At 67.7% G+C, this 115343-nt stretch carries 112 protein-coding genes (2 of these 112 only partly in view); 71 read left to right on the forward strand and 41 right to left on the reverse strand.

The features are described 5' to 3' along the window. From AB0M14_RS14865 to AB0M14_RS14910, 10 genes are all read left to right on the forward strand, one after another. Positions 1-473, forward strand: the 3' portion of a protein-coding gene (locus AB0M14_RS14865) for a transporter (protein ID WP_364994205.1). 25 nt of this gene lie to the left of the window's left edge; 473 of the gene's 498 nt are visible here — the last part of the coding sequence; the start codon falls outside the window, past its left edge; the stop codon is at positions 471-473. Further along, positions 470-1588, forward strand: coding sequence for a glutamine-hydrolyzing carbamoyl-phosphate synthase small subunit (gene carA, locus AB0M14_RS14870; RefSeq protein WP_364994208.1), 1119 nt, complete (start codon positions 470-472; stop codon positions 1586-1588). The genes AB0M14_RS14865 and carA overlap by 4 nt, the downstream gene beginning before the upstream one ends. Next, complete coding sequence (gene carB, locus AB0M14_RS14875; protein WP_364994211.1) at positions 1588-4920, forward strand: carbamoyl-phosphate synthase large subunit; 3333 nt, start codon at positions 1588-1590, stop codon at positions 4918-4920. Before carA ends, carB begins: the two co-directional genes overlap by 1 nt. 75 nt (positions 4921-4995) lie before the next feature. Further along, positions 4996-5820: an orotidine-5'-phosphate decarboxylase gene (gene pyrF, locus AB0M14_RS14880; RefSeq protein ID WP_364994214.1), complete on the forward strand. Its 825-nt coding sequence runs from the start codon at positions 4996-4998 to the stop codon at positions 5818-5820. A 497-nt stretch (positions 5821-6317) separates the two neighbouring features. Then, entirely contained in the window at positions 6318-6641 is a 324-nt protein-coding gene (mihF, locus tag AB0M14_RS14885; RefSeq protein ID WP_194813993.1) for an integration host factor, actinobacterial type, read from the forward strand. A gap of 8 nt (positions 6642-6649) precedes the next feature. Beyond that, entirely contained in the window at positions 6650-7231 is a 582-nt protein-coding gene (gene gmk, locus AB0M14_RS14890) for a guanylate kinase (protein ID WP_364994217.1), read from the forward strand. Between the two features lie 43 nt (positions 7232-7274). After that, positions 7275-7550 carry a DNA-directed RNA polymerase subunit omega gene (gene rpoZ / locus AB0M14_RS14895; protein ID WP_356978162.1) on the forward strand — a complete coding sequence of 92 codons (276 nt, stop codon included), beginning with the start codon at positions 7275-7277 and terminating at the stop codon, positions 7548-7550. 39 nt (positions 7551-7589) lie between these two features. Further along, entirely contained in the window at positions 7590-8819 is a 1230-nt protein-coding gene (coaBC, locus tag AB0M14_RS14900; protein ID WP_364994219.1) for a bifunctional phosphopantothenoylcysteine decarboxylase/phosphopantothenate--cysteine ligase CoaBC, read from the forward strand. A gap of 260 nt (positions 8820-9079) precedes the next feature. Continuing rightward, on the forward strand, positions 9080-10294 hold the full coding sequence (metK, locus tag AB0M14_RS14905) for a methionine adenosyltransferase (RefSeq protein ID WP_364994221.1): 1215 nt from the start codon (positions 9080-9082) through the stop codon (positions 10292-10294). Positions 10295-10315: 21 nt separating this feature from the next. Next, a complete protein-coding gene (locus AB0M14_RS14910) occupies positions 10316-12778 on the forward strand; it encodes a primosomal protein N' (RefSeq protein WP_364995799.1) in 2463 nt (820 codons plus the stop codon). Between the two features lie 162 nt (positions 12779-12940). On the opposite strand, the gene AB0M14_RS14915 is transcribed toward AB0M14_RS14910, so the two are convergent. After that, on the reverse strand, positions 12941-13747 hold the full coding sequence (locus AB0M14_RS14915; protein ID WP_364994224.1) for a GNAT family N-acetyltransferase: 807 nt from the start codon (positions 13745-13747) through the stop codon (positions 12941-12943). 63 nt (positions 13748-13810) lie between these two features. Between AB0M14_RS14915 and AB0M14_RS14920 the strand changes: the two genes are divergently transcribed. From AB0M14_RS14920 to AB0M14_RS14930, 3 genes are all read left to right on the forward strand, one after another. Then, complete coding sequence (locus AB0M14_RS14920; protein WP_364994227.1) at positions 13811-15397, forward strand: amidohydrolase family protein; 1587 nt, start codon at positions 13811-13813, stop codon at positions 15395-15397. Between the two features lie 99 nt (positions 15398-15496). Then, positions 15497-16723: a helix-turn-helix domain-containing protein gene (locus AB0M14_RS14925; RefSeq protein ID WP_364994231.1), complete on the forward strand. Its 1227-nt coding sequence runs from the start codon at positions 15497-15499 to the stop codon at positions 16721-16723. A gap of 175 nt (positions 16724-16898) precedes the next feature. Next, entirely contained in the window at positions 16899-19337 is a 2439-nt protein-coding gene (locus AB0M14_RS14930; protein WP_364994233.1) for a KR domain-containing protein, read from the forward strand. 7 nt (positions 19338-19344) lie between these two features. On the opposite strand, the gene AB0M14_RS14935 is transcribed toward AB0M14_RS14930, so the two are convergent. Then, the gene (locus tag AB0M14_RS14935) at positions 19345-19722 is read right to left on the reverse strand and encodes a hypothetical protein (protein WP_364994235.1); all 378 of its coding nucleotides are present in this window, start codon (positions 19720-19722) and stop codon (positions 19345-19347) included. Between the two features lie 64 nt (positions 19723-19786). Beyond that, entirely contained in the window at positions 19787-20620 is an 834-nt protein-coding gene (locus AB0M14_RS14940; RefSeq protein WP_364994238.1) for an NAD(P)H-binding protein, read from the reverse strand. Positions 20621-20696: 76 nt separating this feature from the next. Here AB0M14_RS14940 and AB0M14_RS14945 point away from each other — a divergent pair, with 76 nt between their 5' ends. The 6 genes from AB0M14_RS14945 (at position 20697) to AB0M14_RS14970 (ending at position 26868) form a co-directional block, all read left to right on the forward strand. Continuing rightward, the gene (locus tag AB0M14_RS14945) at positions 20697-21269 is read left to right on the forward strand and encodes a TetR/AcrR family transcriptional regulator (protein ID WP_364994240.1); all 573 of its coding nucleotides are present in this window, start codon (positions 20697-20699) and stop codon (positions 21267-21269) included. Positions 21270-21431: 162 nt separating this feature from the next. Then, the gene (locus AB0M14_RS14950; protein WP_364995801.1) at positions 21432-22073 is read left to right on the forward strand and encodes a PadR family transcriptional regulator; all 642 of its coding nucleotides are present in this window, start codon (positions 21432-21434) and stop codon (positions 22071-22073) included. Positions 22074-22174: 101 nt separating this feature from the next. Further along, positions 22175-23152: an alpha/beta fold hydrolase gene (locus AB0M14_RS14955; RefSeq protein WP_364994243.1), complete on the forward strand. Its 978-nt coding sequence runs from the start codon at positions 22175-22177 to the stop codon at positions 23150-23152. A 150-nt stretch (positions 23153-23302) separates the two neighbouring features. Further along, a complete protein-coding gene (def, locus tag AB0M14_RS14960; protein WP_364994246.1) occupies positions 23303-23869 on the forward strand; it encodes a peptide deformylase in 567 nt (188 codons plus the stop codon). Further along, entirely contained in the window at positions 23869-24792 is a 924-nt protein-coding gene (gene fmt, locus AB0M14_RS14965; RefSeq protein WP_364994248.1) for a methionyl-tRNA formyltransferase, read from the forward strand. The genes def and fmt overlap by 1 nt, the downstream gene beginning before the upstream one ends. A 633-nt stretch (positions 24793-25425) precedes the next feature. Next, positions 25426-26868: a transcription antitermination factor NusB gene (locus tag AB0M14_RS14970; protein WP_364995804.1), complete on the forward strand. Its 1443-nt coding sequence runs from the start codon at positions 25426-25428 to the stop codon at positions 26866-26868. Positions 26869-26943: 75 nt separating this feature from the next. Here AB0M14_RS14970 and AB0M14_RS14975 read toward each other — a convergent pair whose 3' ends face one another. Further along, positions 26944-27489 carry a hypothetical protein gene (locus AB0M14_RS14975; protein ID WP_364994251.1) on the reverse strand — a complete coding sequence of 182 codons (546 nt, stop codon included), beginning with the start codon at positions 27487-27489 and terminating at the stop codon, positions 26944-26946. Positions 27490-27618: 129 nt separating this feature from the next. Between AB0M14_RS14975 and AB0M14_RS14980 the strand changes: the two genes are divergently transcribed. After that, positions 27619-27969 carry an MmcQ/YjbR family DNA-binding protein gene (locus tag AB0M14_RS14980; protein WP_364994254.1) on the forward strand — a complete coding sequence of 117 codons (351 nt, stop codon included), beginning with the start codon at positions 27619-27621 and terminating at the stop codon, positions 27967-27969. Here the strand turns inward: AB0M14_RS14980 and AB0M14_RS14985 are convergent, their stop codons facing one another. Both AB0M14_RS14985 and AB0M14_RS14990 read right to left on the reverse strand, forming a co-directional pair. Then, on the reverse strand, positions 27970-28698 hold the full coding sequence (locus AB0M14_RS14985) for an RNA polymerase sigma factor SigF (protein WP_364995806.1): 729 nt from the start codon (positions 28696-28698) through the stop codon (positions 27970-27972). A gap of 173 nt (positions 28699-28871) precedes the next feature. Next, on the reverse strand, positions 28872-29291 hold the full coding sequence (locus AB0M14_RS14990) for an anti-sigma factor (RefSeq protein WP_194813978.1): 420 nt from the start codon (positions 29289-29291) through the stop codon (positions 28872-28874). A gap of 156 nt (positions 29292-29447) precedes the next feature. Between AB0M14_RS14990 and rpe the strand changes: the two genes are divergently transcribed. Then, positions 29448-30101 (forward strand): ribulose-phosphate 3-epimerase, encoded by a 654-nt coding sequence (gene rpe, locus AB0M14_RS14995; protein WP_364995807.1) that lies wholly within the window; start codon positions 29448-29450, stop codon positions 30099-30101. Positions 30102-30113: 12 nt separating this feature from the next. On the opposite strand, the gene AB0M14_RS15000 is transcribed toward rpe, so the two are convergent. After that, positions 30114-30581 (reverse strand): hypothetical protein, encoded by a 468-nt coding sequence (locus AB0M14_RS15000; protein WP_364994257.1) that lies wholly within the window; start codon positions 30579-30581, stop codon positions 30114-30116. Between the two features lie 511 nt (positions 30582-31092). Here AB0M14_RS15000 and AB0M14_RS15005 point away from each other — a divergent pair. The 4 genes from AB0M14_RS15005 (at position 31093) to AB0M14_RS15020 (ending at position 34145) form a co-directional block, all read left to right on the forward strand. Further along, positions 31093-31716 (forward strand): riboflavin synthase, encoded by a 624-nt coding sequence (locus AB0M14_RS15005; protein WP_364994260.1) that lies wholly within the window; start codon positions 31093-31095, stop codon positions 31714-31716. Positions 31717-31824: 108 nt separating this feature from the next. Continuing rightward, positions 31825-33069: a bifunctional 3,4-dihydroxy-2-butanone-4-phosphate synthase/GTP cyclohydrolase II gene (locus tag AB0M14_RS15010; protein ID WP_364994263.1), complete on the forward strand. Its 1245-nt coding sequence runs from the start codon at positions 31825-31827 to the stop codon at positions 33067-33069. Between the two features lie 50 nt (positions 33070-33119). Then, the gene (gene ribH, locus AB0M14_RS15015) at positions 33120-33599 is read left to right on the forward strand and encodes a 6,7-dimethyl-8-ribityllumazine synthase (RefSeq protein WP_364994266.1); all 480 of its coding nucleotides are present in this window, start codon (positions 33120-33122) and stop codon (positions 33597-33599) included. 27 nt (positions 33600-33626) lie between these two features. After that, a complete protein-coding gene (locus AB0M14_RS15020) occupies positions 33627-34145 on the forward strand; it encodes a PH domain-containing protein (protein ID WP_364994269.1) in 519 nt (172 codons plus the stop codon). Positions 34146-34169: 24 nt separating this feature from the next. Here the strand turns inward: AB0M14_RS15020 and ggt are convergent, their stop codons facing one another. Beyond that, complete coding sequence (gene ggt / locus AB0M14_RS15025; RefSeq protein WP_364994272.1) at positions 34170-36116, reverse strand: gamma-glutamyltransferase; 1947 nt, start codon at positions 36114-36116, stop codon at positions 34170-34172. 162 nt (positions 36117-36278) lie between these two features. On the opposite strand from ggt, the gene uvrC reads away from it, so the two are divergent. The 7 genes from uvrC to tpiA all read left to right on the forward strand — a co-directional run bounded on the left by uvrC (position 36279) and on the right by tpiA (position 44738). After that, positions 36279-38393 carry an excinuclease ABC subunit UvrC gene (gene uvrC / locus AB0M14_RS15030; protein ID WP_364994275.1) on the forward strand — a complete coding sequence of 705 codons (2115 nt, stop codon included), beginning with the start codon at positions 36279-36281 and terminating at the stop codon, positions 38391-38393. A gap of 94 nt (positions 38394-38487) precedes the next feature. Further along, on the forward strand, positions 38488-39456 hold the full coding sequence (gene rapZ / locus AB0M14_RS15035) for an RNase adapter RapZ (RefSeq protein ID WP_364994278.1): 969 nt from the start codon (positions 38488-38490) through the stop codon (positions 39454-39456). Then, positions 39453-40499: a uridine diphosphate-N-acetylglucosamine-binding protein YvcK gene (gene yvcK, locus AB0M14_RS15040; RefSeq protein WP_357319040.1), complete on the forward strand. Its 1047-nt coding sequence runs from the start codon at positions 39453-39455 to the stop codon at positions 40497-40499. Before rapZ ends, yvcK begins: the two co-directional genes overlap by 4 nt. Next, complete coding sequence (gene whiA / locus AB0M14_RS15045) at positions 40496-41473, forward strand: DNA-binding protein WhiA (RefSeq protein WP_364995810.1); 978 nt, start codon at positions 40496-40498, stop codon at positions 41471-41473. The genes yvcK and whiA overlap by 4 nt, the downstream gene beginning before the upstream one ends. 237 nt (positions 41474-41710) lie before the next feature. Beyond that, on the forward strand, positions 41711-42730 hold the full coding sequence (gene gap / locus AB0M14_RS15050; RefSeq protein WP_364994282.1) for a type I glyceraldehyde-3-phosphate dehydrogenase: 1020 nt from the start codon (positions 41711-41713) through the stop codon (positions 42728-42730). A 4-nt stretch (positions 42731-42734) separates the two neighbouring features. Further along, entirely contained in the window at positions 42735-43949 is a 1215-nt protein-coding gene (locus AB0M14_RS15055; protein WP_364994286.1) for a phosphoglycerate kinase, read from the forward strand. Positions 43950-43952: 3 nt separating this feature from the next. Then, a complete protein-coding gene (gene tpiA / locus AB0M14_RS15060; RefSeq protein ID WP_364994289.1) occupies positions 43953-44738 on the forward strand; it encodes a triose-phosphate isomerase in 786 nt (261 codons plus the stop codon). A 71-nt stretch (positions 44739-44809) separates the two neighbouring features. On the opposite strand, the gene AB0M14_RS15065 is transcribed toward tpiA, so the two are convergent. Both AB0M14_RS15065 and AB0M14_RS15070 read right to left on the reverse strand, forming a co-directional pair. Beyond that, the gene (locus tag AB0M14_RS15065; RefSeq protein ID WP_364994292.1) at positions 44810-45646 is read right to left on the reverse strand and encodes an META domain-containing protein; all 837 of its coding nucleotides are present in this window, start codon (positions 45644-45646) and stop codon (positions 44810-44812) included. Positions 45647-45739: 93 nt separating this feature from the next. Beyond that, positions 45740-47152 (reverse strand): lipase family protein, encoded by a 1413-nt coding sequence (locus AB0M14_RS15070; RefSeq protein ID WP_364994295.1) that lies wholly within the window; start codon positions 47150-47152, stop codon positions 45740-45742. Positions 47153-47337: 185 nt separating this feature from the next. Between AB0M14_RS15070 and AB0M14_RS15075 the strand changes: the two genes are divergently transcribed. Continuing rightward, the gene (locus AB0M14_RS15075) at positions 47338-48003 is read left to right on the forward strand and encodes a TetR/AcrR family transcriptional regulator (protein WP_364994297.1); all 666 of its coding nucleotides are present in this window, start codon (positions 47338-47340) and stop codon (positions 48001-48003) included. Between the two features lie 10 nt (positions 48004-48013). After that, positions 48014-48610, forward strand: coding sequence for a DUF3841 domain-containing protein (locus AB0M14_RS15080; RefSeq protein ID WP_364994299.1), 597 nt, complete (start codon positions 48014-48016; stop codon positions 48608-48610). 31 nt (positions 48611-48641) lie between these two features. Here the strand turns inward: AB0M14_RS15080 and AB0M14_RS15085 are convergent, their stop codons facing one another. From AB0M14_RS15085 to AB0M14_RS15095, 3 genes are all read right to left on the reverse strand, one after another. Continuing rightward, positions 48642-49415: an alpha/beta fold hydrolase gene (locus AB0M14_RS15085; RefSeq protein WP_364994302.1), complete on the reverse strand. Its 774-nt coding sequence runs from the start codon at positions 49413-49415 to the stop codon at positions 48642-48644. A gap of 83 nt (positions 49416-49498) precedes the next feature. Next, positions 49499-49909: a hypothetical protein gene (locus AB0M14_RS15090; protein WP_194813961.1), complete on the reverse strand. Its 411-nt coding sequence runs from the start codon at positions 49907-49909 to the stop codon at positions 49499-49501. A gap of 58 nt (positions 49910-49967) precedes the next feature. Next, positions 49968-50264, reverse strand: coding sequence for a hypothetical protein (locus tag AB0M14_RS15095; protein WP_364994306.1), 297 nt, complete (start codon positions 50262-50264; stop codon positions 49968-49970). A 218-nt stretch (positions 50265-50482) separates the two neighbouring features. Here AB0M14_RS15095 and AB0M14_RS15100 point away from each other — a divergent pair, with 218 nt between their 5' ends. Next, the gene (locus AB0M14_RS15100; protein ID WP_364995813.1) at positions 50483-52096 is read left to right on the forward strand and encodes an MFS transporter; all 1614 of its coding nucleotides are present in this window, start codon (positions 50483-50485) and stop codon (positions 52094-52096) included. A gap of 59 nt (positions 52097-52155) precedes the next feature. Beyond that, complete coding sequence (secG, locus tag AB0M14_RS15105; protein WP_364994309.1) at positions 52156-52389, forward strand: preprotein translocase subunit SecG; 234 nt, start codon at positions 52156-52158, stop codon at positions 52387-52389. 75 nt (positions 52390-52464) lie between these two features. On the opposite strand, the gene AB0M14_RS15110 is transcribed toward secG, so the two are convergent. Continuing rightward, complete coding sequence (locus tag AB0M14_RS15110) at positions 52465-53313, reverse strand: SDR family NAD(P)-dependent oxidoreductase (protein WP_364994313.1); 849 nt, start codon at positions 53311-53313, stop codon at positions 52465-52467. 53 nt (positions 53314-53366) lie between these two features. On the opposite strand from AB0M14_RS15110, the gene AB0M14_RS15115 reads away from it, so the two are divergent. From AB0M14_RS15115 to AB0M14_RS15125, 3 genes are all read left to right on the forward strand, one after another. Further along, entirely contained in the window at positions 53367-54353 is a 987-nt protein-coding gene (locus AB0M14_RS15115) for an alpha/beta hydrolase (RefSeq protein WP_364994316.1), read from the forward strand. Between the two features lie 75 nt (positions 54354-54428). Next, positions 54429-55028: a hypothetical protein gene (locus AB0M14_RS15120; protein WP_364994318.1), complete on the forward strand. Its 600-nt coding sequence runs from the start codon at positions 54429-54431 to the stop codon at positions 55026-55028. Positions 55029-55126: 98 nt separating this feature from the next. After that, positions 55127-55591: a hypothetical protein gene (locus AB0M14_RS15125; protein WP_364994321.1), complete on the forward strand. Its 465-nt coding sequence runs from the start codon at positions 55127-55129 to the stop codon at positions 55589-55591. 1 nt (position 55592) lies between these two features. Here AB0M14_RS15125 and AB0M14_RS15130 read toward each other — a convergent pair whose 3' ends face one another. The 7 genes from AB0M14_RS15130 to tkt all read right to left on the reverse strand — a co-directional run bounded on the left by AB0M14_RS15130 (position 55593) and on the right by tkt (position 65044). Beyond that, the gene (locus tag AB0M14_RS15130) at positions 55593-56066 is read right to left on the reverse strand and encodes a hypothetical protein (RefSeq protein WP_364994323.1); all 474 of its coding nucleotides are present in this window, start codon (positions 56064-56066) and stop codon (positions 55593-55595) included. A gap of 94 nt (positions 56067-56160) precedes the next feature. After that, positions 56161-58329 carry a thiamine pyrophosphate-dependent enzyme gene (locus tag AB0M14_RS15135; RefSeq protein ID WP_364994326.1) on the reverse strand — a complete coding sequence of 723 codons (2169 nt, stop codon included), beginning with the start codon at positions 58327-58329 and terminating at the stop codon, positions 56161-56163. 197 nt (positions 58330-58526) lie between these two features. Next, positions 58527-59273, reverse strand: a complete 747-nt coding sequence (gene pgl / locus AB0M14_RS15140) for a 6-phosphogluconolactonase (protein WP_364994329.1) — start codon at positions 59271-59273, stop codon at positions 58527-58529. Then, positions 59266-60174, reverse strand: a complete 909-nt coding sequence (gene opcA, locus AB0M14_RS15145) for a glucose-6-phosphate dehydrogenase assembly protein OpcA (protein ID WP_364995816.1) — start codon at positions 60172-60174, stop codon at positions 59266-59268. The genes pgl and opcA overlap by 8 nt, the downstream gene beginning before the upstream one ends. Beyond that, positions 60171-61760: a glucose-6-phosphate dehydrogenase gene (gene zwf, locus AB0M14_RS15150; protein ID WP_364994332.1), complete on the reverse strand. Its 1590-nt coding sequence runs from the start codon at positions 61758-61760 to the stop codon at positions 60171-60173. The genes opcA and zwf overlap by 4 nt, the downstream gene beginning before the upstream one ends. 5 nt (positions 61761-61765) lie before the next feature. Further along, entirely contained in the window at positions 61766-62896 is a 1131-nt protein-coding gene (tal, locus tag AB0M14_RS15155; protein ID WP_364994334.1) for a transaldolase, read from the reverse strand. A 6-nt stretch (positions 62897-62902) separates the two neighbouring features. After that, positions 62903-65044 carry a transketolase gene (gene tkt, locus AB0M14_RS15160; protein ID WP_364994337.1) on the reverse strand — a complete coding sequence of 714 codons (2142 nt, stop codon included), beginning with the start codon at positions 65042-65044 and terminating at the stop codon, positions 62903-62905. A gap of 372 nt (positions 65045-65416) precedes the next feature. Here tkt and AB0M14_RS15165 point away from each other — a divergent pair, with 372 nt between their 5' ends. Then, positions 65417-66337, forward strand: coding sequence for a heme o synthase (locus AB0M14_RS15165; RefSeq protein WP_364995818.1), 921 nt, complete (start codon positions 65417-65419; stop codon positions 66335-66337). A 315-nt stretch (positions 66338-66652) separates the two neighbouring features. Continuing rightward, positions 66653-67951, forward strand: coding sequence for an alpha/beta fold hydrolase (locus AB0M14_RS15170; protein WP_364994339.1), 1299 nt, complete (start codon positions 66653-66655; stop codon positions 67949-67951). Positions 67952-68264: 313 nt separating this feature from the next. Here the strand turns inward: AB0M14_RS15170 and AB0M14_RS15175 are convergent, their stop codons facing one another. Then, positions 68265-69689, reverse strand: coding sequence for an FAD-dependent monooxygenase (locus AB0M14_RS15175; RefSeq protein WP_364994342.1), 1425 nt, complete (start codon positions 69687-69689; stop codon positions 68265-68267). A 91-nt stretch (positions 69690-69780) separates the two neighbouring features. Between AB0M14_RS15175 and AB0M14_RS15180 the strand changes: the two genes are divergently transcribed. Beyond that, entirely contained in the window at positions 69781-70377 is a 597-nt protein-coding gene (locus tag AB0M14_RS15180; protein ID WP_364995821.1) for a TetR/AcrR family transcriptional regulator, read from the forward strand. Between the two features lie 49 nt (positions 70378-70426). Beyond that, a complete protein-coding gene (locus AB0M14_RS15185; RefSeq protein WP_364994344.1) occupies positions 70427-70813 on the forward strand; it encodes a nuclear transport factor 2 family protein in 387 nt (128 codons plus the stop codon). A gap of 42 nt (positions 70814-70855) precedes the next feature. On the opposite strand, the gene AB0M14_RS15190 is transcribed toward AB0M14_RS15185, so the two are convergent. Further along, the gene (locus AB0M14_RS15190; RefSeq protein WP_364994347.1) at positions 70856-71821 is read right to left on the reverse strand and encodes a quinone oxidoreductase; all 966 of its coding nucleotides are present in this window, start codon (positions 71819-71821) and stop codon (positions 70856-70858) included. Positions 71822-71904: 83 nt separating this feature from the next. On the opposite strand from AB0M14_RS15190, the gene AB0M14_RS15195 reads away from it, so the two are divergent. Both AB0M14_RS15195 and AB0M14_RS15200 read left to right on the forward strand, forming a co-directional pair. Beyond that, entirely contained in the window at positions 71905-72252 is a 348-nt protein-coding gene (locus AB0M14_RS15195; protein ID WP_364994350.1) for a hypothetical protein, read from the forward strand. Positions 72253-72305: 53 nt separating this feature from the next. Then, entirely contained in the window at positions 72306-73058 is a 753-nt protein-coding gene (locus AB0M14_RS15200; RefSeq protein WP_364994353.1) for a hypothetical protein, read from the forward strand. 39 nt (positions 73059-73097) lie between these two features. On the opposite strand, the gene AB0M14_RS15205 is transcribed toward AB0M14_RS15200, so the two are convergent. From AB0M14_RS15205 to mptB, 4 genes are all read right to left on the reverse strand, one after another. Next, complete coding sequence (locus tag AB0M14_RS15205) at positions 73098-74066, reverse strand: heme A synthase (RefSeq protein WP_364994356.1); 969 nt, start codon at positions 74064-74066, stop codon at positions 73098-73100. A gap of 91 nt (positions 74067-74157) precedes the next feature. Then, complete coding sequence (locus AB0M14_RS15210) at positions 74158-74943, reverse strand: ABC transporter permease (protein ID WP_364994358.1); 786 nt, start codon at positions 74941-74943, stop codon at positions 74158-74160. After that, the gene (locus AB0M14_RS15215; protein ID WP_364994361.1) at positions 74940-75869 is read right to left on the reverse strand and encodes an ABC transporter ATP-binding protein; all 930 of its coding nucleotides are present in this window, start codon (positions 75867-75869) and stop codon (positions 74940-74942) included. The genes AB0M14_RS15210 and AB0M14_RS15215 overlap by 4 nt, the downstream gene beginning before the upstream one ends. Next, on the reverse strand, positions 75866-77551 hold the full coding sequence (gene mptB / locus AB0M14_RS15220) for a polyprenol phosphomannose-dependent alpha 1,6 mannosyltransferase MptB (protein WP_364994364.1): 1686 nt from the start codon (positions 77549-77551) through the stop codon (positions 75866-75868). The genes AB0M14_RS15215 and mptB overlap by 4 nt, the downstream gene beginning before the upstream one ends. A 111-nt stretch (positions 77552-77662) precedes the next feature. Between mptB and AB0M14_RS15225 the strand changes: the two genes are divergently transcribed. The 10 genes from AB0M14_RS15225 (at position 77663) to AB0M14_RS15270 (ending at position 86593) form a co-directional block, all read left to right on the forward strand. Beyond that, on the forward strand, positions 77663-78247 hold the full coding sequence (locus AB0M14_RS15225) for a TetR/AcrR family transcriptional regulator (RefSeq protein ID WP_364994367.1): 585 nt from the start codon (positions 77663-77665) through the stop codon (positions 78245-78247). 111 nt (positions 78248-78358) lie between these two features. Next, positions 78359-79378 (forward strand): alcohol dehydrogenase catalytic domain-containing protein, encoded by a 1020-nt coding sequence (locus AB0M14_RS15230; protein ID WP_364994370.1) that lies wholly within the window; start codon positions 78359-78361, stop codon positions 79376-79378. Positions 79379-79726: 348 nt separating this feature from the next. Next, positions 79727-80509: a metalloregulator ArsR/SmtB family transcription factor gene (locus tag AB0M14_RS15235; RefSeq protein WP_364994373.1), complete on the forward strand. Its 783-nt coding sequence runs from the start codon at positions 79727-79729 to the stop codon at positions 80507-80509. Then, on the forward strand, positions 80506-81942 hold the full coding sequence (gene sufB, locus AB0M14_RS15240; RefSeq protein WP_364994375.1) for a Fe-S cluster assembly protein SufB: 1437 nt from the start codon (positions 80506-80508) through the stop codon (positions 81940-81942). The genes AB0M14_RS15235 and sufB overlap by 4 nt, the downstream gene beginning before the upstream one ends. Further along, a complete protein-coding gene (gene sufD / locus AB0M14_RS15245) occupies positions 81942-83150 on the forward strand; it encodes a Fe-S cluster assembly protein SufD (protein WP_364994377.1) in 1209 nt (402 codons plus the stop codon). The genes sufB and sufD overlap by 1 nt, the downstream gene beginning before the upstream one ends. Before the next feature lie 33 nt (positions 83151-83183). Further along, positions 83184-83951 (forward strand): Fe-S cluster assembly ATPase SufC, encoded by a 768-nt coding sequence (sufC, locus tag AB0M14_RS15250; RefSeq protein ID WP_364994380.1) that lies wholly within the window; start codon positions 83184-83186, stop codon positions 83949-83951. A 1-nt stretch (position 83952) separates the two neighbouring features. Further along, positions 83953-85209 (forward strand): cysteine desulfurase, encoded by a 1257-nt coding sequence (locus AB0M14_RS15255; protein ID WP_364994383.1) that lies wholly within the window; start codon positions 83953-83955, stop codon positions 85207-85209. Between the two features lie 3 nt (positions 85210-85212). Then, positions 85213-85710 (forward strand): Fe-S cluster assembly sulfur transfer protein SufU, encoded by a 498-nt coding sequence (gene sufU / locus AB0M14_RS15260; protein ID WP_364994385.1) that lies wholly within the window; start codon positions 85213-85215, stop codon positions 85708-85710. Continuing rightward, positions 85707-86087, forward strand: coding sequence for a metal-sulfur cluster assembly factor (locus AB0M14_RS15265; protein ID WP_364994388.1), 381 nt, complete (start codon positions 85707-85709; stop codon positions 86085-86087). Before sufU ends, AB0M14_RS15265 begins: the two co-directional genes overlap by 4 nt. A gap of 86 nt (positions 86088-86173) precedes the next feature. Continuing rightward, entirely contained in the window at positions 86174-86593 is a 420-nt protein-coding gene (locus AB0M14_RS15270; protein ID WP_364995823.1) for a DUF4189 domain-containing protein, read from the forward strand. A gap of 114 nt (positions 86594-86707) precedes the next feature. Here the strand turns inward: AB0M14_RS15270 and AB0M14_RS15275 are convergent, their stop codons facing one another. Beyond that, complete coding sequence (locus AB0M14_RS15275) at positions 86708-87091, reverse strand: hypothetical protein (protein ID WP_364994391.1); 384 nt, start codon at positions 87089-87091, stop codon at positions 86708-86710. A gap of 324 nt (positions 87092-87415) precedes the next feature. On the opposite strand from AB0M14_RS15275, the gene AB0M14_RS15280 reads away from it, so the two are divergent. The 3 genes from AB0M14_RS15280 (at position 87416) to AB0M14_RS15290 (ending at position 89621) form a co-directional block, all read left to right on the forward strand. Next, positions 87416-88399: a hypothetical protein gene (locus tag AB0M14_RS15280; protein ID WP_364994393.1), complete on the forward strand. Its 984-nt coding sequence runs from the start codon at positions 87416-87418 to the stop codon at positions 88397-88399. A gap of 88 nt (positions 88400-88487) precedes the next feature. Next, on the forward strand, positions 88488-88985 hold the full coding sequence (locus AB0M14_RS15285) for a DUF4189 domain-containing protein (RefSeq protein WP_364994396.1): 498 nt from the start codon (positions 88488-88490) through the stop codon (positions 88983-88985). 216 nt (positions 88986-89201) lie between these two features. Beyond that, positions 89202-89621 carry a DUF4189 domain-containing protein gene (locus AB0M14_RS15290; RefSeq protein ID WP_364994399.1) on the forward strand — a complete coding sequence of 140 codons (420 nt, stop codon included), beginning with the start codon at positions 89202-89204 and terminating at the stop codon, positions 89619-89621. A gap of 52 nt (positions 89622-89673) precedes the next feature. On the opposite strand, the gene AB0M14_RS15295 is transcribed toward AB0M14_RS15290, so the two are convergent. From AB0M14_RS15295 to AB0M14_RS15305, 3 genes are read right to left on the reverse strand one after another with little or no spacing between them, the layout of a single operon-like run. Continuing rightward, entirely contained in the window at positions 89674-90336 is a 663-nt protein-coding gene (locus tag AB0M14_RS15295) for a methionine ABC transporter permease (RefSeq protein ID WP_364994402.1), read from the reverse strand. Between the two features lie 2 nt (positions 90337-90338). Next, on the reverse strand, positions 90339-91352 hold the full coding sequence (locus tag AB0M14_RS15300) for a methionine ABC transporter ATP-binding protein (RefSeq protein ID WP_364994405.1): 1014 nt from the start codon (positions 91350-91352) through the stop codon (positions 90339-90341). Next, positions 91349-92221, reverse strand: coding sequence for a MetQ/NlpA family ABC transporter substrate-binding protein (locus AB0M14_RS15305; RefSeq protein WP_364994409.1), 873 nt, complete (start codon positions 92219-92221; stop codon positions 91349-91351). Before AB0M14_RS15305 ends, AB0M14_RS15300 begins: the two co-directional genes overlap by 4 nt. 132 nt (positions 92222-92353) lie before the next feature. Here AB0M14_RS15305 and AB0M14_RS15310 point away from each other — a divergent pair, with 132 nt between their 5' ends. After that, the gene (locus AB0M14_RS15310) at positions 92354-93217 is read left to right on the forward strand and encodes a MetQ/NlpA family ABC transporter substrate-binding protein (RefSeq protein ID WP_364994412.1); all 864 of its coding nucleotides are present in this window, start codon (positions 92354-92356) and stop codon (positions 93215-93217) included. A 63-nt stretch (positions 93218-93280) separates the two neighbouring features. Here AB0M14_RS15310 and AB0M14_RS15315 read toward each other — a convergent pair whose 3' ends face one another. Further along, entirely contained in the window at positions 93281-93811 is a 531-nt protein-coding gene (locus AB0M14_RS15315; RefSeq protein WP_364994415.1) for an SRPBCC family protein, read from the reverse strand. Next, complete coding sequence (locus AB0M14_RS15320) at positions 93808-94143, reverse strand: metalloregulator ArsR/SmtB family transcription factor (protein WP_364994416.1); 336 nt, start codon at positions 94141-94143, stop codon at positions 93808-93810. Before AB0M14_RS15320 ends, AB0M14_RS15315 begins: the two co-directional genes overlap by 4 nt. A 114-nt stretch (positions 94144-94257) precedes the next feature. Here AB0M14_RS15320 and AB0M14_RS15325 point away from each other — a divergent pair, with 114 nt between their 5' ends. After that, positions 94258-94881, forward strand: a complete 624-nt coding sequence (locus AB0M14_RS15325; protein ID WP_364994418.1) for a hypothetical protein — start codon at positions 94258-94260, stop codon at positions 94879-94881. Between the two features lie 54 nt (positions 94882-94935). Further along, positions 94936-95487 (forward strand): GNAT family N-acetyltransferase, encoded by a 552-nt coding sequence (locus AB0M14_RS15330; RefSeq protein ID WP_364994421.1) that lies wholly within the window; start codon positions 94936-94938, stop codon positions 95485-95487. 46 nt (positions 95488-95533) lie between these two features. On the opposite strand, the gene AB0M14_RS15335 is transcribed toward AB0M14_RS15330, so the two are convergent. Continuing rightward, on the reverse strand, positions 95534-96094 hold the full coding sequence (locus AB0M14_RS15335) for a GNAT family N-acetyltransferase (protein ID WP_364994424.1): 561 nt from the start codon (positions 96092-96094) through the stop codon (positions 95534-95536). 67 nt (positions 96095-96161) lie between these two features. Beyond that, a complete protein-coding gene (locus AB0M14_RS15340; protein ID WP_364994427.1) occupies positions 96162-97097 on the reverse strand; it encodes a Ku protein in 936 nt (311 codons plus the stop codon). A gap of 146 nt (positions 97098-97243) precedes the next feature. On the opposite strand from AB0M14_RS15340, the gene AB0M14_RS15345 reads away from it, so the two are divergent. Continuing rightward, positions 97244-98086 (forward strand): hypothetical protein, encoded by an 843-nt coding sequence (locus AB0M14_RS15345; protein ID WP_364994429.1) that lies wholly within the window; start codon positions 97244-97246, stop codon positions 98084-98086. Here the strand turns inward: AB0M14_RS15345 and AB0M14_RS15350 are convergent. From AB0M14_RS15350 to AB0M14_RS15370, 5 genes are all read right to left on the reverse strand, one after another. Beyond that, complete coding sequence (locus tag AB0M14_RS15350; protein WP_364994431.1) at positions 98083-99153, reverse strand: lycopene cyclase family protein; 1071 nt, start codon at positions 99151-99153, stop codon at positions 98083-98085. The genes AB0M14_RS15345 and AB0M14_RS15350 overlap by 4 nt on opposite strands. A 108-nt stretch (positions 99154-99261) precedes the next feature. Then, positions 99262-100026, reverse strand: coding sequence for an SDR family oxidoreductase (locus AB0M14_RS15355; RefSeq protein WP_364994433.1), 765 nt, complete (start codon positions 100024-100026; stop codon positions 99262-99264). Positions 100027-100165: 139 nt separating this feature from the next. Continuing rightward, positions 100166-101191: a site-specific integrase gene (locus AB0M14_RS15360; protein WP_364994435.1), complete on the reverse strand. Its 1026-nt coding sequence runs from the start codon at positions 101189-101191 to the stop codon at positions 100166-100168. A 931-nt stretch (positions 101192-102122) separates the two neighbouring features. Beyond that, complete coding sequence (locus AB0M14_RS15365; protein ID WP_364994438.1) at positions 102123-103022, reverse strand: replication protein RepA; 900 nt, start codon at positions 103020-103022, stop codon at positions 102123-102125. 664 nt (positions 103023-103686) lie between these two features. Continuing rightward, positions 103687-104934, reverse strand: coding sequence for a helix-turn-helix domain-containing protein (locus AB0M14_RS15370; protein WP_364994441.1), 1248 nt, complete (start codon positions 104932-104934; stop codon positions 103687-103689). 391 nt (positions 104935-105325) lie between these two features. On the opposite strand from AB0M14_RS15370, the gene AB0M14_RS15375 reads away from it, so the two are divergent. Next, a complete protein-coding gene (locus tag AB0M14_RS15375) occupies positions 105326-105559 on the forward strand; it encodes a hypothetical protein (protein WP_364994443.1) in 234 nt (77 codons plus the stop codon). A 215-nt stretch (positions 105560-105774) separates the two neighbouring features. Then, on the forward strand, positions 105775-105963 hold the full coding sequence (locus AB0M14_RS15380; protein ID WP_364994446.1) for a hypothetical protein: 189 nt from the start codon (positions 105775-105777) through the stop codon (positions 105961-105963). Between the two features lie 144 nt (positions 105964-106107). On the opposite strand, the gene AB0M14_RS15385 is transcribed toward AB0M14_RS15380, so the two are convergent. Further along, on the reverse strand, positions 106108-106857 hold the full coding sequence (locus AB0M14_RS15385) for an AfsR/SARP family transcriptional regulator (RefSeq protein ID WP_364994448.1): 750 nt from the start codon (positions 106855-106857) through the stop codon (positions 106108-106110). Positions 106858-107244: 387 nt separating this feature from the next. On the opposite strand from AB0M14_RS15385, the gene AB0M14_RS15390 reads away from it, so the two are divergent. The 7 genes in view from AB0M14_RS15390 to AB0M14_RS15420 are tightly spaced (at most 17 nt apart) and all read left to right on the forward strand, a layout consistent with a single transcriptional unit that may run on beyond the window. Beyond that, positions 107245-107490, forward strand: coding sequence for an acyl carrier protein (locus AB0M14_RS15390; RefSeq protein WP_364994449.1), 246 nt, complete (start codon positions 107245-107247; stop codon positions 107488-107490). 10 nt (positions 107491-107500) lie between these two features. Next, entirely contained in the window at positions 107501-109114 is a 1614-nt protein-coding gene (locus tag AB0M14_RS15395) for an aminotransferase class I/II-fold pyridoxal phosphate-dependent enzyme (protein ID WP_364994452.1), read from the forward strand. Beyond that, positions 109111-110652 (forward strand): amino acid adenylation domain-containing protein, encoded by a 1542-nt coding sequence (locus tag AB0M14_RS15400; protein ID WP_364994455.1) that lies wholly within the window; start codon positions 109111-109113, stop codon positions 110650-110652. Before AB0M14_RS15395 ends, AB0M14_RS15400 begins: the two co-directional genes overlap by 4 nt. A 17-nt stretch (positions 110653-110669) precedes the next feature. Beyond that, on the forward strand, positions 110670-111500 hold the full coding sequence (locus tag AB0M14_RS15405; protein ID WP_364994457.1) for a thioesterase domain-containing protein: 831 nt from the start codon (positions 110670-110672) through the stop codon (positions 111498-111500). After that, positions 111497-112546 (forward strand): class I SAM-dependent methyltransferase, encoded by a 1050-nt coding sequence (locus AB0M14_RS15410; protein ID WP_364994460.1) that lies wholly within the window; start codon positions 111497-111499, stop codon positions 112544-112546. Before AB0M14_RS15405 ends, AB0M14_RS15410 begins: the two co-directional genes overlap by 4 nt. Beyond that, entirely contained in the window at positions 112543-115206 is a 2664-nt protein-coding gene (locus AB0M14_RS15415) for a PEP/pyruvate-binding domain-containing protein (protein WP_364994463.1), read from the forward strand. The genes AB0M14_RS15410 and AB0M14_RS15415 overlap by 4 nt, the downstream gene beginning before the upstream one ends. 7 nt (positions 115207-115213) lie before the next feature. After that, positions 115214-115343: the beginning of a polyketide synthase gene (locus AB0M14_RS15420; protein ID WP_364994466.1), read on the forward strand. The gene runs 2579 nt beyond the window's last position; 130 of the gene's 2709 nt are visible here — the first part of the coding sequence; it begins with the start codon at positions 115214-115216; its stop codon lies off the right edge, out of view.

Here is a 115343-nt window from a genome sequence, read left to right on the forward strand (position 1 = left end):
GTCTGCTGGCGCTGTTCGTGGTGGCGCTGTGGCTGATGTACCGGAGCTGGCAGAACCGGGCGGCCCGCCAGGCCGAACGTGTCGGTGCGCTGCCGGAGGTCCCGGCCGACCTGGGCGCGCAGGTGCTGGAACCGACCACCGGCCTCTACCTGGGCAGCACCTTCGCGCCCAGCTGGCAGGACCGGATCGCGGTCGGGGACCTGGGTTTCCGCGCCACCGCGGAACTGACCCGGTTCGAACGAGGAATCCTGCTGGAACGCGACGGCGCCACGGTGCTCTGGATTCCGCAGGAGTCCATCACCGCCGTGCGGACCGAGCGCGGTCACGCGGGCAAGGTAATGACAGAAGATGGTGTGCTGGTAATTCGCTGGACGCTGCCGACCGGAACCGAGATCGATACCGGTTTCCGTGGTGACGACAAGACGGTGTATCCGGCGTGGGCCACGCAGAAGATGACGGGAGACGACGAGTGACGAAGCAAGAAGCAGCGGCTCTCGTGCTGGAGGACGGCCGCGTGTTCCGCGGCACGGCCTACGGCGCGCTGGGCGAGACCCTGGGCGAGGCGGTGTTCTGCACCGCGATGACCGGCTACCAGGAGACCCTGACCGACCCCAGCTACCACCGCCAGATCGTGGTGGCCGCGGCCCCGCAGATCGGCAACACCGGCTGGAACGACGAGGACGACGAGTCCGCGAAGATCTGGGTGGCCGGCTACGTCGTGCGTGACCCCGCGCGCCGCGCCTCCAACTGGCGTGCCACCACCACCCTGCCCGACGAGATGCAGCGCCAGAACGTGGTCGGCATCGCGGGCGTGGACACCCGCGCCCTGGTCCGTCACCTGCGCACCCGTGGCTCGATGAAGGCGGGCATCTTCTCCGGTCCCGCACTGGCCGACGCCGAGCAGTTGCTCGCGCGCGTCACCAACCAGCCTTCGATGCTCGGCGCGGATCTGGCCGAAGAGGTCAGCACCAACGAGCTCTACACCATCGAGCCGGCCGGCGAGGCTCGCTTCACGGTGGTCGCGGTCGACCTGGGCATCAAGACCAACACCCCGCGCATGTTCGCCGAGCGCGGCATGCGGGTGCACGTGGTCCCGTCCAACGTCAGCCTGGACCAGATCAAGGAACTGAAGCCCGACGGCGTCTTCCTGTCCAACGGCCCGGGCGACCCGGCCACCCAGGACGGCGCGGTCGCGCTCACCCAGGGCATCCTGTCCGAGGGCCTGCCGCTGTTCGGCATCTGCTTCGGCAACCAGATCCTGGGCCGGGCGCTGGGCCGCAGCACCTACAAGATGAAGTTCGGCCACCGCGGCATCAACATCCCGGTCGTCGAGCACGGCACCGGCCGTATCTCGATCACCGCGCAGAACCACGGCTTCGCCCTGGAGGGCGAGCGCGGCGAGCAGTTCGACACCCCGTTCGGCAAGGCGGAGGTCAGCCACGTCTGCGCCAACGACGGCACCGTCGAGGGCGTGCAGCTGGTCGACGGCCGCGCGTTCTCCGTGCAGTACCACCCGGAGGCCGCCGCCGGCCCCCACGACGCCGCTTATCTCTTCGACCGTTTCGCCGGTCTCATGGAAGGAGCCTGATGCCACGCCGCGAGGATCTCAAGCACATCCTGGTGATCGGCTCGGGCCCGATCGTCATCGGCCAGGCTTGTGAGTTCGACTATTCCGGCACCCAGGCGTGCCGGGTGCTGAAGTCCGAGGGCCTGCGGGTTTCGCTGGTCAACTCGAACCCGGCCACCATCATGACCGACCCGGAGTTCGCGGACTCGACCTATGTCGAGCCGATCACCTGGGAGTTCGTCGAGAAGGTCATCGCCAAGGAGCAGCCGGACGCGATCCTGGCCACCCTGGGCGGGCAGACCGCGCTCAATTGCGCTGTCGCCCTGCATGAGAACGGCATCCTGGAGAAGTACAACGTCGAGCTGATCGGCGCCGACTTCGAGGCCATCCAGCGTGGCGAGGACCGGCAGAAGTTCAAGGACATCGTCGCCAAGGTCGGCGGCGAGTCCGCGCGCTCCAAGGTCTGCTTCACCATGGACGAGGTTCGCGAAACCGTTGCGGACCTCGGCTTCCCGGTGGTCGTGCGCCCGTCGTTCACCATGGGCGGCTTGGGCTCGGGCATGGCCTACAACCACGAGGATCTCGACCGCATCGCCGGCGGCGGCCTGGCCGCCTCGCCCACCGCGAACGTGCTGATCGAGGAATCCATCCTGGGCTGGAAGGAATTCGAGCTCGAGCTCATGCGTGACCGCAACGACAATGTGGTCATCGTCTGCTCGATCGAGAACGTGGACCCGATGGGCGTGCACACCGGTGACTCGGTCACCGTCGCCCCGGCCATGACCCTCACCGACCGCGAATACCAGAAGATGCGCGATCTGGGCATCGCGATCCTGCGCGAGGTCGGCGTCGACACCGGCGGCTGCAATATCCAGTTCGCGGTGGATCCGAAGGACGGTCGCCTGATCGTCATCGAGATGAACCCGCGCGTCTCGCGTTCGTCCGCGCTGGCCTCCAAGGCGACCGGCTTCCCGATCGCCAAGATCGCCGCGAAGCTGGCCATCGGGTACACGCTGGACGAGATCGTCAACGACATCACCAAGGAAACCCCGGCCTGTTTCGAGCCCACGCTCGACTACGTGGTCGTGAAGGCGCCGCGGTTCGCGTTCGAGAAGTTCCCGGGCGCCGACGCCACCCTGACCACCACCATGAAGTCGGTCGGCGAGGCGATGTCGCTGGGCCGCAACTTCTCCGAGGCGCTGGGCAAGGTGCTGCGCTCGCTGGAGACCAAGGCCACCGGCTTCTGGACTCAGGAAGACGGCCAGTGGGCCCCCGTCGACGGCGATGTCCGCGGCGCGATCGAGAAGATTCTCGAAGACCTGCGCACCCCCACCGAGGGCCGGATCTACCAGGTCGAACGCGCGCTGCGCTACGGCGCCGACATCGAAGAGGTCGCCAAGGCCTCGGGGATCGACCCGTGGTTCGTCGCCGAGGTCGCGGCCCTGGTGGAGCTGCGACAGGAGATCCTCGACGCCCCCGTGCTGGACGAGGAGCTGCTGCGCCGCGCCAAGCACTACGGTCTGTCCGACCGCCAATTGGCCGCGCTGCGACCGGAATTGGCGGGCGAGACCGGTGTACGCGCGCTGCGCCACCGCCTCGGCGTGCGCCCGGTCTACAAGACCGTCGACACCTGCGCCGCCGAGTTCGAAGCCAAGACCCCGTACCACTACTCGGCCTACGAGCTCGATTCCGCCGCGGAGTCCGAGGTCGCGCCGCAGACCGAGCGGGACAAGGTGCTGATCCTGGGCTCCGGGCCGAACCGCATCGGCCAGGGCATCGAATTCGACTACTCGTGTGTGCACGCGGCGCTGACGCTGTCGGAGGCCGGGTACGAGACCGTCATGGTCAACTGCAACCCGGAGACCGTCTCCACCGACTACGACACCGCCGACCGCCTCTACTTCGAGCCGCTCACCTTCGAGGACGTGCTCGAGGTCTACCACGCGGAATCCGAATCCGGCACCGTCGTCGGCGTGATCGTCCAGCTCGGCGGCCAGACTCCGCTGGGCTTGGCACAGCGCCTGACCGACGCCGGCGTCCCGGTGGTCGGCACCAGCGCCGCCGCCATCGACCTGGCCGAGGACCGCGGCGAGTTCGGCGACGTGCTGGTGGCGGCGGGCCTGCCCGCCCCCAAGTACGGCACCGCCACCACCTTCCCGCAGGCCAAGAAGATCGCCAACACGATCGGCTACCCGGTGCTGGTGCGCCCGTCCTACGTGCTGGGTGGCCGCGGCATGGAGATCGTCTACGACGAGAACGCGCTCGAGGGCTACATCTCCCGGGCCACCGAGATCAGCCCGGACCGCCCGGTGCTGATCGACCGGTTCCTCGAGGACGCCATCGAGATCGACGTCGACGCCCTGTGCGACGGCGAGGAGGTCTACCTCGGCGGCGTGATGGAGCACATCGAGGAGGCCGGTATCCACTCCGGTGACTCCGCGTGCGCGCTGCCCCCGATCACCCTGGGCCGCAGCGATATCGAGGCCGTGCGCCGCTCGACCGTGGCGCTGGCCAAGGGCATCGGCGTCAAGGGCCTGCTGAACGTGCAGTACGCGCTCAAGGACGACGTGCTCTACGTGCTCGAGGCCAATCCCCGCGCCAGCCGCACGGTGCCGTTCGTCTCCAAGGCCACCGCGGTGCCGCTGGCCAAGGCGGCGGCCCGAATCACCATGGGCGCCACCATCGCCGAACTCCGCAAGGAGGGCATGCTGCCGCCCGAGGGCGACGGCGGGCACGTCCCGTTCGACGCGCCGGTCGCGGTCAAGGAAGCGGTCCTGCCCTTCCACCGTTTCAAGCGCGCCGACGGCAGCGGCGTGGATTCGCTGCTCTCCCCGGAGATGAAGTCCACCGGCGAGGTCATGGGCATCGACGCCGACTTCGGCACCGCCTTCGCGAAATCGCAGGCCGCGGCCTACGGTTCGCTGCCCACCGAGGGTGCGGTGTTCGTCTCCATCGCCAACCGCGACAAGCGCGCCATGGTGTTCCCGGTGAAGCGCCTGCACGACTTGGGTTTCCGGATCCTCGCCACCGAGGGCACCGCGGAGATGCTGCGCCGCAACGGCATTCCGTGCGAGCAGGTGCGTAAGCACTCTGAGGACAGTCCGGCCGACCAGCCCACCATCGTGGAGATGATCCGCGACGGTGAGGTCGACATGGTGTTCAACACCCCCTACGGCAACTCGGGTCCCCGCGTGGACGGCTACGAGATCCGCACCGCCGCGGTGGGCGCGAACATCCCGTGCATCACCACCGTGCAGGGTGCGGCCGCGGCCGTGCAGGGCATCGAGGCCGAGATCAACGGCGGCATCGGCGTGCGCTCCCTGCAAGAACTGCACTCTAAGTTGCGGGGCTGACCGGCGCCGATACCCGGCAGCGCCGACCGCGCTGCCGGGGTTTCCGCCGGGAGTCGCGCTGATACAGGAGGTTTGATGACTAGTTTCGGGACCCGCCTCCAGCACGCGATGGGGCAGTTCGGGCCGGTCTGCGTCGGCATCGACCCGCATTCGGCGCTGCTCGAGTCCTGGGGGCTCACCGATGACGTGGCCGGTCTGGCGAAGTTCACCGAGCTCTGCGTGGACGCCTTCATCGGCACCGTGGCGCTGGTCAAGCCGCAGGTGGCGTTCTTCGAGGCCTATGGTTCGGGCGGCCTCGCGGTGCTCGAGCACGCCATCAGGGATCTGCGCGAAGCGGGGGTGCTGGTGCTCGCCGACGCCAAACGTGGCGATATCGGCTCCACCATGGCGGCCTACGCGCGCGCCTGGCTCGGCGACGGGCCGCTCGGCGTGGACGCGCTGACCGTCTCGCCCTACCTCGGATTCGGTTCGCTGGCACCGGCATTGGAGCTGGCCGAGCGTAACGGCCGCGGGCTGTTCGTGCTGGCCGCGACCTCCAATCCCGAAGGGGCGCAGGTGCAGGGGGCGCTGGGCGGGGACGGGCGCAGCATCGCGCAGACCATCGTCGACGAGTGCGCCCAGCGCAACGCGGGGGCGGAATTCGGTTCTGTCGGAGTCGTTGTCGGCGCCACGCTGACCGCGGCGCCGGAGCTGTCCGCGCTCAACGGCCCGATCCTGATGCCCGGCGTCGGGGCGCAGGGCGGCGGCGCGGAGTCCATTCGCGCGCTCGTTCCGGAATCGGCGCTGCCCATGGTGGTGCCGAACGTCTCCCGTGAGGTGCTGCGCGACGGACCCACCGTCGCGGCGCTGCGTGCCAAGGTGAGCGCTGTGCAGGAGGATTTCGCGTTCCTGCGCGGGTAACCCCGGAAACAGGCCACAAACGCCCGCTGACGGCGTCCAGATCGCATTCTGGACGCCGTCAGCGGCGTTCCGGGCCCCCGTGGCCGGAAAGGCCCGCTCGCCGCCGCCTGGGCCCACGCTGGACGGTGGCGTCGTGGGGACATGTGTTCGATCCGACACGCGGGTGAAAGCGGCGACACGCGGAAAAATTCGAGAAACTTCCTGGTCGCGCGCGTGACGGTTTGCTACGCGACCGAAACCCGTTGCCGCAACTATCCCGCTAACCGAATCGATTCACGAAAACCCGCTGGTACCAACACATTTCGGGTTCGGACCAGCAAGATCGCCAGCGTGACCGGGGTGTCCTTCGCATCCACGCGCGCACACCCTTACGACATCGGCGAATCATGCGCTGACCTGGGGGGTGGGTTCGCAATCGCGGGCGGACGTGGGTACGGTCGCTGAGACTGCCGGGTTACTGGCAGGGTTGATGCAATAAACGATGAGACGGAGGAACCGTGGCCCTTCCCCAGCTGACTGACGAGCAGCGCGCCGCTGCTTTGGAGAAGGCGGCTGCCGCTCGCCGCGCTCGGGCGGAGCTCAAGGAGCGCTTGAAGCGCGGTGGCACCGACCTGAAGAGCGTCCTCAAGGATGCCGAGACCGATGAGATTCTCGGCAAGATGAAGGTGTCGGCTCTGCTCGAGGCCCTGCCGAAGGTTGGCAAGGTCAAGGCTGCCGAGATCATGAGCGAGCTGGAGATCGCCCCCACGCGGCGTCTGCGCGGGCTGGGCGACCGGCAGCGCAAGGCGCTGCTGACGCGATTCGACTTCGACGCCTCCTGATTACGAGGGTGATCGAACACACGCGGAAGGGTCGACTGGTTGTACTGGTCGGCCCCTCGGCCGTTGGCAAGTCCACGGTCGTGCGGTGCGTGCGGGAACGTCTGCCGCAACTGGTCTTCAGTGTGTCCGCGACTACCCGGGCCCCCCGGCCCGGGGAGGTCGACGGACTCGACTACCGGTTCGTGTCCCGAGACGAGTTCGACGCCATGATCGAGGCGGGCGAACTGCTCGAATGGGCGGACATCCATGGCGGGTTGCAGCGCTCGGGCACCCCGGCGGCCCCGGTTCGGGAGGCCATGACAGCGGGACTGCCCGTGCTCGTCGAGGTCGACCTCGAGGGCGCGCGGTCGGTGCGCAAAGCGATCCCCGAAGCAACTTTGGTGTTCTTGGCCCCGCCCAGCTGGGATGAACTAGTCTCCCGGTTGCGGTCGCGCGGCACCGAGACGCCGGAAGTCATCGAACGCAGGCTGACCACGGCGAAAGTCGAAATGGCCGCCTGTGACGAGTTCGACATCGTCATCGTGAACGACGAGGTGACCAGCGCCTGTGAGCAGTTGGTATCCTTGTTCGTTAGCACAAATTCTCGATAGGCCTCCGCTGCCTTCCCATCACCGACTCCCAGGAGCCTCCCTAGTGAGCGACACCAAGACTGTGCCCGCGTACGACACCCCGATCGGCCTCACCAACCCGCCGATCGACGAGCTGCTCGAGCGCACGTCGTCCAAGTACGCCCTGGTGATCTACGCGGCCAAGCGCGCGCGTCAGATCAACGACTACTACAACCAGCTCGGCGACGGCATCCTCGAGTACGTCGGCCCGCTGGTCGAGCCGGGTCTGCAGGAGAAGCCGCTCTCGGTCGCGATGCGCGAAATCCACTCCGATCTGCTCGAGCATTCCGAAGGCGAATAGTCTCAACAGATCTTGTCCGTTGATCAGGCCGGAGGGGCAGTGAGCTCAGCACGCATCGTCGTCGGAGTCGGCGGCGGGATCGCCGCGTACAAGGCGTGCGCGCTGGTCCGTCGGTTTACCGAGACCGGCCACCAGGTCCGGGTCATTCCCACCGCCTCGGCGCTGGAGTTCGTCGGCAAGGCGACCTTCGAGGCGCTGTCCGGGAACCCGGTGCACACCGACGTGTTCTCCGATGTGCCCGAGGTGCCGCACGTGCGGCTCGGCCAGGAGGCCGATCTCGTGGTCATCGCCCCGGCCACGGCCGACCTGATGGCCCGCGCCGCGCAAGGCCGCGCCGACGACCTGCTCACCGCCACCCTGCTGACGGCCCGCTGCCCGGTCCTGTTCGCGCCCGCGATGCACACCGAGATGTGGGAGCATCCCGCGACGCAGGAGAACGTGGCGACGTTGCGCCGGCACGGCGCGATCGTGATGGAGCCCGCGCACGGGCGGCTCACCGGCGCCGACACCGGCGCCGGGCGGCTACCCGAGCCCGAGGAGATCTTCGCGCTGGCGTCGTTGCTGCAGGAACGCGCCGACGCCATTCCGCGTGATCTCGAGGGCAAGCGCGTGGTGATCACCGCGGGCGGCACCCGGGAACCGCTGGATCCGGTGCGCTTCCTCGGCAACCGCAGCTCCGGCAAGCAGGGCTACGCGCTCGCGCGCGTCGCCGCCCAGCGCGGTGCGCAGGTGACGCTGATCGCGGGCAACACGATCGAGATGGCCGCGCCCGCGGCCGTCGAACTGGTGCACGTGACCACCGCCGAACAGCTCAAGACCGCCGTGGACAAGCACGCGGTCGGCTCCGACGCGGTGATCATGGCGGCGGCGGTGGCCGATTTCCGGCCCACCTCCGTGGCCGCGGCCAAGATCAAGAAGGGCGCCGGCGAACCCGACGTCATCAACCTGACCAAGACCGAGGACATCCTCGCCGGTCTGGTGCAGGCGCGCCGCGACGGCCAGTTGACCGGTACCGCGATCGTCGGATTCGCGGCCGAAACCGGTGACGAGCACGGCGACGTGCTCACCCATGCGCGCGCCAAGCTGGCGCGTAAGGGCTGCGACCTGCTCGTGGTCAACGCCGTCGGTGAGGGCAAGGCGTTCGAGGTGGACACCAACGACGGCTGGCTACTCGGGGCCGACGGCACCGAACAAGCTCTCGACCATGGATCCAAGGCGCTGCTGGCGAGTCGGGTGCTGGACGCCCTCGGCCCGCTGCTACGGAAGTAAGCCCGGATGATGTCGAGGTACCAGCGCAGTCGATGTTGTCGATAACGTTGACTCGCTGAGTAATTAACGATCTGTGGCCGAGCCCGGCGCGATCGATACGAGCGCAGCAAATGCTGCGCCGGAGATGACGGTTCGCCGAATAGTCTCCTGACAGCGATCCGACCCGGATCGCCGTGTCGATGGTTTGGATAGTCTGAGAAGGGTTGCGGCAGTGCGAACACCGCGACCCAATACGACCCGTTGAGGGAGAGGGAACAACTGTGCGCACGTCTGGCAGCCGCCTATTCACCAGTGAGTCCGTGACCGAAGGTCATCCGGACAAGATCTGTGACGCCATCAGCGATTCCATCCTCGACGCGTTGCTCGCCGAGGATCCCCGCAGTCGCGTCGCGGTGGAAACGCTCGTCACCACCGGTCAGGTTCACGTCGCCGGCGAGGTCACCACCTCCGCCTACGCCGACATCCCGCACATCGTGCGCGAGAAGATCCTGGAGATCGGATACGACTCCTCCGCAAAGGGTTTCGACGGAAACTCCTGCGGTGTCAATATCGCCATCGGTGCGCAGTCGCCGGATATCGCGCAGGGTGTGGACACCTCGCACGAGGCCCGCGTCGGCGGTTCCGATGACGAGATCGAGAAGCAGGGCGCGGGCGATCAGGGCCTGATGTTCGGTTACGCCACCACCGATACCCCCGAGCTGATGCCGTTGCCGATCGCGCTCGCGCACCGGCTGTCCCGGCGTCTGACCGAGGTGCGCAAGTCCGGTGTGCTGCCGTACCTGCGGCCCGACGGCAAGACCCAGGTCACCATCGAATACGAGGGTGACAAGCCGGTCCGGCTGGACACCGTCGTGGTGTCCACCCAGCACGCCGCCGATATCGATCTGGACAACCTGCTCGCGCCCGATATTCGCGAGAAGGTGCTGGAGTCGGTGCTGGCCGATCTGACGCTGCCCAACCCGCTCGACACCGCCAACGTGCGGCTGCTGGTCAACCCGACCGGCAAGTTCGTGCTCGGCGGCCCGATGGGTGACGCCGGCCTGACCGGTCGCAAGATCATCGTCGACACCTACGGCGGCATGGCGCGGCACGGTGGTGGCGCGTTCTCCGGCAAGGATCCGTCGAAGGTGGACCGTTCGGCCGCCTACGCCATGCGCTGGGTCGCCAAGAACGTCGTCGCGGCCGGCCTGTCCGAGCGGGTCGAGGTGCAGGTCGCCTACGCCATCGGCAAGGCGGCTCCGGTCGGTCTGTTCGTCGAGACCTTCGGCACCGAGAAGATCGACCCGGCCAAGATCTCGGCCGCCATCGGCGAGGTCTTCGACCTGCGTCCCGGCGCGATCATCCGCGACCTGGACCTGCTCCGCCCGATCTACGCCCCCACCGCCGCCTACGGTCACTTCGGCCGTACCGACGTCGACCTGCCGTGGGAGCGGACCGATCGCGCGGAGAAGCTGCGCGCCGCCGCCGGACTGTAAACTCCGGACCGCGTGGACGACATCGCGGAAACGACAAGGACAACAGCGGGACACCCGATCGCCCGGGTGCTCCCGCTGTTGTCGCCTGCCCACCTGGACCGCGACTTCGATTACCTCGTCCCCCCGGAGTTCGACGAGATCGCCCAGCCGGGCGTCCGCGTGCGCCTGCGCTTCGCGGGCCGCCTGGTCGACGGCTACCTCCTGGAACGCCTCGAAAAAAGCGACCACGCGGGCAAATTCGTCAAACTCGAACGCGTCGTCTCCGCCGAACGCGTCCTCACCCCCGAAATCCTGCAGCTCGCAACGGCAGTCGCCGCCCGCTACGCCGGCACTCGCGCCGATGTCCTCCGCCTGGCCATCCCACCCCGCCACGCGGGCGCGGAGACCGGCAAGAAGCCCAGGGCCACCAAGAAATCCGCGGCCAAAGCCGCAGCAGCCCAACCCGAACCGATAGACCTCGACGACCCGCCCGCGACCACGGCCGCGCCCGCCGCCGACGCATCAGCCTCCCTCCCTCCCACCCCCCAGGTGGCCGAGCCGAGTGCGACGCTCCGGGACCCGAGCACCGAGTTCGATACCGATCGTCTGGATCCCGGCCCACAGCATGCCGGGCTGACGGAGGGGGAGCCGCGGAGTGCGGCCGTGCAAGAGGCGGCGTCTGGACGCGCGGAGGTGCGGGAGCCTGAGTCCGGGCGCGCCGGGATCTCCGAGGCGGAATCTGGGTCGGCGAGAATGCCGGAAACCGAGGTTGAGCATGCCGCGAGCGCGGCGGACGGCCGCTCGGATCGGGTGTCGGCAGTGCGGCCGCACGATGTCGCGGGCGAGGCACGCATTGTCGCGGTGCCCGGCGGCCCGGCTGGGGTGACGGAGGCATCTGTCGCATCGATGGATCTAGCACCGTGGGAGCGTTATGTGCATGGGGGAGCGTTTGTTTCGGCGTTGAGTCAGGGGAAGGGGGTGCGGGCGGCTTGGCAGGCGCTGCCGGGGGAGGATTGGGCGGCGCGGTTGGCGGAGTTGGCGGCGACTGTGGTGGCGGGTGGGCGTAGTGCGGTGCTGCTGGTGCCGGATCAGCGGGATTTGGATCGGCTGCTAGCCGAATGTGTTCGGCTGGTGGGGGATTCGGCAGTGGGGTTGTCGGCGGGGCTGGGGCCCTCGGCGCGGTATCGGCGGTGGTTGTCGGTGTTGCGGGGGAGTGCGCGGATTGTGGTGGGTACCAGGGCCGCTGTGTTCGCACCGGCGAAAGACCTTGGGCTTATTGCTATCTGGGATGACGGCGACGACACCTATGCGGAACCGCGGGCGCCGTATCCGCATGCGCGTGAGGTGGCGATGCTGCGGGCACACGAGTCTGGTGCGGCGTTCGTGGCAGCGGGTTTCGCGCGGACAGCGGAAGTCCAGGCGGTGGTGGATTCCGGCTGGGCGCATGACTTGGTCGCCGATCGTGACGTGCTGCGGCAAGTCACGCCGCGGATCAGCGCGCCCGGCGACAGTGACTGGGCGTTGGAGCGCGATCCGATCGCCAATGCGATTCGCATCCCCGGCATTGCCTTCGCCGCTGCCCGCGCGGCGTTGAAAGAAGGTTCGGCGGTTCTGGTGCAGGTGCCGCGGCGTGGCTACGTCCCGGCCTTGTCGTGTGCGAAATGCCGGACGCCCGCGCGCTGCCGGCACTGCAACGGCCCCTTGGCGTTGCCGCAGGGCCCGCGCGCCGACGAGGCGCACAGCCCGAGCTGCCGGTGGTGCGGCATCGTCGAGGCCGCGTACCGCTGCCCGGCTTGCGCCTCGCGTGCCTTGCGTGCGGTGGTGATCGGCGCGGTCCGCACCGCGGAAGAGCTCGGTCGCGCGTTCCCCGGTGTGCCGATTCGCGGCTCTGGCGGCGGTGCCATTCTGGACACCCTCGAGCCCGGCCCACAGGTCGTGGTCGCCACCGTCGGTGCCGAACCGCTGATTCGCGGGGGCTATGCGGTGGCGTTGCTGCTGGACGGCTGGGCGTTGCTCGGTCGCGCGGATCTGCGTGCCGCCGAGGACTCGCTGCGCCGCTGGATGAGCGCCGCCGCGCTGGTGCGCGCCCGCGGTCAAGTCATCGTGATGGCCGAGCCGTCGGTCCCGACTGTTCAAGCGCTTATCCGCTGGGACCCGATCGGGCACGCCACACTGGAGGTAGAGGGCCGCGCAGAGGTCGGGTTTCCGCCCGCTGTCCGGCTCGCCGCCATCGATGGCACCACCGAATCCATCTCCGAATTGCTCTCCAGCGCAACCCTTCCGGCGGACGTCGAGGTACTGGGCCCGGTCCCGCTGCCGCCCGGCGCACGCAAACCGTTCTCCAGCGGCGACGACCCCGCCGAGGTCGAGCGCATGCTGCTGCGTGTGCACCGCCGCTCCGGAGCCGCGCTCGCCAAGGCCCTCACCGCCGCCCAAGCGGTCCGCAGCACCCATCGATCCGACGCACCGCTGCGCGTGCAGATCGATCCGATCGATATCGGCTGAGCGCCTGCCGCCTGGGATTTGCTACGCCTCGCCGCGCGACGACCACCTGGTCACGGGCCGGAAAATCCGCGTACCGTAGGTGTTTCGAACACGTCGTGGACGCGATCGGGGGATGCGACATGGCTCATTCTTGCCAGGGCGCTGCCGGAGTTCCGCCGGCGCTTACAGGGGATACGTGTGGCCCGCGGTGAGTGGGCCGGAGACGAGTCGATAGACCGCCAGCCCGGCACCGGCCCGCCGGCAGGAGACCGCTCGGTACCCGCTGCCCATCAGCTCGTGCACGACCGTGCAGAGGTCCCGGTGCAGACTGCCGGTGGCGGAGCCGTAATCCCATTCGTCGGGGATGGCCAGCAGCATCGAGTCGTAGTCGACCCGGTGATCGGGGACCGGCGCGCCGAGGACCAGACCGGGCGGCGGTTCGGGCCACTGCCGGACGGGCGTGCCAAGATCCCAGCGGGCGACGATGCGGTGGGTCGGGAACCCGCGGTCGCGGCCGTTGTCCTCGACGCCGTACATGTTGTCGATGAACTCGTAGCCGCAGGCGCCGATGACATCGAGGTAGAAGTGGGCGTTGGCGGCGCGCAGGGGGTCGTAGGCCCAGTAGATACGTTGCAGCCCACGGCGTATCGCGATGGCGCGCACCTGGTGCATGAGGGTGCGCCCGATCCCGGCGTTCTGGCAATCCGGCCGGACCACAAGCAATTCCATGTAATGGTAGGCCCGTTGCGCATCGAGGTGCCCGATCGGGGCGCGGCCCGGGAAACCGTAGCTGAAGCCGACCAATTCCCCGTCCAGGTAGGCTCCGACAGCAATCCCGCCGTTACGAACCAGCGACACGAGCAGGCGCGGACTGGGCGCGGGATCGGTGGTACAGAGCCGAAAGACCTGGCGGTAAAGGGCAATTGGGTCGCGCATGGTGTCGGCGCTGGTCAGTTCGCTGACCAGTACCTGCCGGACTACCGTGGTCACCCCATCACCGTACCCACCTTGCCCGGCAATGGGCCAGCCCCAACGGCTTCCAGTTTCCAGGGCGTGACCAACGGCCAAACTGTCGGCAATACCGTGACATTCGATGTCCTCGTACGCGGGGGAGTTGTCTTCGACGGCACCGGGCAGCCCGGCTATCGTGCCGATATCGGGATCGCGGGCGGCCGGATCCGGGTCATCGGCGATCTGGCGGCCGCCCGCGCCAGGGCGGAAGTGAATGCGGACCAGCGGTACGTACTGCCAGGTTTCATCGATGCCCATGTGCACGGTGAGGGCGCGGTGCTGGATCCGGTAGTGCAGCTCGCGGCACTGCGCCAAGGGGTGACGACATTCGTCCTCGGCCAGGACGGTTTGTCCTTCGCGCCGGCGACGCCCGCGGCCCTGCGCTGGGTGGCCCGCTATTTCGCCGCCGTCAACGGACCTGTCCCGTCGGCGCTCACCTGCTCGGACGGCGGCCTGACCGTCGCGGAGCTAATGGCCTGCTATCACCACACCACCGCGATCAACACCGCGTATCTGGTGCCGCACGGGACAATTCGCTACAGCGTCCTGGGCGGGTCCGCGCTGCCTCCGGACGCGGAGCAACTCGCGGCGATGATCGCCCTCGCCGAGCAGGGCCTGGACCAGGGCGCGGTGGGCGTGTCCTCCGGATTGGGTTATCTCCCAGGACGATTCGCGGACGCGGAGGAGCTGGGCGCGGTGTGCGCCCCGGCGGCCCGGCGCGGACTGCCCTACGTCACACACATGCGGACCTACGGCGACGCCGCCGACAAGGGCATGTCCGAGGCCTGCGCCGTGGGCCGGATCAGCGGTGCCGCCGTGCATATTTCGCACTATCACGGCCCCGGCGAGGTGCTGGCGGGACTGGTCGACACGGCCCGCGCGACCGGTCAAGATGTCACCTTCGACACCTATCCGTATCTCCGCGGTTGCAGCATTCTCGCCAAAATGCTGCCGGACTGGCTGGCCACCGCCGACCTGGACGGCACCCTCGAAGCCTTGTCGGATCGCGCGGTCCGGGAGCTGTTCGACACCCAGATCGACGAGCGGCTCTGGCACGCCTGCATTCTCGCGCATGTCCCGGCCGGGCGATATCGATGGGCCGAGGGGCTGCCGCTGGATATCGCGGCGGCCTGGGCCGGTGTCCGGCCGGCCGCGTTCTGCGCCGACGTGCTCATCGAGTCGGCTTTGGATGTGGGCATCGTTTTCGACTATCCCGAACGCGCCCTGGAGGATTCGGTGCGGTGCCTGCTGCGCCACGAAGCCCACATGGGCGGCTCGGACGGCATCTACCTGGGCGGACGGCCGCACCCGCGCGGCTACGGGGCTTTCGCGCGCATGTTGTCGCGGCATTGCCGTGAGCTCGGCGACTGGACCTGGGCGGAGGCGAGCGTGCATCTGGCGGCCCGCCCGGCGCAACGGTTCCGGCTCACCGACCGGGGTGTGCTGGCCCGGGGCAAGGCCGCGGACCTGGTCGTCATCGATCCGCGCACCATCCGGGACCGCGCCACCTACGCCGCCCCGCGCGAGCCGGCCACCGGAATCGATGACGTGATCGTGGGCGGGGTGCCGGTGCTCGCGGGCGGGCGGCGCACCGGGCGATTACCGGGCACCGTGTTGTCCGCGTGTTGAAAGCTCAACGACGGGAACGAGTTTCGGCTACCGTTACCCGCAAGTCCCGCCCATACGAGGTGGTCACCCGCCCCGGGCACCCGCGAGGAAGGACTTGACGTGGCAACCACCGGGCGGCCGCTCACCGTCGGCGAGCGGATCGAGATCCGGCGGCGCAGGCTCGGGCTTTCTCGCCGAGTCGTGGCGCAGTTGGCCGGGCGCAGTGAGGAATGGCTGCGGCAGATCGAACGCGGGCATCGGGAACTCGACAGCATCGCCGCGCTCTATCGGATGGCCGAAGTGCTGCACCTGGACGACCCGGCCGCGCTGCTCGGGCATCCGACCTCGAGCCGGTCCGCCGCGCGCGATATCGCGCCCGCGCTGACCCCGCTGAACCACGCGATCATGGATCACCCCACGGCCCGGGCGTTCGGCGTCGAACCCGGTCCGCCGCCCCCGCCGGAGCGGGTGCGCGCCGCGCTCGAGCAGTGCTGGAACTCCTGGCTGGGCGCGCCCGACCGCTACACCCGGCTCACCACCCATCTGCCCGTGGTGCTGCGGTCGGCGCGCTCCCTGCGGGCCGCGACCCGGACCACCGCGAGCGGATCGGCGCACGATGCCGGGTTGCTGCTGGCCGAGTCGTATCACCTGGCCCGCTTCCTGCTCACCCGCGTCGGCGACTATCACCTGGCCTGGCTGGTGGCCGACCGCCCGGTCGGCATCTTCGCCGACGCGAAACAGCCGATCCTGGTAGCGGTCAGCGCCTGGCATGTCGCCGCCGCCCTGAACAATCTCGGGTATCACGCCGAATGCCGGGACTACGCGCTGGCCGCGGCGCGCCGGCTGGAACCGGTGCGCGCGGGGCGGTCGGTGCTCGGAGCGTTACAGCTGGTCGCGGCGTACGGCGCTGCGGGCGTGGGTGATTCGATCGGCAGTCAGGATCTGGTGACGGCGGCCCGGGAGACCGCGGCCGGGGTGGATCCGGAGGCCGCGGAGCGGCGTGATGTCTGGTTCGGGGTCGCGGAGGTGGCGATCGCCGAGATCGATATCGCCGTCCGGCTCGGCCGGCTCAGCGAGGCCGCCCGGCATGCCGCCCAAGTGGAATTGGCGGACAGCGCCTCGGTGGAACAGCGAGTTCGTTACTACACCACCATCGCTCACGTCTATGGGTTGCTCGGCGACGACACCGCCGCCGTGGTCGCGCTGCAACGAGCCTGCCAAGCCTGTCCGGAAGACATCCGCTACGACTGGCTGGTGCACCGCACCCTGCAACGGCTTTCGCGCCGCGACCACCATCTGGTTCGCCGGGAGCTCACCGCGCTGCTCACCGTCGCCGGATTGGCCTGACGCCAGGCCCAACAGATTTTGGACCCGGAAACCCACCAATAGTTGGGTCCGAGCAAACCCGCATGGAGGCACCACTTTTCGGGGCCGAAATGGCCGCCCGCCGGGGTGGCGTACTACCGGGCTTATCGAACTTATGGTCGGTCATCACCAACTCCGTCGAGGAACGGACGAACCCATGACCACACCACTGACCAACCCGCCCGCCGAGCCCCGGCACCCGGTCAACGGAACCGCCGCCCGCCCGGCCGAATCCGCGCCGCCGATCCTCGGCGCCGCTACCCAGCCGCGCCTGGACCGGCTCGAATGGCCGTGCCTGCTCGACGCCCGGCAGGAATACCTGCTCGGTCATCTCTTCGCCGGCCGGCCGGTCCTGTCCGGCGCGGCGTATCTCGAGCTGTGGCACGCCGCCGCCAAGGAACTCTCCGGCGCGGGCGTAATCACGCTGCGCGACATTCGTTTTCGCCAGATGCTGCCGCTGTCCGGGCTCGGCGCGGGCACCGTGACCTTGCGCGTTGTCGCGCAGGCCGAACAGCACGCGTGGCGGTTCCTGGCGGTCGGCCCGGACGAGAGCGTGCTCGCCCAGGCGCGCACCGAGGACGATCCGCCCGCGCTGGAGACGCCGGTGCTCGCGGAGGCGCGGGCGCGGTGCATCCGCTGGCAGGCCGGCGGCCGGTTCTACAGCCGGCACTATCTCGCCGGGAACCAATGGGTCGGCGCGTTCCGGCGCATCGCCGAAATGTGGTTCGGGCCAGGCGAAACCGTCGCCCGGATCCAGGGCGCCTCGGCCGGTCACACCACGCTGCCCGCGCTGGATGCCTGTCTCCAAACGGTTTTCACGCTGTTGCCCACCGCCGCCGACAGCCCGATGATGCTGACAGCGATCGATCGGGTCCGTTTCCGGAAGACACCGCTGCACCCGCAGTGGTGCCTGACCCGCGCCGTCCGCAACGACGACGCCGGTTTCGCCGGCGACATCACCGTCTACGACGGAAACGGCGCGGCCATCGCCGAACTCAGCGGTGTGCGAGTCGGCGCGGTGCGCGTGCGCCGCGCCGCGCCGCCGCCGCCCGCCCGGGAAACTCCGCTGCGCTCGCTGCCCTTCCACCCTCGAAGTGGTGCTCCGGCCCGCGAAGCCGCGTTGCATCCGCTCCGGGGCGGCGCATCCGGCGGAGTCGAATTCCGGACCGCTTGGCAGACAGTCGAACTCGGCAGCCCCGAGCAAGCGGACCTGGGCCGGGTACTGATCCGGCAGAGCGGGACCGATCTGGACGCGGCGGTGATCGCCGAACTCCGGAAGGCCGGGCACACCGTGTTCCCGGTCGCACCGCACGCCGACGCCGCCGCGATCCGCGCCGATCTCGGACCGGACCGGCCGCTGCACGCGGTGCTCAACCTGGCCGCGCTGGGATCGGCGACGCACACGAATTCCTCTGCCCGCCAGGTCTTGTCGACCGCGGTCGGGCTCTGCGCCGGGGCCCTGGCCACCGCCCGCGCCACACCGGCCGAGGTTCCCACGATCCTGGTGACGCGCGGCGCCCGCGCCGCCGGCCCCGACCCGCGCTGCGACGCGCCCTGGCAGGCGGCACTGTGGGGTCTGGGCCCGGTCCTGAGTCGCGAGCAGCACCGCGAGGTCACGCTGGTGGATCTGCCCGAGAGCGGCGAGTCCCTGGCGACCGAGGCGGCCCGGCTGACCGCCGTCGCCCGGACCGCGGCGACCGAAACCCGGCTCGCGCTGCGCCGTGGCCGCTGGTGGGCGCCGCGCCTGGTGCCGCTCGACACCGCCTATCGCGCCGACCCGGACGCGATCTGCGGCGGCATCCGGCCCGGCGTGACGTATGTGATCACCGGCGGACTCACCGGCGCCGGGGAACACTGCGCCCAATGGCTGGTCGACCGGGGCGCCCGGTCCCTGCTCGTCATCGGCGCCGATGACGTCGAATCCGCGGTGCCGCACCGTCTTCGGGGCACGGGAGTGGTGGTGGAACAGCACGTGGCGGATATCGCCAACGAGCACGCCGTCGCCCGGATTCTGGCGTCGGCCGAACGCCGCTCGGCGCCGATCGCCGGTGTCGTGCACGCCGCCGTGCACCCGGAGCAGCACCACCCCGACCCGACGCCGGCCCAGCTCGAACACGCGCTGCGTGCGAAGGTGGCCGGCGCCTGGACCCTGCACCGGTTGCTGTCCGCCCGGCCGCTCGACTTCTTCGTCCTGCTGTCCCCGGCGACCACCCGCCGGCTCGCCGCCGACGCCGCGTCCAATGCCTTCCTGGACGCGCTCGCCGACCACCGCCGCGCCGCGGGCCTGCCTGCCGCCGTGGTGCATTGGACGGCCGCCGGTGACCCGGCCCCGGCCCCGCCCACCAGTGCTCACCTGGATCTGGAGAACTATCTCCTGGACCAGGTCGCCCGCATGCTCGGCGCGGCGGTGGGATCGCTGGATCGGCACAGTTCGCTGATCCAGCTGGGCCTGAGCTCCCTGCACGCGGTGGACCTGGCCCACCGCATGCGCGAGGATCACGGCATCGAGCTCACCCTGTCGGATGTGCTGGACGCCGCCAGCGTGGCCGAGCTGGCGCTACGGCTCTTGCTGGGCACGCTGGGCGGCGCGGCGTGAAGCCCGCTCACGCCGTGACCGCGGCAACCAGATCGACCTGCCGCTCGTACAGATCCGGCAGGTCTCCGGTCTCGGTGCACCAGCTGATCAGCTCCGCGATGTGTGCCGGGCGAACCTCCCCGGGCAGTCCGAACGCCGGGCACCGGAAACGGCGATGCGGGCCGGGCCGGGTGATCCCCCGGAACTCGGGACCGAGCACGACGACGTGTCGGTTTTCCTCGGATTGCGCCAGGACGTACCGGACTACAACGCGCCGGTTCGCCGAAATGATCGTGAGTGTGGGCGCGCCCGGGGCGCTGTAGTTTTCCCAGTCCTCCTTGACCCACCACAGGAACTCGCGATCTCCGACCACGATCCTGCGCTTCCCCTTCTTGCTGATTGCCATGGCCCAACGCTAGATCGCCGAGGTGGTTGCGCGCATTGGGTTTTCGCTGGGCACAGGCGGGGGCTCAGCGGAAAGCGGGGAGGTTGCGGGCGGCCCAGGCGGCGTACGGGTGCGGCGCGCGGCCGAGGACCCGTTCGATGTCGGGGCTGATGCGGAGTTCCTCGTCGGTGGGCGCGCCGAGGACCGCGAGGGTGGTGTCGGCTACCTCCGGCGGCATGAACGCCAGCATCTGCGCGCGCGCCTCCTCGGGGGTCTGTTCCACGAAACGCACTGTCTCGCCGAGCAATTCGCCGAGCACCCGGGCGCGGTCGCGCGGAGACTCCGGCGCCGGGCCGGTCAGCACGTAGGTCTGGCCGAGGTGACCGTCTTGCACCAGCACCGCGGCGGCCACGGCCGCGATGTCGTCCGGATCGACGAACGGGATGGCGACATCGCCGAAAGGCGCGGCGGCGACGCGTTGTTCGCGGACCGACTCGGTCCAGGCGAAGGTGTTGGACTGGAATCCGCCCGGGCGCAGGATCGTCCATTCCAGGCCCGAATCCTGGACGGCGGTCTCGATAGCCCTGCCGAGTTGCCCGTGCGAGACGCTCTCGGGGCGGGTGGCGACACCCTGCGAGGACAGCAGGACCACCCGGCGCACCCCGGCATCCTTCGCGGCGCTGAGGATCGCGGGCACATCGGCCGCGAACGAACCGGGGGCGAAGAGCAGGAACAGCTGCTCCGCACCGTCGAAGGGGAGACTGCCGGCGTCGGTGATGTCGGCGCTCACGGCCTGGACACCGTCCGGCAGCTCGGCGGGCAGGGTCCGCGCGACCGCGGTCACCTTCTCGCCCGCCTCGGCCAGCATCCGCACCAGCGGGCGTCCCACGTTTCCGGTTGCTCCGGTTACCACGATCATTGTTCGAACTCCTGAGTTAGTTGACTGACTAACAAGAAGTTAGCCGACTGCGCCGGGGTTGTCTACAGTTAGTTGGGTGACCAACTCAGTGGCCGGTACCAAGCCCGGTAAGCGGGAGCGCCTGATCGAGGCCGCCGTCCAGGTGTTCTACGAGCGTGGTGTGGAGAAGACCACCATCGCCGACATCGCGCGGGTGGCCGACGTGCCGGTCGGCAACGTCTACTACTACTTCAAGACGAAAGACCAGCTCATCGAGGCCGCCATCGGCGCGCACGCGCGCTCGCTGGAGCAGCTGATCGCCGAGCTGAATCGCCTGGATTCCCCGCGAGATCGGCTGAAGTCCCTGATCGACGGCTGGGTGCGGGAGCGGGAGCTGGCGGCGCGTTATGGCTGCCCGTTCGGTTCGCTGACAGCGGAACTGCACAAGCGGGACGACCCGCTGGAGGGCCGGGCCAGCGAGGTCATGCAGGCGCTGGTCGACTATGCCGCGGCCCAGTTCGAAGCCATGGGCCGCGCCGACGCCGCGCGGCTCGCGATCGCGCTCATCGCCTCCTATCAGGGGATTTCACTGCTCACCAACGCGTTTCGCGATCCGGAGCTGATGGTCGCCGAGGGTGAGCGGCTCCAGGGCTGGATCGACTCGCTCTAGCTCCACCGGCCGCACAGGCGCGTCCCGCATCGGGGCGCGCCTTTTCTGTGTGCGCGGGAATTCCGCCGCCGAACCTTGCGTTGGATAGATTGTCGATATATCGTCGATAACATGAGATACACGCGAAAGCCTGAGGAGGCAATCATGGAAAACATCGAGAACATGGAGAACAGAGACTTCGGCCGGCGCGGTCGCCGGTGTCGCCCCGGCGCCGACGAATGCGGTCCGGAGCGGCGGATGCACGCCCGCCACGGGCGGCGCGGCTTCGGCCCCGAGTTCGGGCCCGGCGGCTTCGGTCCCGGTTTCGGCCCGCACTTCGGACGCGGACGCGGCCGTGGTGGCCGGGGCCGGCGTGGCGACGTGCGCGCGGCGGTCCTGCTGCTGCTCACCGAGCGTCCGATGCACGGCTACGAACTGATCCAGCAGATCCGCGAACGCAGCGACGACGTCTGGCGTCCGAGCCCGGGTTCCATCTACCCCGCGCTCGCGCAGCTGGAAGACGAGGGCCTGGTCCTCATCGAGAAGGTGGCCGGTCGCAAGACCGCGCAACTGACCGAGGCCGGCACCGCCTACGTCACCGAGAACCGCGAGGAACTCGGCGATCCGTGGGCCGACGTCAAGGGGGATGTGGGCGATCAGGCGATCGACCTGCGTGCGCTGATCGGCGCGCTGATGGGCGCGGCGGCTCAGGTCGCGGCGGCCGGCACGCCGGAGCAGGCGGCCAAGGCGGCCGAGGTGCTCACCGAGGCGCGGCGGGCCCTATACCGGATTCTGGCCGAGGATGATAGCCCCGAAAAGTCATAGGACGAAACACCCCGGTAGGGCAGGCATTTCGCCCGGGTTCGTTAAATAATTGTGGAATGGAACAGCCTGAGGGCCCGTGGGGTTGGGGTAAATCACAGTTTATGAGAGCGGTCGTCGCCCTGGCCGGAGCCGGCTTGCTCGGCTCCGCCACGGCGCCCGCTCTCGCCGAACCGGCGCCGGTCGCCGAGATCTCGGCCTATCGTGCAGCAGAGGTGCCGACCATCCCCGGTCCGGCGCAAACCGATCACCTGGCATCCGCCGTCTACCAGAAGACGCATCCCAACTCGGTTCCGTTGGGCGTCAACAACTTCGAGTGTGCCCCGAGTGCCGCGAATCCGCGCCCGGTAGTGCTGGCACACGGTACCGACTCCAGCGCGTACTCCGACTACTCGGCCATCGGCCCCAAACTCGTGGCGGCCGGGCTCTGCGTCTTCGCGCTCAACTACGGCGGCGCCCCGGGCGCCACCAGCTACGGCACCGAAGACGTGCGAGTCAGCGCCCGCCAGCTCGGCGACTTCGTCGACCTGGTGCTGGCCGCGACGCACGCGACCCAGGTCGACCTGGTCGGTTTCTCCCAGGGCGCCAACGTCACCCGGTACTGGGTCAACCAGCTCGGCGGTGCGCCCAAGGTCGGCCAGTGGGTCGGTCTGGCCTCGCCCAGCTACGGCGGCGTGATGTACGGGCTGGTCCCGGTGGTCCAGGCGATCGGCATCCTGGAAGCGTTCGTGAAGGTCACCTCGCTGGCCGCGGTGCAGCAGGTACAGGGCTCGCCGGTGATGATCGAACTCAACACGGGCGGTGACACCGTTCCCGGCCCGCGGTACGTCACCATCGGCAGCCGCGTAGACGAAATGATCCAGCCGTTCGACAACATCGCGTTGCACGGCCCGAACGCCCGCAACCTGGTCTTGCAGGACCTGTGCCCCAGCGACCTGACCGGGCACTTCCACATGGTCTACGACCCGTTCGTGCAAGACCTGCTGTTGCAAGTGCTCGATCCGGACAGCCCCGCCCCCGTGTGTCGCGCGGTACCCCTGGGCACCGGCATCCCGCAGGTCATCATCGCCGGCAACTCCTGACGCCCCGGGCGGCCGGGCGGAGGGATCGACACCCCGCCCGGACCGCTCTCGAGTTCTACCAGGTCTGTGGCTCGGCATCGGGGATATCGGAGTGATCGGCGTCCCTTACTAGAATGGGTCGACCGTATTCGCCTGTTTTCGGGAGCCGCCGTGACCATTCAGCCCGTTCGCCTGTTCGGCGATCCCATTCTGCGCGCCCGGGCGGCGGAGGTCACCGACTTCGATCGGGAGCTGCGCCAGCTCGTCGAAGACCTGACCGACACCATGTACGACGACGGCGGAGTCGGGATGGCCGCGCCGCAGATCGGCGTCGGGCTACGGGTCTTCGTCTACGACACCGGGGACGCGCAGGGGCATGTGGTGAACCCCGTATACACCGTCGACGGCGAGGAAGAACAGGTTGGGCCGGAAGGCTGCCTGTCGATTCCCGGACTGCGCTACGACGTGCGGCGGGCGCTGCGGGTGCGGGTCTCCGGTGTCGATATGCACGGTAAACCGGTGGCCTTCGACGCCACCGAACTGCTGTCGCGGTGCGTGCAGCACGAGAACGACCACCTGGACGGGGTGCTGTTCATCGACCGCCTCGATCCGGCCGACCGTAAGGAAGCAATGCGCGGCATTCGAGAATCGGACTGGTTCACCGCGGGGATCACGGTGCGCGCGTCGCGCGGCAGCAGTGACACCGGCAAGCCGAACCCGTTCGGACGTGGTCGCTGATGCGCATCGTCTTCGCGGGTACGCCCGAACCGGCGGTGCCGTCGCTGCGCCGCTTCCTCGAGTCGACGCGGCACGACGTGGTCGCCGTGGTCACCCGGCCCGACGCCGTCGCCGGCCGCGGGCGCAAGGTGCAGCGCTCGCCGGTCGGGCAACTGGCCGACGAACACGGCATTCCCGTGCTCACCCCGCGCCGCCCGTCCGAACCCGAATTCATCGACCAGCTCACCGAATTGGCGCCGGACTGCTGTCCGGTGGTCGCCTACGGCGCGCTGCTGCCGCAGCGGGTGCTCGACATTCCGCGCTTCGGCTGGATCAACCTGCACTTCTCGCTGCTGCCCGCCTGGCGCGGCGCGGCCCCGGTGCAGGCCGCCATCGACGCCGGTGACGAGTTCACCGGCGCGTCCACCTTCCAGATCGAAGCGGGCCTGGACACCGGCCCGGTCTTCGGTGTGGTCACCGAGAAGATCCAGGTCACCGACACCGCGGGGGTGCTGCTGGAACGGCTCGCCGACAGCGGCGCCCGGCTGCTCGAGACCACCCTCGACGGCGTGGAAGACGGTGCGCTGCAAGCGGTTCCACAACCGAACGAGGGCGTCTCCTATGCCCCCAAGGTGGTCGCCGAGGACGGGCACGTCCGCTGGGACCAGCCGGCCCTGAACATCAGTCGCCGCATCCGCGCCGTCACCCCGGCCCCCGGTGCCTGGACCGAGGTCGGCGGTCTCCGTCTCAAACTCGGCCCGGTCGAGATGGTCGAAGAGGAACTGCCCCCGCGCGCCATCGAGGTCCGCAAGTCCGGCGTCTTCATCGGCACCGCCACCACCGCGGTCCGCCTCGACCAGGTCCAGCCCCAAGGCAAGCGGATGATGGCCGCCCTCGACTGGGCCCGCGGCGCCCGCCTGCAACCGGGCGCGGTGGTCGAGTGACAGATCTGACACAGGGCGGAGCTGCCGCGGCAGTCATGCCGAAACCGAGCAACAGCGAGGAGCAGGTATGAGCCGGCGATTCTTTGACGCAGGCGCCACGGCGCAGGCGCCGGAGCTGACAGGCAGCCAGGCGCGGGTCGTGCCGGAACTTCCCCCACGAAGCATGGGCGCAACCGATCCAGCCTTCCTCTCGGACCTGAGCATCAGCGAGGTCCGGGAATGAGTGCCGAAGATCGACGCCGGGCGCGCGAACGCAACAGCGATTCGACCGGCCGCGACGACAGCACACGGGCCGCGCGCGGAAACGCCGCACCACGCAAAGCGGTCGGCCGGATCGGATCCTTCGATCGCGGCCCGGACGCACCCGGTGGCCGAGGTGACCAGCCGCGCAGGTCGGCCGGTCAGCCCGGGCGCACAGGCGCCGACCGCAGGCCCGGCGCGCGCGACGGCAGCGATCGCCCCTATCGCGGTATGGGCCAGTCGGATTCGGCGGCCCGTCCCGACCGCGGCGACCGGGCACAATCCGGCACCGGCGGTGGACGCCCGAATCGTGCCGAGCCAGGGCGGTCGAGCGGAACCGGAGGCGGATCGAAAGCCGGTGCGCGGCAGGGGAATCGTTCCTCTGGGGCGGAAATGGGAGGGCGCGGTGGTCGCTCCGGCGCAAAGTCGGTAGGTAAGTCGGGTGGTGCCAAAGCTGGTGCGCAGCAGAAGGATCGCGAGAATGCTCAGGCTGGCAGTCGGAGCGGGGTGGACCCGGTGCGGTTGGTCGCGCGGGATGTCTTGCGGGCTGTTCGGGAACGGGATGCGTACGCCAACCTGGTGCTGCCGACTCTGCTGCGGGAACGGGGGATTTCGGGGCGGGATGCGGCGCTGGCGACCGAACTCACCTATGGCGCGTGCCGGTCGCTCGGGTTGCTCGATGCGGTGATCGAAGCGGGTTCCGGACGGTCGGTCCAGGAGATCGACGGCGGGTTGCTGGATGTGCTGCGGCTGGGCGTGTATCAGCTGCTGCGCACCCGGATCGGGGCGCACGCTGCCGTGGATACCTCGGTGGCGATGGCGCGCAACGAATTCGGACAGGGACGTTCCGGTTTCGTGAACGCCGTGCTGCGGCGGGCGGGTGAGAAGACCGCCGAGCAGTGGGTCGAGGAGCTGGCGCCGTCGGATCCGGTGGGACGGTTGGCATTCGAGTTCGCGCATCCGGTGTGGATCGCGCAGGCGTTCGCGGACGCGCTCGGTGTACGGGCAACGGAACTGGGTGATCTGCTGGCCGCCGACGACGCTCGGCCGCTGGTACACCTCGTCGCGCGGCCCGGTGAGATCTCCGCGGAGGAACTCGCCCTCGTCACCGGTGGCGAGGAAGGCAAATGGTCGCCGTACGCGGTGTACCTCGACGGCGGTGATCCTGGCAAGCTGGAACCGGTGCGCGACGGCTTGGCGAGTGTGCAGGACGAAGGCAGCCAGCTGGTCGCGCTCAGCCTGACTCGCGCCCCGTTGGAAGGCCCGGACGGCGGCCGCTGGCTGGACCTGTGTGCAGGACCCGGCGGCAAGGCAGCCCTGCTGGGTGCGCTCGCGGCGATCGACCAGTTCCAGGTCGACGCGGTCGAACCCTCCGAACATCGCGCCGAACTGGTCCGCAAGTCCACCAGGGATCTCCCCGTCGAGGTGCACGTCGTCGACGGCCGCGACAGCGGATTGACCCCCGGCTACGACCGCGTCCTGGTCGACGCACCGTGCACCGGCCTCGGCGCACTGCGCCGTCGCCCGGAAGCTCGTTGGCGGCGTACTCCGACCGACGTTCGCGAACTGGTCGTACTGCAGCGCGAGTTGCTGGCCGCCGCATGGGAACTGGTTCGACCCGGCGGTGTGGTGCTGTACTCCACCTGCTCACCGCACTTGGCCGAAACGGTCTCCGTGGTCGGCGATTTCGTCCGCCGCACCGGCGCGGTCCAACTCGACACGCGCGAATTGCTCCCCGGCGTCACCGACATCGGCGACGGTCCAGGCGCACAGCTCTGGCCGCACCGCCACAGCACCGACGCCATGTTCATGGCCGCGTTGCGTAAGCCGATGTAGCCCCGCTGCGGAAACTCACGCCGCCTGGTCAACTCCTTGCGAGGACTCCGGCTCCGGGCTGGTCCAGCATGAAGCTCAGAGCCGAAGGGTCCACGGTGCCAGGGCATCTACCTGAATGAGCCCTGGCCCTGGCAGCCGGACTTCCCCTCGGAACGGGCCGGTCGTGACATAGCGAAGTTCTTTGCGCTGACCGCCTTTCCACGAGAAATGCACGATCCGGGCGTCGTGGCGGCCGTCCAGCGTGAAGGCAGCCGTCGCTGGGCCGCCGCGATGGGCGAGCACATCGGGATGGTCGCCTTCGGCCTCGGACAGGATCTGGCAGTCCTCGGCAGTGCCGAATCCGATTCGCCAGCGCAGCATTACGCTGCCGTCGGCCCTCTCCACCTGCAGGTGGGTGTACTTCTTCGGAACGATCGCACGCACCCTGCCGTCGTTGGAACGCTGCCGTAGGAGCAGGTCGCCCCGTTCGGCGCGATCGGCTGTATCGATCGCGCCGAACACGAAGGCCCTGCCGAACGTCGCAGCCTGGAAATCAACGACCGTGGCCACCCCTTCTCTCGCGTGCCGCACCGCGACCCGCCCGCGCCCGCGGCCCTTGTCCAGCATCGTCAGCTCCCGCACACTACGAAATTCTGGCACGAATGAGGCGTAGCTGAGCCCGCGATCGAAGTCGAACGGTGGACGCGCCACGATTCTGTGGTAGTTCCAAACGTCCAAGCCGCCGTTTGTGGGCGGGTGCACACTGACGGTATGGCTATCACGTGGCAAGGCGTTGTGGATCTGGCAACCGAGCTGCCGGGTGTGGAGGAGTCCACGTGGTGGCGCAGTCCGGCGCTGAAGGTGGGTAAGAAGGGGTTCGCGCGGTTGCGCGACGAGGCCGAGGGCGGGCTGGTCCTGATGTGCGAGATGGTGGAGAAGGAAGCGCTCTTGGCGTCGGGCGATCCGACCTTCTACACCACCCCGCACTACGACGGGTATCCGTACATCCTCATCGATCTGGACCGCATCGGCCGCGATCAGCTCCGTGAACTGCTGGACGCGGCCTGGTGGCAGTCGGCTCCGGCGAAACTCCGTAAGGAGCGCGAACAGCAGTCGACGTAGTTACTCGCGCTCCGACAGCTCGCGCAGGCGGGCAAGGGTTTTCGTCAGGATCCGGGAGACGTGCATCTGGGAGATGCCCATCTGCTTGGCGATCTGGGTCTGGGTCATCGACTCGAAGAACCGCATGGTGAGGATGCGGCGTTCGCGCTCCGGCAGACCGGCCAGCAGCGGCCGGATCGCGACGTACTCCTCGACCCGCTCGAACTGGCCCTCTTCCTCGCCGAGGGTGTCCAGCAGCGACGCGTCGGTGTCGCGGCCCAGCGAGGCGGCGTCGATGGAACTCGGTTGATACGCGTTGCCCGCGATGACGGCCTGGGTGACCTCGTCCGGATCGACATCGAGGTGCGCCGCGATCTCCTTGGCGGTGGGGGAGCGCCCCAGCGTCTGGGAGAGCGCGTCGATCGCCGCGCCGATACGCAGGTGAGTTTCCTTGACCCGGCGCGGAACTCGCATCGCCCAGGTGTTGTCCCGGAAGTATCTGCGGACCTCGCCCATGATGGTCGGCACCGCGAAGGACAGGAAGTTGGAGCCGCGCGCCGGGTCGAACCGGTCCACCGCGTGCACCAGACCCACGCGCGCCACCTGGGTGAGATCGTCGAACGGCTCACCGCGACCGCTGAATTTGCGGGCGATGTGGTCGGCGAGCGGGATGCAACGACTGATCAACTCGTCGCGGAGCGCGGTGTGCTTCGGCGTGCCCGCGGTAGCGGCGGCGAGCCGTTCGAACAGCGCGCCGAGATCGTCGTACCCGGAGGTCGAGCCGACCTCCTCGACGATTTCGGTGTCCTCTTCGGCGTCCTCGGGCGCCGCCTGCGCGTCTTCGGGTTCGGGCGTGGCGTCTGATCCGGGGGTGCTGGGCTGGTCCTTGCGCTCCGGGTCGAACACTGTCTCTTCTTCCGCCACTACGCCTTCCCCCGGACGCGACGGAACTCCACCGTCGTCGGATATCCGGAAGCCGCCGAGTCGTACGGGTCTTGCGTCGCCTGCACCGAATCGGTGAGGGTGCGCAGCACATGCCAGCCGAAGCTGCGCTGGTCCGGCAACCCCTCGGCCGCCGCGAGCCCGCTGACCCGCACCAGCAGTTCGGTGTCACCGATGGTGAACCGGCACTGCAGGCTGGAGCCCGGTTTCGCGACCGCGATCAGCGTGGAGCACACCTCGTCGACGGCCAGCCGGATGTCGGCGACCTCGTCGAGGGTGAATTCGCTGAGTAGCACGAGAGTTTCGGCGAGCCCGCGCACGATGGGCAGCTGTGTGACCGACGCGGCCACCCGAATCTCCACCGGGGAGCTGGTCCCCTGTTCCGCCGAAATATTGATCACCCTGAGAAGGCTACCCATTCCCACGCGCCGCAATCACAGTTTGCCTGGTCGACCGGCCATGCCGAGTTGGGCGCTGCCACGTTCGGGTCTTCAGCTGAGCCCTCGGTACACTCCGGCGTTGTGTCCACACCGACGTTTTCGCGACCGGCCGAGCCGATGATCGCCCCCTCCATCCTGTCCGCCGACTTCGCCCGTCTCGCGGACGAGACCCGGGCCGTCGCGACCGCCGACTGGCTGCACGTCGATGTGATGGACGCGCACTTCGTGCCGAACCTGACGCTGGGCCTGCCGGTGGTGCAGAGCCTGTTGAAGGCCACCGACATTCCGCTGGATTGCCATCTGATGATCGAGGATCCGGGTCGCTGGGCGCCGCCGTACGCCGAGGCGGGCGCCTACAACGTGACCTTCCACGCGGAGGCGACCGACGATCCGGCCGCGGTGGCGCGCGACATCCGCGCCGCGGGCGCCAAGGCCGGCTTGTCGGTGAAGCCGAACACCCCGATCGAGCCGTACCTGGAGATCCTGAAGAGCTTCGACACACTGCTGGTGATGAGTGTGGAGCCGGGATTCGGTGGGCAGTCGTTCATTCCGCACGTGCTGGAGAAGGCGCGGATCGTCCGCAACCTGGTCGACTCGGGTGAGCTGCGGCTCATCGTGGAGATCGATGGCGGTATCAATGCCGACACCATCGAGCAGGCGGCGGAGGCGGGGATCGACTGCTTCGTCGCCGGATCGGCGGTCTACAACACGGCCGATCCCGGCGCGACGGTGGAGAAGTTGCGGCATCAGGCCGCGGCGCACTGGCTGTAGTTCGCGAAAAGCTCAGTTGTAGTGCGGTTTCCGGCGGGTGCCCAGCGCCCGCGTGGCCTCGATGACCGCGCTGATGGGCGGCAGCGCCGTCGGGTGCTCGGGCTGCTGCACCCAGACGCGGTACCCGGTGCGTTCGTCGTCGGGGGAGGGCAGGACGACTTGGCTGCCGGCGCAGGCGACGGTGGCGTAGAGCCGGAACAGTTCGGCGGAGACGTGTGCGGTGAGCGCCTCGGCGGGCCCGGTGATGAAGGTCCATCGCCTGGCCCGCGGGTGATGGACGACCGGCGCGGCGAGCTGCGCCTTGCTCAACTGCTGCTGGACCTGTTCGCCCAACTCCGCCGGCATGGTGATGGCGCCGTAGTGCTGGCCGATGTGCAGCAGGATGTGCCGCGAGGCCGGGTCGATCGAGGCCGGCATCTGGAATTCGCGGCGATACTGCACGCAGCGAACTTCCAGCGTCGAGTCGAGAAGAGTGGTCACGCAACACCCCCGAGGTGTGGTCGATTTACCATGAAGGATTCGCTTCCAACTGCTGGTAGAAGGCCGTTCGTGACGTGCTCGAGAACGAGAATTGAACGGTCGGAATCAGGTACATAACAATATTGCATCCATTTCCGTTTGGATGCAAGGAAATTGTGTAGGCGTGTTTTCGCCTGGGTACCAGCAAGATTCGCGCCCCGAGCGAAATGGTCTTGATTCATTCGTGATGCGCGGAAATTCTGGGCAGTCTGTTTATCTCGCCGTAGTAAACGGCCGGCAATTACGTATCGATGTACAGAATCTCAAGCTCCTTGCCGGTCTCGCGGTCGGTTCCGCCCCCCGGCGCACCGCCGGACCGAGCCGCGCTGCCTGCCTACGACCCGGCGTCGTTACCCTGGGTGCGAGTGCGGGAATAGCGGGCCGCCCCGGCTTGTTCCGCCCACCGACACACCAACCCGACCAGGGAGTCCAGCCGCTTGCGACTGCTTGCAGGTCGCTCGAAAGGATCAGCATGTTCACAGGCATCGTCGAGGAGCTTGGCGAGATCGTCGCCACCGAGCCGCTGGCCGACGCCGCGCGCCTGACCATCCGGGGCAAGCTCGTCACCTCCGATGCCGGGCACGGCGACTCCATCGCGGTCAACGGCGTCTGCCTCACCGTCGTCGACGTGATCGACGGCGACAGCTTCACCGTCGACGTCATGCAGGAGACGCTGAACCGCTCCAGCATCGGCGGCCTCAGCGCCGGCTCGCAGGTCAACCTGGAGCGCGCCGCCGCGCTGAACAGCCGCCTCGGCGGGCACCTGGTGCAGGGCCACGTCGACGGCACCGGCACCGTGCTGGCCCGCACGCCCTCGGAGAACTGGGAGGTCGTGCGCATCTCGCTGCCCGACGCGATCGCCCGCTACGTCGTGGAGAAGGGCTCGATCACCGTCGACGGCATCTCGCTCACCGTCTCCGGACTCGGCCTCGCCGAGCAGCCCGCCGCCGACGGAAACCGCGACTGGTTCGAGGTGTCGCTCATTCCGACCACGCTGTCCATGACCAACCTGGGCGCCGCCACCGTCGGCACCCGGGTGAACCTCGAGGTCGACGTGATCGCCAAGTACGTCGAACGGCTGCAACAGCGCGGCTGACCGCGCCCACCGGACGCGCCGCCGGAGGCGCACCCCGAAGGCCTTAATGTAGTGAGGCAAGGTGCTCGGCCGCGCCGGACACTTCTTTCGATATGGAGCACAGCTGACGTGACCAGGTTCGACACCATCGAGCGCGCAGTCGCCGACATCGCCGCAGGCAAGGCCGTCGTCGTCGTGGACGACGAGGACCGTGAGAACGAGGGCGACCTCATCTTCGCGGCGGAGAAGGCCACCCCCGAGCTGGTCGCCTTCATGATCCGCTACACCTCCGGCTACATCTGCGTGCCGCTGATCGGTGACGACTGCGATCGCCTCGGCCTGCCGCCGATGTACGCGCAGAACCAGGACAAGCACGGCACCGCCTACACCGTGTCCGTGGACGCGCGCGAGGGCATCACCACCGGCATCTCCGGCGCCGACCGCGCCACCACCATGCGCCTGCTCGCCGACCCGGACGCCAAAGCCGACGACCTGACCCGCCCCGGCCACGTTGTTCCGTTGCGCGCCAAGGACGGCGGCGTGCTGCGCCGCCCCGGTCACACCGAAGCCGCCGTCGACCTGTCTCGGATGGCGGGCCTGCGCCCGGCCGGCGTGATCTGCGAGATCGTCAGCCAGAAGGACGAGGGCCACATGGCCCGCACCGAAGAGCTACGCATCTTCGCCGACGAGCACGATCTGGCGCTGATCTCCATCGCCGACATGATCGCCTGGCGGCGCAAGCACGAGAAGCAGGTCGTCCGGGTCGCCGAGGCGCGCATCCCCACCGCGCACGGTGAGTTCGTGGCGGTCGGTTACCAGAGCATCTACGACGACGTCGAGCACGTCGCACTGGTGCGCGGCGACATCAGCGACGGCGAGGACGTGCTGGTCCGGGTGCACTCGGAATGCCTGACCGGCGACGTGTTCGGTTCGCTGCGCTGCGACTGCGGCCCGCAGCTGGACGCCGCGCTGGAAATGGTGGCGAACGAGGGCCGCGGCGTGGTGCTGTACATGCGCGGGCACGAGGGCCGCGGCATCGGCCTGATGCACAAGTTGCAGGCCTACCAGTTGCAGGACTCCGGCCGCGACACCGTCGACGCCAATCTCGACCTCGGCCTGCCCGCCGACGCGCGCGACTACGGCACCGGCGCGCAGATCCTGGTCGATCTCGGCATCCGCTCCATGCGCCTGCTCACCAACAACCCGGCCAAGCGCGTCGGCCTGGACGGCTACGGCCTGCGGATCACCGAGCGGGTCCCGATGCCGTTGCGCGCCAACGCCGAGAACCTGCGGTACCTGCGCACCAAGCGCGACCGGATGGGCCACGACCTGATCGGGCTGGACGAGCTCGACCTCGGCGAAACGGCACAGTAGCGCTACCGTCGTCCCGGCGGACGCCGGGACCCACCACGAAAGGCCTTCTCATGAGCGGCACCGGCGTACCCAGCTTCGAGCTGTCGGATGCCAAGGACCTCCGGCTCGGCATCGTCGCCTCGCGCTGGCACACCAAGATCTGCGACACCCTGGTGGCCAACGCCGAGCGGGTGGCCATGGAAGCCGGCGTCCAGCACGTCACCACGGTCCGCTGCGCCGGCGCCATGGAGCTGCCGGTCGTCGCCCAGGAGCTGGCCCGCACCCATGACGCGGTCGTCGCCCTCGGTGTCGTGATCCGCGGCGGCACACCGCATTTCGAGTACGTGTGTGACGCGGTCACCGCCGGTCTCACCCGCGTTTCGCTCGATGCCGCGACTCCGGTCACCAACGGTGTACTCACCACCAACACCGAAGAACAGGCCCTCGATCGTGCCGGTCTCCCCGGTTCCGCCGAAGACAAGGGCGAGCAGGCCGCGCAGGCCGCGCTCGACGCCGCGCTCACGCTGCGCGCGCTACGAGAGTCGTTCTGAGTTGTGCCGGCGACGCGGAGTGATGCGATGAGTGGCGGCCGGATGACCGGCGGTCCGGTAGTGCGTATCTGGCGGCGGGCCGAGCCCGCCGCAACTCAGGAGTGGGACTTCGAGGTGCGTCCGCGCCGCGCGGTCCGCACCGCCTGGATCGTCGCGGCGATCATCGTCGCCGTCTTCGCGATCGGCGGCATCTGGTTGCGCTCCGGCTCCACCGGCGTGAACTTCCGCACCATCGATCAGTTCGCCATGATCGGCGTCGGCCTGCTCATCGCCGCCGGCGTCCTGACCCTCACCCGTCCCCGCCTTCGCGTCGGCCCCAAGGGCGTCTCGGTCCGGAACATCCTCGGCGACAACCTCTTCGACTGGAAGCACGTCATCGGGGTCTCGTTCCCGGACCGCAAATCCTGGGCCCGCCTGGAACTGGTCAACGACGAATACGTCCCCTTGCTCGCCATCCGCGCCAACGACAAGGCGCACGCCGCCCAGGCCATGGACCGCCTCCGCGAACTCGGCGCGAAGTACACCGCGGACCAGACCTCCGACTAGCCTGGCACGCCGACCCGGTGGGGGTTAGCGGGTGTCGCCGAAGACGGCTCCCTCGCGGCGGGGGTCGGCGCCGCCGATCCAGCCGCCGCTGGGGTCGAGTTTGAGAGTGCTCAAGCCGCTGACCTGGGGTGCGACCGAGACCTGGTGGCCCATTTCGCGAAGTTTGATGACCAGTGGGTCGTTGTCGCCCTTGTTGGCGGCGTTGATGGCCGGATGCTCGCCGCCGATGCCGGTCGACGGCGTGTTGCCCGCGCCGAAGGAGACGGCGGAGACAGCCTGTTGCGGGTCCATGCCCCAGTCCAGGAGGCCGACAAGGGTTTTGACGACGAACTGGATGATGACCGAGCCGCCGGGGGAGCCGGTGATGTGGGTGAGGGCGCCGCGGGTGCCGTCCGGCGCGCGATCGAAGACCAGGGTGGGCGCCATGGAGCTGCGCGGGCGCTTGTTGGGCTGGATGCGGTTGGCGACCGGCGCGCCGTCGGCGCCGAGCGGGTCGGCGGCGAAGTCGGTGAGCTGGTTGTTGAGGACGAAGCCGTCGACGACGTGGAACGAGCCGAAGGCGGATTCGACGGTGGTGGTCAGCGCCGCGGCGTTGCCGTACTTGTCGACCACGGAGATGTGGCTGGTGCCGTGCTCGGGCGGCTGCTGGCCGACGCCGAGCGGGACCGGGCCGAAATCGCCGGGCTGGGCGGTGCCCATGCTGCGGCTCGGGTTGATCAAGCCGGCGCGCTGCTTCAGGTAGTTCTTGTCGATCAGGGTCTGCATCGAACCGCCGGGCAGCGGGATGAAGTCCTCGTCGGCGACGTACTTGTTGCGGTCGGCGTAGGCCAGCCGCTCGGCCTCCGAGATCAGGTGCACCGCTTCGGCTTTCGGCTTGCCGCCGTTGGCGTCGAGCGTTTCCGGCCGCAGCGCGGCCAGGTCGAAGTTCTCCAGGATGCCCAGCGTCGCGGCGACCGTGCTGCCGCCGGAGGACGGCGCGGGCATGCCGCACACCTCGTGCGCGCGGTAGCCAGAGCACAGCGCGGTGCGCTTCTTCGGCTGATATCCGGCGAGGTCGGCCATGGTGAGCTGCCCGCCGGTGCGCCCGCCGGCGGTCGAGGCCGCGGCGTCCACGATCGCCTGGGCGATGGCGCCGGTGTAGAACGCGTCCGCGCCGTCGGCGGCGATGGCGCTCAACGTCTTCGACATGCCGGGGTTGGTCAGCAGGGTGTCGACCTTCTTCCCGGACCCGTCCGGGTTCAGGAAGTACGCCTTGGCCGCTTCATCGGTCGCGAGGTCCTTCGCGGACTCGGCGATCTGCCCGGCCAATCGCGGGCTGATCTCGAAACCGCGGTCCGCCAAGCCGATCGCCGGATCGAACAGCGCGCGCCACGCGGTCTTCCCGTGCTCGCGGTGCGCGAGTTCCAGCATCCGCAGGATCCCGGGGACGCCGATGGAGCGTCCGCTGGCCCGGGTGTTCGGCTTGGGCTCGGTGCGATCCGCGTCGCTGACCCAGCGCAGATAGTTCTCGGTGGCGGCCGCGGGCGCGGTCTCGCGCCCGTCGTAGGCTTCGACGCTCTTGGTGGCCGCGTTGTAATAGAGCAGGAAACCGCCGCCGCCGATGCCGGAGGCCTGCGGCTCGACCAGCCCGAGTACGGCTTGCGCGGCGATCAGCGCGTCCGCCGCGGTCCCGCCCTGGTTGAGCACCTCACACGCGGCTTTGGTGGAGATCGGATTGGCGGTCGACACCGCGTAGGTCTTGGTCCGCACGGCCTGCATCCCGGATCGATATCCGGACGCGATCTCCGGATTCGTCGCGATGTTGGTCGACCCGGCACTGGTTCCGGCGGCGGCCGTCACGGGCGTCCCGTTCGCCGACTCACCGCAGGGCCCGGCGGCCTGCTGATCGTCCCCGGAGCACCCGGTGACGATCCCGACTACAAGCGTCAACGCCGCCCCAGCGCCAACCCACCTACCACGCGTGCGCCTCATGCACGGACTTTAACGCCGATCCCCGACAACTGGGTGAGATCGCAACGAAAAGATCTCCGGCGCAACCGCTCTCCGAAGACTCCACCGGCATCATCCGGGACTCCGCCGCCGGCCGAGACCTGGCCGCCGAGCCCTGTCGGTGGCACTCGATAGGCTGTTCGGGTGGCAGATCCAGCGACGTACCGGCCAGGTCCGGGGACGATTCCCGTCGAACCCGGGGTGTACAAATTCCGGGACGCGCATCGGCGGGTCATCTATGTCGGCAAGGCGAAGAGCCTGCGGAGCAGGCTGAATTCCTACTTCGCCGATGTCGCCTCGCTGCATCCGCGTACCCGCCAGATGGTCACCACCGCCGCCAGCGTCGAATGGACGGTCGTCTCCACCGAGGTGGAGGCGCTGCAGCTGGAATACAACTGGATCAAGGAGTTCGATCCGCGCTTCAACGTCCGCTACCGGGACGACAAGTCGTATCCGGTGCTCGCGGTCACGCTCAACGAGGAGTTCCCGCGCCTGTTCGTCTATCGCGGCGCGCGCAAGAAGGGCGTGCGGTACTTCGGGCCCTACGCCCATGCCTGGGCGATCCGCGAGACCTTGGATCTGCTGCTGCGCGTGTTCCCGGCGCGCACCTGCTCGAACGGAGTCTTCAAGCGGCACAACCAGATCGGGCGTCCGTGCCTGCTCGGATACATCGACAAGTGCGCCGCGCCTTGCGTCGGGCGGGTGAACGCCGACGAGCACCGCCAGATCGTCGAGGACTTCTGCGACTTCCTGGCCGGCCGCACCGACCGGATGGTCCGGGAGCTGGAGCGGCGGATGCAGAACGCCGCCGAGGATCTCGATTTCGAGACCGCCGCCCGGCTCCGCGATGACGTGCAGGCGTTGCGCCGCGCCCTGGAGAAGCAGGCGGTGGTGCTCGGCGACGGCACCGACGCCGACGTGATCGCCTTCGCCACCGACGAACTCCAGGTTTCGGTGCAGATCTTCCACGTCCGCGACGGCCGGGTGCGCGGTCAGCGCGGCTGGGTGGTCGACAAATCCGGGGACGCCATCGACGCCCCGGAGGCGGGCGGGGAGATGGCCGCGCTGGTGGAGCAGTTCCTCACCCAGTTCTATGGTGAGCAGGTCGCGGTGGCGGAGCAGTCCGCCGAGGAGCAGGCGACGGTGGTGCCGCGTGAGGTGCTGGTGCCGGAATTGCCGGCCGACGCGGAGCAGATCCAGGAGTGGCTGAGTAAGTTGCGCGGCGCGGGCGTCAAGCTCCGGGTGCCACAGCGTGGCGACAAGAAGGCGCTCGCGGAAACCGTGCAGCGCAACGCGATGGAGGCGCTGGCTCAGCACAAACTCAAGCGCGCGGGCGATCTGACCTCCAGATCAGCCGCACTGCAAGACATTCAAGACGCCCTCGAACTCGACAGCGCGCCGTTGCGCATCGAGTGCGTCGACATCAGCCATGTGCAGGGCACCGATGTGGTCGCCTCGCTGGTCGTCTTCGAGGACGGCCTGCCCCGCAAATCCGAGTATCGGCACTTCACGATCAAGGAGGCCGCCGGGGAGGGCCGCTCCGACGACGTCGGCAGCATCCGCGAGGTCACCCGGCGGCGGTTCTGGCGGCTCCGGAAGGAGCGCGACGAACTGGCGGCCGCCGAATTGCAGGCGGCGCCAAGGGTTCCCGAGGACGACGAGCTCGCGAACCCCGACAGCAGCGTGCTGGGAATCGACGAGGACGGCCTGGACGGCGCCCTCGATCCGGACGATCTCAACCCGGCTCCCGGCATCGATCCGCGCACCGGCCGCCCCCGCAAGTTCGCCTACCCGCCGAATCTCTACGTCGTCGACGGCGGCGCACCCCAGGTCGCGGCCGCCGCCGAGGTCCTCGACGATCTCGGCATCACCGACGTCGCGGTGATCGGCCTGGCCAAACGCCTCGAAGAGGTCTGGGTCCCAGGCGAACCCGACCCGGTCATCATGCCGCGCAACAGCGAGGCGCTGTTCCTGCTGCAACGGGTCCGCGACGAAGCGCACCGTTTCGCCATCACTTTTCACCGCAGCAAACGGTCCCGCCGGATGACGGCCTCCGCTCTGGACTCGGTCAAGGGCCTGGGCCAATCTCGTCGCACCGCGCTGGTCACCCACTTCGGCTCGGTCGCCAAACTCAAGGAGGCAACCATCGAGCAGATCACCGAGGTCCCCGGCGTCGGCGTGGCGACCGCGAAAGCGGTGCTCGCGGCCCTCAACCCGGACCAACCGGACGCGACACGCGAGCCGGCGGGCGACAATTGATGAATTCCGTGTCGCGTACGTTGTGTGTCTGCGCCCGATACGAGATCCGGTACGGGATGATCGAGAGGCACCCTAGACACAGATCCGGTAGGACATGACACGCGTCGAATCGAACAGCACTGCGGGCGGCCCCCGGTCGGCCGCCGATTCTGCCGCGCTCAAATCCGGGCTGCAGCAGCAGGTAGAGGTCGTCATCGTGACCGGTTTGTCCGGTGCGGGCCGCGGTACCGCGGCCCGGGTGCTGGAGGATCTGGGCTGGTACGTCACCGACAACCTGCCGCCGGAGCTGATCGGCCGCATGGTCGAACTGGGCGCGTCCGCCGATCCCCCGATCCGCCGGCTGGCCCTGGTCATGGACGTGCGCAGTCGCTTCTTCACGGGCAATCTCTCCGTCGTCACCGAACAGTTGCGGGCGCGCGGCGTGCGCACCCGCATCCTGTTCCTGGAGGCCTCCGACGACGTGCTGATCCGCCGCTTCGGTTTCGCCCGGCGCCGGCATCCCCTGCAGAGCGAGAGCACCGACGGCACCCTGTCCGCGGGCATCGCCTCTGAGCGGGTGCGCCTCTCGACCGTGAAAACCGCGGCCGACCTGGTCATCGATACGTCGGAACTGTCGATCCATCAATTGCATCGCAAGCTCGAGGAGGCCTATGGCGGCGGTACACCCGCCGCATTGCAGCTGACCGTGCAGTCCTTCGGCTTCAAATACGGGGTTCCGCTGGACGCAGACATGGTGTTGGATGTGCGTTTTCTACCCAATCCGCATTGGATACCGGAACTTCGGGAACATTCGGGACAGGAAGCGGTGGTCAGCGAGTACGTGCTGTCGCGCCCCGGCGCGGCCGACTATCTGCGTACGGCGCACCACCTGGTCGACCTGACGACGAACGGTTACCGCCAAGAGGGGAAGCGATACATGACGGTGGCAGTGGGCTGCACCGGAGGCAAGCACCGCAGCGTGGCGATAGCCGAGGCGCTCGGGGAACTGATCGGCGCGCAATTCGACGAGCCGGGCGAGTCCGACGTCGTCCGTGTGGTGCATCGGGATCTGGGGCGCGAATGACAGGGTGGGAATCCAATCCCGCCATCGTGGCGCTAGGCGGCGGGCACGGACTGTACGCGACCTTGACCGCAGTGCGGCGGCTGACCCGCAAGATCTGCGCGGTCGTCACCGTGGCCGACGACGGCGGTTCCTCCGGCCGGCTACGCGCCGAACTGGGTGTGCTACCTCCGGGCGATCTACGAATGGCGTTGGCGGCCTTGGCCGCCGACCCCGAAGGCGTCTGGACCCAGTCGATTCAGCACCGTTTCGGCGGCACCGGCGCGCTGGCGGGCCACTCGGTAGGCAATCTGATCCTGGCGGGCCTGACCGAGGTGCTCGGCAACCCGGTGGACGCGCTGGACGAACTGGGGAAAATGCTCAAGGTGACCGGCCGGGTGCTCCCGATGTCACCCATCGCCCTCGATATCGAGGCGGATGTGTCCGGGCTGGAAGCGGATCCGCGCGTGAGCCGCTGCATCCGCGGTCAGGTCGCGGTCGCGACGACCCCGGGCAAGGTGCGCCGCGTGCGTTTGATCCCGTCGGATCCGCCCGCGAGCCCGGAGGCCACCTCCGCCATCGAGCACGCGGATGTCGTTGTGCTGGGCCCGGGTTCGTGGTTCACCAGCGTCATCCCGCACGTGCTTGTCCCGGAATTGCGTGACGCGCTGGTCTATACCCGCGCCCGCAAGGTCCTGGTGCTGAATCTGGCCGCGGAGCCCGGCGAGACGGCGGGTTTCTCCGCCGAACGCCATCTGCATGTATTGTCCCAGCACGCACCGGAATTCGTGGTCGACGAGGTTTTGGTCGATTCGGGCTCGGTGCCGGAGGGCCGAGAGCGTGAACATGTGGCCAGGGCTGCCGAACAGTTGCGGGCGCGAGTAACCTTTTCCGATGTCGCCGAAGCGGGAACCGACCGGCATCACCCCGGAAAGCTCGCCGCCGCACTGGATCAGCTGATCCGGCAACCTCGGCCGCAAAAGGCAGGGCTTCGAGTCGAAGGACGGCACATGGGCGCGGATGTGCGGTCCGGGTTGGGTGGAAAGGAGCGCGTCTCGTGGCAATGACAGCCGAGGTGAAAGACGAGCTGAGCAGGCTCACCATTTCACAGGTGAGTTCCCGCAAAGCCGAACTGTCCGCGCTGCTACGTTTCGCCGGAGGCCTGCATATCGTCGGCGGCCGGGTGATCGTGGAAGCCGAAGTGGACATGGGCTCCATCGCACGACGGCTCCGCCGGGAAATCTTCGAGCTCTACGGCTACGGCTCCGACGTGCACGTGCTCGGTGCGGGCGGTCTGCGTAAGACCTCCCGCTACGTGGTGCGCGTGTCGAAGGAGGGCGAGGCGCTGGCGCGGCAGACCGGTCTGCTCGACGTGCGCGGCCGTCCGGTGCGTGGCTTACCCGCCCAGGTGGTCGGCGGCAGCATCGCCGACGCCGAAGCGGCTTGGCGCGGCGCGTTTTTGGCGCACGGCTCGCTCACCGAACCCGGTCGTTCCTCGGCGCTGGAGGTCAGCTGCCCCGGTCCCGAGGCGGCGCTCGCGCTCGTCGGCGCCGCCCGGCGGCTCGGCATCACGGCCAAGGCCCGTGAGGTGCGCGGCACCGACCGGGTAGTGGTGCGCGACGGCGAGGCCATCGGCGCTCTGCTGACCCGCATGGGCGCGCAGGACACCAGGCTCACCTGGGAGGAACGCCGGATGCGCCGCGAGGTGCGCGCCACGGCGAACCGCCTGGCCAACTTCGACGACGCGAACCTGCGCCGTTCGGCCCGGGCCGCGGTCGCCGCCGCCGCCCGCGTTGAACGCGCGCTGGAGATCCTCGGCGAGGACGTGCCGGATCATTTGGCCGCCGCGGGCAAACTGCGCGTGCAACACCGCCAGGCCTCCCTGGAGGAACTGGGCCAGCTCGCCGATCCACCGATGACGAAAGATGCTGTGGCGGGCCGCATCCGCCGCCTGCTGTCGATGGCAGACCGGCGCGCCAAGGAACTCGGTGTCCCGGACACCGAATCCGCCGTCACCGCAGAGCTGCTCGACGAGGCCTGACAAATTCGGACAAATCCGCCGCTCCGGGACGACTCGGAGCGGCGGATTTGTCTGGTCCGCTATCGGCGAAAGTCCTGATGCCAGCGGCATTCGCGGTCCGCGAACGCCCAGCGTCGGCGGTGGCGCGCGGGGCGGGGAACTCACAACGGCAGGTGCATGTCGGAGAGGTGGTCCCCGGGCATTACTGTGGTTTGTGGCATCGGAATGAATCCCGCTTGAAAGCTGAGGAGCGATATTGTGACTGTCCGGGTAGGCATCAACGGCTTCGGTCGTATCGGACGCAACTTCTTCCGGGCGGTGGAGGCGCAGAAGGCGCTGGGCACCACCGACATCGAGATCGTGGCGGTCAACGACCTCACCGATAACGCGTCCCTGGCGACATTGCTCAAGTACGACTCGATCCTCGGCCGGCTGCCGCAGGATGTCTCGCTGGACGGCGACGACACCATCGTGGTCGGCGATCAGCGGATCAAGGCCCTCGCGATCAAGGAAGGCCCGGCGGCGCTGCCCTGGGGCGACCTGGGCGTCGATGTGGTCGTCGAGTCGACCGGCATCTTCACCGACGCGACCAAGGCGAAGGGCCACCTCGCGGCCGGCGCCAAGAAGGTCATCATCTCCGCGCCCGCCAAGGGTGAGGACCTGACCGTGGTGATGGGCGTCAACGACAACCAGTACGACGGCAGCCAGAACATCATCTCCAACGCCTCGTGCACCACCAACTGCCTGGGCCCGCTGGCCAAGGTGCTGAACGACGAGTTCGGCATCGAGCGCGGCCTGATGACCACGATCCACGCCTACACCCAGGATCAGAACCTGCAGGACGGCCCGCACAGCGACCTGCGCCGGGCCCGTGCCGCCGCCCTGAACATCGTGCCCACCGGCACCGGCGCGGCCAAGGCCATCGGCCTGGTGCTGCCCGAGTTGCAGGGCAAGCTGGACGGCTACGCGCTGCGCGTGCCGGTCCCGACCGGTTCGGTCACCGATCTCACCGTGACGCTGGCCAAGTCGGCCTCGATCGAGGCGATCAACGCCGCCTACCAGGCCGCCGCCGAAGGCGCGCTGAAGGGCTACCTGAAGTACAACGTGGACCCGATCGTGTCGAGCGACATCGTCACCGATCCGCACTCCTGCATCTACGACGCGCCGCTGACCAAGGTCATCGACGATCAGGTGAAGGTGGTCGGCTGGTACGACAACGAATGGGGCTACTCCAACCGTCTCGCCGATCTCATCGGCCTCGTCTCGAAGTCCCTCTGATCGCATGGCAGTCAAAACTCTTCAGGACCTGCTGACCGAGGGCGTGGAAGGCCGGGGCGTGCTGGTGCGCTCCGACCTCAACGTGCCCCTCGACGACAACGGCGCGATCACCGACCCGGGCCGCATCATCGCCTCGGCGCCGACCATCAAGGCCCTCGCCGAGGCGGGCGCCAAGGTCGTGGTGACCGCGCATCTGGGCCGTCCCAAGGGCGCGCCGGATCCGAAGCTCTCGCTGGCCCCGGTGGCCGAGCGGCTTGCTGCCGAACTGGGCCGCAATGTCCAGTTGGCCGGTGATGTGGTGGGCCAGGACGCGCTCGCGCGCTCCGAGGGCCTCACCGACGGTGACGTGATGCTGCTGGAGAACATCCGCTTCGATGCCCGCGAGACCAGCAAGGACGACGCCGATCGGTTGAAGCTGGCGCACGCGCTGGTCGAGCTGGTCGGCGACGACGGCGCGTTCGTCTCCGACGGCTTCGGCGTGGTGCACCGCAAGCAGGCTTCGGTCTACGACGTGGCGACGCTGCTGCCGCACTACGCGGGTGGCCTGGTCGCCGCCGAGGTCGAGGTGTTGCAGAAGCTCACAGCCGATACCGAGCGCCCGTACGCGGTCGTGCTCGGCGGCTCCAAGGTGTCGGACAAGCTGGCCGTCATCGAGGCGCTCGCCCCCAAGGTCGACACCCTGGTGATCGGCGGCGGCATGTGCTTCACCTTCCTTGCCGCACAGGGTCTTTCGGTCGGCACCTCGCTGTTGCAGGAGGAGATGATCGAGACCTGCAAGAAGCTGCTCGACGACTGGGCCGATGTCATCCACCTGCCCCGCGACATCGTGGTGGCCGACAAGTTCGCCGCCGACGCCGACTCGAAGGTGGTGCCCGCCAACGAGATTCCGGACGGCTGGATGGGCCTGGACGTGGGCCCGGAGTCGGCGGATCGCTTCGCGGCGCTGCTGACCGAGGCGAAGACGGTGTTCTGGAACGGCCCGATGGGCGTGTTCGAGTTCGAGAATTTCGCCGCCGGTACCCGCGGCGTCGCGGAGGCGATCGTGAAGGCCACCGAAAAGGGTGCGTTCACGGTGGTCGGCGGCGGCGACTCGGCCGCGGCGGTGCGCGCGCTCGGCCTGCCCGAGGACGGCTTCTCGCACATCTCGACCGGTGGCGGCGCGTCTCTGGAATACCTGGAAGGCAAAGAGCTGCCCGGTATTTCGGTACTGGAGGACTGATCAATGGCACGTAAACCGCTCATCGCGGGCAACTGGAAGATGAACCTCAATCACCTCGAGGCCATCGCCCTGGTGCAGAAGATCGCCTTCGCGCTGCCGGATAAGTACTTCGCCAAGGTCGACGTGGCGGTCATTCCGCCGTTCACCGACATTCGCAGCGTGCAGACCCTGGTCGAGGGCGACAAGCTGCTGCTCACCTATGGTGCGCAGGATGTTTCGGTGCACGAGTCCGGCGCGTACACCGGCGAGATCAGCGGCGCCATGCTGGCCAAGCTGGGCTGCGCCTTCGCGGTCGTCGGCCACTCCGAGCGCCGGCAGTACCACAGCGAGGACGACGCCACGGTGCTGGCGAAGGCCAAGCAGGCGCTGAAGCACGGGATCACCCCGATCGTGTGCATCGGCGAGGGCTTGAACATCCGGGAAGCGGGCACGCACGTCGAGTACAACCTCGAGCAGCTGCGTGGTTCGCTGAAAGGCCTGACGGCGGAGGAGATCTCGAAGATCGTCATCGCCTACGAACCGGTCTGGGCCATCGGCACCGGCAAGGTGGCCTCGGCCGCCGACGCGCAGGAAGTGTGCGGCGCGATCCGCAAGGAGCTGGCCGAGCTGGCTTCGGCGGAGGTCGCCGCGGGCGTCCGGGTGCTCTACGGCGGTTCGGTGAACGCCAAGAACATCGGCGAGCTGATCGCCCAGAGCGACATCGACGGCGCGCTCGTCGGCGGCGCTTCGCTCAAGGGTGACGAGTTCGCCACCCTGTCCGCGATCGCCGCGGGCGGCCCGCTGCCCTGATCGGCGGCAGGAACCTCATCGGCCCGGTACCGCGCTGCGGTGCCGGGCCGATTGCTGTGCCGGGCAAGTGCTTACGGCTGGGCGCGCAGCACCAGCCCGTTGCCCGCCGCGGTCTTCAGCGTGAGCACGTCGGCGTCGACGGTGGCGGTCATCGTGTCGTTCAAGGTCTTCAGCACGGCGCTCTCCACCTCCATCACGTCGGGCTGGCAGACCATCCTGGTGGTGCCCAGGTCGTCCAGGACGACGGTGGCGCCGGCGGGCGTCTGGTCGATCGCGGCCTTGGCGGCGAAGTTGTTGCAGCCCGCGTTGCCCGAGATCCCCTTGTCCTTGAGGGTCAGGTGCGGTTTGGATTCGTTGATCGCGACCGAGGCGATCCGGGCGTCCGGGGTGATGATCTCGGTGACCCGCCACGCCGTGCCCTCCAGCGGCTTGTCCGGGGTGGCGACCTTCTTGTCCAGCAGGATGACCGTCTGATCCTGGTTCTTCAGGGTCAGTGTGCTGTCCTTCAACTCCCAGGACGGCCCGGACGCGAGCAGGGCGGCCATCCACTCGTCGGCGCGGGCGCGATCACCGTCGCAGCCCATCAGCGTGCTCGCGAGCTGGCCGGCGGCGAGCGTCTGGTTGTCCAGGGTGACAGGTGCGGACCCCTGGTTACAGCCCGCGGTCGCGCTGACGCGCCCGTCCGCGGTGAAGGTGAGCGTCAGCGGGCCGCCGCCGGGAATCTGCGGTCCCTTCACCTCTTTTGAGATGTAGGTGTGCCCCACCGGGGTGGGCGGCGTGGTCTGGGTGGGGGTGGGACTGCTGGTGGTGGTGGTCGGTCCGGGGCTGTCGCTGTCGCCGCTGCCGCACGCGGCCGTGGCCGCGGCGAGCAGCAGGATCGGAACGAAGCGCAGGAAAGTGACCGACATGTGCGCCATGTTATCGAGGCCGCCCGGCCGCGCCTGTCAACGCGGCCGTCGAACGGGATTCCGGATGTCGGCCGGGCACACCGGCGGCGGATGTCAGACCGGCATTCCCAGCGCTGAGGCCAGCGTCTGGCCGAGGGCGTTGGCGAAGGCCGCGAACGCGCCGGGATCGAGAATCTGCAGTGGCACGTCGCGATTGCTGCAGCCCTGCGGCGCGGGCACGCCGTTGAGCCGGTCGTTGAGCCACAGCGCGGCCGATCCCGCGCCGGAGACGGCCGCGATGCCGTGTTCGCTGATCAGTTCGCGGGTGTAGAAGACGCTGGCGTTCGGGTCCTTGCAGTAGGTGTCGTAGGTCCGGTTGACGGCGTTGACCGGCATCACCTCGTCCAGCGGCGCCTGGTAGAGGTAGATCGGGGCCCGGGGTGTGCCGCGGTGGCCGAGGGTCAGCTCGTCGAGCACATGCTGGATTTCCGGGGCGCGCATCGGGTCGCCGGGGTAATCGAACAGGCCCTTGATGTTGACGAACGGGAATCCGGCGAATTGCAGTGTCACGCACTGGCCTTCGTGGACCACCCGCACGGCTTTGCCGAGCGGGTTCATGTAGCGGTCGATGAAGGCGTTCAATTCCGGGTACTCCCGCGCGACACCGAACAGGCCGCCCAGGACCGCGCCGCCGAAGGTGGAGGTGCCGTTGTTGTAGTCGATGGCCATGCGGATGTCGGCCAGCAAGCCGCCGGACGCGGAGCCGACCAGATTCAGTTCCGGCGCGTACTCGGCGTGCAGTTCGGCGGCGTGCGCGGTCGGTATCGCGCCGCCGGAGTAGCCCCACATGGTGGTGCGCGTGGCTGTCCCAGGCAGACCGGCCGGCTCGAAGTTCTGGGCCGCGCGGATGCCGTCCAGGGTGATGCGAGCGCCGAGTGGACCGGTCGCGTACGCGGCGTTGGGGCCCTGATGATCCGGGATCACCACCGCGTGTCCCAGTTGCAGCATCGCCTGCACTTCGATGAATTCCGCGCCGATCACCGGATTGAGCGGGTTTGGCAGCGACCCCATCTGCAGCGTGTAGGAGGGCGCGCAGTTGATGGACAGCGAATCCTCGGCGAACTGGAACGAGACCAGTCCGCGCTGGCCGCTGGGCGCGGGACGGTGCGGCACGATGACGGTGGCGACCGCGGGGATCGCCTCGCCGCGGGTGTTGGTGCTGCGGTAGGAGACCTGCCAGGCGTTGGTGTTGAGCGGAATGAGCCAGAAGTTGGCGAGATTGACTTGCCGGGCGGCGAGGATCTCGCCGGGCGCCGCGGACGCGACCTTGGCCGGATCCGGGTTGTAGAAGGCCGGATCGAGGTACGGCGGCGCGGGCGGCATCGGGAACGGCAACGCGGGCGCTACCGGAACTGGCTGCGCGGCAACGTCATTGGCCACTATCGGACAAATCGCGACGGTCAGGCCCGCGGCCATGGCCAGGCAGACCCGGGTGACCTGTCGTCCTGGTGCGGTGGTCCTTCTCATGCAGATACTCCTCGGCGAATCCACTGGGCCGACCGGGCCGATCGCCCTGCCGCGCGGTTGCTCCAAAAAGGGAGCGTGTATTTCCTAACTGGCGTCTGAGACTGTAAAGCGCTGGTATGCCCTGTGTCAACGGTCACCCGACCCGGCTTTTGTAACGGCCTGAGCGCCGTGCAGGATGGTCAGCCATGACCCCGAGCGCCGAGCGTGCGCCGTCTGCGGAGCGCCCACCGGCCGGCTCCCAGCGTCCGCGCCGCACCCAGTCCGAACGCCGGGCCGCCACCGTGGCCAAGCTCGTGGACGCCACCATCGCGGCCATCGGCGAGGTCGGCTACCAGCGCGCCACCGTGCAGGAGATCTGCGGCCGCGCCGGGCTTTCCGTAGGCGCGATGTTCCGGCAGTTCGACAGCCGCCTTGACCTGATCGTGCGGACCTCCGAGGAGATCATCACCCGCCAGATCGCCGCCTTCGGTGCGGTCATGGAACACCTCGGCAGCCAGGAGAATTCGCTCGACACCGCTTTGCGCTTCCTGCGCGACGCGCAGGCGAGCAATCTCACCCATGCCCTGCGTGAGATCTACCTGGCGGCGCGCTCGGACGCCGAACTGCGCACCCGAATCGCGCCGAACGTCGAGAGTTACTACGAACGCATCGTTTCCGAGGTGGAACGCACCCGGGTGCTCGCCCGCTTCCCGCAGGACAAGCGCGAACCACTGTTCTTCCTTGTGCTGCACCTGTTCTCGGGGCAGGCGGTGGTGCGCGGGGTGGTGCCGAATCCGGCGATGGACGACGCGGTGCTGGCCCTGATCGAGGACCTGCTCGTCAGCTACGCCGAAAAGAACTCCGGCGCATAGGCTTACCGCGGTGAGGTTGTGGACACTGCAAGCGCCGGAAGTCATCGAGGCGCTGCGGGCGACCGGTCGTTATCGAGCCGACTGGGAGCTCGTGACCACGAATTGGCGGGGCGCTTTTGGCGACATGGCCGACGAGATGCGCCGACGCGGCATCGATTGTGCCGGGGTCCCGCCGATCTGGTGCTGGCGCGGGCGCGCCCGGCAGCGCCGCGCGGTGCGCTCTACCGCGAATTCGCTTCTCGGGTATCACGAGTGGGCACACGGCCGATGGCTGGTCACCCTCGACGTGCCGGACAACCAGATCCTGGCGACCTCCTACGCGGCATGGAACGACTACCTCGGGTTCCGTGGCGGGTACGACACCGAGCTCGTCGAGGGGCCGCACCGGATGGATTGGCGCGGTGGACTCCAATCCCGCTGGGATGAACTGCAATACACAATCCCGGAGCTTCGGATCGACTGGGTGCGTCGCGCCCGCCCCTATCCGCCGGATACGTACACGAAGGCCCAGATCCTGGCCGATCCGTACTGCCGCGAGATCTTCGAACGCCGGCAATCCGCGAGCCCGGACCAATCCAGTCGAGCAAGCGCGCCGCTGCGGTCATGAGTACCGCCGTCGCGGCGATCGAGATCTGTTCTCAAGCGGTCAGGAAGTCCAGTACCAGCGGTGACGCGATGGTGCGGAACTCTTCGAAATAGGCATGCCGTGCATTGGGGATGATTGATACCTGAGCGTCGGGGATTCGCTCACCGAGTAGTGGCGCATTCGCCGCCGGGTTGAACTGGTCGTCGGAGCCGTGCACGACGAGGGTCTGCGCGATGATCTTGGCGCACGCGTCCCAGCCGTCGTGCTCCTTGCTGGCCTGGAAGTGGCCGCGCTTGGCGTGCACGGGCATGTCGGGATCGCCCAGGGTGCGGAACGGACCGGCGTGGGTGGCGAGCCAGTCCGGTGTGTACATGAGTTCCAGCAGCGTCTGTTCGGCCGTGTCGCGCTTTCCCAAGGCGCGCTGGACCTCGGGGCTGCGCTCCAGTCCGTGCGGTAGTCCGGGGGAGGTGCAGCCCAGGACGAGCCGACGAACCCGGTCGGGATAATCGGCGGCGAGCCATTGCGCGATCCGCCCGCCCATCGAGGTGCCGTAGATGTGCGCCCGGCCCACGCCGATGTCGTCGAGGATCGAGATCACGTCCTCCGCGAATCCCCTTGTGCTGTAGCCGGTTTCCGGCTTGTCGCTACGCCCGGTGCCGCGATGATCGAACACCACCGTCCGGAAGCGTGCGTCGAAGTCGGGGCGCGGGGCGTCCCACCAATGATGATTGTTGGCCTGCCCCGCGAGCAACACCAGCACGTCGTCCCCGTGCCCGTTGACCTCGTAGTACAGGGCGGTGCCATCGGCGGAGTGAGCGAAACTCATAGCGCCGACGATATCGGTGAGCTGAGCTGAGCAGCCCAGGCCGGGGTGATTCTGTGCCCGCCCGATGGCGGCCTGGGTTTCGATCAGGGCAGCACGTCGACGATGACGCGGGGGTCGAGCTCGCGGAGCTTGTCCGGGCGGTCGGTGAGACACGACCAGCCTCGGTTCACGGCTTCCAGCGTGACGTGGCCTGCGGTGACCATGGTGTCGGCGTCGCGGCGGCCGAGCAGGGTGGCGCCGACCTGTCTACTCGCGGGACCGTCCAAGCCGCGGATGACGGTGTTCGGCAGATCCAGCAGTGCGGACAGAATGTCGTGCCGGCGCACCGGAATCAGAGCACGGGCCGCGACCAGGGCGGTCACCGGAACCAGCAGGGTGTTGCCCGCCTCCGAGGTGGTCCACACGACCGACTGCGCGTACATGACGCGATGCGCCCAAGCGGTCAAGGCCGCGGTATCGAAAACCACCCCACTCAGTTCACTCCGATCCGTCACGACCGCGCCTCGCTACCGCATGCCGCCCCCGCGGCTCTGATCCCCCGGTCGGTCGCCCTCACGCGGCACCGGGACGGCGCTCGTCGAATTCCTTCTGCGACAACGGAGGCAGGCCCTGCATCGCCCGGGCCCGATTGATCATCTCCAGCGGCGGCGGCCCGCCGATCACCTCTTCGACCTTGGCCAGCGCTTCGACCCGATCCACCTCGGCGCGATCCATCCGCGCCTTCACCGAATCCGCCACATACGCGGAGACGGAACTGATCTGACCGCGCTCGCGCCAAAGGTCCAGTGTGGCCGCAATTTCCTCGGGAAGGGTGATCGTCACCTTCCGGGTTTTGCGCTCCGCCGTCATGGCGTGAGTCTAACGTCGGCAGGCGGCTGAGCGGGGCGGTTGCGCAGGGTCCGGATGCGATTGCGGCCCATCGACGGCGGCGTTCCAGGTGGCGGCGTGCGCCCCGCCGTCGATATCGGTGAATCCGGGGGGGCGGCGGTTCGCCGACGGCCGTTACCTCGGTCGGTTCGCGGGCGCTGTCCGGCGATATGCTCACCCGAGTGACCACTGCCGACGCGATGACCCCGATCTCCACCTGGGCACCCCTGCGGTCGCGGGTCTACCGGTCGTTGTGGATCGCTCAGCTGGTGTCGAATCTGGGCACCTGGATGCAGACCGTCGGCGCGCAGTGGATTCTGGTCGACGAGCCGAACGCGGCGGCGCTGGTGTCGTTCGTGCAGACCGCGATCACGCTGCCGGTGATGATGCTGGCGATTCCGTCCGGGGTGATCGCGGACCTGGTGGATCGCCGGCGGCTGCTGATCGGGGCGCAGTCGACCATGGCGGTGCTGGCCGCGGTGCTGACGGTGGCGACCGCGACCGGCCACACGACTCCCGGCGTGCTGCTGACGCTGCTGTTCCTGATCGGCTGCGGGCAGGCCCTGACCGGTCCGGCGTGGCAGGCGATTCAGCCGGAACTGGTTGCGCGCGAGCAGATCCCGTCGGCGGCCGCGCTGGGCAGCATGAACATCAATATCGGGCGGGCGGTCGGGCCCGCGGTGGCCGGGGTCCTGGTGTCGCTGTCCGGGCCGACGCTGGTGTTCGCGCTGAACGCGGTCTCGTTCGTCGGGATCGTGGCGGTGCTCGCGCTGTGGCGGCGGCCCGCGACCGCGCGCAAGCTGCCAACCGAACGCCCGCTGGCCGCCTTGCAGGCCGGGACCAGGTTCATCCGGGCCGCGCCCGCGATCCGGCGGGTGCTGCTGCGGTCGATCCTGTTCATCGCGCCCGCGAGCGCGCTGTGGGCGCTGCTGCCGGTGATCGCGCGCGACGAGCTGGGGCTGTCGTCCTCCGGATACGGCCTGATGCTCGGCGCGCTCGGGCTCGGCGCGGTGCTCGGCGCGCTCGGACTGTCCCGGATCCGGGCGTTGCTGACGCCGACGCAGCGGCTGACCGCGGCCGCGGTGCTCTTCGGTCTCGCCTCGGCGGGCTCGGCGGTCCTGCCCCGGTGGATGGCGGCCGGCGAATCCGGCGGGGTGAGTGCGCTCTGCGTCCCGCTGGTGCTGGTGCTGCTGGTCGGCGCCGGGCTGGCCTGGCTGCTGGCGATGTCGACGATGAACGCCACCATGCAGTTGCTGCTGCCCGGGTGGGTGCGCGCCCGCGGCTTGTCGGTGTATCTGCTGGTGTTCATGGGCGGGCAGGCGCTCGGGTCGCTGATCTGGGGTGTGGTCGCCCACGAACTCGGCGCGGTGTCCGCGCTGCTCATCGCCGCCGGGCTGCTCGCGTGCAGCGCGGTCAGCAGCGTCTGGCTGCCGATCCGGCACAACGCCGAGGACGTGGACCTGACCCCGTCGGCGCACTGGCCGGAACCCGAGCTGGTCTTCGAGCCGGACCCGGAAGACGGCCCGGTCCTGGTGCTGCGCAGCTATGACGTGCCCGCCGAGCACGCCGACGACTTCCTCGCCGCGATGGTCTTCGTCGGGCGGTCCCGGCAGCGGACCGGCGCGATGGAATGGCGGTTGTACCGGGACGTCGGCGTCCTGGACCGCTACGTCGAGGCCTTCGTGGTGCGGTCCTGGGCCGAGCACATGCACCAGCATCAGGAGCGGCTCACCGCCAACGACTACCTGCGCGAGCAGGAAGTCTCGCGCTACACCGTCGGCGAGGACCAGATCACCCACCTGGTAGCCGTGTAGTCGCACCGTCCAGCCGGGTCGATTAGGGGCTGGGGGCGGCACCACATACACTGATCGCCATGCGGATGTTCCTGGATATCCTCCTTATCATCACCAGCGTGCTGCTGGTGCTCTTCGTGCTGTTGCACCGCGCGAAGGGCGGAGGCCTGTCCAGCCTTTTCGGTGGCGGCGTGCAATCGAGCCTCTCGGGCTCCACTGTCGTCGAGAAAAACCTCGACCGGATGACGATCTTCACCGGTCTGATCTGGTTGATCGCGATCCTGGGCATCGGCCTGGAGATCAAGTTCGCCTGAGGCTGGGTTGACGCTCGAGGCGCGGCATTCGCCGCGCCTCGCTTTGTGCTGTCAGCTGCCTCGTCACATTACTTCTCAGTCGGCGCGGGGGACGCGGCCGTCGACGTCGGTGAAGGAGTAGGCGTCGGCCAGGTCGGCTACGCGGAAGGCGTTGCCGGTGCGGGTTTTTCGGTGGGGGTCGGTGGCTAGGGCAAGGACGGCGCGGCCGGGGAAGCGCGGGGTTTCGGCCTCGGCCAGGTTGTAGGTGCCTTCGCCGGGAAGGGTGATGAGGCGGTTGCCGTCGGCGTCGGCGGGGACTAATTGCAGCAGTTCGGTGTCGACGATGCCCGGCCAGAGGGAGACGACCGTGACGCCGGTGTCGGCGAGGTTGTGCGCCAGGTCGGCGGTGAGGCGGTCGAGGGCGGTTTTGGCGACGCCGTAAACCGCGTTGTGCATATAGCGTTCGGCGCCCGGGGACGAGATGTTGACGATCAGGCCGCCCGCTTCGATCAGCAGGGGGGCGGCGAAATGGCTTGCGGCGTAATGGGACCGGACGCCGACATCGAAGGTTTCGTCCCACGCCTTGGGTGGCACCTCCCAGAACGGTTTGCCGAGCCAGCGGGCGGCGGCGGGGGAGTTGTAGACGTTGTTGACGAGCACGTCGAGGCGGCCGTGCTCCTTCTGGATCTGCTCGAAGAGCTGCCCCACGGCGTCGTCGTCGCGGTGATCGCAGACGACGGGGACGCCCTTGCCGCCGAGTTCGTCGATCTGCGCGGCGGTTTCGGCCACCGTGCCGGGCAACCTGCCCGCGGTCGCGGAGCGGCCGGTGACGTACACCGTGGCCCCGGCCGCGCCGAGTTCGAGGGCGATGCCTTTGCCGATGCCGCGGCTGGCGCCGGTGACCACCGCGATCTTTCCGTCGAGCCTTTGCGCTATTCCACTCACGACTCCGAGACACTACCGTGAAAATGAGAACACGTTCTAGGTTTGGAGGCAGCGTGGTTGCAGAGCAGGGACCGGCGCATCGGTTCATCGACACCGACGGTGGACGGTTGCACGTCGCGGAACAGGGCGAAGGACATCCGGTGGTCTTCTGCCACGGGTTCCCGCACACCTGGTACATGTGGCACCGGCAGCTGCCGGCCGTGGCGGCGGCCGGGTATCGCGCCATCGCCCCCGACCTGCGCGGATACGGGCGCACCGAAGTCCCGGACGACCCGGACGCCTACACCAACCGAGCGGTCATCGGGGACCTGCTGGCGCTACTCGACGACATCGGCGCCGAGAAGGCGGTATTCGTCGGCCTGGACTTCGGCGCACAACTGGTGTGGGAACTGGCGCTCCGCGCGCCGGAGCGGGTCGACGGCCTCATCGTGCTGAACAATCCGTTCGCTCCGCGCCCGCCCAAAGCGCCGTCGGAACTGTGGGCGCGGGCCGCGAAAAGGCACTTCCTGCACTTGGATTACTTCCAGCAGCCCGGCCCCGCCGACGCCGAACTGGCCGCGGACCCGAAGTCGTTCCTGGAACGCGTGTACTTTTCGCTCAGCGCCGACTACCACTACCTCGACACCTGGCAGCATCCGGCGGAGGGCACCGGGTACCTCGACGTGCTCCCGGAAGCCCCGGCGCTGCCGTGGCGCTGGTTCGCCGAAAGCGACATCGACACGCTGGCAGCCGAATTCGATCGCACCGGCTTCACCGGTGGGCTGAGCTGGTATCGCGCCCTGGACCGCAACTGGGAACTCACGGCCGATTACGCCGAGTCGAAGGTCACCGTCCCGGCCTACTTCATGTACGGCGACCGCGACCCCGACATGGAAGGCTTCAGCGGCCGAGACCCGTTGGGCACCATGCAGGCGCACGTCCCGAACCTGCGCGAGGTCACCAAGATCTCCGACGCCGGGCACCTGGTGCAGCTGGAACGCACCGACGAGGTGAACACGCTGCTCATCGGTCACCTGCGGGATCTGCTGCGGCAGTCCTAGCGGGTTCCCGAACAGGCTGTAGCTCATAAGGTTTCGATAAGCGGATCTGTCGGTGGGTCTGGATACTGTCGCGCCATGAGTTACAGCCTGAGCCTTTACCTGGTCGATCTCGACACAGTCCGCTCCGCGATCGGATCCGGGGACGAGAAGCTGCGGCGCATGATGGGCGGCCGGTTCAAAGCGCAGTTCGCCCACGCCGACGAGTACTGGTCCAGTGAGATCGAGGCGGGTGCGCCACGCAAATACGAGGCGGTTCGGGCGGTGATCGACGGCGGGCCCTTCGACGAGTCCTACGCGTACCTGTACGGCTATGCCTACCAAGCGATCTGCGAATTCCACGGCCGGTTCCTCAACAACAGCTCTTTCAGCCCGTTCCGCAGCGGCTGGCTCGAACTCGTCGACGAGGGCATGGCGGCGCTCGGCATCGACGCCCGGGTCAGCGACTTCTGTTACGGCAGCCTGCCGCCGGAACTGCCGCGCCCGGACTTCGTACCCAGCTACGGCGAGTGGACCGCCGACGAGTGCGCGAAACTGCTGGAGCAGTGGGCCGCGACGACTCCGGAGCAGTACGCCGACCTCGACCCCTACGTGCTCGAAGCGATCGAGTCCTGCGTCGGCTGGGCGCGCGCGGCCCGGGCGAAGCCGGGCGCGGGTATCGCGGGCTTCTTCTTCTGACCTACTGTCGCGCTCGCGATGTGCAGATTGTGTGGAGAGGTACCGAAGATGCTGCGCCACTGGGCCTTCCGGCATGCAGCGCCGGTTAGGGTTGCCGCATGATCTCCGATGCCGACCTGCGGCAGAGCAGTTCCACGGCCTATGCCGCGGCCACGCTTGCCGTGCTCGGCGGGCTGGCGATGATGTTCGGTGCGTTCATGGCCTACGCGGAATCGGCGAACACCAAGCCCTATGAGCAGCAACGCGCGGACACGCTCGACCTGATCGTCTTCGCTTTCGGCTTCGCCGGGCTGTTCCTGCTGGCCGGCGCCTTCCTGTGCTACGCCGGTTCCTACGTAGGGCGGGCGCTGATCGTTCTCGGCTCCGGGTTCGCGGTGGCCGGCCATATCGTGGGATTCATTCTGATGGCGTTCGTCATGAATCCCGGCTACTCGGTCAGCCATTCGGTGCGACCCGCTGGGTTCGTCTTCTTTCTTGTGTTGCTGGCTTGCCCGTCGGTGACGCTCTGGTGTGCGCTCACCAGGTCCACAGGCTTGTGGCTCGCCGCGCAGAATCGGCAGTGACCTACTGGTATTCGCTTGCCAGGGCCGGGTATTCGGACCAGCTCGGGAGGGGCTGGCCCGCGAGGTAGGCGGTCAGGCGGTCCAGGACGTACTGCCAGCGGGGGCCGACGCCGGGGGCGTCGGCGGGGCAGAGGTGGCGGCGGATCAGTTCCAGGTTGGTGAGGACGCCGACCTGGGTGAGGCGCAGTTCGAGAAAGCAGCCGTCCACGTGCAGGACGAGCTCGTGCGGGGCGAGGCAATGATCCACGCGGACGGCGAGGGGGCCGGGGACCGGACCGTCGAGCAGTGCGAGAGTGAGGTTGCCGTTGCCGCCGGAGACGGGGCCCAGCCAGCGCGACAACTGACCGCGATCGGTGCAGGCGGACCAGACCTCTAGCACCGGCAGCCGGAAGGACCGCAGGTAGTGCAGCAGGACGAGATCGGCATCGCGATCGTGCTCGGGTCGCACTTCGCCGAGCGTGGACATCGTGGTCATGCGGCTGTCCTTTCCCTGCGGGGCCGTGGCCAGTCCACTGTATTTCCCGGGCGTGGCGGGTGAATCCGAAACACGCCAAACGAGCACGCGTGCCTTATTCGGCGAGCAGTTTGCCCGCCGCGGTCTCGATCGCGGCTTCGTCGAGCAGGACGGTGGCGGCGGCCGGACCCAGCGGAATGAAACTGTCCGCGCTGGTGACGCGGGCGAGGCGACCGTCGAAACCGGCATCGATCAGGGCCGTGCAGACCGCTTCGGAAACGCCTCCGCTGCGGCGGGTTTCGTCGGCGACCAGCACTCGGCCGGTGGCGCGGGCATGCTCGAGCAGATCGTCGATCGGGAGCGGAGCGAGCCAGCGCAGGTCCAGGATGCGGGTGCCGTGCCCGTGCTCGTGCAGGCGGTGCGCCACCCGCAAGCTCATCGGAACGCCGTTGCCGAAGGTGACGATGGTGAGATCGGTTCCGTCCCCGTAGATCCGGGCACTGCCCAGCTCCACATGGTCACCATCGATCGGCGCGGGCCAGGCGTCATCGCCGGTGTGCAGGTCGCGGGTGTGATAGAGCGCGATCGGCTCGACGAAGACGCATACCCGCCCGTCCACCCGCGCGGCCGACACACAGGTGCGCAGCATGGCCGCGGCGTCATCGGCGCGCGACGGTACGGCGATGACCAAACCGGGGATATCCCGCAGCGCGGCAAGCGAATTGTCGTTGTGGAAGTGCCCGCCGAACCCCTTCTGATAGGCCAACCCGGCGATCCGCACCACCATCGGATTGCGATAGCGGCCGTGCGAGAAGAACGACAGCGTCGCCGCCTCACCCCGTAGCTGGTCCTCGGCGTTGTGTACGTAGGCCAGATACTGAATCTCCGGAATCGGCACGAACCCGGCAAGTCCCGCACCGAGCGCTGTGCCGAGCACGCTTTGCTCATCGAGCAACGTGTCGAAGACGCGCCGAGCCCCGAACTGTTTCTGCAGCCCCTTGGTGACGCCGTAGACGCCACCCTTCCGGCCCACATCCTCACCGAACACCAGGACATCCGGGTCACGCTCGAGCAGGTCGGCGAGAGTGCGATTGATGGCCTGCGCCAGGGTCATCCGAGTGTCACCGCTCGAACTGGGGGAATCGCCGGACGGGATCGATCGAAGCACGTCGTTGCGCACCTCGTCAGGGTGCGAGGGTGCGAGTGGGGCGGTCACGGCAGGCGCGGAAGTCAGTTTCGGCTCGCGCCAGACCAATTCGGCCATGGCGGAGACGCGATGGGCGATGTCGTCGTAGCGGGTGAGGACTTGCTCCGGACTGGCGATGCCCGTCGTGACAAGCATTCGGCCGGTCGCGAGCACCGGGTCGCGGTCCAGATCGGCGGCGATGTCGGCAGGGCGGCGGTAGGCGGCCTCGACATCGGAGCCGGCGTGGCCGAGCAGTCGCACGGTGCGTAGCCGCAGGAACGCGGGTTTGCGGTGCTCGCGAACCCATTGTGCGGCAGCCGAAGCCGTGGTCAGCGTATCGATCAGGTCGGAGCCGTCGGCGTAGAAATACTGCAAGCCGAGCCGCACACCGTAGGCCTGCTCGATCCAGTCCGGCGGAGTCGGCACGCTGATCCCGATCCCGTTGTCCTCGCACACGAACAGGATCGGCATCGGAACACCCTGGTGTGCGGTGTGAATCGCGGTATTGATAGCCCCCACGGCGGTCGAGTGGTTGGCCGACGCATCACCGAAGCTGCACACCACCACCGAATCCGCGGGCCACTCACTCGAAATCCCGAGCCGCGCAGCCCGTTCCAGCGCGAACGCCAACCCGACCGCCCGCGGCAGATGCGACGCGATGGTCGAGGTCTGCGGAATGATGTTCGCCGGTTTGCTGCCGAAAACCTTGTGCCGCCCGCCCGATATCGGATCAGCCGCCGCCGCAACCACTCCGAGCAACACATCCCGAATCGGATCCAGCTCCGGCACCCGCCGGCACCGCTGCACGAAGAACGCCCCCGACCGATAGTGCAGCAACGCCGGATCACTCACCCGCAGCGCCGCCGCCACCGCCGCATTCCCCTCATGCCCGGATGACCCGATGCTGTAATAACCGCGCCGCTCCACCCCCAGTTTGCGCGCCGCCAGATCCAGATGCCTGCTCGCAGCCTGCGATTCGAACAACTCCAGGAGCTCACCCTCCCCGAACCCACCCCGATCGCCCACGCCAACCGGCGGCCGCAACGCCGAGATCGCGGCCCGAAACCGTCCATCCAGATCGACTCGCTGTTCGGTCATGCAGCGATCATTGCCGACAAACGCTGCCCGGGTCACCAGATTCCACCCGGAATCAACGGAAAAATCCCGACCGGTGCGCATCTCGCCGGAAGAATTCCGTCAACTCACCCTGGGTTATCGACACTTTGCGCCCACCGGGGAGTCCGCGCGGGCCGCGCGTGGCTGACCGGTCCTTCGTGGGTGAAGCCGCGCTACCGTCAGTGCTGAAGGTCGGCGGCCGCGTCCTTGTCGAGCAACCAGGTAGTCGACTCCGTGCCCTGAGCGCCTGCGGCGGGGATGTCGACCGGCTTGGCGCCACCGATGGCGGCGGCGACTGCTTCGGCCTTGGCGGCGCCGCCGACGACCAGCACCACGTGGCGGGTGCGGCGGACCGCGGGGAGCGTGAGTGTCACGCGGACCGGGGGTGGTTTCGGCGAATTCGTCACCGCGACAACGAGTTCGTGGGCCTCGCGGACCGCGTCGGTGTCGGGGAACAGGGAGTTGACGTGTCCTTCGCCGCCCATGCCGAGCAGGTGCAGGTCGAAGGCGCCGTGTTCGGCCAAGTGTGCGTGTACGGCGGCCGAGTATTCGGCGGCGGCCTCGATCGGGTCCGGGTATTCGCCGTCGGAGGGGGCGACCGGGTGCACCCGGGACGGGTCGACCGGGACGTGGTCGAGCAGGGCCTCGCGAGCCTGGAGCTCGTTGCGCTCGGGATCGCCCGCGGGCACGAAACGTTCGTCGCCCCAGAAGATGTCGAGCTTGGACCAGTCGATGGTGCCGGGGGACTTGCGGACCTGTTCCAGCAGGCCGATGCCGGTGCCGCCGCCGGTGAGCACGACCGAGGCGGAACCGCGTGCGGCCTGGGCTTCGACGACCACCTCGACGAAGCGGACGGCGGCCGCGGCGACCAGCGCTTCGGTGTCGGGGTGGACCGCGACGGTGTCGGCGGGGGTGCGGTCAGTCATAGATCACCTTCTCGATTCCGGCGAGGGCCTCGACGTAGATGTCGTCGGCGTCCAGGCGGCGCAGTTCTTCGGCGAGGCAGTCGCGGGTTTCCCGGCGGGCCAGGGCGATGCGCTGATCGGGGTCGCCGGTGCGGGTCAGGGTGGCGGTACGGCCGTGCTGCGGCCGCTGGATGGCGATGGACACCGAGGATCGGTGCAACTCCACCCGCAGGTCACCGGTCTGGCGATGCACCGGGCAGCCGAGGCGTCCGGCCAGCCAGCCGGCCAGCATGTCCAGCGCGGGTTCCTCGCGCAGACCGGAGATCGTCACGTTCTCGATCGGTTCGTACGGCGGTTCGTCCAACGCGGCGGTGAGCAGCGCCCGCCAGTAGGTGATGCGGCTCCACGCCAGGTCCGTGTCGCCGGGGGCGTAGGAGTCGAGCCGTTTCTTGATGGTGGCCTGCGGATCCGGCGCGAAGGTCGCGTCGGTGATCCGGCGGGTCGCCAGGCGGCCCACCGAATCCTTCGACGGGAACTCCGGCGCTCCGCGCGGCCACCAGGCCACCACCGGGGTGTCGGGCAGCAGGAACGGGATCACCACACTGGATTCGTGGTTGATCAGCTCGCCCTGCAACCGCAGCACGATGACCTCGGCCGCGCCCGCGTCCCCGCCGACGCGGATCTGCGCGTCCAGCTTGGTCGGGGCCTCCCGGTCGCCGCGCGCCAGCACGACCACGCGACAGGGATGTTCGCGGCTCGCGTCGTTGGCGGCGTCGATCGCGTCCTCGGCCTCGGAGCTGTCCAGCGTGCACACCACCAGGGTGAGCACCCGGCCCATGGTGATGACACCGTTGCTTTCGCGCAGCTGCACCAGGCGCTTGGTGACCGCGCCGGTAGTGGTGTCGAGCATGTCGACGATCACGGGCGCCGCCATTCCCGGCCGGTGCGCGCCAGCATCTCGTCGGCGGAGGACGGACCCCAGGTGCCCGCCTCATAGGACTCGGGTTTACCGCCCGCGGCCCAGTGATCGAGCACCGGATCGAGGATGCTCCAGGACAATTCGACCTCCTCGTTCACCGGGAACAGCGACGGCACCCCGAGCAGCACGTCGAGGATGAGGCGTTCGTAGGCCTCGGGGGAGGACTCGGTGAACGCTTCGCCGTAGCTGAAATCCATGTTGACGTCGCGCACCTCCATGCTGGATCCGGGCACCTTGGAGCCGAATCGCATGGTGATCCCCTCGTCCGGCTGCACCCGGATGACCAGGGCGTTCTGACCGAGTTCCTCGGTCATGGTCTGATCGAAGGGCAGATGCGGCGCGCGTTTGAACACGATCGCGATCTCGGTGACCCGCCGCCCCAGGCGTTTTCCGGTGCGCAGGTAGAACGGCACCCCGGCCCAGCGGCGGGTGTCGACCTCGAGGGTGATCGCGGCGTAGGTCTCGGTGCGCGACTGCGGGTCGAAACCCTCCTCGTCGAGCAGCCCGACCACGTGCTCGCCGCCCTGCCAGCCTTCGGAGTACTGCCCGCGCGCGGTGGTCTCATCCAGCGGCGCGACGAGTTTCGTGGCCGAGAGCACCTTGATCTTCTCGGTCTGCAACTGCTTGGGCTGGAAGCTGATCGGCTCTTCCATCGCGGTCAGCGCGAGCAACTGCAGCAGATGGTTCTGGATGACATCGCGGGCGGCGCCGATGCCGTCGTAATAGCCTGCGCGCCCGCCCAATCCGATGTCCTCGGCCATGGTGATCTGCACGTGATCGACGTAGTTGGCGTTCCAGATCGGGTCGAACAGCTGGTTCGCGAAACGCAACGCCAGCAGGTTCTGCACCGTCTCCTTGCCAAGGTAGTGATCGATGCGGAACACCGTCTCCTCCGGGAACACGCCGTTGACCAGCGCGTTGAGCTCGACGGCGCTCTTCAGATCATGTCCGAAGGGCTTCTCGATCACCACGCGCCGCCACGGCTCGCGCCCGTCGGCCACCGGGCCGGGGCCGTGCGCCAGCTTGTGCTCGGAGAGCTGATCGAGCACCACCGGGAACATGTCCGGCGGAATCGACAGGTAGAAGGCGTGATTCCCGCCGGTGCCGCGTTCCTTGTCCAGGTTTGCCAGGGTGTCGGCGAGCCGGGCGAAGGCCGCGTCGTCGTCGAAGGAGCCCTGGACGAACCGGAAGCCCTCGGCCAGGTGATCCCACACCTCTTGTCGGAACGGCGTGCGGGCATGCGACTTCACCGCGTCGAGCACGACCTGCGCGAAATCCTCGTCCGCGTAATCGCGCCGCGCGAATCCGACCAGCGCGAAGCCCGGGGGCAGCAGCCCCCGGTTCGCCAGGTCGTAGATGGCCGGCATCAGCTTCTTCCGCGACAGATCGCCGGTGACCCCGAAGATCACCATGCTGCACGGCCCCGCGATGCGTGGAACTCGCTTGTCCCGCTCGTCACGCAGCGGGTTTTTCGGCGCCTTCCCGCGAGTGCGGGGAGTGTTCTTGTTGAACTCCGCTGTGCCGGCCATCGTGGTCAGTTGCTCCCCGCTCCACGCAGTTCTTCGGTGGTGGCGGAAAGCAGTTCCTCCCAGGACTTCTCGAACTTCTCCACGCCTTCGCGCTCGAGCACGTCGAAGACGTCGGCGAGATCGATGCCCACGGCGGCGAGCTGGTCGAAGACCTCCTGCGCCGCGGCGCCGGTGCCGCTCATGGTGTCGCCGCGGGTCTCGCCGTGATCGGCGAAGGCCTCGAGGGTCTTCTCCGGCAGCGTGTTCACCGTGTTCCCGGCGACCAATTCCGTGACGTAGAGGGTGTCGGAGTAGTCCGGGTTCTTCACACCGGTCGACGCCCAGAGCGGCCGCTGCCGGTTCGCACCGGAGGAGGCCAGGTGGGCGTAGGTGGAGGTGTGCTTGCCGCCGTCGAACACGTCCTGGTACTCGGTGTAGGCGAGGCGGGCGTTGGCGACGCCGGCCTTGCCGCGCAGCGCGAGCGCCGCCTCGGTGCCGATCGCTTCCAGACGCTTGTCGATCTCGGTGTCCACACGGGAGACGAAGAACGAAGCGACGGAATGGATCTTGGCCGGATCGTGGCCCGCGATCTTGGCCTTGTTGATGCCGTCCAGGTAGGAGCCCATCACCGCGCGGTAGCGGGCGACGGAGAAGATCAGCGTCACGTTCACACTGATGCCCTCGGCCAGCACCGCGGAGATCGCGGGCAGGCCGGCCTCGGTGGCGGGGATCTTGATGAACAGGTTCGGGCGGTCGACCGTCTTCCACAGGTCGATGGCCTGCGCGGTGGTCTTCTCCGCGTCGAACGCCAGGCGCGGGTCGACCTCGATGGAGACCCGGCCGTCGACGCCGCCGGAGGCCTCGTACACCCCGGCGAGCACGTCACAGGCCGCGCGCACGTCGTCTGTGGTGATGGTGCGGATCGCCGAATCCACGTCCGCGCCCTGGGCGGCAAGCTCTTTGACCTGCTTGTCGTAGGCGTGGCCCTGGCTCAGCGCGCCCTGGAAGATGGTCGGGTTGGTGGTGACGCCGACGACGCTGCGGGTGTTGATCAGCTCGGCCAGGTTGCCGGACTGGATGCGGTCCCGGGAGAGGTCGTCGAGCCAGACGGAGACACCGGCCGCCGACAGGGCGGCGAGATTCTCGTTCTGCGACATAGGAATTTATCCCTTCACGTTTTCGAGCGTGCGCTGCGCGGCAGCGACAACAGCGTCCGTGGTAATGCCGAACTCGCGGAACAGGGTCTTGAAGTCGGCCGAGGCGCCGAAGTGCTCGATCGAGACGATCTCGCCCGCGTCACCGACGAATCGGTGCCACGGCATCGCGATACCGGCTTCGACCGACACCCGGGCCTTGACCGCGGGCGGCAGCACCTCGTCGCGGTAGGCCTTGTCCTGCGCGTCGAACCACTCCACACACGGCATCGAGACCACGCGGGTACCGATGCCCTGCGCCTCCAGCGTAGTGCGCGCGTCGACGGCGAGCTGGAGCTCCGAACCCGTGGCGATCAAGACCACCTGGGGGGTGCCGGTGGACGCCTCGGCCAGCACGTAGCCGCCCTTCTGCACACCCTCGTAGCTGGTGCCCTCCTGGATCGGCAGATCCTGGCGGGTCAGCGCCAGCGCGGACGGGCCGTCCTGATGCGGCAGGTCGGAGACCGAGAAGTGCGAGGTGTGCTCGGCGGAATCCCGTTCCAGGATGGTGCGCCAGGCGTAGGTGGTCTCGTTGGCGTCGCCGGGGCGGACCACATTGAGGCCGGGGATCGCGCGCAGCGCGGCCAGGTGCTCGATCGGCTGATGCGTGGGGCCGTCCTCGCCGAGGCCGATGGAGTCGTGGGTCCAGACGTAGATCGCGGGCACGCGCATCAGCGCCGCCAGGCGCACCGCCGGGCGCATGTAATCGGAGAACACCAGGAAGGTGCCGCCGTACGGACGGGTCGGGCCGTGCAGCGCGATGCCGTTGAGGATCGAGCCCATGGCGTGCTCGCGGACACCGAAGTGCAGGGTGCGGCCGTACGGGTTGGCCTTCCACATGCCGGTCGAGATCGACTCCGGGCCGAAGCTCGGGGTGTCGGGCATCGTGGTGTTGTTGGACTCGGCGAGGTCGGCCGAACCGCCCCACAGCTCCGGCAGCACCGGCGCCAGCGCGGCCAGCACCTTGCCGGAGGCCTTGCGGGTGGCCATGCCCTTGGGATCCGCGTCCCAGGTGGGCAGGCTCTCGGCCCAGCCCTTGGGCAGATCGCGCTTGGCCAACCGGTCGAACAGCTCCTTGTTCTCCGGGTTGGCCGCGGCCCACGCGTCGAACTGCTGCTGCCATTCCTGGTGCGCCGCCTGGCCGCGTTCGACGGCCTTGCGGGTGTGCGCGATGACCTCGGGGGCCACGTCGAAGTTCTTGTCCGGGTCGAAGCCCAGGATCTTCTTGGTGGCGGCCACCTCGTCGGCGCCCAGCGCGGCGCCGTGCGCGGCGCCGGTGTTCATCTTGTTCGGGGCCGGGTAGCCGATGATGGTGCGCAGCACGATGATCGAGGGCTTCGCGGTCTCGGCCTTGGCCGCCGCCAGCGCCGCCTCGATCGCGACGACGTCCTCGCCACCTTCGACGACCTGCACGTGCCAGCCGTAGGCCTCGTAGCGCGCGGCCACGTCCTCGGTGAAGGCGATGGTGGTGTCGTCCTCGATGGAGATCTTGTTGTCGTCGTAGATCAGGACGAGGTTGCCCAGCTGCTGGGTACCCGCCAGCGACGACGCCTCGGAGGTGACGCCCTCTTCCATGTCACCGTCGGAAGCGATGACGTAGATGAAGTGATCGAACGGGCTGGCGCCGGGCGCGGCGGCCGGATCGAACAGGCCGCGCTCGCGCCGCGCCGCCATCGCCATGCCGACCGCGGAGGCCAGACCCTGGCCCAGCGGGCCGGTGGTGATCTCGACGCCGTCGGTGTGCCGGAACTCCGGGTGACCCGGGGTCAGCGAGCCCCACTTGCGCAGTGTCTGCAGGTCGCCCAGCTCCAGGCCGAAACCGGCCAGGTACAGCTGGATGTACTGGGTGATGCTGGAATGACCGCAGGACAGCACGAAGCGATCGCGGCCGACCCAGCTCGGGTCGCTCGGATCGTGGCGCATGGTGCGCTGGTAGAGCGAGTACGCGAGCGGCGCCAGGCTCATCGCGGTACCGGGATGACCGTTTCCGGCGTTCTGGATCGAATCGGCGGCCAGCACCCGTACTGTGTCGACGGCCTTGGTGTCCAGATCCGTCCAGTCGTCCGGGTAGTTCGGCTGAGTGAGGGCGCGGATGTCGTCTGTCACTGACACGACCGAGGTTCTCCTGACATTGGTTTCGTCGACGGGGGAGTGTGTCCACACCACCCTAGATGTGCCGCGTGACCGGGGTTGCGGGAACCCGGCTTACCGGCGGGTATTGACAGCTGCCGACCGGTCTGCACGCCCGTGGGCGCGGCCTCGGAGCGGGGGCGCGAGCGGGAGCATCCCTGCCGAGGGTCTACCATCCTCTGTAGTAGTAGCCCCGCCGCCTGAGCCGCGGGCTGCGAATTCCATGGCCGGATGCGATGCACAAACGTGCGAGGAGAGACAGTGCGGATTGGGCAACAGCCGGGTGACAATCCCGCTCCTGCGCCGGCGAATATCGCGGATGCGCACGGCTCTTCGACGGCGCTCGCCGACCGGCTGCAAGGCGACGGGCTCGTCTCCCGACTACTGCGCCGCCCCCTGGCCTACATCGCGCTGACCAAGCCGCGCGTCATCGAGCTGCTGCTCGTCGCGACCATTCCGACGATGCTGCTCGCCGACCGCGGCAACGTCGATATCCGGCTGATCCTGGTCACCCTGTTCGGCGGCTGGATGGGCGCCGCGAGCGCCAACACGCTGAACTGTGTCGCCGACGCCGATATCGACAAGGTGATGAAGCGGACCGCCAAGCGACCGCTCGCCCGCGACGCCGTCCCGACCCGCAACGCCTTCATTTTCGGTGTGGCGCTTGGTCTTGCCTCGTTCGCCTGGCTGTGGTGGCAGGCGAACCTGCTCAGCGGCCTGCTCGTGGTCGCGACCATCCTGTTCTACGTCTTCGTCTACACGCTCGGCCTCAAGCGCCGCACCTCGCAGAACGTGGTGTGGGGCGGGGCGGCCGGCTGCATGCCCGCGCTGGTCGGCTGGTCCGCGGTGACCGGCGGCATCGGCTGGCCCGCGGTCGCGCTGTTCGGCGTCATCTTCTTCTGGACGCCGCCGCACACCTGGGCGCTGGCGATGCGCTACAAGGAGGACTACCGGGCGGCCGGTGTCCCGATGCTGCCGGTCGTCGCGACCGAGCAGGTGGTGACCAAGCAGATTGTCATCTACACCTGGTTGACGGTGCTCACCACGCTGGCGCTCGTGCCCGCGACCGGCGTCATCTACGCGGCCGTGGCTTTGGTCGCCGGTGCGTGGTTCCTGCTGATGGCCCACCAGCTGTACTCCGGCGTGCGGCGCGGCGAATCGGTCAAGCCGCTGCGCCTCTTCCTGCAATCCAACAACTATCTGGCCGTGGTCTTCTGCGGCCTCGCGGTGGACTCCGTGCTCGGCTGGGACACGATCGGCAACTTCTTCAGCTGAGTCGCTGATTGTTTCGATGGTGTTGAGCGCTGCTAACTTCTGCAAGTGCGTGAAAAATACCGTGCGGTTGCTTCTTTCGCCGTGAAGGCGACATGCGCGGTCGCTGTGTCAGCTACCGTCGCGGCGTCTCTCAGTGGTTGTACCGCTGAGCGGACAGATGATTATGCGACGGGTGTCGCGCCGGGCCTGGATGCCTTCTACGGGCAATCCGTCGACTGGGTTCCCTGCGGAGACGGGGAGACCGGCGATTGGTTCGACGAGCCCTTCGCGGGCCAGCAGTGCGCGCAGGTGTGGGCGCCGCTCGATTATCAAGGTGTGCAAGGTCGTTCGATCGCGGACGTGCCGACGGTGCGGCTGGCGGTATCGCGACTACCGGCGAGCGGAGCGCGGAAGGGCGCGTTGCTCGCCATCAGCGGCGGTCCTGGTGGCACGGGGCTGGACTTGATCGGGGGAGCCTACCCGCCTGAAGTACTCGAGCAATTCGACATCGTCTCCTACGACCCGCGCGGGGTCGGCCGGTCCACGCCGTTGATCCAGTGTGCTGGTGGACTGGACAATGCCGGTTTCGCCGGTGACACAGTGGCGATCGAGGCGGCGGAACGCGCGGAGGTCGCGGCCTGCGTGCGGGACACCGGCCTGGACGTACTGCGCCACATCGGATCCGATGAGGCGACCAACGATGTCGACCTCCTGCGCGCGGTGCTGGGTGAGGCGCAGATCAACCTGCTCGCCTACTCCTACGGCACCCAGATCGCCGCGATGTACGCGCTGCGGTTTCCGGGCCACTACCGTAGTGCGGTGCTCGACGGAGTCGTCGATATCGCTGAGCGGCCGCACGAGTGGCTGGTTGGTCAAGGACGCGGCTATCAGGACACCTTCACCCGGCTGGCCGCCTACTGCGCCGGTGACTACCAGCGGGGCGGGACCGAGTGCCCCCTCGGTGATCAGGTCACCGCCGAGGCGACCTTCCAGCAGCTGTTGCGCGACGCCGACGCTCGGCCCGTCGCCGTGGACGAAGGTGCGGGTGATGCGGTGACGGCGGATGACATCATCGCGGCGACCTACTCCGGACTGCTGTGGCGATCGCTGTGGCAGCCGTATCTCCTTGCGCTGCAGGACCTCCGGGAGGGCGACGGCACCATGATCCGGCATTTCGCCGACTGGCAGGACAGCGCCGGCACCAACGCGCTCACCGCCATCACCTGCACCGATATCGCGGAACCGACCACCGATCGCGCGGCGGTACAGCAGCAGGCGGCAGCGCTCTACGACGCCGCCACCTTCGACAACTTCAACCCCCGCCCCGTGCAGTTCCCATTGCTGGACTGCGACCTGTGGCCGTTCCCCGGCAAGTTCGTGCCGGGCAAGCTCCTACCGACGAAACCCGAGCGCGCCGACCACGCCGCGCCGCTGTTGTTCGTGGGCACCCGCCACGACCCGACCACCCCTGTCGGCAACGCCGAGCGCATGGCGAAGTACATGAAGAGTCCGCTGCTCATTCGCGAGGGCGACGGACACTGCGCTGTCTTCAACGACGAGAACAGTTGCGTCGACGCCGAGGTGGTCCGCTACCTGGAAGATCCGAACTCAGTGGGCGACAAGGTGTGTGGGTGAACGACCGGGTGGCTGCGGCCGCCGCCAGGTCAGCTCGAACGGCGTCGCCAGCGCAGTGTTCGCGGGAACTCCCACGCCAGTCGGGCGCTCGACCTCCGGCCGCAGTTCGGTGCGGGCAAGGGGACGGGTCCGCAGTGGCGGAGACGCGCAGTGCTGCTCCGCTGATTGTCGTCCGGCTCGCCGAGAAACCCCTCGTTGTCTCCGGTCGTACCAGGCGGTGGTTCGGTCGGTGGCGTGCTGGGGCTGCTGCCCGCCTGAGGGTGTCATGCAGTTTCGGTCCGAACTCGGGCCGTGGTTCCGCCGGCTGGGACTGTTACCCGTCGATGGCTGCCACGTAGTTGTCGGGGCGGATGTGGACGGTGGTTCCGTCGGTGGCGTTGTACGCGGCGTAGGCGTGACCGTCGATATCGACGATGGAGGGGCCGGTCGCTGTTTGTCCGGGGCGTAGGACGGCATAGCTGAGCGCGCCGGAAACTGCTGGTAGCGGACCTGTTTCGCCGAAGTGCAGCACGGTGGAATGTGGTCCGCGGAACAGGTCGAAGAGGCGGACCGGTTGTCCGGCGGCGTCTTTCAGGGGCGCGTCCGGGGCGCGGTCACCGGCGACCAGTGCGCCGGTGGCGGCGGGGGAGCGGTAGCTGATGTCCAGTTGGCGGGTCTGCTCGCCGCGTTCCATGGCGTCTTCGTCGCCGTCGACGAGCTTGTCCAGCAGTTCGGTGCTCACGCCGAGGACCCGGGCCGCCACGGTGCGGCGTTCGGATTCGTAACTGTCCAGCCAGGATTCGTCGCCGGAGACCGCCGCGGCGAGTTTCCAGCCGAGGTTGTAGGCGTCCTGGATGCCGGTGTTCATGCCTTGGCCGCCGGTGGGTGGGTGGACGTGGGCGGCATCGCCTGCGAGGAAGACCCGGCCCGCCCGGAAGCGCTGGGCCAGGCGGATATTCGGACGCCAGACCGTCGCCCAGGTCAGGTCGGTGAGGGTGATGTCGGTGCGGGCCGAGTAGCGGTCGATGAACTCCTGCAAGGTTTTCAGGGTGGGTTCGACGTCATCGGGGAGCGGTGCGGCCAGCTGGAAGTGCCGGCCACCGGGCAACGGGGACAACGCGATTCCTGCCATCGGCAAGTCGGCGGAGGCGGCGAACCAGTAGCCGTACTCGTGGTCGAGAGTGTCGGCGCGGACGTCGCCGAGCAGCATGCGGAGGGATTCGTCGGTGGTGCCTTCGAAGGGGATGTCGAGGGTTTTGCGGACGGTGCTGCGGCCGCCGTCTGCGCCGACAAGGTATGCGGCACGGACGGTTTCGCCGCCGGTGATAGTCGCGGTCACGCCGGCGGCGTCGTGTTCGAAGGAGAGCAACGCCGTGCCCAGCTCCACGCGCACCCCGAATTCGGCAAGCCGCTCCCGCAGGATGGCCTCGGTGCGGGACTGCCCGAGGACCCACAGGTTGGGGTAGGGGACCGCGGGCGTCGGCTCGACCGGTTCGGCCATCCGGCGTTCGCCGACGAACTCGCCGCCGAAGTACGCGCGCATCACCGGCGTGGGCATTCCGGCGTCGAGCACCGCGTCCAGTACCCCGAGATCCTCGAAGACCTCCAGCGTGCGGGGCTGGATGCCGTCGCCGCGGGAGCCCGCGAAGAACTCGGCGGCCTGGTCGATGACCCGCACTGTGAGACCTCGGCGGGCGAGATCGAGGGCCAGGGTCAATCCGGTGGGTCCGGCTCCCGCGATGAGTACCAGGTCCGACACGGTTCCTCCTATAATGAATCTGTATTCAGTGAATATAGATTCAGTATGTGAGTTGGTAGGTTTCCCTGTCAAGGAGGTGATGCCGGTGGCGATGAGTCGCCAGGAGAAAGCGGCCGAGACCCAACAGGCCCTCAAAGCCGCCGCGACGCGCGTGTTCGCCGAACGCGGCTACCTCAACACCAAGATCACCGACATCACCGCGGCCGCGGGCCGGGCCGCCGGATCGTTCTACAACCACTTCGCGAGCAAAGAAGAACTGCTCCAGGCCCTGCTCCAGGACCTGGCCGACGCAGGCGACGAGCGCGCCGAATCCGCCGACCACAACCCGGATTTCAGCGACCCGGAGGCAGTCCGCTACCACGTCGCCGGCTACTGGACCTTCGCCCGCGCGCACGCCCCGGTCCTGCGCGCGGTCAACCAGGCGGCGATCGTCAACGACGACTTCGCCCGCATGATCGGCCAGTTCGCGGTCCAGCAACGCGCCGACATCGCCGACCACGTGGCAGGCTTTCCCGCCAAGGGCCTACGGCTCCCCAGCACCCCGGACGCCACCCTCGCCATGATGTTCCTCCTCGTCCAAAGCCTGCTCCAGGCAGTCGAAGAGGGCACCGTCGAACTGACCGACCAGCAAGCCATCGAGGGCCTGACCCGTTTCGTCTACCGGGGCATCACAGGCCACGACTACTGACGCAGACGAATCAGGTGCTGGGGCGCGATGGCCGACCTAGCATGGGCAGATGACCAGCGGCGCGCTCGACCTCGTAGCGGAGATCCGTGCCGTTGCGCGTGGGTGGGCGGAGGCTGTGGTGTCCAACGACTCGGCGCGGGTCGCGGGGTTCATGGCGGACGAGTGGGTGATCGTCTCCGATTCCGGGATCACTACCCGGGCGGACTTCCTCGAGCTCATCAGCTCCGGTGAGTTGACGCACTCGGCGATGGACGAGGTGGGGGAGCCGTTGATTCAGGTGTACGGCGATACCGCCGTGTACACCGCGCGGGTGACGAATACCGCGCACTACCAAGGGGAACGGTTCGACGCCGACGAGTGGACCACCGATGTGTTCGTTCGTGATGCGCGTGGGTGGCGGTGCGTGCGCAGCCACATCGCCACCGTGAAAGGGTAAGGCGCAGGTCGCGCCGCAACGCGCGACCTGCGGACCTCCGCGTCAGGGCAGCAGGACGATGGAGCCGGTGGTCTTGCGGCCCTCCAGGTCTCGGTGCGCCTGCTCGGCGTCGGCCAGCGGGTAGGAGGCGCCGATGCGGATGTTGAGCTTGCCCTCCGCGATGGCGGTGAAGATATCGCCTGCGCGCCACCGGATCTCGGCGCGGTCGCGGGTGAAGTCGCCCAGTTTGGGGCGGGTGACGACCAGCGAGCCCAGCCCGTTGAGGCGTTGCAGGTCGAAGGGCGGCACCGGGCCGCTGGCCGCGCCGAAGAGGGCGAGGGTGCCGCGCACGCGCAGCGCGGCGAGGCTGGACTCGAAGGTGTCCTTGCCGACGCCGTCGTAGACGGCCGCGACGCCGACGCCGTCGGTGAGTTTGCGGACCTGCTCGCCGAGGTCGTCGGAGTACCGCAGCACCTCCGCCGCGCCCGCTTCGCGAGACAGCGCTTCCTTCTCGTCGGAGGACACCGTGGTGATCACCCGCACCCCGCGCACGGCGGCGAGTTGGGTCAGGATCAGCCCGACGCCGCCCGCGCCCGCGTGTACGAGGACCGTCTCGCCCGGCTCCGGTTTGTACACCGACTCCACCAAGTAGTGCGCGGTCATACCCTGCAACAGCGCCGACGCCGCGACGGGCGCGTCCACGCCGTCCGGCACCGGAATCGCCACTGCCGCGTTGACCGCGACCTGCGCCGCGTAACTACCCGGAGCGGCGCACCACGCGACCCGGTCGCCGACCTCGAACTCGGTGACGTTCGCGCCCACCGCGGCCACCACGCCACTGCCCTCCGAACCCGGGATATAGGGCGTGGCCTGCGGGTACATGCCGGTGCGGAAGTAGGTGTCGATGTAGTTGATACCGATCGCCTGGGTGTCGACCAGGAGCTGGTCCGGCCCGGGCTGTGGGGCGGGCGCCTCGACGGATTGCAGGACTTCGGGACCACCGTGCTCGGAAACCTGAATGGCGCGCATGAGATTCGGTTCTAGCACTGACGCGAAGTGACCTGTACCCCGCAGGTATGGACTGAGGCCTACCGGTCGGTAAAGTATTGCCCATGAGCGTTGAAGCCGCCACCCCCGTGAAGCTGTCGGGCGCCCTCGTGGACTCCGTCAAGGGATTCGTCGCCGAGCACGGCGGCTCCGCCACCGCGGTGCTGCAGCCCATCGGCCGCATCGGCGTCCGGGTCACCCTGGTCGGCCAGGACGGCATCCTGGGCGACCGCGTCGTCGGCTCGCTGGGCGAAGCCAAGCAGCTCGTCGAGACCGTCGACGGCCTGACCGAAGCCGACGAGTGGGATCGCGAACTCACCTCCATCGTCACCCCGCGGAAGAGTCACTTCGCGCAGATGGCCGGCTGGGTAGCCCGGCAGACCCGCTTCCCGAAGGCCCGCAACGAGAAGTAGCGCGTCCGAAAAGCCGATTGCGCCGAAAAGCGCTGAACGGCTAGCTTTTCCGCGTGAGTGATACGCAAGACGCAGATATCGAGGAACGTTTCTACGAACCGACGTGGAATCTCCTCGACAGTGTGTGGGCTGGGTGGGGGCGCATCGATCCCGAATACCATTCCCCGCGCTACCAATCCAGAATCTTTCCCGCCGAGATCTGGAACAACATGGGGATCAACGAAGCCGAACCGGCCAGCGTCGAGCACCCCAGCTTCCGGGTGATCCGCCGCCAATACGGCGTGCTGGCAACGAGTTACGGATTGTCGTTCCCGATCGCCTGGTCCGACGCCGATCCCACCAATGGCGTAGAGGTCGAGGTGTTCGCGGCCGCCACCGGCACGGACTTCGCCGAGATGCCGACCGCGGACGTGCTGTCGTCCTGGCTGGGGCAAATGGTGCGGGCGGTGACCGAGAACTGGTCGAGCGGCGGGTTCTCCTTCACCAACGCGCTGCAGAACTACGGCACCCTCACCATCACATTGCCGGGCGTGCGACTCCCGGCCGAAGCCGCCGCCGACTATCTCGACGACAACGGCAATCCCACCGTGCTGCTCGGTGTGACCGATCCGGGCCTGCCCGAGCGCGTCGACGGGCCGCTCTCGCCGATCCGCCTGGTGGGCATCAAACTCCTCACCCGCGCCGAGACCGAGTATTGCGTCTCGGGTACCACCGGCGTCGGAGACGCCCGGACCGAGCTGACCCGTCGGCTCGACGAGCAGGGCGAGGTCATCTGGTCCAGCCTGACCCGCCCCTCCGTCGTCTGACCCGAGCGAACCCGCCGAGTGGCGCACCGCGCCACTCGGCTACGCCGGTTGACCGACGGCCGCTTCGACCGGGAGCGGTTCGCGGGTGCGCAGCGCAGCCCACAGCGCGGCGGTGGCCGCCGTGCACGCGCCGGCTCCGGCGACGTGGAAGACCACCAGGATGCCGGGGACATCGGTGAAGTATTGGACGATGCCGATGAGGGCCTGGGAGCAGACGATCGCCAGCAGGATGAACAGGCGCTTGCGGACCGGGGCGCTGATGCCGACGGCGTAGAGGCCGAAGGCGAGGCCGATCAACAGCGCCAGGTACCCGACCAGGAACTGCGAGTGCAGGTGGACGAGCGTGACGATCTCGACCTGCAACCGGGCGACCGGCCGCTCGATGCTCTTGTCACCGGCGTGCGGCCCGGCCGCGGTGACCAGCGTGCCCGCGATCAGAACGCCCGCGAGGGCGACGCCGCTGAGCGCGGTCAGCCAGCGCAACGGGGCTGGGGCCTGGACGGTTTCGACGCCGTCGTCCGGTTCGCTGATCTTGGCGTAGAGGACCATCGCCAGCCAGACCATCAGCATCGACGCGAGCAGGTGCACCGCGACGGTCCACCACAGCAGCCCGGTGCGCACGGTGATGCCGCCGATGATCGCCTGCACGACGGTGCCGCCGGGCATCAGCCAGGCGTACTTCAGGACCTCGGGGCGGCGGCGGGCGCGCGTCACCGCGAGCACGATCAGTCCGGCGAACAGCGACACCACGAAGGTGAGCAGCCGATTGCCGAACTCCACGGCTTGGTGGAAGCCCGCGACCTCGGCGACGGCGACCGGGGTGAAGCTGCCGGGGAAGCATTGCGGCCAGGTCGGGCAGCCGAGCCCGGAGGCGGTGACGCGGACGACGGATCCGGTGACCGCGATGCCGGCCTGGGTCAGGACGACCGCGATGGCGGTCAGGCGTTGCGCCCGCAGCGAGGGGAGCGGCAGGCGGTCGACGACTCGCAAGAATGCGCGATACAGCACCGCACGATGGTAGCGGCCGGTCGAAAGCCGCTTTCACCCGGTCTACTACAAGCTGTCGTTCAGTTCCGCGCCGCGCGCACGAGCAGCGAAATCAGTGAAAGCGGAAGTATCGGGTGGCAAGGATTCCGCACACCGAGCCCCAGGCGGCCAGCACGGCCAACCCGAACCAGTCGACGCTGCTGCGCAGCGCCTGTTCGAGGGCGACGGCCAAAGCGCCGGACGGGATCAGCCGGGCGATCACGTTCACCGCGGTCGGCAGATCGTCGGAGGCGAAGACGATGCTGGCGACGCCGAGCATCACGAACCAGAGGATGTTCGCCAGCGCGAGCACGATCTCGGCTTTCAGGGTGCCGCCGAGCAGCAGCCCCATGGCCGCGAAAACCGCTGTGCCCAAGCCGATCACCAGTGCGCCCAGGAGCAGCCCGCCCAGGCCGGGGCGCCAGCCCAGCCCGAAACCGATGGCGCCCAGCAGGATCGCCTGCAACACCACCACGATGAGCACGGCGGCGCTCTTGCCCGCGATGATGCCCCAGCGTGGAAGGGCGGTCGCGCCAAGCCTTTTCAGCGCCCCGTAACGCCGGTCGAACCCGACCGCGATGGCCTGTCCGGTGAACGCGGTGGACATCACCGCCACCATCATCACCGCGGGCACCAGCTTGTCGATGCGGTCCTGGCCGAGGCTGCCGAAGGGCAGCAGCGTCAAACCGACCAGCAGGGTGATCGGAATGAACATGGTCAGCAGCAGCTGTTCACCGTTGCGCAGCAGCAGGACCAGTTCCATGCGGGTCTGCGCGGCCAGCATGGCGGCACGGGTGGTCGGCCGCGGATCCGGGGTGAAGGTGCCTGGTGCGAAGCGATTCGGCATGGCTTGGGTCATCCGCGTAGGTCCCGTCCGGTGAGTTCCAGGAAGACGTCTTCGAGGCGGCGCTGATCGATGCGGATGTCGGTGGCGAGCACGTTCATCCGCGCGCACCACGCGGTCACCGTGGCCAGCACCTGCGGGTCGATCTCGCCCTCCACCAGATAGCAGCCGGGGGTCGTCTCGCGCGGCGAGAAACCTTCCGGCAGTGCGCTTTCCAGTAGCTCCAGATCGAGTTTCGGCGGGGCGGTGAAACGCAGCTGACCGGCCGCGCCGTGCGCGGTGACCTCGGCCGGGGTGCCGGAGGCCACGATCTGCCCGTGATCGATGATCACCAGCTGGTCGGCGAGTTGTTCGGCCTCGTCCATCAGGTGCGTGGTGAGCAGCACGGAGACGCCGTCGCGGCGCAGCGCGTCGATCAGTTCCCAGACGATCAGGCGCGCCTGGGCGTCCAGGCCGGCGGTGGGTTCGTCCAGGAACACGATCTCCGGCCGCCCGACCAGCGCGCAGGCCAGCGCGAGACGTTGCTGCTGGCCGCCGGAGAGCCGGCGGTAGGGGGTGCGCCGATTGTCTTGCAGCCCAAGGGTTTGCAGCAGCCATGCCGGATCGAGCGGATCGGCCGAGTAGGAGGCGACGAGATCGAGCATCTCGCCCGCCCGCGCGCCCGGGTACGCGCCGCCGCCCTGCAGCATCACGCCGATGCGCGGGCGCAGCTTGTCGGAGTCGGCGATCGGGTCCAAGCCGAGCACGCGCACCGAGCCCGCGTCCGGGGTGACGAACCCTTCGCACATCTCCACGGTGGTCGTCTTGCCCGCGCCGTTGGGCCCCAGCAGTGCAAGCACCTGCGCCCGTTCGACTTCGAAGGACAAACCGTCGACCGCGCGGGTCTCGCCGAAGCGCTTGACGACGCCATCAACGCGAACGGCCGGTCCCGAAGAAGTCACGAGGACACACGGTAAGCCGTGGCCTCCTGTGACGGAGCCGACACCCCCGGCTGCTGGGCCCGCCAGGGCAGCACATTCCGGGTGACCACGATGAACAACACGGACACGATCGCGGTCGCGATCGCCGAGCCGACGATCTGGAACACCTCGAAATCGCCGCCGCGCGGCATCTGCAGCACGCTGACGACCGCCGAGAACGCCACCGCGGGCCCCCGGAATATCGGCCGGGTCGCCCATGCCGCCAGCGGGACGATCGCCCACAGCAGATACCAGGGCTGGACCACCGGGAACAGCAGCACGATCGCGCCGAGCGAGACGCCGAGCGCCCCGACCGGGTGCAGTCGCCCGGTGCCGGCGGCGACGAGCATGCGCACGGTGACGTATGCCGCCACCGCCGCGGCGATCGGCCGGGTGATGCTGAGCAGCGCCGTCGTGTGGTCACCGAGCCCGAGCAGCACGCCGCCGAATCCGGTGATGATGCCGATCGCGGTCGGCAGCGACATCCAGCTGCGCACCGCGTTCGCGACGCTGAGCGTGTGGATCCAGCCGAAGCCGAGATCGCTGAGCGAACTGATGAGCGCGGTGACCCCCAGGGCTATGCCGCCCAGCATCGCCGCCGAGGTCACCAAGGTGCGTAGCCCGCCGTTCCAGCGGCGGGCCAAGGCCACCCAGACGAATCCCATGACGATCATCGACGTGACTTTTATCGACGCCGACAGCGTGATCACCACCGCTCCGGCGATCAGCAGGGCGTATGCCCGCCCGTCGAACACCGGCGCGTCGTCGATCGCACGCAGGCACAGCTCCAGGCCCGCCAGCATCAGGCCGAGCATCAACGCGTCGTTGTGCACGCCGCCGACCAGGTGGAACAGCACCAGCGGGTTGGCCGCGCCGAGCCACAGCGCACTTACCGGCGCGACGCCACAGCGCACCGACAACCGCGGCAGCGCCCACACGATCAATGCCACGCCGCCGAGTGCGAGCAGCCGGTGCATCCACACGCCGAGCAGAATGTTGTCGCCGGTGATCTCGGCGATTATTCGCCCCGCCCAGAGGAACAGCGGCCCGTAGGGCGCGGGCGTCTCCCGCCAGATATTCGGCACGTTGCGGGTCAGCACGTTGTCGTTGCCGAGCGCCTGCGACGGACCCACCACATAGGGATCGAGCCCGCGCGCGCTGATCTCACTCTGGGCCAGATACGAATACACGTCGTTGCTGAACATCGGCGGCGCGATCGCCAGCGGCAGCACCCACAGCAGCAGTGTCCGATCCATCTGCGAGCGCGTCAGCCGGTGCAGCGGATTGCCCCCGAGCCCGCCGACGGCGAACCGCCCCAGCAACAGCCACGCCAGCACGACGAAGGTGGTGCCCACCATGCACACCGCCAGCGACGCGGTGTGCGCGCGCCCGAAGATCGCGAAGATCCGCATGCCCGACACCGGGTTCTGCAGCACCGGCTGGGCGCCCACCCCGAGCGCGCTGATCACCATCAGCACCGACCCGGTCGCCCCCATCAGCCGAATCCGGTTGAACTGCGACATCTCCCGCGCATCGAGCTCGGGCACCGCGGTCTCGTCCCGATGCAGGACCGCGATCGTGTGATCGGACGCGGGCACGTCGAGCCCCAAAGCCCGGCGCCCCACCGCCAATGTCTTGCGCCGCGCGCCCTCCAGTACCGCCACGCCCCGAAGCCTAGTGCGCACCGCGTGCAGCCGTTGTCAGGCGCTCTACGGTGTGGCCGTCTGTGCGGTGCCGCGCGGCTGGGGTGGGGTGGGCGGCGCACAATCGAGCACATGGTTTCGGAGTCGAGGCGGCGGATCGAGGTGGCGGCGGCGGGGTTGCTGGCGCGGCATGGGTATCACGGGTTCGGGTTGAAGAAGTTGAGCGAGGCCGCGGGGCTGCCGTATGGGTCGATCTATCACCACTTTCCGGGAGGGAAAGAGGAGATCGCCGTGGCGGCCATCACCGGGACGGCGGTGCTGTCGAGCCGGATGATGGCGCAGGCGCCCGGCGACGTGTTCGCGTCGACCGAGACGATGTTCGCGTTCATGGTGGCGAAGCTGGCCGGGTCCGAGTGGACCGACGGGTGTCCGGTCGGGACGCCCGCCCTCGATGGCGGCAGCGATGTGGCGGCGATCCGGGTCGCGTGTGTGGCCGCTTTCGAGATGATGGAGCGGGCTTTCGCCGGGCTGCTGACCGAGGTGGGGTTGCCAGAGGGGGAGGCAGCAGAACTGGCGACCACGGTGGTCGCGGCTTATGAGGGGGCGACGATCCTGGCGCGGGTGCGGCGGTCCGAAGCGCCGTTGCGGACAGTGGCGGCGGGTATGGAGCGCCTGATCAGGATGACGCTTGCAGATGCCGGACTCTCCGCGGTGTGACCCCGCGCCGATCGGGGCGGTTCGTCGGAAAAGTTCCGGAATGCTGTGCCGCACCGAGGAATCGAAGTCGGCACCGTTGACTAGAAAGAACGTTCTAGCGAGACTTGGAGTATGAAGCGTTTGATGTTGTCCGGCCCAGGTGCGCTCACTTGGGAAGACGTCCCCGAACCCGAAATCGCCGATCCTGGGCAAGCGATTGTCCGGCCGATCGCACTGGCCACCTGCGATATCGACCCCGCGGTGCTGCGCGGAGCGTTCCCGTTGCCCGGGCCGTATCCCTTCGGGCACGAGGGCGTCGCCGAAGTGGTCGCGGTAGGGGAGCGGGTGCGCTCCGTGCGGATCGGCGACCGCGTGGTCGTCCCGTTCCAAATCTCGTGCGGCACTTGCAAACCCTGTCTGCGCGGGCGCACCGGCAACTGCACGAGCCATCCGCCGCTGTCCACCTTCGGGCTCGGCGCCCTGGGCGGTCTCGGCTGGGGCGGACTGTGGGCCGACCTCGCTCTGATCCCGCACGCCGACGCCATGCTCGTCCCGCTCCCGGCCGGGGTCGACCCGGTCGCCGTCGCCAGCGCCAGCGACAACATTCCGGACGCCTATCGCGCCGTCGGCCCGCAACTGGCCGACGATCCGGGCGCGGAGGTCCTGGTGATCGGCGGCCCGGCAGCGCCGTCGATCGGGCTCTACGCGGCCGGTCTGGCCGTCGCGCTCGGTTCGGATCGTGTTGTCTACCTCGATGATTCCCCCGACCGGCTGGCGATCGCGCACAAGCTCGGCGCGGAGGTGATCGACGGACCGCGCGACGCCCGCGTCGGCCGCTTCCCGATCACCGTCGAGGCGGGCGGCGGGGCCAAGGCGCTGCGCGCCGCCATCGACGCCACCACCTACGACGGCTGGTGCACCAGCGTGAGCGTGCAGACCAAGGACGTGCCGCTGCCGGTCTTCGATATGTACAGCCGCTGCTGCACCTTCCACACCGGCCGCGCGCACGCACGCCCCGTCATTCCGGCGGTCCTCGACCTCGTCGCGGCCGGCCGCTTCGATCCGGCCCTGGTGACCAGCGTGACCGTGCCCTGGGCCGACTCCGTGGACGCGCTCCTGGAAACCCCGATGAAGCTGGTCGCGGTGCGCTGACTTCGATCAGCCCCATACGCAGGATCGAATTGTGTGCCAAGTCGCACGATCGATCCCGGTCTACCGCCCGGCGAACCTCTGGATACCCTCGATCCCGGCCGAGTGCTCGCGCGCACGGCCGGGATCGAGGGTCGCAATCCCGCTTGATGTGCGCTGATAGTCGATCTCCGAGACTGTGCAATGGGTCACTATCGGCCCGATCGGCGGCCACCGCGAACCCTCGGCATCTCGGGTTATGCGCCCGAAGCCGCCCTCGGCATGATCAAATGCCGAGCTCGAGCGGCATTTCCAAGGGCACCCTTATTAGATTTAGGGAACGAATTCCGCCACACTGGTGTTGTGAAAACCATGGGTTTGCGGAATGACGACGAAAGGGCCGGTCGCAAGGCTGGTACCGCGTCGGCGCCTGCGCCCGCTGCCGAGGGGCACACCCGGGCCGCCATCGTCCAGCTGCTGCTGGAAGACGGCCCGATCACCGCGACCGCCATCGGCACCCGGCTCGGCCTCACCCCGGCCGGCGTGCGCCGGCATCTCGACGCCCTGATCGATTCCGGTCAGGCGCGGGCCAGCCGGTCGGCGCCCTGGCAGCAGAAGGGTCGCGGCCGCCCCGCCAAGCAGTACCAGCTGACCGCCGTCGGACGCGGCCGCCTCGGCCACGCCTACGACGATCTCGCGGGCGCCGCCATCCGGCAGCTCGGCGAGATCGGCGGCGAACAGGCCATTGCCGAATTCGCGCGGAAACGGGCACGGACTATCGTGGCCGGGATCGACGCGGTCGAGGATCACACTCCGCAGCACACCGAGGCGAAAGCCGAGGAAATCGCGGAAGCCTTCACCGACGCCGGATTCGCCGCCTCCACTCGCAAGGTGGGCGCGGGCGTGCAGATCTGCCAGCACCACTGCCCGGTCGCGCACGTCGCCGAGGAATTCCCGCAGCTGTGCGAGGCCGAACTCGAGGCGTTCCGGGACCTGCTCGGCACCCATGTGCAGCGGCTTGCGACGATCGCCAACGGCGATTGCGCCTGCACGACGCATGTGCCGCTACTACCGATACCGAAAAAGTCTGCTCCACAAACCGCCGCACAGCCCGCGACGGTACGAACGAACGACTCCGGAAGGAGTGCCGAATGACGACGACCACCGACCAGGTGCAACCGCTCACCCAGGAAGAAACCATTGCTTCGCTGGGCAAATACGGTTACGGCTGGGCCGATTCGGATGTGGCCGGCGCCGCCGCGCAACGAGGTCTGTCCGAGGCGGTTGTCCGAGACATCTCGGCCAAGAAGAGCGAAGACGAGTGGATGCTCGAGCAGCGTCTGAAGGCGCTTCGCATCTTCGACCGCAAGCCCATGCCGAACTGGGGCTCCAACCTCGAAGGCATCGACTTCGACAACATCAAGTACTTCGTGCGCTCCTCGGAGAAGCAGGCCGAGACCTGGGAGGACCTGCCCGAGGAAATCAAGAACACCTACGACAAGCTGGGCATCCCCGAGGCGGAGAAGCAGCGCCTGGTCTCCGGTGTCGCCGCGCAGTACGAGTCCGAGGTCGTCTACCACTCCATCCGCGAGGATCTGGAGAAGCAGGGCGTCATCTTCCTCGACACCGACACGGCGTTGAAGGAGCACCCGGAGCTCTTCCACGAGTACTTCGGCTCGGTCATCCCCGCCGGCGACAACAAGTTCTCCGCGCTGAACACCGCGGTGTGGTCGGGCGGCTCGTTCATCTACGTCCCGCCGGGCGTGCACGTCGATATCCCGCTGCAGGCCTACTTCCGGATCAACACCGAGAACATGGGCCAGTTCGAGCGCACGCTGATCATCGTCGACGAGGGCGCGTACGTGCACTACGTCGAGGGCTGCACCGCGCCGATCTACAAGTCGGATTCGCTGCACTCCGCGGTCGTGGAGATCATCGTGAAGAAGGGCGGCCGCTGCCGCTACACCACGATCCAGAACTGGTCGAACAACGTCTACAACCTGGTCACCAAGCGGGCCAAGGCCGAGGCGGGCGCGACCATGGAGTGGGTCGACGGCAACATCGGCTCCAAGGTCACCATGAAGTACCCGGCGGTGTGGATGACCGGCGAGTACGCCAAGGGCGAGGTCCTCTCGGTCGCGTTCGCGGGTGAGGGCCAGCATCAGGACACCGGCGCGAAGATGCTGCACCTGGCGCCGCACACCTCCTCGAACATCGTCTCGAAGTCGGTGGCGCGCGGTGGCGGCCGGGCCTCCTACCGCGGCCTGATCCAGATCAACAAGGGCGCCTACGGCTCCAAGTCGACCGTGAAGTGCGATGCGCTGCTGGTCGATACGGTCAGCCGGTCCGACACCTACCCCTACGTCGACATCCGCGAGGACGACGTGACCATGGGCCACGAGGCGACCGTCTCGAAGGTGTCCGAGGATCAGCTGTTCTACCTGATGAGCCGCGGCCTCACCGAGGACGAGGCGATGGCGATGGTGGTGCGCGGCTTCGTCGAGCCCATCGCCAAGGAACTGCCGATGGAATACGCGTTGGAACTGAACCGGCTCATCGAGCTGCAGATGGAAGGAGCCGTCGGCTGATGGCGACAGGAGTCGTTGGAGCGGTCGAGGGCGAAAACCCGGCCAAGGTCGTGCAGAACCCGGGCGCGGGCGCGGCCATCAACAAGGGCGAGGTCTTCACCTCGTTCGACGTGAACGCGTTCGAGGTGCCCTCGGGCCGCGACGAGGAATGGCGCTTCACCCCGATGCGCCGCCTGCGCGGGCTGCACGACGGCACCGCCGTGCGGGACGGTCAGGCCACCATCGAGGTCAACTCGGTCGAGGGCGTCACCGTCGAGACCGTCGGCCGCGACGACGCGCGCCTCGGCGAGGCCGGCGTGCCCGCCGATCGCGTTGCCGCGCAGGCGTATTCGGGATTCGAGTCGGCGACCGTCGTGTCCGTCGGCCAGGAGATCGAGGTCGCCGAGCCGGTCGTGCTGACCGTGACCGGTCCGGGCGAGGGCAAGACCGCCTACGGTCACACCCAGATCCGGCTCGCGGCCTTCGCCGTCGCCACCGTGGTCGTCGACCAGCGGGGCAGCGGAACCTACGCCGAGAACGTGGAATTCGTGCTCGGTGACAGCGCCAAGCTGACCGTCGTGCACGTCCAGGACTGGGCCGACGACGCGGTCAACACCACCGCGCACCACGCCAAGGTGGGTCGCGACGCCACGCTGCGCCACATCAACGTCACCCTCGGCGGCGACCTGGTGCGCCTGACCGCGGGCGTCCGCTACGACGGTCCCGGCGGCGACGCCGAACTGCTCGGCCTGTACTTCGCCGACGCCGGTCAGCACTTCGAGCAGCGCCTGCTCATCGATCACGCGGTCCCGAACTGCAAGTCGAACGTGCTGTACAAGGGTGCGCTGCAAGGCGATCCGGAGTCCAAGAAGGGCGATGCCCGCACCGTGTGGGTCGGCGACGTGCTGATCCGCGCGGCCGCCGAGGGCACCGACACCTTCGAGGTGAACCGCAACCTGATCCTCACCGACGGCGCCCGCGCCGACTCGGTGCCGAACCTGGAGATCGAGACCGGCGAGATCGCCGGCGCCGGACACGCCAGCGCCACCGGCCGTTTCGATGACGAGCAGCTGTTCTACCTGCGCTCGCGCGGCATCCCCGAGGACGCCGCCCGCCGCCTGGTCGTGCGCGGGTTCTTCCACGAGATCATCCAGAAGATCGCGGTCCCCGAGATCCGGGAGCGGCTGGAGTCGGCCATCGAGGCCGAGCTCGCCGCGATCGGCGCCTAATCTTCCCTCCACAGCAAAAGGAATTCACATCCGATGACCACCCTGGAAATCAAGGATCTGCACGTCGAGGTCGCCACCCCCGAGGGCGAGGCGAAGGAAATCCTCAAGGGCGTCAACCTCACCATCAACTCCGGTGAGACCCACGCCATCATGGGCCCCAACGGCTCCGGCAAGTCCACGCTGTCCTACGCGATCGCCGGGCACCCGAAGTACACGGTGACCTCCGGCTCGATCACCCTCGACGGCGAAGACGTGCTGGAGATGTCGGTCGACGAGCGCGCCCGCGCGGGCCTGTTCCTGGCCATGCAGTACCCGGTCGAGGTGCCCGGCGTCTCGATGACCAACTTCCTGCGCACTGCCGCCACCGCGGTCCGCGGCGAGGCCCCCAAGCTGCGCACCTGGGTCAAGGAGGTGAAGGAGTCGATGAACGAGCTGGAGATCGACGCCGCCTTCGGTGAGCGCAGTGTGAACGAGGGCTTCTCCGGCGGCGAGAAGAAGCGCCACGAGATCCTGCAGCTGGGCCTGCTCAAGCCGAAGATCGCCATCCTCGACGAGACCGACTCCGGCCTCGACGTGGACGCGCTGCGCATCGTCTCCGAGGGCGTCAACCGCTACAAGGAGCGCGAGAACGGCGGCGTCCTGCTGATCACGCACTACACCCGCATCCTGCGCTACATCAAGCCGGAATTCGTGCACGTCTTCGTGGGCGGCCGCATCGTCGCCGAGGGCGGCCCGGAGCTCGCCGAGGAACTCGACGCCAACGGCTACACCAAGTTCATTTCCGCGACCGCTGGAGCCTGATATGACCGCCATGGTCCATAACACTCTCGACGTGGCCCGTATCCGGGCCGACTTCCCGATCCTGGGCCGCACGGTCCGGGACAGGAAACCGTTGGTGTACTTGGACTCCGGCGCGACCTCCCAGCGACCGCTCGCGGTGCTCGACGCGGAACGTCAGTTCCTGATCGAGAGCAATTCGGCGGTGCATCGTGGTGCGCACCAGCTGGCGGAGGAAGCGACCGACGCCTACGAGAACGCGCGCGCCGATATCGCGCGGTTCGTGGGTGTCGACGCCGGAGAGATCGTGTTCACCAAGAACGCGACCGAATCGCTGAACCTGGTGACCTACACCTTCGCCGACCCGCGGTTCCCGCATCACGTGGGTCCCGGTGACGAGATCGTCATCACCGAACTGGAGCATCACGCGAATCTCGTGCCGTGGCAGGAGCTCGCGCGGCGCACGGGTGCGACGCTGAAGTGGTACGGCGTGACCGAGGACGGCCGGATCGATCTCGGCTCGCTCGAATTGTCGCCCGCCACCAAGGTTGTCGCGTTCACGCACCAGTCCAACGTGACCGGCGCGATCACCGATGTCGCCGAAATCGTCCGGCGCGCAAAGGCAGTCGGCGCGCTCACCGTGCTCGACGCCTGCCAGTCGGTGCCGCACATGGCCGTGGATTTCCGCGCTCTGGATGTCGACTACGCCGCGTTCTCCGGGCACAAGATGTTCGGCCCCTCCGGTGTCGGCGTGCTCTACGGGCGTCGCCGGCTCCTGGAAGAGATGCCGCCGTTCATCACCGGCGGCTCGATGATCGAGACCGTCACCATGGCCGCCAGCACCTATGCCCCGCCGCCGCAGCGGTTCGAGGCCGGTGTGCCGATGACCTCGCAGGTGGTCGGATTGGGCGCGGCCGTGCGGTATCTCGAAGAGCTCGGCATGGAAGCCGTCGCGGCGCACGAACACGCGCTGGTCGCGCGGGCGCTGGAAGGCCTGAGCGCCATCGAGGGTGTGCGGATCGTCGGACCCCTGGAGAACGTGGATCGCGGTTCCGCGGTGTCGTTCGTGGTCGACGGGATCCACGCCCACGATGTCGGCCAGATCCTGGATGACGAAGGCGTCGCCGTGCGGGTCGGGCACCACTGCGCGTGGCCGCTCATGCAGCGCATGGGCATTCCCGCCACCGCGCGCGCGTCCTTCGCCGCCTACAACACCCTGGACGAGGTGGACGCACTGGTAGCAGCGGTGCGGAAGGCTCAGCAGTTCTTCGGAGTTGCATAAGACATGCGCATGGAGCAGATGTACCAGGAAGTGATCCTGGACCACTACAAACACCCGCATCACCGCGGGCTGCGGGAGCCGTTCGGCGCCGAAGTGCACCACGTCAACCCGACCTGCGGTGACGAGGTGACCTTGCGCGTCAATATCGCCGACAACGGTGACGTCACCGACGTCTCCTACGACGGCCAGGGTTGTTCGATCAGCCAGGCCGCCACCTCGATCCTGGCCGACCAGGTCATCGGGCTGCCGGTGCAGCAGGCGCTGAAGGTCGTCGAGTCCTACAGCGAGATGATCTCCAGCCGCGGCGCCGTCGAAGGCGATGAGGACGTGATCGGCGACGGCATCGCGCTCGCCGGCGTCGCCAAGTACCCGGCGCGGGTGAAGTGCGCGTTGCTGGGCTGGATGGCGTTCAAAGACGCCGTGGTGCGGATATCCGACTCCGAAGCGGGAAAGACCGCAATGGGCACCGACACTCCCTCCACGAACGGAAAAATCTCATGACTGAGACACCGGCCACCGAGACCGAGCAGGCTGCTGCCGCTCCGGTCGAACTCTCCGCCGAGGAGATCAAGCACCTCGAGGACATCGAGGAGGCGATGCGCGATGTCGTCGACCCCGAACTGGGCATCAATGTCGTCGACCTCGGCCTGGTCTACGGCATCTCCGTCGAGAACGAGGTCGCCAAGCTCGATATGACCTTGACCTCGGCCGCCTGTCCGCTCACCGATGTCATCGAGGACCAGACCCGCAACGCCCTGGTGCGCAGCGGACTGGTCGAGGACCTGGCGATCAACTGGGTCTGGATGCCGCCGTGGGGCCCGGACAAGATCACCGAGGACGGCCGCGAGCAGTTGCGCGCCCTCGGATTCACGGTCTAGTAGCCTTCCGGCACTGGACAATTCGATACCGATCAAGCGAAGATCCTCCCCGTACCACTTCTGGAATGGGGAGGATCCTCTTGTCTGTGCTCGGTAAGTCCGCTCTGGTCGCCGCCGTCACCTCGTCCGCCGCGGTCACCGTCTTAGCGGCCGCGCCCGCCGAGGCCGCCGGCAAGTACTACGGCACCTTCGGCATCTCGTGGAGCACCGGCAAAACCATCGCCTCCGTGGACCACGCGTCCAAGGTCGCCGCCGACGCCGCCGCGATCCGCGACTGCGGAGTCTACGACTGCGAACTCGTCCTCCGCATCGTCGACGGCTGCGGCGCCATCGCCCGCGGCGCGGACGGCAAATGGGGCTGGGCCGCCGCCGGCTCCCTGGAAGACGCCGAACACGCCGCCGTCGCCTCCCTCGGCGACGCCGCCCCACCCTTCCCCGACCTCGGCAGCTCCCAGCCCCGCCCCGCCGCCGTCGTAACCTCGGCCTGCACCAAGAACATCCGCTGACCTTCGGGAACAGTATGTCGCCGTGCGCCGCCAGAGCCGGTACGGCGTCGGCCGACAGCTGGTAGATCGGTTGCTGCGGTTCGATCGGTCGCGGCGCTGCGAATCGGCGTCGATCTAACCGATGCTCAAGAACAGCATGAGGGCGACCAACCCGGTGAATCCGACCGCGTGGCTCACCGGGTGGCCCTCCGTCCAGATGATCGCCACTCCGGCGCAACAGTTGATCAGGGCGATCGCGACTGGCACGGCAGCCGTTTTGCGTGTAGTCCGCCGCTGCCGCGGACTATCGAACATAGAAAGCACGATCAGCCCGACGGCCACCAGCAGGGTCACTCCAGCCAGTCGGCTCACAACCAGATCGTTCCAATTCTGACTGACAAGCAACCTGATCATGACGGCCAGGTACAGGCCGACTACGAGGAGCGCGACCCCCCTTCGAGATTTTGTCCATCGCTGGCGCGGTTGGGGCAAAACATATTCCGACCGTTCGGTACTCACTGGAAGAGCCTATAGCCCTTCATGCCTCGGGCAGGGCGTACCCGGATCACCGATCTGATCGGACTGCTCAGCTACTTCCTGACGCGGTGGTTCGAACGGCGCTGAGGCGCAGTGCTTTCCGTGTCCCGTTTGTTCCGGGAATGTGATCTGACCTGCATAGGATCGGCGGCGCGAACCCGGGGTGGAGAGTGGCTTCGCGGGTTCCGGGCCGGAAAGTCGATCACTTGGTTGTGAGCTGGGCATTCGCTTTGTCGCGCAGCGGATTCGAGTGACGGCCGGGTCGGGGTTTTCCTACCGTGCGTCCTCCGGACGTGTGTGAAAGGGGTGGACCTGGTGGTTCTGGAGCGGGTACGGGCCGATGTGGCGCTGGTGCGGTTTCTGTGTACGAATCCGGGGCGGCGGATGCTGCGCGAGGCGCCGGTGGCCGCGGCTGAACTGTTCGGCACGGAGGTTTTGGCTGACCTGCGCACGATTTTCCGGGCGGTGGCGGCCGCGGGTGGCTGGACCGGGATGCTGGAAGGATCTGAAAGTCCGCTCGCGATAGCGGAATTGAGCACCGACGAGGTGGCGATCACCGAACGGGCGTTGCGGCGGGTGCGGGTGCGGCCGGTTGCCGCGGCCCGGCACGGCGGCTTCGACAGCGCGCGGCGCGGTGATACCGAGTATCTCGTCGATTATCTGGCGGCGCTCAATGCCACTCGCGGCCCGGCTCAGCAGGCCGCCGGATCGATCGCCGGGGAAATCGCGAAGCGGATCGGCGGCCGGGTTCAGCAGCGGCCGGAGAAGGCTCCAGAGGTCGCCTGTCTCAAGGCTGTTGGCAAGTTCGACGGCGACGCCGCCCGGGTCCTCGATCTCGCTGCCGTGCGGATCATTCATCACGATCGCGCTGCCCTGTATCAGGCCGTGGATCAGCTGCTGGATGACGCGCGGGTGCGCGTGGTCGGCTACGTGGACCGGTTCGCCGATGCCGCGGCCATCACGCGGATCGGCGCGCCCGTCGGCGGGCTCGACGCGTGGGGTCCCAAACGCAGTGCGTATCGGGACATTCTGGTGATCTGCCGGTTGTCGGAGGCGTACCTGCCGAGGGTGAGCGCGGGTCCGCTGCCGCCGCTGGAGTACTTCGAAGTGCAGCTCATCACCGAGCACATCGCGGCCGCCATCGCCCGGGAGCATCCGCTGCACGCCTGGCGGCGGCTGGTCATCGCCGAGGCCAAGCGGGCGCGGCGGCCGGCGACGGTGCGGGAGCGTGCTTTCGTGCGGGCCTGCGACGAATGGAGCCGCCAGTGGTTCCAGGACGGGGTGGCGTGAGGCGGCCCATATTACTTGGACAATTGGGATCTCCTAGGCAATGATCGTCGCTGACATCACCTTTGAACCGGGGAGGATTCTTTTGTCTTTGTCTCGTAAGGTTGCCGCGAGCGCGGTGGCGACATTCGCTACCGCGATCGTGTTGTCCGGCATGAGCCCGGCCAACGCGGCCGCCCAAAGTGGCGTGGAAATCATGGAAGTCGAGGGTTACCACGCCACGTCCGTGGACGGTGGCTTCAATGCCGCCCGCGGTGATCTCTATGGCGCGCTGGCGATTTCGCGCAGCACCGCCCGCGTGTCCTCGGCTGTCAACTACGGCAGCTGGGGCGCGGCGGAACGAGGCGCGCGGGACGAGTGCGGCCGTCGCGACTGCGACGTCGTCGTCACCTTCCGCAACGCCTGCGGTTCGGTGTCCCAAGGCGCCGACTACCGTTTCGGCTGGGCCTGGGCGGCCGGCCGCGGTGAGGCCGAACGGCTTTCCAACGAGGTGCTCGGCATGAGCGCCCCGCCGTTCCCGGACCCGGGCAGCGCTTCGCCGCGTCCGGCCCGGGTCATCCTGTCCGCCTGCACGGCGAACGCGGGCTGACGCGTCGAAAAGCACAAAGGCTCGGCACGATTCGCATTCGCGAGTCGTGCCGAGCCTTTTGTCTGCCTGTTCCTCGATGAGCGTTGCACATCGAGCCATGTGTTTCGAAACAGTCAAATATGCTGCGGCACTGTCGATTTGAATAAAGTATTTGAATGCCTCAGTATTCGGACCGTATATATTACTGCAACTGAGGGGAACTCTTAGATGTCTCCGATGGGCAAAGCTGCCCTGACACTGTTCGCGTCCGCGGCGATCGTCGCCTTGGGCGCGGGCACCGCGGTAGCCGACGACGGCGAATACGGCTCGCTCGCACTGGGCACCAGCCGCAATGACGTCATCGTCGGCACCGGCTTCAACTATCCGACCCAGGAGGGCGCCGACGTCCGCGCGATGGTCGAATGCGGCGTCTCGAACTGCGAGATCCTGGTGCGCTTCCGCAATGCGTGCGGCGCGGTCGCGATTCGCGGCAGCAAGATCGCCTGGGGCGGTGGATACACCCGGCACGAGGCCGAGCAGGCCGCGCTGGCGCATCTCGGGCCGGACCCGACCTCGCCGCTGCTGATCAGCCTGGGCAGCGCGCGTCCGCAGCTGGCCAAGGTGCTGGCCTCGGAGTGCTCGGGAACCGCGCGCTGATCCGGTGACGCGAAAGGGGTGTGCGGCGCGAGCCGCACACCCCTTTTGTCGGCTACCGGCGCAAGACCTTCCGGGCCAGCCAGTTGCCGAGGAACTGGATGCCCTGCACGCCGGCGATGATGATCAGCGTGGCCACCAGGGTGACTTGCCAGTCGAAACGCTGATAGCCGTAGACCAGCGCGAAATCGCCCAGCCCGCCGCCGCCGACCGTGCCCGCCATGGCCGACATGTCCACGATCGCGATCACCACGAAGGTGTAGCCGAGGACCAAGGGGCCGAGTGCTTCCGGGATCAGCAGCGTGAAGATGATCCGCAGCGGGCCCGCGCCGACCGCCCGGGCCGCCTCGATCACGCCGGGATCCACGGTCACCAGGTTCTGCTCGACGATGCGCGCGATGCCGAACGACGCCGCGACGATCATGACGAAGGCCGCCGCCTCGGTGCCGATCGTGGTGCCGACCACCTCCAGGGTGATCGGGCCCAGCGCCGCGAGCAGGATGATGAACGGGATCGGCCGCACCACGTTGACCAGCACGTTCAGTAGCACGTGCACCGGCGCGTTGGCCAGCAGGCCGCCCTTGCGGGTGGTGTAGAGCGCGGTGCCGAGGAACAACCCGATCACACCGCCCACTACGAAGGTGAGCAGCACCAGATAGATGGTGGTGCCGATGGATTCGAGCAGTACCGGCTGGAGCTTGTCCCAATCCGTTTGCACGGCTACCCCTTTCCGGCGGTCTCGAGTTCGGCGGCCACCTTGGCGACGGCCTCGTCGGAACCGTGCAGTGCCAGCGTGAGGCTGCCGAAGGTCTTGTCTTGCAAGGTCCGGACGCCGCCGTAGACCACCTCGAACCGGACGTCGGCCTGGGTGGCGGTGGCCAGGGCCGCGCCGACGCCGCGCTCGTCATCGATGGTGACCGTGACCAGTCGGCCGCCGTGGCGCTCGGTCAGCGTCTTCAGCTCCGCCGCCGAAGGCTGGTCGTGCAGCACGGTTTCCACGAACGACCGCGTCGGCGCCGCCTGCGGGGTCGCGAAAACCTCGAAGGTGCTGGCCAATTCGACGATCCGGCCCTCGGCGAGCACGGCCACCCGGTCGGCCACCGCGCGGATCACGTCCATCTCGTGGGTGATCACCACGATGGTGACGCCGAGTTCCCGGTTGATCTTGCGCAACAGGCGCAGCACCTCGCCGGTGGTTTCCGGGTCCAGCGCCGAGGTCGACTCGTCGGCCAGCAGCAGCGACGGCGAGGTCGCCAGCGCGCGGGCGATGCCGACGCGCTGCTTCTGCCCGCCGGAGAGCTGATCCGGATAGCTCTTGGCCTTGTCGGAGAGTCCGACGAATTCCAGCAGTTCGGCCACCCGGGCCTTGCGTTCGGCGCGTTTCCAGCCCGCCACCTTCAGCGGGTACTCGATATTGCCCGCGGCCGTGCGGGATCGGAAGAGGTTGAACTGCTGAAACACCATGCCGATGTCGCGGCGCAGCCGCCGCACCTCGCGCTCCGGCACCCCGGTGATGGGGGTGCCGGAGATCTCGACGGTGCCGCTGGTCGGCTTCTCCAGCGCGTTGATCAGCCGCACCAGCGTGGACTTGCCCGCGCCGGAATAGCCGATCACACCGAAGATCTCGCCCTTCTCGATGCGCAGGTCGATGCTGTCCAGCGCGGTCTGGCGCTGCTCGCCCTTGCCGAAAACCTTGGTGACCGAGCGGAATTCGACAGCCGGGAGCGAGCTCACTTGCCGTCGCGGGTGGTCTGCTGCACCCGGGTCAGGATCTGCTCCAGGTCGGCGGCCGGGCGGTTCACCGCGACGGCGGTGCCCTTGGTGACCTCGCTGTGCGCCTGCGCGACCGCGGGATCCCGCCAGATCTCCACCAGCTGCTGGTAGACCGGGTTGTTCTTGTCCTCGGCGCGGGTCACGATCACGTTGATGTACGGCTCGGCGGCGGGGTTGTTCGGATCGTCCTTGTACAGCGCGGACTTCGGGTCGACGCCGGAACGATCCAGGAAGGTGTTGTTGATGACCGAGCCGTCCACCGAGGCCAGCGACAGCGCCGTCTGCGCGGCGTCGACCGGGGTCACCTTCACCTTGGAGGCGCCCTTGTCGATGTCGGCGGGCGAGGGCTGACGGCTGTCCGAGGACAGCTTCAGCAAACCGGCGGCTTGCAGCACGAAGAGCGCCCGCGCCTGGTTGGTCGGGTCGTTCGGGATGGCGATCTCACCGCCGGCCGGGATGTCGGCCAGGGTCTTGTGCTTCTTCGAGTACAGGCCCAGCGGCACGATGTAGGTGGAGCCGATCGGGGTGAGCGTGTCGTTGTTCGCGACGTTGTAGGCACCCAGGAACTGCAGATGCTGGAAGAGATTCACGTCGATCTGCTTCTGCGCCAGCGCCAGGTTCGGCTGCTTGTAGTCGGAGAAGTTGGTGATCTTCAGGGTGATGCCCTTGTCCTTGGCCTTCTGTTCGAAGACCTCCCACGCCTTGTCCTTGTCGGTGGTGCCGATTCGCACTACCGTGCCAGAGGAGCTCTCGTCTTTACCGCAGGCGGTTAGGGTGAGGGCCGCGGTGGCTACGAGGACCGGGATCGCCAGTGCCCGAGTGAACTTCACAACTGCTCCTGAATGCTTGTGGCCGATACGAACCCGGTAATCCAAGCGGGGGAGCGGGGCGGGTGGCAACGGTTCGAATTGTGCTGAGCAAAACTCTGGCGAATTCCTGGACATACGTCTAGGTTGCGTCCAATGCGAAATCTGCGCCGAGTGCTGCTGATCCCTCTGCTGTTAGCCCTGCTCACCACCGTGGCCTGTGGCCGCGAGCACAATGCGGACGTGGTGCGCGTCGGTGTGAACGATCTCGCACTGCCGCACTGGGAGGTCTTCAAACGCAAGGCCGCCGACCAGGGCATCACGATCGAGTTCGTCAACTTCACCGATTACAACCAGCCGAACCCGGCGCTGGCGCAGCAGCGGATCGACATCAACAAGTTCCAGCATGTGCGGTACCTGGCCAACTACAACGTCCGCAACAACGACACCCTGGTGCCGATCGGCGCCAGCGAGATCTTCCCGCTGACGCTATATTCGCGGAAGCATCGGTCGGTCGACGACATTCCGCGCGGCGGCCAGGTCACGCTGAGCAACAACCCGGCCAATCAGGTGCGCCCGCTGCTGGGCCTGGCCGCCGCCGGGCTCATCGTGCTGAAGGGCGGCGCGAGCTGGGATTCCAAGATCGAGGACGTCGACACCGCCGCCTCGAAGGTGAGCCTGAAGACCATCGACCCGACGCTCACCGCGCAGTCGCTGGACAGCGTGGACGCCGCGTTCGTGGACGACACTTTCGCCCGGCCCGCGGGCCTGACCGAGCAGCAGGTCATCTACACCGACGATCCGGAGCGTCCGGAACTGAAGCAGTACATCAACATCTTCGCCGTCCGCGCCGCCGACAAGGACAATCCGCGGCTGCTGGCGGTGGCCAAGCTCTACCACGACCCGGAGGTGCAGGCCGCGGTGCGCGAGGAGACCGGCTACAAAGGCATCTTCAAGACCAATGACCCGGCCGATCTGCAAGCGACGCTGAAAGAGCTGGAAGCGAAGTTCCGGAAGTAGTTGGCCCGCAACGGCGTACGAGCCCGTTCGCCGGAAGGCGAACGGGCTCGTACGCATTCGGCGCTACTCGGGAATGCGCTCGGCGTACTCGGTCTGCAACCGGTCCATCTTGGGCCAGAACGGATCCGGGGCGCGCTCGGCCACCCGGGAGACCAGCAGATCCAGGTGGCAGTGCCAGCCGGAGGAGACGCCGATCAACTCCCCGCGATCGGGCAGCTTGCTGTGCGTCAGCTCCAAGTGCACGCGGTCCTCGACCGGGGTGAGCGCGATGGTGACGATCGAGCCGTTGCTCCAGGTGAACGCGAGCAGACGCGGCGGATCGCAGGCCAGCACGGTGCCGTGCTCGCGGTGCTCACCGGCGTACTCCGCCGGCGCCGGATCCTCGGCGCCGGTCAATTCGGCGTTGCGCCAGATCAACTCGGCGGAGCCGCCGTCCTTCAGCTCCATATCGCCCGCGGCGAGCCAGGTCCGGCGCAGCTCGGCGTCGGTGACATAGCGCCAGACCCGCTCGATCGGTCCGGGCAGCAGGCGCTCCAGACGCACGGCGCCGGGTTCGGTGACGGTCCCGTAGTCGGAAACCTGTTGTGTGGTCATGCTTCGTCCTCTTCCTGCAGAAGTTGTTCCAAGCGATCGAGCCGCTCGGTCCAGAAGCGCTCGTAGTAGCGCATCCATTCGGCGCCCGCCCGGATGGGCCCGGCGTCGAGGCGGCAGAGATGAATCCGGCCGCGCACGCTGCGCCGCACCAGCCCGGCCCGCTCCAGCACCTGAACGTGTTTGGAGGCGCCCGCGAAGGTCATCGCATACGGCTCGGCCAGCTCGCCCACGCTGCATTCGTGTGCGGCGAGCTGGCGCAGCATGCCGCGCCGGGTCGGGTGCGACAACGCGTGGAACAGGGCGTCCAGCCGCTCGGATTCATGTTCAACCACATGGTTGAGTATGCCCGTGGTCGCTTCGATGGTCAACCATTTGGTTGAATAATTTCGCAAGGAGCTGGCCGGAAACGGGTGTATCGGACGCTCGCACCGGAGATGATTTGCGGTGTGGACGAGGCAAAGTACCGGGAGACCAGGCAGTCGCTGCACGGGGTCGCGGAGCTGTTGATCGCGGGCCCGCAATATCGCGAGTTCGGGACCATCCGGCTGCGGGTGGTGCTCGGGGGATTCGGGGGCGCCAAACTGCCGGTGTCGGTGCTGGGAACCGGGCTGGTGGGTCCGGGCGGGGGACGGGTGCCGCTGGAGGGCACCTACAACGAGATCGCCAAAGCCGCCGGTATCGGACCGGGCGCGCCGGAAGGGCTGTACGCCGACACCACCGGGCAGCAACTCGACGACGAGGTCCGGGTCGACGCCGAGGCCGCCGCGATCATCGGCGACTGGTTCGCCACCGGGGATGCCGCACTACGCTGTCTCGCCCCCGACGTCACACCGGTGCTGTGGCCGGAGCACTTCGATCTGGGCAGCAGCCGGGCGGAGGTGAACTTCGGGGTCTCGCCGGGCGACGCGGGTCATCCCGGCCCCTACGCCTATGTCGGGCCATGGACCCCGCGCACCGGCGAATTCTGGAACGCCCCGTTCGGTGCGCTCAGGCCGCGCGAGGAACTGCGGACGGCCTCGAGCCTGCTGGCTTTCTTCGAAGAAGGGCGCGAACGCGCGGCGGCGGACTAGGCGGCGTTACTCGCAGGTCAGGTACTACCGTCGCCATCGCTCCGGGGAGGGCTCATGAAGATCACTTGGCGTCGCACGACCGAGGCCGACTTCCCGTTGCTGGGCCGGTGGCTGGCGCAGCCGTACGTGGCGCGGTGGTGGAACCACGAGACCTCGCCGGAGGCGGTGCGGCGGGACTTCGGCCCGTCCGCCCGGCGCGAGGAACCCAACGAGGATCTACTCGTCTTCCTCGATGGTGAGCCGCTCGGCCTGGTCCAGCGCTGCCGGTGGGCGGACTATCCGGAGTACGGCGAGGAAATGGCCGACTACTACCGGGTCCCGCCGGGCGCGGTGAGTCTGGACTATCTGGTCGGTGATCCGCGGCGGGTCGGCAAGGGGCTCGGGGCCCGCATGATCCGGGAGGTCATCGAGGCGACCTGGGTCGACTACCCGGAGTCCAGCTGCGTTCTGATTCCGGTGTCGACGGCGAACCTCGCGTCGTGGCGCATGCTCGAGAAGGCCGGGATGCGCCGGGTCGGACAGGCCGATCTGGAACCGGACAACCCGATCGACGACCGCGCGCACTTTGTGTACCGCACCGACCGACCCGCGCAACCGGACCGCTAGGGTCCCGGCCGCAGTAGCCGCCAACGCCGTTGCGGCAGCTGAGCCGTCAGCGGATGCTGCCCCGGCCCTCACCGGCCAGCCGGCCCCGGCGGATCAGGGCGCGCTTGGTGCCGGGGGCGATCGGCGGCAGCGCTTCGTCCTCCGAGATTTCCTGCGGTTCATCGGGATTCGGGCGGACGAACAGGGTCACGGTGGCGGCGGCGGTGAAACCGCTGCGGGTCATCAGGGCGGCCGAGGCGGCGTTGCGCTCCTCGACATCGGTGACGATGCGGCGGGCGCCGGCGGCGAACAACGCGACCGAGCAGACATCGACCAGGCGGCGGGCCAGGCCGCGGCCCTGCATGTCGGGGGCGACCGCGATCCACTCCAGGTAGCCCCAGTCGTCGCGCAGTTCGAACTCCATGGAACCGAGCACGAAGCCGACCACCCGATCCGAGTCCAGGGCGACCCAGCAGGCGTTGTCGTGGCTGTCGAGATGTTCGGCGACGCTGGTCAGCGACCACGAGGTGTAGGGCTTGGCGGTGGTGTCGAAAACCTCGTGCCCGAGGTCGAGCACTTGGCGTAGGTGACCGAGGCCCATCGGGACGATCGCTATGGCGGAGTCCATGCCGCCAGTTTGCCAGGAGCGCGCGCCACCGCGCTCACGCCGCTCCAGGCGGGGAATGCGTGTTTGCTCACGCTCCCTTGCGGGTCGCGGTCTTCTTCGCTGTCTTCTTGGCCGGCTTGTCGGCGGCCTTGGCGGTGGACTTGGTCGCTTTCGCGGCCGCTTTCTTCGCAGGAGCTTTCTTGGCCGGTTTCTTCTCCGCGCCGTTCCCGGACGCGGAACGGCGGCCGCTGGCTTCGAGACTGCGCTGCAAGGCGGCGACCAGATCGACGACCTCGGCGTCCATTTCCGCGGGCGCCGCTTCCGGCTGGCTCTGCACCTTGCCGGTGCCGCTGGCAATGGCCTCGTCGAGCAGCCGTTTCAGTTCGATCTGATATTCGTCCTTGTAGAGATCCGGATCGAAATCGTCGGACATCGTGGCGACCAGGGTTTCGGCCATCTTGATTTCCTGCGGGCGCGGTTCGGCGGCGTCCTTGAGCGATTCGAATTCGACGGCGCGCACCTCGTCCGGCCACAGCAGCGTCTGCAGCACCAGCACGCCGTCGCGTACCCGCAGCGCCGCCAGCCTGGTCTTCTGCCGCAGCGTGAAGTGCACGAGCGCGGTCTGGTCGATCTGCTCGAGCGTGGTGGCCAGCAGCACGTACGCCTTCGGCGTCGTGGAATCCGGCTCCAGGTAGTAGCTCTTCTCGAACAAGATCGGGTCGATCTGGTCGGAAGGGACGAACTGCAACACCGGAATCTCGTGCTTCTCCGCGGCCGGCAGTTTCGCGAAATCCTCGTCGGTCAACATGACCTTGTCGCCCTCCGGCGATTCGTAGGCCTTGTCGATATCGGCGTATTGCACGGATTTCCCGCAGACCGTGCACACCCGGTCATATTTGATGCGCCCGCCGTCTTTGGCGTGCACCTGGTGGAACCGGATGTCATGGTCCTCGGTGGCGGTGTACACCTTGACCGGGACGTTGACCAGCCCGAACGCGATCGAGCCCTTCCAAATAGCTCGCATGTCTCCATGATGGCGGAAGCCATTCGAATACGCGAGCGAAACGGACTTCCGCGCGTCGCCGATCGGCGCCCGCCCGGTAGGGTCGTAGCCAGCCGGGGCGCGCCCGCGTGGATGGGATGGACGGCCGCGGTGCAGGAAGGACAGCGATGACGTATCCGCCTGGGTTCGGTGGCGGACCCTACCCGCAGCGGGACCCGGACCGGTGGGGGCAGGAACCCGAGTGGGTGGCCTGGCCGGACGATGTGGCGAAAGTGCCCGAGGCGCCGAAGCTTTCCGGAATGCCGGGGTGGGCCGAGTTCGCGGCGCCGCCGGACGTGCCGCCGGAAGTGCCTGCGCTCGAGGATGATTCGGGTCGTGGGCCCGGCCGGTTCGTCGCGCTGGGGCTGGTGACCCTGCTGGTGCTGACGGCGGGCAGTGCGTTCTTCCTGCTCCGGGATCAGGGGTCGAGCACCGAAACGGCCACCGGCGCAACCAGTTCGGTGTCGCTGGCGCCGATCGTGCCCAGTCCGACCAAGCAGCTTCCGGTTCCGTCCGGCGATCGCTTCAGTTACACCGAATTCGGTATGGACACCTGGAATTTCAAGTTCGGCAGCGTCGAACTGCACGCCGAATGGGTCGACGGCCGGGATTACGAGAGTTGCCGCGATATCGAGCGTGATTCGAAGCTGACGGCGATCGGGTGCCAATACGCCTCGGAACTGGTCTACCGCAGCGAGAACGGCGGGCTGATGCTCACCCAGTTCGTCCTGACCATGCCGGACGAGCAGACCGCGGCCGCCACGCAGGACAAGTTCACCGGCAAGGATCTGCGGCTCCGGCCCGGGTCGTTCGTGCCCGAATACACCGTCGGCAAGTGGAAGACCGAAGCCAAGAAGAACTTCATCGTGGTCACCGTCGCGACGGCGAACGCCGCGGTCAGCGAGGCGGTCGTCGACAAATACCTGCGCTATCGGCATACCGACACCGCACTGGCCCTGATGTTCCGTTAGCGGCGCAGCACCGATGTCGCGAGGGTGCGGCGCAGCCGCATCGGGAGCGCGGCGAACAGCTGGGTCATCGCCGCGGCGGTGCCGGGCAGATCGGTGCGGCCGGACAGATAGGTCCGCTGTGCGTGCGGGTGCAGTGTGAAGAAGGCGTCGAAGAAGAGCGGAATATCGTTGGGCGGCAAGGCGAGTAGTGCCCGGAGCCCGGCGGACCGCAAGCTGTGGACGGCGCGGCCGGACAGCGGCCACCCGGATTCGCCCGCCGCTACCGCATCCGCCGCGGTGAGTGCGGCGGCGACGCTGTAACCCGTTGCGGGGTGCAGGTATCCGCCCGCGGCGCCGACCCGGCGGCGGCCGGGCCGGCCGCCTTCGAGGGGGAACCGGACCCGTTCGACCGGCTCGTCACCGTCGAGGTCGATGCCGCGGGAACGCATTCGGTGCAGCAGGCGAGCGCGCAATTCGGCCGAGTCCAGCGCCGGGCGGCCCGCCAGGCAGGTTTCCTCGAGCAGCATCGAGCCGTCGCCGCGCGGCACCGCGTACAGAAACGACCGTGGCGCATCGGGATCTGCGCCGTTGTCGGCGCGCCAGTCCATGAACAGCGGCTCGAGCGCGGCGGCGCGCCGCTCGTCGACGATCACGCCGTAGGCGGTCTGCTCGGCGCGTTCGGGAGCGCGGGCGAGGCCGCGCGCGTCGATGACCCGCTCGCCGGTGAGCACCGCTCCGGATGCGAGGGTCACCGAGTGCGGTCCGACCTCGGTCGCGCGATCCGAAATTACCTGTGCACCAGTGATATCCAGTGACTGCTGAAGCAGCGGGGTGTCCAGTACCGCGTACATCCAAGGCAGTTCATGACGTCGGGTACCCCAGGCCACGGGCTGGTCGACCTTCGCCGCGACCACCGCGGCGTCCAGCCAGCCCGGCAAGTCCGCGAGCCAGGCCGCGTAGGTCGCCGTCCACCGTCGGTGCGGCGCGGGGTCGACCACCGTCACCGCGAGCCCGCGGTGCAGGGCGCGATGGGCCAGCGCCCGACCGGCCGGGCCCGCTCCGCACACCACAAGGTCGGGGGTTCGCATGTATCGGTCCTCGGATCGTCTCGGTCGACCCAGCAGCCTAGTTCGCCGCGCTCCGGAAGACGCCGAGGGCCGCCCGGCCCGCGCCGGACGGCCCGTGGGCACCGTGGTTCAGAGACCGCCGGTCGACAGCAGCCCGCCGTCGACCCGCACGGTTTCGCCGGTGATCCACGCCGATTCGTCGGAGACCAGGAACGCGATCAGCCGGGCCACGTCCTCCGGGGTGCCGAGCCGCTTCATCGGGTAGATGCTCGCGGCCTTCTCCTCGTCGGCCGAGTACAGCGCGTCGGCGAACTTGGTCTTGATGACGCCCGGCGCGACCGCGTTCACCCGGATCTTCGGCCCCAGCTGCCAGGCCAGCTCATCGGTGAGCCGGATCAGCGCGGCCTTCGACGCGCCGTAGGCGGCGATCACGCCAGTCGAGCGGATGCCTGCCACGCTGGCGACATTCACCACCGCACCGCCGTGCTCGCCCATCCACGCCTTGTACGCCTCCTGCACATAACCCAGCGCCGCAACGACATTCACGTCGAAGATCTTGCGGACGGCGTCCAGGTCGGCCTCCATCAACGACCCGTACACCGGATTGATCCCGGTGTTGTTGATCAAAATATCGATCGACCCGAACTCGGCGACCACCCGCTGCACCGCCGCCGCCCGGCTCTCCGCGTCCCCGGAGTTCCCGGCCAGCGCGATGACCTGCCCCTTGTATCCGAGCTCCCGCAGCTCCGCGGCCGCCTGCTCCAACGGCTCCGGCTTGCGCGCGGTGATCAGCACATTCGCCCCGCGCCGCAGCAACTCCGCCGCCACCGCCTTGCCGATACCCCGGCTCGCGCCGCTGACCAGTGCACTCTTGCCCAACAGATCTTCGCTCATGTGACGGCACGGTACTTCAGTCACCTGATCTGCGCGAATTCGCCCCAGTTGGGGGCTCATGCACTCACAGTAGCCCGCCGGTGCAGTCACACGGAAGAGCGACTTTGGTGCAGTCACATGGGGATATGGGAAACGCAGCTCACACGGCCCGGTCGACGCGCGCGAGGGGATGCGGCTGGCCTGTGATGGCCACCAGGGCCTCGGCGACTTCGGGCAGGGAAGCTCGTACGTAGGTGTATGTGGCACCGTCGGGTCGGGCCGGTTCACTGTGCCCGGCGTAGGCGCGGGCCACCGCATAGCCGAACTCGCGCTCGACGAAGGTGAGCGTTGTGTATCGGAGCCAGTGCGCGCTGACTTGTAGGGCTTGCGCCCACGGAAGATGTTCTCGGATCCGCTTCGTCAAATAGTCATAGCGTCGGCGGCCGACAGGCGTTCGGGTGCGATAGCGGAGAACGTGGTCGGTGGCCTCCGGCCCACCGCGCATCTGTACGTGCTCGACAAGTCTGCGCATCAACAAGGGAGACACCGGCTGCCAGCGCTCGGTTTCTCCCTTTTCACAGAGTTTGACGAGGCAGTCCTGGATATTGAGGTCAGCGATGGTTAGCGCGAGAACGCCGCCCTTGCGGCACGCGGTCTCGATATGAAGCCGGACGATCAGAGAGTCGAGTTCCCGATCGTTTCCTGTGCTGGCGGCCACTCGACCTATCTCTCGTATCTGCTCGAAGGTGAGGGCGTGCCGAGTACTGGGTAGCCGCCGTGGTTTAGCCGCTTTGGTCGCCGGGTTATCGGGAGGATGAATCAATCGGTCGGCTTCGGCATGGCGATAGATACATCGAATCGCGGAGATCATGTTCGATGCGGCGCCCCGACCGCCACGATAGTTGGAGCGAACGACGGCTCGTTCTCTTTGCTCCCGCACCAGCTGATCGATCTCGGTCACGGTGGGGGAGTCGATCGGACGATCGGGCCATTTCCGTTCCAGCACATTCCAATACGTCCGGTAGGTGCGGACGGTGGTCTCGGGTAGTGCCGCGCTCAGGTGCGTGATGTATTCGGAGAAGGTTGGGGCGCAACGGTCTCTGGGATCGATGCCGGTGATGTCGTCGACCGTGAGGCCGAGTCGGGTCAAGAGGTCGATTGCGGCGCGTACGTCATCGGACTTCATTGCACGATGCCCCAGGGGTGCGGTCTGTATGACCACAGCGCCGCAGCCACTATCGCCATCGGGTAGACGACGAGAGTTGAACGTTGTCGGGACGCGGCAACGATTACTCGGTCCCCTGGATGCAGGTTGCAGTCATGGCGGATTGTCGCCGGCAGTACGAGGTATCCGTTCGCCCGCACTGTCCGGCGGCTGTCATGGGAGCGCTGGACAACGGCCAAACCCTCGGTCGATTCGATCGAAATACGCTGCTGGGGCTGCCATCCGAGGATTCTCATGGCTGAGCGGTCGGAAACGCGGCCGCGCTCGTCGAGTGTTGCAGAGGCGAGATGGACGTCTCCGAGCTGGCTGCGCTCTCTGGGCTCGGGAAAGGCAAACGGGATTCCAGCTGTGGCTGGCCTTCGATCTGTTGGCATGAACAGGTCGTCAAATCCCCATTCGGCTGCCGTTGATTGCTCCATGGGGCCGGACCCGGAGGAATCCATGGCCAACCTCCTCGCCGCAGTTGAAGGCTAATGCCACCTGTCTGTCCAAGATCAGGTTGGCAGCGACTGCACGGGTCGTACAAGGTCCTGGCGAACACTCCATATGGGCCATCACGGCTGTGACGGTGCCACGCGTCGTCCCGGTCGCCTCGCCGCATCGGAAGCAGCGACAAGGCCGCGCCACCTGGCGACCCGCCGCCCGGTCGGTTCGTGCTGCGCAATAGATCTGACGCCGTGTCCGCCACCGGCCCGGTGACCCGCCGAGCCATTTCGGGACTGTCGATACCGACCAATGCGCCATCGGCTCCGATTCCGGGCATGTCCGCCCGGAATCGGAGTGTGAGGTCGGCTGCATCGAAACTCCCGCACCGCCGACTGGTGCTGTTCTTCCGATGTACGGCGGGAATCGTTTCCAGGCCAGACTTCGCGTGGAGACGGGTTCGCGCTATTTAGTGGTGCGTGCCGGCGACCACGATTTCGGTGTCGCGCACCTGCACGACACCTCGAGGCATGGCGGCCGCGACGGTGGTGATCGCCTCGCGGATCACGACGGATGCCGAGGGAGCGTGGCGGTTGAGTCGCGTGGTGGAGGTGGCAGCCAGGCGCGCAGTGACCGCAGTCCACGGCACCGTCATCGATCCGTCGGCGAGGAGCCCGGCTATCCAGAGGTAGGCGTCGGCGGCGCGGGGTGTTTGGGCGAGCCGACGCAGGACGTGCAGATCAATCGGCACGGCCTCGTGCATGACCTCATTGAACAGGTGCTCCGACACCCGCACGCTTCCCCACGGCCTGTCCTGGTCGCCGCCCCCGTCCCAGTACACGCTGAATGCCGAGACAGGAGTAGCCCGGGTCCAGGCTCGCTCGGGACCGTGGATCTGCACCTCGCACTCGAGTAGTGTCTGCAGTTGCCTGCGCACCACGGTGGTGGTCGAGTACGCGCCGAGGGTGGCGGGCAGGCCGAGCCCACACACGAAGTCGGCGAGTGTGGGGCCCAGATCGATCTCTCGCTTCTGAGTCCGGGCAACTCGGGTGGACAGCCATGCCAGGATCAGCATGGCGATTCCGCCATGTGGGTATCCCATCGGTCGAGCACGCCCGTCGGGGGCCTGCGACCACGCGGGTTGCATAGTGAGCAGGGCGGGCCCGTGTGCGCGCTTCCAGTACGGCCTGGCACCGGGATCGAACAGCGGCAACATTCCACGGGTCATTGTCGGTGTCACGCAAGAAATTTCGTGCTCATGCGTTTTCATGGCATCGAGTCGGCGCAGGGCCGCCGTATAGGTGATGTTCTCTGCCGCGGCGAGCGTGCGGCCGCGGGTCCTGCGCGAGGAGCTGGTGTTCTTGGGCACGAGATCAACCATTCCGGCGCAGTGCCCACGCCACTGCGCCCGTCGATGGGTGATGGTTGTGCATAGCGCGCGGGCCCGCGAGGGACCTTGGCCGAGGATGCGTCACCGGACCGGCGTGGGTGAGTGACAAGGCGAGGAGCGTGCGCGTCCTGACTCCAGCGCAAAATGTAGCAGCGGGTGTCGCGGGCGGGGCGATCGACACACGGTGACGGTGCAATGTGCGGGCCATCGCGAGCTACCTGCACACATATGTTCGCCGACAATGAAATCGGGTCGGCGTATGCGTCTCGTTGCCATTCGGCGCGGCAAGCCGTACAGAGTTGTCCCGGCTCATGGGCGATCGAATGGGGCCAGCTGTTCCTCGGGCCGGCCGGATCAGCACCGGCGGACTTCGAAAGGCGACCCACTGGGACGAAGTGGACACCAGGCTCGGCTATGAGTATTTGGTGTGTCACACGCTGCGCCATACCGGGCTGACTGGTTCGCTGGCGCCGGAGTGCCGCTGCATCAGCTGCAACAGATTGCGGGACATGCCGATTCACGCGTGAAAGTTCTCTATCCGTCCGGACCATTCGCGACTCGCCAAGGCAGGCGAAAGTTGTCTAAGCACATTCGGTCGGCAGTCTGACGAAGACCCCTAATGCCCCGTCCAGGCAATAGGCGATCAGATCCGGTTGGTCGTCTCGTTACCGCGTGGCGGATAGCTGCGGGCGATCAGGGCTGCTCGCAGGTGCAAGATGTCGGACAACTTGCATGGATCGAAACCGGTCAGGTGGCCGATTCTCTTGAGTCGGTAGTCGACGGTGTTGGTGTGAACATGAAGTGCGTCGGCGGTGCGTCTGCGGCTGAGGTTGAGACTGAAGTGTCGTTGGAGTGTCTCGAGGAGTTCGGGGTGTTCGTCGAGTGGGGTCAATATCGTGCGAAGCCATTCGAGACCCGGGCCGGGACGGGTGAGCTGGAACTCTACGGCGAGTTGATTCAGGCGATACAGGCCGCCTGTGTACTGCAGCCACTGCACCATGTCGAGGAGTTCGTGTGCCTGGTCGGCGACAGTCGGGATCCTTGCGGTCGGGGCGGTGATGACTGTCGCGGTGATGGGGACCTGCGCGGCGGCCGACAATGCGTCGATCAGTGCGTCTAGATCGCCATCTGGTAGCAGTGTGGTTGGCAGTAGGATTGTGCCTCCGTCGACGCTGAGTAGCGAGAGCGCCTTGCCGGCGCACTTCTTGGCGAGCTCTGCCTGCGTGCGCCGGAGTTTGCGCCGGGCAACGACTTTGGCGTCCAAGCGGATGTTGCTCTCGTCGGGGTGTGCTGGGATCGCCAGGGCGAGAACCCAATAGGCGTCAGCGATCTCGATCCCGCATTCGCGCGCCATCGTGGAGGTGGAGTTCCCGCCGAGCAGCGCTGAGGTGAGCGTGTGTGCCGCGGTGTGGTGATCGCTCACCACGGCTCGCAGTTCCCGCACGTACGCGCGCGAAACGGTGGTAGTGATCGTGTCGAGGATTTCGAGAATGCGTCGGCTGCCGGCCTTGAGACTCTCGAAGTCCGCGGCGGTCGCGTCAGCGAGGACCAGGTCGAAACCGAGTTTGAAGCCTTCGTGTACCGCGTGCTGGATGGTATCGATCGGGATGCCTTCGCGAGCCCAAGCCTCGGCGGCGGCCTGTAGTTTGTGGGTGCTCTCGGGGCCGTCGAGGCCGCCGTTCAGCATCTTCAGCGCGAGCTCGAGGCAGGTCCGAGTGATGGCGGTGACGTCCCCGTTGAGCGCCTCACCGGGCAGTGTCCGGCACGGTGCGACGTTCTCGATGAAGTGGCCGACCATTTTTCGTGAAAGGGTGCGCACATCTTTCAAAGGCGATGTGACAGGCTGGCCTGAGAAGGTCAAGTCCGTAGGGGCTGAACTGGCGATGGTCATTGTTACTCCTTTCCATCCCCGCAGCATGGCGAAGCGATTCACGCTAACGCGGCAGTAGCTGTTCCGGCCGAGCATCGGTGGTTTTAGGTGTTTTTCGTCTGGGTTGGAGGTGAATGCTGTGACAGATCACATTGCGAGCGTGCTGCGGCTGCGTAGGAGTCGTCACAAATCTGAATTGCGCAAGTTGGATGGATCGCGGAAATGATCCGGTCCGCGCGAGGCTGCGGCGATCAGCACGTACCGTCGACGCCTGACATCCTGCGGAGGGAGCATCATGATTATGGGTCCGGACGACGAACGCCTATCGGCGCGCGCGACATCGGCCGAAAGTAGAAGTTTTCGGTCTGCGGAAGCAGACCGAATAGTCAGAACTGGTCTCGAACGTGCCCTTGTGGTCGTCGAGGCTGCCGAAGCCTCTGGACTTCTCGCGTTCGACTGGTTCGAGCACGCCGCGATCCGCTGCGCACAGAACGGTATACCAATTGAAGCCGTCCACGCGGCGGTGGCCGAAAGCGTGACATCGGCGCTCGGCGTCTACGACAAACCTAAGACGGGGTCCACGCAAGTCGCTTGTTCCGGCATCATCCACGAGCTCTTCGCTGTGGTCGATCGCGCTTATGGCTGATCCGATTCGGTCGCCTCGGTGACGAATCCACAATGGATTGAAACAATGTTCGTGCATCGCCATGTAACAGTTGTGCACTTCCACGATGAAACCGCGGTCTCATAATACGAAAACCTGAACTTTTGCTGGCGGCGAGAATATGTCGTGTGGACTGTGTTCTGATTGGGCGGCCCCGAGTCCGGGGCATATCGCTCAGCACAAACGAGGATGATCGTATGAACTCAAGAATTATCCGCCCGCTCGCCGTCGCCGCGTTCGCGCTGTCCGCTGTCGCATTGAGCGCCGGGTCAGCCGCCGCCGGCTCGGGCTCCGGCTCGGGATCGAGCTCCGGCTCGGTGGAAGTATGTATCCCGATCCCGGTGGGCTCGGCTGAGAACACCTTCTGCGTACCGCTCAAGGGCTGATCCGAGTTGTATGCGGCGGCGAGGTCGTTCATGGAGAGCTGGATCCCGGCTTCCCAGTGCGGCGTCGCCGTCGCCGCGCGGCGTAGGTAGAGGGCGCATCGGGCTGACCACAAATGCGTTTCAGCCCGATGCGGCACGGAGGAGTCAGGCTGTCAGCCTGGTTTTCGGCGTCGGGCGCAGGTTGGCTTCCGCGCGCGTCAGCACCGCAGCATCGGAGTCGAGCACACTGTCTTGCGCGAGGATGCTTTCGTACAGGCGCAATAGCGCGCGGCCGGGCTGGACTCCGAGCTCGGCGTCCAGGCGCTGTCTAACCCGATGGAATAAATGCAGGGCCTCGGACTGGCGGCCGGTGCGGTAGAGCGCCAGCATCAGCAGTTCACACAGATGCTCGCGCGACGGGTGGGCGGCGAGGAGTCGCTGTAGCTCGATGGTGGCTTGGCGATGATTGCCGAGCAGCAGGTGCGCGCTGGCTAGATCTTCCCAGGCCAGGAGGCGTTGCTCCTCGAGGAACGCAGCCGCGGAGCGGCACTCTTCGCCGTAGTGGGTGTTCAGTAGTGCCGGCCCGCGCCACAGGCGTAACCCCTGCTGGAGCGACCGCAGCGCACGTTCGGGATCGACGGGCAACTCGCCGAATCCGCGTGTGGCGTGATCGAGGAATCGATTGGCATCCACAGCAGCGCGTGGAATGTCGAGTAGGTAGCCGTTCTGCACTGCTCGCAGCGCCACCGGTTCCCGGTTCCCGGTCACGCATTTCTGAATCGTCTTTCTAATGCGCGTGGCCTGCGCCTGAATCGCGTTTCTCGGGTTCTTGAGTAGCTCGCCAGGCCATAGTTCTTCGGCGATCTCGCTGTAGTAGACGGTGTTGCCGGCCCTGAGCGCGAGTACCGACAGCATTGCTCGGATCTTGTCGGCCCGCAATTCGGTTCGGCCCTCGGCAGTGACGAGGGAAACGGATCCGAGTAGGTCGATGTGGACGGCGCCGGTGTGCCGCACGTCGTCCCGTCTGGCGGGGGTGGGTGCGTCCCAGGACAGGCTGAGCGCCATTGGTGAACCTCTCTCGTCCTCGAAATTTCCCCTGACGAGACAGATTTTAATGACGAGTCACAACTATCACGCAGAGGCAACCTTGGTTATCGCTCACCATGATTGAGGCGCCGGCTTGTGGCTCGCCGGCACCGCATAGCTGGTCAGCTGGTCGTCAGTGGGAACGTCAGCGCGTTCGGTAAAGGTCGGGTTGTTGATGAGACGTCCGTAGCCGCTGACTGCGATATTGGAGTAGCTGTGACAGCCCAAGGTTTCCTGCTGGAGTGTATCGCCGATTCGTGGTTGGACGGAAATAGTGAGGGGCTGTCCGCGGACACTCCGCTCATGGAGCTGAATATCATCTCTTCTGCCGAAGTATTCGATCTGGTGCATGCGATTCAGGAAGAGTTCGGGATTTCTATTCCGCTGCAAGAAGTCAGGCCAGACAATTTTCGGTCGATTGCGGTGATCGCGGACTTGATCGACCGTTTTCGTGGAAAGTAGGGCACATTCGATGACTGAGACGACAACGCCGGCGGATTCGGTATCCGAGGTGGTCATGTCGATGGCTATGCGGCACACGCACTACCGGCGGGACCAACTCGATCCAACGGCCGATCTCGAGGGCGAGCTGGGTATCGACTCTGTTGTGCTCATCGCGATCATCGGGGACGCGGCCAAGCAATTGGGCCTGCCCGCAAATCTGACCTCGGATATCTCGGTGACAACTTTGGATGCGCTGATCCAGGAACTCGAAGCGCACGACCGCGGTCAGGCCGTCGACCTGTTGCCAGCCGAATCGGATCCGGCCGCCGAGCCAGTGGTGGAACTCTCGATCGGCGAGCTGGATCCGATCGGACCCGCGGGCGATACTGCCTGGGACGGCCGCTCGATGCGTGACTTCTTGGTCAGCGACAAACCAGACTTGTTCGCGAAAGCATCGGAGTTCGCAGCCCATCGGCGTGACCGCGAAGCCGAGCATCTGTACTGGTACGGCATGCCGCTGCGGTCCCGGTGCACCAATCGGGCCCGGATCTACGACGAAATCTCCGGTCGCACTCGCGAATTCCTGATGTTCGGTTCGAACAACTATCTCGGTCTGGCCAACCATCCGCGGGTCATCGACGCGATCTGCGCCGCCACCCGGGAATTCGGGGCCACCAACACCGGGTGTCGCATCATCGGGGGAACCAACCATCTGCACAAGGAGCTGGAGCGAAGGCTCGCCGCCTTCAAGGGACGCGAGGCCGCCATCGTGTACCCCGGCGGCTACGCCGCGAACCTGGGCGCGATCTCCGCGCTGGTAGGGCCGAACGACGCGGTCATCGTGGACAAGCTCAACCACATGAGCATCGTCGACGGCTGGAAACTGTCGGGCGGGCTACGCCGGATCTACCGCCACAACGACATGGCACACCTCGAAACCGTCCTGGATCGTTGCGCTGAGCAGACCCGGGGAATGCTGATCGCCACCGATGGTGTGTTCAGCATGCACGGCGACATCTGCGACCTTCCGCAGATCGTCGAGCTGGCCCAGCGGTACGGAGCGCGAGTACTGGTCGACGACGCCCACGCCACCGGCGTCCTCGGCGTCACCGGTACCGGCACTGCCGAGCACTTCAGCTTGAAGGGGGAGGTCGACCTGGAACTGGGCACGATGAGCAAGACCCTGGCGGGCATGGGTGGCTTCGTTGTCGGTGACGAGGACGTGATCGATTACCTGCGCTTCTATTCGAACTCGTATGTGTTCGCGGCGACCATTCCGGCTGGTGTCGCAGCGGGACTGATCGCCGCTATCGACGTGATGGAAACCGAACCGGAGCGCATCGCGATGCTGTGGAACAACATTCGCATTCTGAGCGGCTACCTCGACACCGCGGGATTCGACCTCGAACACTCTCGAAGCGCGATCCTGCCGATCGTCGTCGGCGACGAGCGTAAGGCCATGGAGATGGGCCGCGCAGTGCGGGCGCGTGGATTGTTCTGTCAGACAGTGGTTTTCCCCGGCGTACCGCTCGGTGAAGCCCGGTTGCGGGTCAGCGTCACCTCCGAGCACACACCTGAGGACTTGGCGCTTGCCGCTCAGATCTTCATCGACGCGGGCCGGGAAACCGGGGTACTACAGTGAGCGACCGAGTCATCGGCCTGCCGGACATCACCTCCGACCAGCATGCGGCTCGCCCTGCGCTGCTCGGGCGGACCACGGTCACCTACGGAGAGCTCGCCACCACGGTGCACGCGGTGGCGCACCGGCTGGCGAAATCTGGTGCGGTGCTGGGTGATCGGGTGGTCATCTGGATGGACAAGTGCCCGGAGTATGTCCAGGCGATGCTGGGTGCGCTGCATCGCGGTTGTGCGTACGTGGCCGTCGACGGTGCGCACCCCGCGAGCCGGCTGGCGGCGATCGTCGCGGACACCGATCCGATCCTGCTTGTCACCGACGAGCGGCATCTACCCCAACTTGCGGACTTGGCGTTGCCGTCGTCTGTGCGTGCCGTGGTGGTAGTCGGGCGAATCGCCGGCGCTTGCGCGAAGGTCCCAACGGTGACTTGGTCCGAGTTCATCGTCGACGCAGGCCCGGGCGAAGCGGCCCGTGCGCCGGTGACGCCGTCCAGCCTGGCCGCGATCTTGTACACCTCCGGATCGACCGGAACGCCGAAAGGCGTGCAGATCTCCCATCGCAACCTCGGCGCGTTCATCGACTGGGCCTGTACCGAACTGAATGTGGGTGAGGCGGATGTCTTCGCCAACCACGCCTCCTTCAACTTCGACCTCAGCACCTTCGATCTGTTCGTCGCGCTCTCCGTCGGCGCGGCGATGTGGATCGTGGAGGACGAGCAGGCCCGCGATCCGGCGGCGCTGGCCGACGGCATTCGGAAACACCGGGTCACCGTGTGGTATTCGGTGCCGTCGATCCTGACTCTGCTCACCGCCTGCGGTGCCTTGGCTCCTGACATCGTCCGTAGCTTGCGTTATGTGCTCTTCGCGGGCGAGGTATACCCCAAACCACGGCTGCTCGAGCTCGCGGCGCAACTGCATGAGCGGACTCAGCTCTACAACCTCTATGGCCCCACCGAGACCAACGTGTGCACATACCACCAGGTGACAGCGCAAGATCTCGGCCGCGAGGAGCCGTTGCCGCTCGGGCTTCCGGTCGGCGGCGCCAAACTGCTGGTCCTCGATGAGGACGGGCTGCCGATCGACGGGCCCGACGCATTCGGTGAATTGGTCGTCGAAGGCGACTGCGTCACCTCTGGCTACTGGCGGCGGGATGGGGAACCGATGGCTGAGCAGCATCGGCAGCGCCGCCACCCGACGGGTGACCTGGTGAGCTGCGTGGACGGTCGCATCATCTATCGCGGCCGCAAGGACCGGATGGTGAAACTGTCTGGGTACCGCACCGAACTCGGCGAGGTCGAATCGGTGATCGTTCGGCACTCCTCGATCGATGAAGCGGCGGTGATCGTCACCGGGGAAGGCTCGACCGCGGGGCTGGCGGCCTTTTACACGACCCGCTCTGGCGCACCAGAGCCGACGCTGCTCGACCTGAAACGTCATTGCGCGGAATACCTGCCGCGGTACATGGTGCCGCGCAAGGCGATCCGCGTCGACGCCTTGCCGCGAAACGCCAACGGCAAGATCGACTATCGGCACCTCGCCGGGTGAGCGCGACCATGCCGACGGTGCCGAAAGAGCTCCATGCCCAACGGCCGGCGCCAGACCCGGGCGATCTGTGGTTTTCCGGCGTCGACGCTCGCCCGGCGCCTGTCCGGCTGGTGTGCTTCGCCCACGCGGGTGGCGCACCGTCGGTCTTCCGGGACTGGCCGGACCATCTCGGCCCGGAGGTGCAGATCGTTCCGGTGTTGTTGCCAGGCCGCGGACTTCGTCTGTGGGAGCCTGCCTCGACCGAGATCCGAGCGCTGGCGCGTGAGGTCGCTACAGCGTTGATCGGCCGAGGGTTCCTGGAAGATCGTTACGCGCTTTTCGGGCACAGCATGGGCGCCCTGTTGGCCTACGAGGTGGCATGTGTCCTGCGCGAACTCGACGCGCCTGCCCCCGCCCATCTTTTCGTCTCCGGAAGCCGGGCTCCTCACCTCTATGGGACCTCGCTCGGTGCGGAACTGTCCGATGACGACCTTCTGACCTGGGTACGCAGGCTGGGCGGACTCCTCGGCTCCGGCGCGAGAGCACAATTCGACCGCCGGCTTCCGACCTTGCGCGCGGACCTGCGGGCCTGCGAGACCTACCGTCCGCAACCCTGCTCGCCGCTGGATTGTCCGCTGACCGTGTTCACCGCCGCGGGCGATCTGCTCGCGGGTCTGGAGCAGACCGGCCAGTGGCGCCGGTACACCACCGGGTCGACGCGCCGCAGCCATTTCCCGGGCGGCCATTTCTATCTTGTTGGGCCGCACCGCTTCAGCTTGCTTCGCGAGCTGCGGGCCGACCTTGCTCAGTACACCCGAGGACCCGGTTCAGCGGGTTCGGCCGGCGATCGCCGAAGGATGCAAACATGAAACTCTCGACGCTGACCAAGGCGAATGCGGCCGGCAGCCTGCCGTTGCTGTTGTCGCTGGCCAGAAGCTTCGCTACTCCGCTGTACCGGGCGAGTTTTCTGGCCGCGGCGCTGGACCAGGGTGTGCTGCAGGAACTTTCCGGTGGTCCGCGCGATGTCGACGCCATCGCTGATGCGGTCGGGATCGACGGCGATCGACGGCTGTTGCGTGCGTGGCTGGACTTGGGGGTGCAGCTCGGCGAGCTCGCCCTCGCCAATGGCCGCTACCGGCTCGCGAGCCGGCGGGCCAGAGGGCTGGCTCGGCCGCGCAACGACGCGGTCGCCGCCGCACTGGAAGAGCTGGTGCGCTTTCATCTCCCGGTCCTGCTGAACGGACCCGCGATGGTGCGCAGCGGTGCCCGGTTGACGATGTCGGATCAGGATGGCTCGATCATCGCCCGCTCCAGCCGCATCGTGCAGCCGTTCCTCGAGGAAGCGGTCGAAGGGGTGCTACCTCGCACCGGTGCGGTGCGGCTTTTGGAAATCGGTTGCGGCAGTGGCGTGTACGTGCGCCATGCCGCATCGCTCAATCCCGAGCTGACCGCTGTGGCCATCGACTATCAGGCCGGGGTCGCCGCCGAGGCCGCCGCCAATCTGGCGCTGTGGGGCCTGGCGGATCGTGTCGAGGTCACCTGCGCGGACGTGCGTGAGTTCGTCGCGCCGGAACCGTTCGACATCGTCACGATGCACAACAACATCTACTACTTCGCGGTCGAGGAGCGCACCAAGCTGCTCGAGCGCGTACGGTCGCTGCTGAAACCCGGTGGGCGACTTCTGCTCACCAATGCGTGCCGGGGCGGAAATCTCAGCACCGAAGTGCTCGGCCTGTGGTTCGAGTTCGCCGACTTCGGCGGTCCGCTCCCCGCTGCCGCCGAACTGGTCCAGCAGATGCGGGACGCGGGTTTTGTTGACGTCGAGGTTCGGCGCCTGATCCCCGGTGAGCAATTCTGCTCGTTCGTCGGCGGTAATCCGCTGTCGCGCAACGCCTCCGAGGAGCGCCGGTCATGACCGCATCCCCTCAGACCGCGCATGACCTGATCGTTGTACTCGGCGGCGCGGTAGCCGCGCCCCCAGAATCGCTGGGGGGCAAAGGAGCTCGCCTCGATGAGATGATGCGGACCGGACTCCCGGTACCGCCGGCGTTCTGCCTCACCACTGACCTGTTCGATCGCTTCCGGCGCGAGATCGGTCTGGACGACCACACGGCCCGGGTTGCACCCCACGCCATCCGAGACCAGGTACTGGCGGCGGAGATTCCGGCCGAGATCGGCGACGCCATCCTCGACGCTTACGCCGCACTCGGCGCACCACGCGTCGCCGTTCGATCCTCGGCCTGCCGTGAGGATTCGGCCTCCCAATCCTTCGCTGGTCAGCACGACACCGTCCTGGACATCTCCAGTGCCACAGGGGTTCTCGAAGCGGTCAAAGCTTGCTGGGCGTCGTTGTGGTCGGAACGGGCGGCCGCCTACCGTGGCGCAACTGCAGCCGGTTCGATCGCCGTGGTGATCCAGCAGATGGTCCAGGCCGAAGCAGCCGGTGTGCTGTTCACCCGCGATCCGGTCAGCGGGCGTACCGATCGCTGTGTAGTCGACGCGGTGTGGGGCCTCGGCGAAGGGCTGGTCTCGGGGCGGGTGAGCGCGGACTCCTTCACCGTCGATCCGGCCGGGGCGCGTGTCACCGATCAGCACATCCGATACAAGGTCACCAAAGCCGTCTCGGTGGCGCCGGGCATCGTGGAGCTGGCCAAAGTACGCGAGGAACTGCGCGGCGTCGCGTGCCTGTCGCACGAGCAACTGACCGGCCTCGCCGCGCTGGCGATGCGGGTGCGCGAACAGTACGGCGCCGAACAGGACATCGAGTGGGCGATACAAAGCGGCGCGCTGTATTTGCTGCAGACCCGCCCTATCACCGTTGAGCCACCGAAACCCGTGCGCCGCAGTCCATACCGGGAGCCACAGCCCGAACCTGTGCAGCAGGGCACCCTGTGGTCGCGCATGGATATCGGTGAGATCTTCACCGGAGTCATGACGCCCCTGGGCATTTCGTTCGCCGAGTACTACCAGTACAACGTGCACAGCGACTGTGTGCGGGCCACCGGCGTGCGCGACACCGGCGACATCGCCGGGCAGATGGGGTATCTCCAAGGCTATGTGTATCTGAACATCTCCTACACCAGCTACCTGCTCAGCCAGAGCATCGGCACCAAGGACGAGAAGCGCATCACCGAGCGTTTCGCGAGCGAGGACATCGACCAAGCCGCCTACCGGAATCCCTTCGGCAGCTACCGCTCCGGTGTCCCCACCGCCCTGTCGACGGCCTTTTGGGGCAAGGCGACGATGGCTGAGCTGGGAGACATGCGCAAACGAGCGCACCGGATGGTCGGCGCGCGAATACGCGAGTTCGACCGGGCCCGCGATCTCGACCTGGCCAGGCTCGACCGCGGCGGCCTGCACGCCGAAATGCAGCACCGCCTCAGGTTCTTCCACGACATGCATGTGGGCTACATGCCGTACTTCATCAACGCGTTCACTCTCTACGGCGCGCTCGAGATGATGTGCGGCACCTGGCTCGGTGCGGCGGGGGAGCGGTTGCAGAACCGTTTGAAGACCGACATGTCGAACCTGCGCACTGTGGCCTCCGCGCGCGAAGTGTGGGAGCTCGCCCAGCTCGTGCGCCAGCGCCCCCGGGTCCTGCGGATCATCACCTCGGGTTCGGCCGCCGACGTCGCCGAACGGCTGCGCGCCGACCAGGTGGGCCGGGTGTTCTGGAAAACGCACATGGAGCCGTTCCTGCGGGAGAACGGCGCGCGGGCGCAGCAGGAAATGGAACTCACCCATCCGCGCTGGATCGACGATCTTTCCTACGTGGTCAAGATGATTCGCCGCTATGCCGAGGACGGGTTCTGCTTCGACGCCGCTACCGAGTCCGCCACGGACCCGCGCGCCGAGGAGGCGGCGACGGCCATCGGCGAGCTGCCGCCGATCAAACGCCGGACGCTGAAATCGGTGATCTCGCTATACGAGAAGTGCAGCTCGCTGCGCGAGATCGCGCGGATGTCGATGATCACCTCGGTGTGGCTGGTGCGCGAGGTGGTCTACGAGGTGGGCGCCCGGCTGGTCGCGGCAGGGGCATTGCGATCGCTGGACGAGGTCGCGTACCTGGATTTCTCCGATGTCCTGCGCTATCTCGTGAGTACTGAGGATCCGCACGAGATCTTTCCCCGCACAACGATCGACGAGACCCGGCGCACCTTTCAGAACTACGCCCGGCTGCCCGCGCCGCCGATGAGTTTCGTCGGTGAATGGGAGCCGTCCCGGGCTGGGGCGCCGATCCAGGACGGGCGGGGCCTCGAAGGGCTGGCCACCAGCCCCGGCATCGCCGTCGGCCGTGCTCGCGTTGTCCAGGACCTGGCATGGCAAGCGGACGAACTCCAGGCCGGCGAGATCCTGGTGACGCGGTATACCGACTCCTCGTGGACCCCCCTGTTCGCCCTCGCGGGCGGCATCGTCACCGACATCGGTTCGATGCTGTCGCACTCCGCGATCGTGGCTCGCGAATTCCGGCTGCCGGCCGTCGTCAATACCGAACACGCCACCGCCATGATCAAAACCGGCGACCTGATCATGGTCGACGGAGACCGCGGCGTAGTCGAAATCGTCGAGAAATGAGACGGCGATGCACAACGAGCCCATAGCGATTGTCGCGATGTCGGCCCTCTATCCGGGGGCTTGTGGGCTCGAACAGTTCTGGCGACTCCTCGCTACCGACGAACCAGCCCCCGCCCCCTCGAGTTTGGACGACCTGC

Source organism: Nocardia sp. NPDC051832 (assembly GCF_040681285.1).
In the GTDB taxonomy this organism is placed as follows: Bacteria; Actinomycetota; Actinomycetes; order Mycobacteriales; family Mycobacteriaceae; genus Nocardia.

Excerpts from the sequence above, each read along its gene's own strand:
- carB (WP_364994211.1), top strand. The coding sequence starts at position 1,588 with ATGCCACGCCGCGAGGATCTCAAGCACATCCTGGTGATCGGCTCGGGC.
- pyrF (WP_364994214.1), top strand. The coding sequence starts at position 4,996 with ATGACTAGTTTCGGGACCCGCCTCCAGCACGCGATGGGGCAGTTCGGG.
- AB0M14_RS14930 (WP_364994233.1), top strand. The coding sequence starts at position 16,899 with ATGACCACACCACTGACCAACCCGCCCGCCGAGCCCCGGCACCCGGTC.
- AB0M14_RS14935 (WP_364994235.1), bottom strand. The coding sequence starts at position 19,722 with ATGGCAATCAGCAAGAAGGGGAAGCGCAGGATCGTGGTCGGAGATCGC.
- AB0M14_RS14940 (WP_364994238.1), bottom strand. The coding sequence starts at position 20,620 with ATGATCGTGGTAACCGGAGCAACCGGAAACGTGGGACGCCCGCTGGTG.
- AB0M14_RS14950 (WP_364995801.1), top strand. The coding sequence starts at position 21,432 with ATGGAGAACAGAGACTTCGGCCGGCGCGGTCGCCGGTGTCGCCCCGGC.
- AB0M14_RS14955 (WP_364994243.1), top strand. The coding sequence starts at position 22,175 with ATGAGAGCGGTCGTCGCCCTGGCCGGAGCCGGCTTGCTCGGCTCCGCC.
- fmt (WP_364994248.1), top strand. The coding sequence starts at position 23,869 with ATGCGCATCGTCTTCGCGGGTACGCCCGAACCGGCGGTGCCGTCGCTG.
- AB0M14_RS14970 (WP_364995804.1), top strand. The coding sequence starts at position 25,426 with ATGGGAGGGCGCGGTGGTCGCTCCGGCGCAAAGTCGGTAGGTAAGTCG.
- AB0M14_RS14980 (WP_364994254.1), top strand. The coding sequence starts at position 27,619 with ATGGCTATCACGTGGCAAGGCGTTGTGGATCTGGCAACCGAGCTGCCG.
- rpe (WP_364995807.1), top strand. The coding sequence starts at position 29,448 with ATGATCGCCCCCTCCATCCTGTCCGCCGACTTCGCCCGTCTCGCGGAC.
- AB0M14_RS15005 (WP_364994260.1), top strand. The coding sequence starts at position 31,093 with ATGTTCACAGGCATCGTCGAGGAGCTTGGCGAGATCGTCGCCACCGAG.
- ribH (WP_364994266.1), top strand. The coding sequence starts at position 33,120 with ATGAGCGGCACCGGCGTACCCAGCTTCGAGCTGTCGGATGCCAAGGAC.
- AB0M14_RS15020 (WP_364994269.1), top strand. The coding sequence starts at position 33,627 with ATGAGTGGCGGCCGGATGACCGGCGGTCCGGTAGTGCGTATCTGGCGG.
- ggt (WP_364994272.1), bottom strand. The coding sequence starts at position 36,116 with ATGAGGCGCACGCGTGGTAGGTGGGTTGGCGCTGGGGCGGCGTTGACG.
- rapZ (WP_364994278.1), top strand. The coding sequence starts at position 38,488 with ATGACACGCGTCGAATCGAACAGCACTGCGGGCGGCCCCCGGTCGGCC.
- yvcK (WP_357319040.1), top strand. The coding sequence starts at position 39,453 with ATGACAGGGTGGGAATCCAATCCCGCCATCGTGGCGCTAGGCGGCGGG.
- whiA (WP_364995810.1), top strand. The coding sequence starts at position 40,496 with ATGACAGCCGAGGTGAAAGACGAGCTGAGCAGGCTCACCATTTCACAG.
- AB0M14_RS15055 (WP_364994286.1), top strand. The coding sequence starts at position 42,735 with ATGGCAGTCAAAACTCTTCAGGACCTGCTGACCGAGGGCGTGGAAGGC.
- tpiA (WP_364994289.1), top strand. The coding sequence starts at position 43,953 with ATGGCACGTAAACCGCTCATCGCGGGCAACTGGAAGATGAACCTCAAT.
- AB0M14_RS15065 (WP_364994292.1), bottom strand. The coding sequence starts at position 45,646 with ATGTCGGTCACTTTCCTGCGCTTCGTTCCGATCCTGCTGCTCGCCGCG.
- AB0M14_RS15070 (WP_364994295.1), bottom strand. The coding sequence starts at position 47,152 with ATGAGAAGGACCACCGCACCAGGACGACAGGTCACCCGGGTCTGCCTG.
- AB0M14_RS15075 (WP_364994297.1), top strand. The coding sequence starts at position 47,338 with ATGACCCCGAGCGCCGAGCGTGCGCCGTCTGCGGAGCGCCCACCGGCC.
- AB0M14_RS15085 (WP_364994302.1), bottom strand. The coding sequence starts at position 49,415 with ATGAGTTTCGCTCACTCCGCCGATGGCACCGCCCTGTACTACGAGGTC.
- AB0M14_RS15095 (WP_364994306.1), bottom strand. The coding sequence starts at position 50,264 with ATGACGGCGGAGCGCAAAACCCGGAAGGTGACGATCACCCTTCCCGAG.
- AB0M14_RS15100 (WP_364995813.1), top strand. The coding sequence starts at position 50,483 with ATGACCCCGATCTCCACCTGGGCACCCCTGCGGTCGCGGGTCTACCGG.
- secG (WP_364994309.1), top strand. The coding sequence starts at position 52,156 with ATGCGGATGTTCCTGGATATCCTCCTTATCATCACCAGCGTGCTGCTG.
- AB0M14_RS15120 (WP_364994318.1), top strand. The coding sequence starts at position 54,429 with ATGAGTTACAGCCTGAGCCTTTACCTGGTCGATCTCGACACAGTCCGC.
- AB0M14_RS15125 (WP_364994321.1), top strand. The coding sequence starts at position 55,127 with ATGATCTCCGATGCCGACCTGCGGCAGAGCAGTTCCACGGCCTATGCC.
- AB0M14_RS15130 (WP_364994323.1), bottom strand. The coding sequence starts at position 56,066 with ATGACCACGATGTCCACGCTCGGCGAAGTGCGACCCGAGCACGATCGC.
- AB0M14_RS15135 (WP_364994326.1), bottom strand. The coding sequence starts at position 58,329 with ATGACCGAACAGCGAGTCGATCTGGATGGACGGTTTCGGGCCGCGATC.
- pgl (WP_364994329.1), bottom strand. The coding sequence starts at position 59,273 with ATGACTGACCGCACCCCCGCCGACACCGTCGCGGTCCACCCCGACACC.
- zwf (WP_364994332.1), bottom strand. The coding sequence starts at position 61,760 with ATGGCCGGCACAGCGGAGTTCAACAAGAACACTCCCCGCACTCGCGGG.
- tal (WP_364994334.1), bottom strand. The coding sequence starts at position 62,896 with ATGTCGCAGAACGAGAATCTCGCCGCCCTGTCGGCGGCCGGTGTCTCC.
- AB0M14_RS15180 (WP_364995821.1), top strand. The coding sequence starts at position 69,781 with ATGAGTCGCCAGGAGAAAGCGGCCGAGACCCAACAGGCCCTCAAAGCC.
- AB0M14_RS15185 (WP_364994344.1), top strand. The coding sequence starts at position 70,427 with ATGACCAGCGGCGCGCTCGACCTCGTAGCGGAGATCCGTGCCGTTGCG.
- AB0M14_RS15190 (WP_364994347.1), bottom strand. The coding sequence starts at position 71,821 with ATGCGCGCCATTCAGGTTTCCGAGCACGGTGGTCCCGAAGTCCTGCAA.
- AB0M14_RS15195 (WP_364994350.1), top strand. The coding sequence starts at position 71,905 with ATGAGCGTTGAAGCCGCCACCCCCGTGAAGCTGTCGGGCGCCCTCGTG.
- AB0M14_RS15210 (WP_364994358.1), bottom strand. The coding sequence starts at position 74,943 with ATGACCCAAGCCATGCCGAATCGCTTCGCACCAGGCACCTTCACCCCG.
- AB0M14_RS15225 (WP_364994367.1), top strand. The coding sequence starts at position 77,663 with ATGGTTTCGGAGTCGAGGCGGCGGATCGAGGTGGCGGCGGCGGGGTTG.
- AB0M14_RS15230 (WP_364994370.1), top strand. The coding sequence starts at position 78,359 with ATGAAGCGTTTGATGTTGTCCGGCCCAGGTGCGCTCACTTGGGAAGAC.
- AB0M14_RS15235 (WP_364994373.1), top strand. The coding sequence starts at position 79,727 with ATGGGTTTGCGGAATGACGACGAAAGGGCCGGTCGCAAGGCTGGTACC.
- sufB (WP_364994375.1), top strand. The coding sequence starts at position 80,506 with ATGACGACGACCACCGACCAGGTGCAACCGCTCACCCAGGAAGAAACC.
- sufD (WP_364994377.1), top strand. The coding sequence starts at position 81,942 with ATGGCGACAGGAGTCGTTGGAGCGGTCGAGGGCGAAAACCCGGCCAAG.
- sufC (WP_364994380.1), top strand. The coding sequence starts at position 83,184 with ATGACCACCCTGGAAATCAAGGATCTGCACGTCGAGGTCGCCACCCCC.
- AB0M14_RS15255 (WP_364994383.1), top strand. The coding sequence starts at position 83,953 with ATGACCGCCATGGTCCATAACACTCTCGACGTGGCCCGTATCCGGGCC.
- sufU (WP_364994385.1), top strand. The coding sequence starts at position 85,213 with ATGCGCATGGAGCAGATGTACCAGGAAGTGATCCTGGACCACTACAAA.
- AB0M14_RS15265 (WP_364994388.1), top strand. The coding sequence starts at position 85,707 with ATGACTGAGACACCGGCCACCGAGACCGAGCAGGCTGCTGCCGCTCCG.
- AB0M14_RS15290 (WP_364994399.1), top strand. The coding sequence starts at position 89,202 with ATGGGCAAAGCTGCCCTGACACTGTTCGCGTCCGCGGCGATCGTCGCC.
- AB0M14_RS15310 (WP_364994412.1), top strand. The coding sequence starts at position 92,354 with ATGCGAAATCTGCGCCGAGTGCTGCTGATCCCTCTGCTGTTAGCCCTG.
- AB0M14_RS15315 (WP_364994415.1), bottom strand. The coding sequence starts at position 93,811 with ATGACCACACAACAGGTTTCCGACTACGGGACCGTCACCGAACCCGGC.
- AB0M14_RS15330 (WP_364994421.1), top strand. The coding sequence starts at position 94,936 with ATGAAGATCACTTGGCGTCGCACGACCGAGGCCGACTTCCCGTTGCTG.
- AB0M14_RS15335 (WP_364994424.1), bottom strand. The coding sequence starts at position 96,094 with ATGGACTCCGCCATAGCGATCGTCCCGATGGGCCTCGGTCACCTACGC.
- AB0M14_RS15340 (WP_364994427.1), bottom strand. The coding sequence starts at position 97,097 with ATGCGAGCTATTTGGAAGGGCTCGATCGCGTTCGGGCTGGTCAACGTC.
- AB0M14_RS15345 (WP_364994429.1), top strand. The coding sequence starts at position 97,244 with ATGACGTATCCGCCTGGGTTCGGTGGCGGACCCTACCCGCAGCGGGAC.
- AB0M14_RS15350 (WP_364994431.1), bottom strand. The coding sequence starts at position 99,153 with ATGCGAACCCCCGACCTTGTGGTGTGCGGAGCGGGCCCGGCCGGTCGG.
- AB0M14_RS15355 (WP_364994433.1), bottom strand. The coding sequence starts at position 100,026 with ATGAGCGAAGATCTGTTGGGCAAGAGTGCACTGGTCAGCGGCGCGAGC.
- AB0M14_RS15360 (WP_364994435.1), bottom strand. The coding sequence starts at position 101,191 with ATGAAGTCCGATGACGTACGCGCCGCAATCGACCTCTTGACCCGACTC.
- AB0M14_RS15370 (WP_364994441.1), bottom strand. The coding sequence starts at position 104,934 with ATGACCATCGCCAGTTCAGCCCCTACGGACTTGACCTTCTCAGGCCAG.
- AB0M14_RS15380 (WP_364994446.1), top strand. The coding sequence starts at position 105,775 with ATGAACTCAAGAATTATCCGCCCGCTCGCCGTCGCCGCGTTCGCGCTG.
- AB0M14_RS15385 (WP_364994448.1), bottom strand. The coding sequence starts at position 106,857 with ATGCTGTCGGTACTCGCGCTCAGGGCCGGCAACACCGTCTACTACAGC.
- AB0M14_RS15395 (WP_364994452.1), top strand. The coding sequence starts at position 107,501 with ATGACTGAGACGACAACGCCGGCGGATTCGGTATCCGAGGTGGTCATG.
- AB0M14_RS15410 (WP_364994460.1), top strand. The coding sequence starts at position 111,497 with ATGAAACTCTCGACGCTGACCAAGGCGAATGCGGCCGGCAGCCTGCCG.
- AB0M14_RS15415 (WP_364994463.1), top strand. The coding sequence starts at position 112,543 with ATGACCGCATCCCCTCAGACCGCGCATGACCTGATCGTTGTACTCGGC.